The following is a 115,343-nucleotide window of genomic DNA, read 5'->3' as shown; positions in this document are numbered from 1 at the left end:
GGTAGACGAAGTTTTATTTGGAAAAGAGCAAGGCGGTTTGAAGCTGATAACCGGAGCGTACAAAAAGTACGTTAGGATTATCAGCAAAAGACTTTGTCGCCAATTTTTCAAATTAAATGAGTATACAGCTGATCTTTTGCCTAAATTCGCTAAAGTTGATATTGGTATTGAGCATATAGAACTAATTTTATGCTACACTTTGACCAGAATTAAGCAAGGTGATATAATAGAAGTAGAAAAACTACTTAAATCAAAATTAAACCCTAAAAAAAGAGAAAACGTGATGAAAAGTATAGCTCACCATTGGATGCAACAAGGCTAGCTAATGTTAAAATTTTTATTAGTTTAAGTAAATAACGCATCTAGCGTGCCGTTTTCGGCAATTTTTTTACATTGTTCATATAAATCAAAATCGTCATTTAGTATATCGTCATAGTTTGTATATAAATAGTTAATAAACGCAATAGAATCTTTTAACGCTAACTGCACAGCTATATTATCTTTATCGCAACTCTCTATAATTTCAGGGAGTACAATATTTCTTGTCTTATCATAAACCATATTTCCTGCTTCTTGTACGCAAGTTTTAAGTTTTTGCATGAAAGAACTAGGTTGAGAGGTCTCTTTAGAATTTATTATTTCGTTTTTACGTGCATGGGTTATAATGATAGCTATTTTTTTCAAAATATCGTCTAGATCTTGTATTCCAACTTTACGACGAAAAATATCATTTATAATAATTATATTATTCTTATGCTGTATATTCTGTTTTGCTTCTAACCACCTGCAAATTACCCCTTCTAATGTATCGATTATAGCTCCAATAACAGGGATGGTTTTAAAAGGTTTTATAAATAACTTTATCATATCATTTTTTGAGCTGATATTATTCTTAAAGAACTCGGTTTCTGCAATACAACAAGCAGCTATAATTTTTGTTATGCTCCAATGAAATGTACTCCAATAATTGTATGATGGAGGATTGTTTTGCTTTAATTTTTCAACTTCCCTATTGATTTCTGCTTTATTTATAATTCCACCATCTTTTAATAGATTCTCATGTGCATTTAATCGGATATTTACCTCAGTACCTAACAATTTAAAATTAGAAGTTTCTAACTCTACTTTCTCATTTTGGATTATTTCCATTATATCTTGAAAAAATCTCTACACTTTTCATTTACTAGTTGCCATTCATTGAAGTTAAAATATTCAGAACTCTTAACAAAGCACTGAATGAATTTTTTGGATTCTAATTCTGTAAATATTTGTTTTATTGTTGTTTTGTCAATTTCAGTGGGATAAATAGCTGCTACTTTCTCAAAATTATTATTATTAAACTTATATATTAGATGGTTTCCAAAAACGTTTCTTTTTTCTAATAATATTATGGCATTATCCTTAATATCTCTTATGTAAGATAAAAGAGGTACTGCGGTGGAAAGCTTCGCTTTTTCATTTGTTATACTATTTACGTCCATAATATCACTCGCCGCTATCTTAAGCCCTAATCCTTTATTTTGGCAAAACTTACGCTATGTTTGGTTCTAAATATCGTAAAGATGGAGAACGCAGCTGTTGTTGCATATAGTCATCTAAAAGCCCTAACTTTATTTGGTAAACCGTTTTACCGATTGTATTTGCAGTCCTTTTGAGAAATGCCCAAACTAAAAATGCACAACTAATATGATTACGTTGAATACGCTGTTTCCTGCATTGACAACGTTCTATCCCAGTAAGTTGCTTAATTTCTCTGTGCATGCTCTCAATTACCCATCGAAAGCCACACTCATCTTGTGCAGCTTTAGAAGATTTGTGAGTTTTGTTATTGGTAACAACATACTCAACTCTGTTGGTAGGAACAGTAAATTTAAACAAATTAACATGCTTATTTTTAGCAAAGCCTTTTATATGAATCTCTACTCCATGCCTGATCTCTTCATCTGAAAATGTCAACTCTTTTACAGCTTTATAAGGTTTAGAATCGTGCGTTTTACTAACGTTTCTATTGGCTTTAATAGGGGCATAATAATATTTCCCCAGAGAGTCAACATGTTGCATAATTTTGTGTGTAGAATACCATGTGTCAAAAAGTACTGTTTGAAAAGGAATCTTCTTGCTATAAACAGCATTATTTAACATGTTTAATAGGTGTTCTAGTTTTGTTGCTCCATCATGATCAGGTGCAAAAATTCGATAATCTATTACCCAAAACTTATTAATATCAGGGTTATAATATACCAGACTCACTACTCCTATACCTTTAGTAACTCTACCTGTAGCTCCACTGTACTGCGATCTTGCAATTTCTATTTGCTTCGTATTCCTTTTATTTAAAACCGTATCATCAAATATTGTATATCCATTAGATGAAAAAATAACATCATTCTTGATGTGTTCCCATAACAAAGAAGGTGTATATTTTTTATTCCTTAAAAATCTATTAATAACATCATGACTACATTTCTTTGCATGTTCAGCGTAGTAGGTTAAACTATAATTCTTTTGGCTAACTATTAAAAATTGACAATAATCTGTCCTATTAATTGGTATTGCTTGCAACTTTATCCTCTTTGACATGTTTAATTATTTTTACAATAATTTATCACTTTTTTACTCATAGCGTAAGTTTTGCTGTCTCAAACCTTATTACCTCTTCTGCTTGGGGTACCGGTTTTATACTCCTTAAGTAATCTCTAAGCTGGGTTATTCCGCCTTTATATCCCCCAGCTCCTTTATCTCTTGAAACATTACAGTACCAGGCAAAACTACAGGGTAAGCTGATTTTATTCTATCCTCTAGGTAGTTCTTATATGGACCAATCTTAGTTGTTAACTGTGGTCTGTTCTTGTATTTAGGAGCGTCTTCATATTTTAAATACTTACGTACCGTATTTACTGATATACCTACTTCTCCTGCTATAGTTCTTAGGCTTTTACCTTGCTTATATAAAATCTTTATTTCCATTATTTGTTCCAGTATTAACATTCTTTTTTACCTCCTTATCAGGAGGATACACTATTAATACTGTATCAATTTTTATCCGTCGCCCTGTATCATTTTACTTCCGTTGCTAACACCAGTTGGCTTTTCTAATTTTTCATTGAACTTATTACGGAAATTATTAAATAAATAAGCAAAAACTTCTTTGTATGCGGAGGGGCATGAGATTCTGATTTAGGGGTTAATATTTCTCCAATATTAATATTTTCTAGCTTGGACTGAGCTGCGGCATCTCCTTTATTTTCTTTGTTAAATAAATCATTAAAATATTCTGGAAATTCACCTATATTATTTGAAAATGCAAGGACTAAGTAGAACAAAACCTATAAATTTTCTGCCCAAATTTCATTGGGGGTTTTATAACCAAAAATCTTTCTTGGCATGTTATTTAAAATCTCAGCAACATTGTCAAGACCTCTTTGTGTAACGGTAGTAATATCTGTATTTTTAGGTAAAATTCTATGAATCATAGAATTCATTTTTTCCACTAATGCTTTTTGTCTAGGGCGGTATGGATCACAAAAGAAAGTTTGAAACCCAGATAGTCTATAGGCAACATGCCCCACAAACTCTTTGCCATTATCCTTATGAAATGTAAGATCTGCCTCAAAATTCCCTACTTCTACCTTTTTCGTAGCTATTGCATCACGCTGATGTATTGAGATCCTTTGTGGTATAATGATCCTTTGACGCCTCTTCCCTCTTTCTTGCCTTTTATATCTTTTAGAAGGTAAATAGCTATATAACTTTAATTTAGCTGCTACTGCAGAAGTGTAAACAAATCTATATATACTTTCTGTACTGATACACAAAGCTGTATTTTTGTCTAGTTTTAACTTTCCGGCTAGCATCCGGCGACCATTTCTTGCGAATCATAGCATTTTTAATATAATCTAACAACATAGGGTTCTTTTCTATTTTTAATAACTCTTGCTGATACATCCTGTTTTCATATTTTTCCTGAGCAACACAAGGCATATACTTATCTTTTACCTTATTTCTTCAAAACTTACGCTATGTTTGATATAATTCCTATAAATTAAAGGATATTATAAAGTGATGCACTGTAAAAACATAGCTTTGTAGTAAGGGTTTTTAGCATATTTGCTATAACATAGCGTAAGTTTTGTCTTTTTAGCTCCATACTAATAGTGCTTTTAGACCTCGTAAGATGTTGTGCTATCTTATTAATACTGACTCCTAGGTCATACATTCTTTTTATCTCATATCTCTCTTCTCGAGATAAGTGTCTATATTTTCTGTTCATCATTACCTATTTAAAATCTTATTATTTTAAATAGGTTCTGTTCTACTTACTTATAGTATTTTCAATTTACTGTTTTCTCTATTACTCCTTTGTGTTCTTGCTTAGGACTTCTTATTACACTTTTAACCAACCACATAATATTTTACCTATAATATTTATCTCATTACAAATAAAATCATTTTTGATCTGTAAGTTGAATAAATAAATTAAAACTTACGCTATGAGTAAAAAAGTGATAAATTATTGTAAAAATAATTAAACATGTCAAAGAGGATAAAGTTGCAAGCAATACCAATTAATAGGACAGATTATTGTCAATTTTTAATAGTTAGCCAAAAGAATTATAGTTTAACCTACTACGCTGAACATGCAAAGAAATGTAGTCATGATGTTATTAATAGATTTTTAAGGAATGAAAAATATACACCTTCTTTGTTATGGGAACACATCAAGAATGATGTTATTTTTTCATCTAATGGATATACAATATTTGATGATACGGTTTTAAATAAAAGGAATACGAAGCAAATAGAAATTGCAAGATCGCAGTACAGTGGAGCTACAGGTAGAGTTACTAAAGGTATAGGAGTAGTGAGTCTGGTATATTATAACCCTGATATTAATAAGTTTTGGGTAATAGATTATCGAATTTTTGCACCTGATCATGATGGAGCAAGAAGATTCCTTTTCAAACAGTACTTTTTGACACATGGTATTCTACACACAAAATTATGCAACATGTTGACTCTCTGGGGAAATATTATTATGCCCCTATTAAAGCCAATAGAAACGTTAGTAAAACGCACGATTCTAAACCTTATAAAGCTGTAAAAGAGTTGACATTTTCAGATGAAGAGATCAGGCATGGAGTAGAGATTCATATAAAAGGCTTTGCTAAAAATAAGCATGTTAATTTGTTTAAATTTACTGTTTCTACCAACAGAGTTGAGTATGTTGTTACCAATAACAAAACTCACAAATCTTCTAAAGCTGCACAAGATGAGTGTGGCTTTCGATGGGTAATTGAGAGCATGCACAGAGAAATTAAGCAACTTACTGGGATAGAACGTTGTCAATGCAGGAAACAGCGTATTCAACGTAATCATATTAGTTGTGCATTTTTAGTTTGGGCATTTCTCAAAAGGACTGCAAATACAATCGGTAAAACGGTTTACCAAATAAAGTTAAGGCTTTTAGATGAATATATGCAACAACAGCTGCGTTCTCCATCTTTACGATATTTAGAACCAAACATAGCGTAAGTTTTGAAATATTAACACTACTTAAAAAATTTTCATAAATAAGTAAATTTACAACAAGAATTAGAGCGGGGAGTGTCATAGTGGGATTATGTCATTCCTGCGAAAGCAGTAATGACATATAAACGTACTAATCCTTAATAGTCTGAAGGGCTAGTTTGATTATTTTTGTGATATTAGTATTGGTATAGGTAGAGATTGGGAAAATTTCTTTACCGGTGATTTTTTGCAACTGAGCTGTTTTTTCTGCTATTTCCTCATCAGTCAAAACATCGATTTTATTAAGACAAATAATTTGGGTTTTATCTTTTAAATAATCTGAATAAGATTCAAGTTCCGTGCGTACTATATTATAATCAGCAACAACATCTTCGCTACTGCCGTCTATAAGATGAATCAGCACATTACATCTTTCAATATGCTTTAGGAATTTATCACCCAAGCCATGCCTTTGACTAGCTCCCTCTATTAAGCCTGGAATATCGGCTATAACAAATTCTTCATCATCAACATAGACTACTCCAAGATTCGGCACTAAAGTAGTGAAAGGATACTCGGCGATTTTAGGTTTAGCTGCCGATACTACCGATAAAAAGGTAGATTTACCGGCATTAGGAAGCCCCACAAGCCCAACATCCGAAAGGAGCTTTAGGCTTAGCTGAACCCACATTTCTTCAGCAATTTCGCCCTCTGTTCTACGTCTTGGTGCTTGATTGACTGACGTTTTGAAATGGCTATTACCAAGACCGCCATTTCCGCCTTTAATTATTTCAAAAGTCTGATCATCTTCGGTAAAATCATGCAGTAATATATCGCTATCTTCTGCAAAAATTTGTGTACCGATTGGCACATCAAGGGTTAGAGATTTACCTGATTTACCGCTTTTATTTGAGCCTTTACCATTTTCACCCCTGTCTGCGATAAAATGCTGCTTATATCTATAATTTACTAGCGTATTAAGATGGTGATTGCTTCTAAAAATAATACTACCGCCACATCCGCCGTCACCACCATCAGGACCACCTCGGTCAATAAATTTCTCACGATGAAAACTAACGCAACCATTGCCACCATTCCCACCTTTTATGTATATCTTAACTTCATCAATAAAATTCATATAACCTTTGTTGTAACTTTGTTAAGTAGTTTTAATCCACCTCTTTTATGTCATTCCCGCGTAGGCGGGAATCCAGCATAAAGCGAGATAACATCGAGCTTTTAGCTCTAAGAATTTACTGTATCTATGCTTTTTTTTCTGGATTCCCGCCTACGCGGGAATGACGTTAGAGCCATGCAACAAAACCGGCTTGTCCACAGAATGACAGGAAAAACGCATTATACCAAAATTTATCTCTCTTTAATAGTCTTATATTCTCTATTAACTTGACCAGTATAAAGCTGTCTTGGTCTGCTGATTTTCTGCTCAGGGTCTTCGTGCATCTCTTTCCATTGTGCCATCCAGCCTACTGTTCTTGCCGTGGCAAAAAGCACTGTGAACATCTGCGGGGGTATACCCATCGCTTTATAAATAATACCCGAATAAAAATCAACATTTGGATATAATTTTCTTTCAATAAAATACTCGTCTTTAAGAGCGATAGCTTCAAGCTCTATAGCTATTTGTAGTAACGGGTTGTTATCTAGCTGCCCTAATTCTTTTAACACCTCCTTGCAGGTCTCTTTAAGTACTGCAGCACGCGGATCATAGTTTTTATATACACGATGACCAAAGCCCATTAGCCTAAAATTATCATTTTTATCTTTAGCTTTAGCGATATATTTAGGTATATTCTCTACACTGCCTATTTCTTTCAGCATATTTATCACTGCTTCATTAGCTCCGCCATGAGCCGGTCCCCAAAGCGATGCAATACCAGTACTGACACAAGCAAAAGGGTTAGCTCCTGAAGAGCCGGCAATTCTAACTGTTGAAGTAGAAGCGTTTTGCCCATGATCAGCATGTAAAATAAATATCTTGTTTAGGGCATTCTTTATCACTGGATTTACTTTATATTTTTCACAAGGTGTGGCAAACATCATATGCAAGAAATTTTCAGTAAAATCTAAAGAATTATCGGGATAAACAAAAGGCTGACCTATAGAATATTTATAAGACATTGCAGCAATAGTTGGTATTTTAGCTATCATTCTAATAGCTGTAAGCTCATAATCTGCTTCTTTAAAAAAATTCAGTAAATCAGGATAAAATGCAGAAAGAGAACCAACCGCCGCAAGCATGATAGCCATAGGATGCGAAGAGCTGCAAAACGTTTGGAATAAATAATGTAATCTTTCATTAACTAACGCATGATGAGCAACCTTTTTAGTAAAATCATTATACTGCTTACTATTTGGTAATTCCCCATAAATCAATAAATACGCCACCTCTAAAAAGTCGCTTTTTTCGGCTAAATCTTTTATATCATAACCACGATGTCGCAAGATTCCTTGATCACCATCTATATAAGTTATAGTTGATCTACATGAAGCGGTAGACATAAAACCCGGATCGTAAGTAAAACAATCCGCTTCAGAATATACTTTACTAATATCAATTACATCCTGCCCAATACTTGCTTTCAGTATGGGTAATTTGAATATTTTATCTCTAATCTTTAATTCGGCAAATTCTGTATTATTATTTTCACTGGTCATATACACCCTTAATGTTGTTATATACTAGAAGTATAAACCTACTTTAAGAAAATGAGAAATTATTTTTATCTTTATGGGATTCTAAAGTATAGTATAAACTAAAAGCCGTAATACTTAAAAAATCATTCTTATAATTATGCCATTATACAATTTTATCTCTTGGTAAGATTTTTTATATATTTGTGTATCGATTAAACCGAGCAGATATAAAGTACCAAGTACTGTTGTCATAATAATACTATTTGGATTATTTAACAATTTACAAAACTTACGCTATGAGTAAAAAAGTGATAAATTATTGTAAAAATAAAAGTAATCCCCGCCGCAAGCAGCGGGGTATTTTAGAAGAAAGCTAGCTGATGATCCTCATGCAGTTTCTGATATTCCTTGCCTTGGTTTTTTACGTATTTTCCTATCATATTCTCATTTCCATGCTTACCTACCGTACTCGTAAAATATCCATCAGTCCAAAATTCTCCACCCCATAATTGTTTCTTTACCTGTGGACACTGTCTAAATATTTGACGAGCTGTAACACTTTTAATTGTTGTTACTATTTTTGTTACGCTATAGGTTGGTACAGATTGTACCAAAAAATGGACATGATCTTCATCAACCCCTATTTCTAAAAATTTTATTTGATATCTCTTTTCTATCTCTAAACATATTTCTCGTAATACTTGATCAACTGATACGTCAAACACTGCTCGGCGATATTTTGCTGGAAATACCATGTGATACAGCAGTACCGTAACATTATGACTTTTATGTATATATTTGCTCATTCCGCCATATTACGCCGCAAGCGGCGGGGAATATACCCAAAAGAGATTAAACATGTCAAAGAGGATAAAGTTGCAAGCAATACCAATTAATAGGACAGATTATTGTCAATTTTTAATAGTTAGCCAAAAGAATTATAGTTTAACCTACTACGCTGAACATGCAAAGAAATGTAGTCATGATGTTATTAATAGATTTTTAAGGAATGAAAAATATACACCTTCTTTGTTATGGGAACACATCAAGAATGATGTTATTTTTTCATCTAATGGATATACAATATTTGATGATACGGTTTCAAATAAAAGGAATACGAAGCAAATAGAAATTGCAAGATCGCAGTACAGTGGAGCTACAGGTAGAGTTACTAAAGGTATAGGAGTAGTGAGTCTGGTATATTATAACCCTGATATTAATAAGTTTTGGGTAATAGATTATCGAATTTTTGCACCTGATCATGATGGAGCAACAAAACTAGAACACCTATTAAACATGTTAAATAATGCTGTTTATAGCAAGAAGATTCCTTTTCAAACAGTACTTTTTGACACATGGTATTCTACACACAAAATTATGCAACATGTTGACTCTCTGGGGAAATATTATTATGCCCCTATTAAAGCCAATAGAAACGTTAGTAAAACACACGATTCTAAACCTTATAAAGCTGTAAAAGAGTTGACATTTTCAGATGAAGAGATCAGGCATGGAGTAGAGATTCATATAAAAGGCTTTGCTAAAAATAAGCATGTTAATTTGTTTAAATTTACTGTTTCTACCAATAGAGTTGAGTATGTTGTTACCAATAACAAAACTCACAAATCTTCTAAAGCTGCACAAGATGAGTGTGGCTTTCGATGGGTAATTGAGAGCATGCACAGAGAAATTAAGCAACTTACTGGGATAGAACGTTGTCAATGCAGGAAACAGCGTATTCAACGTAATCATATTAGTTGGGCATTTTTAGTTTGGGCATTTCTCAAAAGGACTGCAAATACAATCGGTAAAACGGTTTACCAAATAAAGTTAGGGCTTTTAGATGACTATATGCAACAACAGCTGCGTTCTCCATCTTTACGATATTTAGAACCAAACATAGCGTAAGTTTTGTTTATCCTCAACTAATGCTGTAATGGTTGTAGATGCATCCTTTGTTTGATTAACTAAATCTTGTAAAATAGAATATTCAAATGTATTTCTTTCTATTATTTTTAGTATAGTAAAATTATACTGTTTGCAGTAATTAGTAATAAGTTCTTTGCGACGTTTACGATTTTTGGAGTTTGAAAGAGGAGTAAGAAAGATTATTATTTTTTTAGTATCAGGCATATTATTTTCCCATATAGTTAAACTTAAAAAGTTTGAACCACCAAAGAATACAACCTTTGGTGGTCGGGGAAGTAAGAAAACCATCAACGACAGTCATCAAAACTTACGCTATGCTTGATATAATGCCCATGAATTAAGGGATATTATGAAGTGCTTCACTATAAAACATTGCTGTGTAATAAGAGTTTTTAGCATATTTGCTATAACATAGCGTAAGTTTTGTCATAATAGTTTTTGGGTTTAAACCTTGGACATGACTATTATAACCCCGACCATAATAAAGTCGAGATTATACCATTCTATGGTTGATATAATACTACGTTGATTAAGAGGTTCTTACGCCCCAAAATAGCATGAGCTATTTCGTTTAAGATTCTATATATAAACACCAAAAAGTCAATCAAGAACTGGATTATTATTTAGGTATTTTTTGCTCCAAATAAAGCTGCTTAATATCCTGTCGAACTTTTTCCCAAGAAACTAATTTACCCTGAGCTGCTTGATCTAAGCCTACTTGAATTTCTTTGTTAAGCCACATTGTATAGTTCTCTTTTTCTTTATATTTTTGTTTAAGAAATTCATCAATTAATAAACCCGAGTTAGTATTATATTGTTTTAATAAATTTGTTAAATTATGCATTATTTATCATATTTTTATATATAGTAAGCAACTAACATTTTATATATTCGTTTAAAGCTTTTTTAACTATTCCGTTTAAACTATCACCATGCTGCATAGCATATAAACTTACTTCTTTATGTAACTCAGGATCAATTCTAACATTAAAACTGCCTTTAAACGGTTTCTCCGGAGCTTTACCTAATATATTACAATCTTCTAGATAACTATCCACGGCTTCATGAAATGATTTTATTAAAGTTTTAGCATCTGAGGCTTCGTAACTTACTAAATCTCTTATAAATTCTATTTTACCAAAAAATATTTCTTCCGAAGCATTAAAATGCACTGACCCAAAATAACCTTTATAACTTATAAAATCGTTTTTTGTCATATTAACTCCTCTTCTTCTAATTTTTTAATTATTTGTTCAATTAGATATGGCTTTATAATTGGTTTGGGATGAGGTTTATGTAAGTTAATGATTAAACCAGTTTTTTTATTATAAAATTTTCTTCTAGAACCTCCTGTTTTACCTCCAGTAAATTCTTCAAATAATAGGCTACTTAATACTCTAGTTAATTCATCCCATGTAAAATCTTTAGGTTTTGATTTAAATCTTTTGATAAGTTTATCTATTGAACTCAAATAAAAGTAATCCCCGCCGCAAGCAGCGGGGTATTTTAGAAGAAAGCTAGCTGATGATCCTCATGCAGTTTCTGATATTCCTTGCCTTGGTTTTTTATGTATTTTCCTATCATATTCTCATTTCCATGCTTACCTACCGTACTCGTAAAATATCCATCAGTCCAAAATTCTCCACCCCATAATTGTTTCTTTACCTGTGGACACTGTCTAAATATTTGACGAGCTGTAACACTTTTAATTGTTGTTACTATTTTTGTTACGCTATAGGTTGGTACAGATTGTACCAAAAAATGGACATGATCTTCATCAACCCCTATTTCTAAAAATTTTATTTGATATCTCTTTTCTATCTCTAAACATATTTCTCGTAATACTTGATCAACTGATACGTCAAACACTGCTCGGCGATATTTTGCTGGAAATACCATGTGATACAGCAGTACCGTAACATTATGACTTTTATGTATATATTTGCTCATTCCGCCATATTACGCCGCAAGCGGCGGGGAATATACCCAAAAGAGATTTAATATTCTTTTCACTTATAAATTCATAATAATATATTTATTAGCATGAAGCAACTAAAATTAGTTACATAAAGAATAAAGATTTTGAGATTAACCCGTTACTAAATTCTTACTTTAAAGATAATCTTTGATCTTCAGCAAATCATACCAAGAAGTACGTTTTTGACTAGGTTGGCGGAGTAAATAGGCGGGGTGGAAAATCGCCGTAGTCTGGATAGGAGCGGCTAGATATTTATTGGTGTAAAAATAATATTCTTGTCTAATTTTAGTAATACCGGCATTTTTCCCAAGTAGACTAGTTGCAGCAGTGCTACCAACTAAAATAATGAGTTTTGGGTTAACTAAAGCAATATGTTTCTCAACAAAAGGTCTACAAATATCAACTTCCTCTAAAGTTGGCTGCCTATTGGCAGGTGGACGCCAAAACACTGTATTGGTAATATAAGCATTATCTTTTCGTGAAATTCCGATTGCACGCAGCATATTATCAAGTAAATTACCGCTTTCACCGCAAAAAGGTATACCTTTCAAATCCTCATTACTGCCTGGTGCTTCGCCTATTAACATAATCTTAGCTGCCGGATTACCATCACCAAATACAGTGTTAGTAGCAAGCTTCTTAAGGTCACAGCCATTAAAATTTAGTAGAGATTCTTTAAGTTCTGCTATATTATTGGCTTTATCGGCAAGTGATCTTGCAAGGCTTATATTATCATGTGTTTTACCGTTCATATTAAACCCGTTTTCTTTTTGAGGCGTAGGTTTTGCTTGTGGCTTTTCAGCCAATTTGGTATTATCGCTTACTTTTAATTTTTGCGGATGCTCTGAACAATAATATTCAATCCCAATTGCATTTAGCCATTTAAATGTATTATTCATTAAATAAATTAAATATGTTAAAATATTCTGTACCTACTGAACTAAGCGGCTTAAGGCTTGATAAAGCTTTATCTCAGCTTCTTGAAAATGTCTCACGCAACCAGATTCAAAAAGCAATTAAAAGTTCTTGTGTACAAATTAACAATGTGATTATTCTCGATTCTGATATTTTGGTCAAGGAGAATGATATTATATTATTTTCTTTCAAAGAACCGGAAGAGTTAACAATAGAAGCAGCTGACATAAAACTTGATATAGTTTATGAGGATGAAGATTTAATAATTATCAATAAAGCTGCCGGTATGACTGTCCATTCAGGGGCAGGACATCATGACGATACGCTTGTTAATGCCCTACTCCACCATACAAGAAACCTATCCGATATCGGCTCATCAGAAAGACCTGGCATAGTGCATCGTTTAGATAAGGACACAACGGGCTTGATGGTGGTTGCTAAAAATAATAAAGCACATATGTTGCTTGCCAATCAGATCGAACAAAGGCAGGTCGTACGTAAATATAAAGCTTTAGTGTGGGGCGTAATTAATCCGCTAGAGGGAATAATTAAGAATAATATAGGTCGCAGTCGAAGCGATCGACAAAAAATGACAATATTGAAATATGGCGGAAAAGAAGCCGTAACCTATTATAAAACTCTAGAGCTATTTTATGGAGGTAGCATTAGTATGGTAGAGTGCAAGCTTGCTACTGGCAGAACTCACCAGATTAGAGTGCAGCTAAGCCATTTAAAACATTCGGTGGTTGGCGATCAAACATACGGCAATAATGACCGAAAAATTAACCATGCTCCCCTTACGCTAAAGGCAAAATTATTAGATTTCAAACGCCAAGCTCTGCATTCTTGGTATTTAAGCTTTACCCATCCAACCAGTAATGAAGTTATGGAATTCTCTTGCGATTTGCCTGAGGATATGCAAGGGATTATAGTCACCGATGCATTACACAAATTTATTGAACTTAAAAAACAAGCTCCTTTGGGTAATGTAGAAGATATTTTAGAAATGAAAAATCTAGGTAAAAAATAATTTATATGCAATATTCAATACAAGGGTTTCTTAACGAAGCAGCTTATAAATTACACCAAATTGGGATTAATAATCCAAAATTAGAAGCACGAATTTTATTGCAGCATGCTATAAATAAACCTCATGAATATCTACTTGCTAATCCTGAAAAACAACTAAACCAGCTAGAAATAGAAACTTTCGAAAAAGCATTAGCAAGAAGACTAAAGCACGAACCGATAGCCTATATTACAGGCATCAAAGAGTTTTACTCACGTGAGTTTATCGTTAATAAACACGTATTAATTCCAAGAAACGATACGGAAATTTTGGTTGATATTGTACTTCAATATCATTCTCGACACTTCCAATGTCATTCCCGCGTAGGCGGGAATCCAGAAAAAACATATAATATACTCGAACTCGGCACAGGGAGCGGTTGCATCTCTATCAGTTTATTGCTTGAACTACCAAATAGTCAAGTAACTGCAACTGATATAAGTATTGATGCGATAGAGGTTGTAAAAAGTAATGCCATAAAGCATGATGTAACGGATCGTTTACAAATTATTCATAGCGATTGGTTTGAGAGTCTTAAGAAACAAAAATTTGATCTTATAGTTAGTAATCCGCCATATATCTCTATAAACGAAAGGCCTGAAATGGCGATTGAGACAATAAATTATGAGCCATCTATTGCTTTATTCGCTGAAGAAGATGGCTTGCTGGGCTACAGAATCATAGCAGAGAATGCTAAAAAATTCTTAAAGCAAAATGGTAAAATTATATTAGAAATAGGATATAAACAAGCAGAGCAAGTTAGCCAAATCTTTTTAGATCATGGTTATGTTATTGACAATATCCATCAAGATTTGCAATCTCATAATAGAGTAATAGAAATATCTTTAATTCCGCTGAATAGATCATATGCAAGACGTATCGGTAAAAGTCTGTCAGGAGTGCAACAAAATTTATTAGATAACGAACTGCCAAAATATTTATTTTCAAAAGAAAAGCTTGTTGGTGAAAAGCGTCAAATTTTTCTAGAGATTGGCTTTGGTATGGGTGAGCATTTCATCAATCAAGCTAAGATGAATCCGGATAAACTTTTTATTGGCGTAGAGGTGTATTTAAACGGAGTTGCAAATGTTTTAAAACTTGCCGAGGAGCAAAATATTACAAATTTTTTATTATTTCCCAATAATTTAGATTTTATATTATACGACTTGCCAAATAATAGCTTAGATTGGATTTATATTTTATTTCCTGATCCTTGGATTAAGAATAGACAGAAAAAGAAACGTATTTTGAATAAAGAACGTCTGAAAATCCTACAAACTAAGATGAAAAATAAAGGTAGCTTGATCTTTGCTTCTGATATTGAAAATTATTTTGAGGAAGTAGTGGAGTTAATTAAACAAAATGGTAACTTCCAAATTACTAATGAGGATAATTATTTAAAACCACACGATAATTATATAGTTACTAAATACCATCAAAAAGCTATTAATGAAAGCAGAACACCCCAATTTTTAAAGGCTATATTTTCAAATGTTATTTTTGTGTAAATGTGGCATTGTTGTATGGCTTAAATGTCATTCCCGCGAAAGCGGGAATCCAGAAAAAATAAGCATAAATATAGCAAATTTTTATGAACGGCTTTGTAGGCTTTGCACTAAAGCATCTAAACCTTGGTTTTTCAAAATACCACCGAAATCTTCTCGTTGAGCACCAATAAGACTTACACCCTCTGTAATAACGTCGGAAACTTTAAATTTTCCATTTTCCATTTTACGCACTAAATATTCTACTTTAATATCCTGTCCTTTATTATTAATATTCATGCTAACCATAGAATCTTTTGGGCTTAGAACATGCACTCCTGTTACTTGAGGTTTTTCACCTTTGTAATCTTTTATTAGATCAGTATAAGCTTTAGTAACATATTTAGAATAAACTTCTGTAAACTTTGCAATTTGTTCCTTAGATAAAGTTTTTACGCCGTTACGTCCTAATGTATACCTAGCCATCCAGTCAAAATCTAGATTATTATGCATTAGTTTACGTGCTTTGGCAACTTTTGCATCTTGAGATAGGTTAGGATTATTTAAGGTAGTAGAAGCTTCATTTACTAAGTTAGTAACATAATTATTTAAACCTGCGGGGGCATTATCGTCTGCATAAGAAGAAAATGTAAAAATCAATAAAAATAAGCCAGTAATAATTTTTTGCATAAGAACCTCTTTTAATTAGAATTTACGTTTTTAGGTTTAGGGCATTTAAAGTTTTTGGGATATTGAACAGATGCTTCACGAGCTTGGTGTAATGCCGATCTGATAGTAGCATAAGGGTCTAACGAATTCTTCATAACATAATCACTAAATGATAATACATTATATCTATCATTTATTTTACTCACTGCTAAAACACTTAATTCAAAATCTTTATGGGTATAATACATTAAAGGATTAAGTGCATAATTAGTAAATATTGGGTCAGTCATATCCCTTGCATTAGTACTACCTATTATCGGTAACACTAAATAAGGACCTGGACCTACTCCATAATGTGCAAGAGTATTACCAAAAGTCTGACGATCTGATGGCAGCCCTACTTTACCTGCTACATCAAATAAACCACCTATACCAAGCGTAGTGTTAATGATAAACCGCCACACGCTTTTCATAGTCTTATCATAATTTAGCTGCAAACCATAATTTACAGCAGTAAGTGGCATATCAATATTACCAACAAAACTATTAACCCTTGCTTTCATATAATCATTTGTAAGGTTTTTATACCCAACAGCTAAAGGACGCAAGAATATATAATCTAATACTGTGTTAAACGCAAAAATTTTACGGTTAAATTTTTCGTATGGATCGTAAACTTCTCGGCAACCATTAATATTACTGCTACCATTATAGTTGTATATGTCATCATCTACATATTCAAGATCAGCTTTTGCGAATAATGAACATAGGATAATCGAAAGTATAATTAGTATTCTCATGATTTATTTTCAGTTTTCTTACATATAATAATACCGTATTTATTATTTTCCGCTAGTATTATTTCTTCAGAAGTTAATCTAACGAAATTATTTTTTTGTAAAATATTATTTATTTCATTTAAATTAAAAATAAATTCTTTACGTTTTACTGAAAAATGCGTATTCGAATTAGTAGGTAAACAAAGAGAAAAATATCCACCTTGATTAAGCGATTGATATATTGCATTGAAATATGCAGAAAGATCTTTAGTAAAAGTTAATCCACAAAAGCTTAAAATAATATCAAATTTATTTGAATTTTGTTTCAGAAACTCACTTATGGAAACATTATATATCTGATTATAAATTTTAAGGTTAGCATAATATTCTTCTTGAATATCATTCATTAAATTAGAAATTTCTACAGCTGTTAAAGTAAAGCTTTCTGGAAAACGCTTTTCTAATTCGTATCCGGCAAGTCCTATATTACTACCAAGCTCTAAGATAGAATAATCATCTGGCAGGTCAGTTATTTGCTTCAAGCTCTCATTCACAAATCTATAAGGCAAATGAATATTTTTATCATTGTTAAAAATACTTGGATAATTTTTTGCAGTTAAGTCCCTGTATTTTCCCCAAATCTCCACAGGTATTTCGGTAGCATTTTTATAATTTTTTAAAAAATTTATAAAAATTGCTTTATATTTTTCATTTGATTTTTCCAAATATTTTATGGCTTTTGGATAGTCATTTTTTAAAAAATAAGTCCAACCTAATTGATAATAAACTCTAGAATCATTAGGACTAAAAAAGTTATCAACTAACTTAAATCTAAGTAATGCATCGTTTAAATTACCTCTATATAAATGTTCAAGTCCAAGCTCATAATTGGTTTCACTTAAATGATTCATTTTATATTTACAGTCATTTAAATAATTTTTAAATTCTAGAATTTTGTTTTTAATAAAATTTGGTATATTTATTATCGTTAAGCAAAAATGTTTGATTTTATCCTTTATTTTACTAAGCATAGCTATTTTAAAATTAAATATTATCTAATATAATAAAGCATATCTTTATAAATTTTAAAATAAAATAATGGTTATATTATCAAATCAATTACTGATGAAGATGATGAATCTACAAAAGAAATACTATATTTACTGTCTAATTCAGTAAATGCTAGCCGAATAATGGAAGCTATTAAGCGAGTGGAAAGAGGCGAATTTATTGAAGTTGATTTAGATGATTAAGATTTTCTTCACAGAATTTAAAACTTACTATATTATCATTTTCATCAATACGGACTAATATTATGTCAATTATTTCTACTCGATTAAATGCTATAAAACCATCTCCGACGCTTGCAGTTGTTAGAAAAACGCTTGAGCTTAAAAGAGAGGGCATTGATATTATTGCACTTGGGGCAGGTGAGCCTGATTTTGATACGCCTGATAATATCAAAGAAGTAGCTATCCAAGCTATTAAAGATGGGTTTACTAAATATACAAACGTTGAGGGTATGCCAGCTTTAAAAGAAGCAATACAAGCTAAATTCAAACGAGAAAATAATATAGATTATGATCTTGATGAAATAATAGTTAGCACCGGCGGCAAGCAAGTTATATATAATATATTTATGGCATCTTTAAATAAAGGTGATGAGGTTATTATTCCTGCTCCTTATTGGGTGTCCTATCCAGATATGGTTTTACTTGCTGAAGGTGCTCCGGTTTTTGCAAATTGCGGTATTGAAAGTAACTTTAAACTAAGCGGTGAAGTTTTAGAACAGTTAATTACGCCTAAAACTAAATGGCTTATTATTAATTCGCCTAGTAATCCAACAGGTGCAAGCTATAGCCATTCAGAACTAGAAAATATTGCTGAAATTCTAAGAAAGCATCCGCATGTAAACGTCATGTCTGATGATATTTATGAGCATATTACTTTTGATGGTTTTAAATTTTATACTTTAGCAGAAATAGCACCTGATTTAAAAGATCGAACATTTACTGTTAACGGAATATCGAAAGCATACTCTATGACAGGTTGGCGTATAGGTTATGGTGCAGGTTCGAAAGCTTTGATTAAAGCTATGACTATTATTCAGTCACAAAGTACTTCAAACCCGTGTTCAATAAGCCAAGCAGCAGCCGTTGAGGCACTAAATGGCGTGCAAGGCTATATTGCACAAAATGCTTTAAATTTTGAGAAAAAACGTGATCTTGCTTTATCGATTTTACAAAGAGTGAAATATTTTGAATGCTATAAACCTGAGGGTGCTTTTTACTTATTTATTAAATGTGATAAGATTTTTGGAGCTAAAACTAAATCAGGAAAAGTAATTACTAATAGTAACGATTTTGGTGAATATTTACTTGAAGAAGCAAAAGTCGCTGTAGTCCCTGGTATTGCTTTTGGCTTAGAGGGATATTTCAGGATTTCCTATGCTACTTCTATGAAAGAACTGGAAGAGGCTTGTTTGCGTATGGAGAAAGCTTGTGGTTCATTATAGTACAAACGTGTTTTATGTCATCCCGTGGCTTGACCACGGGATCCAGCAATATAAAATACAAATAAAAAAGCTCGATTTTATCTCGCTTTATACTGGTTCCCGTGAATAAATCACGGGATGACAAATATGGGTAATCAATGCGTAAAGCTTTTAAAAAATTTTTAAAACGTAATAAATTTGTCCTTAGTTTAATCACTATTTTACTATATTGGTATTTGCGTTTTGTTTATTTTACTTCAAAGCAAAAATTTATATTCTATTACAATGGAAATAAGGAAAAGTTTTTAAATGAGCAAGGCGTAATTTTTGCATTTTGGCATAATATGCTTGCATTAAGTCCTGCTATGTTTAAAGGAATGCCAGATGTCTACGCATTAATATCCCCACATTTAGATGGCAAGATTTTAAATGATTTAGTCGATAAATTTGGCTGCAAAGTTATAGTCGGTTCTAGCAATAAAAATCCACTTGGAGCATTACGGAGTATTATCGAAAAGCTTTCTCAAGGTGCAAATGTAATAATTACGCCTGATGGTCCTAAAGGTCCTGTATATAAAGTAAATAGCGGAATTACTGAAATTGCTTATAAATACAATAAAAAATTAATTCCAGTAGTCAGTAATACTTCTAGATGTTTTAGATTAAGAAGCTGGGATAAGTTGATAATCCCTTTGCCATTCGGTACAATTAAAGTAATAATAGAATCGCCTTTAGAGCTGACAGACAATAAAACACAAAATCATATGAATCTTGAAAAATGTTTAGTTAATTTAACTGAGAACTTAATAAAATGATGCGTTTATATTACTTTTTAAGTTTTTTGTTATTACCTATTTATTTTGTTATAATTTTCATTCGCTTATTAATAGGCAAAGAAGACATAAAGCGTGTTAAGGAGCGTTTTGCGATCGGTAAACACAGGCAAGATAATGGATTTTTAATTTGGATTCATGCAGCTAGCGTCGGCGAATCTATGATTGCTTTAAATTTAGTTGATAATATAAGCAAACATTTTCCTGAAGTCCGTTTTTTAGTCACTTCTTGGACACAATCTTCTGCTAAAATATTAAGTAGCAAATTACCTAAAATAGCTACTCACCAATTGCTTCCGATAGATAATATTATTTTTACCAAAATTTTTCTAAATAATTGGAAGCCTGATTTAGGTATTTTCATAGAATCAGAATTATGGCCAGGTACTATTAATGAAGCAGCAAAGCATTGTAAATTATTGCTTGTGAATGCCCGCATGTCTGATAAATCCTTTGAATCTTGGAAGAAAAGAAAAGGCTTTTTTCAGCTCATTGTTACAAATTTCAGCGAAGTTATTGTGCAAAGTGAGCGTGATTTACAGAAATTTAATGAGCTTGGAATATCAAACACAACTAATTTAGGAAATATCAAATTTGCTAATGAAAAGCTTCCAGTTAATCAAGAAGAGCTTGTAAAGCTAAGTGAACATCTAAAAAATAAGCAAATTATCTTATTTGCTAGCACCCATCCGGAAGATGAAGAAATTATTTTACCTATTATAAAAAACTTAAAAAAACAAGTTACAAATTGTTATATTATCTTAATCCCAAGGCATCCCGAGCGAGTTAAATCAATTCTTGATAACTGCATAGCACAAGATTTATCAGCTACTGCTAAATCACAGAATGACTTACCTGTTTTAACCGATGATCTTTATATAGTTGATAGATTCGGTGAAATGGGTTTATTTTTCTCCATATCTTCAATATCTTTTATTGGTGGTTCTTTTAAACAAGGGGGACATAATATTTTAGAGGCGGCACATTTCTCTAATTGTATTATCTTTGGTCCTGATATGAGTAAGAACACTGACATTGCTAAGCACGTCCTTGAAAATAAAGCAGCTATTCAAATCAAAAGTGGTAAAGAGTTATTAAATACCCTGGAATACTTGCTTGCTCCTAGTAATTCTATAGAATTAAAAAACTATCAAGAAAATTCACTAAAATTTGTTGAAGAAAACCAGAAAATACTTGATGAATATCTTCAAATAATTACAAAATTTTTCCCATAAAATATAACAAAAGTAGAATTTCTAAAAATAATATTTGACTTTTGATTGTAAAGTGATTAAATAGCACTACTTAAAAATTAAGAGAGGCATTATGTATGATCCAACAAAACCACAGGACCCAGACACTATACGTGCTATTATAAGTAGACAGGCCGCAGAAGACCAAGCAGCAAGGGAAAGAGCAAAAAAAGGTAATAGTGATGATGGGGAGCTACTTGGGATGCTCATAGTATTTGGATGTTGTGCAGCATATGAAGGAGTAAAGTTTGCTGGAAAAGCTGCTATAGCAGGCGGAAAAATGGCTGTAGAAGGAGGAAAGATAGCAGGTAAAACGGTAATAAATGCTCGTAAATTGCATAAAGGAGAAGTAGAAATTGTAAATACCGATAACCAAGGGAGAATTATAGAAAAAGCTCCTGAATATAGTCCTACACTTACTGAATCTCAAGAAAGCCCTACATTTTCCAAAAGAGAAAAAGTAAAAGAATGGATTGGAAAAGGAATTAAAAAGAGTCGATCAGCTAGCGAGCTATTAACAAGTGCTTATAAATTAACTACTAGCACAACAGAAGAAGTTGTGACGGATGCAGGAGATAAAACCAAAGTTATTATTAAACCTAATACTAGTAATACTGTTAATACTGAAGACCATAAGATTAGACCTCTTATTAATAAACAAAATAAATATTATGGCGAAATACAAGAAGACACTATAAATACTATGCTAAAATATAGATTTAATGGTAAAAAAATTGTAGAGGTAACAAAATATAAATCATTTGAAAATACTATAAGTAAGTAGAACAGAACCTATTTAAAATAATAAGATTTTAAATAGGTAATGATGAACAGAAAATATAGACACTTATCTCGAGAAGAGAGATATGAGATAAAAAGAATGTATGACCTAGGAGTCAGTATTAATAAGATAGCACAACATCTTACGAGGTCTAAAAGCACTATTAGTATGGAGCTAAAAAGACAAAACTTACGCTATGTTATAGCAAATATGCTAAAAACCCTTACTACAAAGCTATGTTTTTACAGTGCATCACTTTATAATATCCTTTAATTTATAGGAATTATATCAAACATAGCGTAAGTTTTGAAGAAATAAGGTAAAAGATAAGTATATGCCTTGTGTTGCTCAGGAAAAATATGAAAACAGGATGTATCAGCAAGAGTTATTAAAAATAGAAAAGAACCCTATGTTGTTAGATTATATTAAAAATGCTATGATTCGCAAGAAATGGTCGCCGGATGCTATAGCCGGAAAGTTAAAACTAGACAAAAATACAGCTTTGTGTATCAGTACAGAAAGTATATATAGATTTGTTTACACTTCTGCAGTAGCAGCTAAATTAAAGTTATATAGCTATTTACCTTCTAAAAGATATAAAAGGCAAGAAAGAGGGAAGAGGCGTCAAAGGATCATTATACCACAAAGGATCTCAATACATCAGCGTGATGCAATAGCTACGAAAAAGGTAGAAGTAGGGAATTTTGAGGCAGATCTTACATTTCATAAAGGTAATCAAAGTATGAATATTGGTGCACTGGTGGATAAAAAGAGTCAAAAGATTATTTTAGTGCTGAATAACTCCAAGAGAGCTACAACAGTTACCAATGGTTTTTTAAGAAAGATAAAAACTCTTCCAAATAGTGTGAGAAAGACTATTACTATGGATAATGGCAAAGAGTTTGTGGGGCATGTTGCCTATAGACTATCTGGGTTTCAAACTTTCTTTTGTGATCCATACCGCCCTAGACAAAAAGCATTAGTGGAAAAAATGAATTCTATGATTCATAGAATTTTACCTAAAAATACAGATATTACTACCGTTACACAAAGAGGTCTTGACAATGTTGCTGAGATTTTAAATAACATGCCAAGAAAGATTTTTGGTTATAAAACCCCCAATGAAATTTGGGCAGAAAATTTATAGGTTTTGTTCTACTTAGTCCTTGCATTTTCATTATTAATACTGACTCCTAGGTCATACATTCTTTTTATCTCATATCTCTCTTCTCGAGATAAGTGTCTATATTTTCTGTTCATCATTACCTATTTAAAATCTTATTATTTTAAATAGGTTCTGTTCTACTTACTTATAGTATTTTCAAAACTACTATGCCAGCCAATTAATAGCTAATTTTTTAGAAAAATTAGGAGTAACTCACTTAATTACCATCGATTTGCATTCTGATAAAATAGAAAAGTTTTTTAATATTCAGGTTTCTAATCTCAAACCTATCGAATTATATTTACCATTTTTGCAAAATTATAAAAATTGTATTATAGTTGCCCCTGATAAAGGAAGCATTAATAAGGTAGAACCAATTGGAAACTTGTTAAACATAGATTAGCCTATATAACCAAAGAAAGAGATGTTAATAATAGCTGCAATATGGTAGAAATAACAGGGAATGTTAAGGGCAAAATTGTATATTAATTGATGATATTATCGATAGCGGTGAAACTAATTTATAAAGCTGCTAATTTTTTAAAGCAGCATGGAGCTTTATCGGTAAATACTTTTATTACGCATGCTGTACTTTCAAAAAATTATGATATCGCATTATTGGATCGTATTTTTGTTACTGATACTATAGAAACAGATGACTTATCTTCTAAATTTCATATAATACCTATATTGCCTATCTTAGTAAAAGAGTTAAAAAATATAATATGAGTTTATGCACTCTTGAAATAAATTTGTCAGCTATAAAAGCTAATTATCGTTTATTGAAAAATATTTGTGAAATGACTGAAGTAGGGGCGGCAGTTAAAGCCAACTCTTATGGACTCGGTGCAATAGAAATTTCTAAAAACTTGCTAGAAAAAAATTGCCGATATTTTTTTGTTGCCTCAAGTAATGAGGGAATTAGTTTGCGTAAAGCTATAGGCACTGAAGTAAATATTCTTATTCTTAACGGCGTATTTGAACATGATGCTTTAGAACTTATAGAATATAATCTAATACCTGTTTTAAATAATTTAAACCAAATCAAAATTTGGCAAAAATTTAGTAATCTAAAAAATCAATCATTATCTTGCTATCTGCATTTTAATACCGGTATTAATCGCCTTGGACTAACTCATAATGAGATAGAACAGCTAATTAATAATCGTGATTTGTTAGAAGGGTTGAATGTGGAATATATCATAAGCCACTTATCAGCTTCTGAAGATAGCAATAACCCTTATAATTTAGAACAACTAAACAAATTTAAAGCTTATTTGGAATATTTCCCAACTGCTAAAGCAAGTCTTGCTAATTCCGGGGGTATATTTTTAGGGAAAGATTATCATTTTAATTTAGTAAGACCTGGTGCTGCTTTATATGGTTTAAATCCTTTAGGCAGTAACAAACCCAATCCGATGCAAAACCCTGTAACCTTAAAAGCACCTATAATTCACTTACAAAATTTGACATATGGGAGTCGTATCGGCTATAATATGACTTTTACAACCAAGCGTGATAGCTTAATCGCAACTCTGCCTTTTGGCTATGCTGATGGATTTAGTCGTAATTTTAGTAATCAAGGTACAGTATTTATTAATGGTCGCAACGTCCCAATAATAGGACGAATATCAATGGATTTAGTCAATATTGATGTTACCGATCTACCACCCTCAGATATTTTTTTGGGACAAGAAGTAGAAATTATTGGCAATAATTGCACTCCTGATAAAATAGCGGATATTATAGGTACTATAGGATATGAGATATTAACCAGCCTTGGTAATAGATATAAGAGAATTTATACTTGATAATGTTATAACCTTAGTGTTATCTAGTTGCTTGTCTACGGGATAACGGCTAAAATAACATTAATAATTTAAAATATAAAAAGAATAATACAGATGTTATTAAATATAGCTAATTCTATTGGTAAACGCACCATAAGACTAGCACAAAGTATCGGCAAATTTTCTATATTTAGCTTAGCTGCCATTACTAGCATTATAAGACCACCTTTATATTTTAGTTTAATTATCAAACAATTATTATTTATCGGCTTTTATTCTTTGCCTGTTGTCGCCATGACTACCTTTTTCTCAGGTGCAGTATTGGCATTACAGAGTTATACAGGATTTTCTCGTTTTTCTGCTGAAAGTTCTATTGCAACTGTAGTAGTGTTATCCTTAACTAGGGAACTTGGACCAGTGCTTGCTGGATTAATGGTAGCAGGACGAGTAGGAGCATCAATTGCAGCGGAAATAGGTACTATGAGAGTTACCGAACAAGTAGATGCTTTATATACTCTCTCTACAGATTCTATTAAATATCTTGTTTTCCCAAGAGTAATTGCAGCTATTATTACTATGCCTTGTCTAGTTTTAATCGGCGATGTAATCGGGGTTATGGGAGGTTACTTAGTCGGCGTATATAAGCTTGACTTTAACAGTAGCACTTATTTAACTAGCACTTTTCAATATTTAGAGCCAATAGATGTAATATCTGGTCTTGTTAAGGCTGGAGTCTTCGGCTTTATTATTTCTATAATAAGCTGCTATAGTGGTTATTATTCAGGTAAAGGAGCTAAAGGTGTTGGGCGAGCTACTACTTCTGCGGTAGTAAATTCTTCCATTTTAATCCTAATTAGTAACTACTTAATAACCGAATTATTTTTTAAAGTATAAAAAAGATATGAGTGTAGAAGAAATAAAAATAAAAATTCGGTCATTATATAAATCTTTCAATAGTCATAAAGTATTAGACGGAATAGACCTAGATGTAAAAAAAGGTAGTTCTTTAGTTATTTTAGGCGGTTCAGGTAGCGGTAAGTCGGTCCTAATTAAAAATATAGTAGGATTAATTAAACCTGATCAAGGTCAAATCTTTATTGATGGTGCAGAAATTCAAAATATCTCAAGCAAAAAAAGATTTGAGATTATGAAAGATATCGGATTTTTATTCCAAGGCGGAGCTCTTTTTGATTCTTTAAATGTACGTGATAATATTACTTTTGATACTAACAAATTATCTAAAAAAGAGAAGAACGATCTTGCTGGAGCAAAACTTGATTCAGTAGGCTTATCGCCTAGAATTCTTGACCTATATCCATCAGAATTATCAGGAGGTATGAAAAAAAGAGTAGCACTTGCACGAGCAATTTGTAGCACTCCATCGATTTTATTTCTTGATGAACCAACAACTGGGCTTGATCCTATAATGGCTAATGTTATTAATGAGTTGATTATAAAAATCCAAGAGGAGTTAGGGGCAACTACAATCACTATAACTCATGATATGATTAGTGCCGAAAAAATAGCTAAAGAAATAGCTATGATTTATCAAGGAAAAATTAAGTGGTATGGTAGCAAAGATGAAATGCGTAATAGCAATAATCCTTACTTAAAACAGTTTATAAACGGCTTAACTACGGGTCCTATTGAGGTATAATATGTTTAAAAATTTATTATTTATAATAACGATTTTAAGTATAAGTTTTAATGTTTATGCCATAAATAATAGAGCTTATACGACATCAGATATAGTAAAAATAGCGATTGTTCTTGGAATTGTTGCTTTAATTTTTAGCCCTGCAAAATTTCGTATTATAGTTATTGGTACGGCTCTAGGTCTAACTCTTGCATATTATACCTATAAATATATAGTACCTATCTTTATTTCTTCATTAAACGGTCCTTGAAAAATAAGACGAATTTAATCTATTTTATACCCAACTAACGCTTGTTTAAAAACTTCTATATCTATCTGCCAATCGTTGGTATCAAGGCTAGAGGGTAGAATCATTTGAGGTTTAATAGGAAAATAAGCTAACCTAAATCCCCATTTAATTCCCCAATAACTTTTATAGTTTTATTTTGATGATCTATTTTCACTGCATAAGTATGGGCAGTCCAATAAGTTAAAGGCTTAGAAAAAATTGTATAAGACCATAAAGGAGCATCGTAGAAATCCTGCTCCAAAGTATAAAAAGGGTTTAATTCTACATTAGTATCTATAAATCTTTGTAATTTCTTATCTAAAGAATTAGTGCGAACGATCTGAAGCCAAGCATTATGCTCTTGCTTGCTTATATGAATAATAGGGAAAGATAGATTAAAACAATTTTTTGGAGCATTCGGGATATAGGAAATGTTAAAATCTCCTTCTATAGAATTAAGCTCAAGATTTTTATAATTACTTTTGTATAAACAGTTTCCTATATGTTCAACTACTTCATTATTTATCTTAAGATCCTGCCAAAATAAACTAAAAATAAATAAAAATATACTGATGAAACAGATTGATCTAAAAATATTTTTAGGTTTCAATACAATTTTTGACCGTTAGGTACTTTAGGGTCAATCATGACTAAACATATATCGTTATTAGAATCAGGAAATCCTACTAATAAAAACTGAGATAAGAAGCCGGCTATATTCTTTTCTCCTAAATTCACACAACCGACTATGGATTTGCCTATTAATTTTTGAGAGGTATAATGTTTTGTTATTTGTGCGGATGTTTGTAAAATTCCAAAATCTACCCAAACTTTTAATGCCAGCTTTTTGGCTCTTAGAAACTATTTTACTTTGGTAATTGTTCCTGAACGTAACCAATATTCTCAAATTTTTTGAAGGTTATCATTACTGTTTTTCTTTAGTAATTTCATCATATTTTTTGAGCTTTGTAAGGACACGCTCTAAATTATCTAACCTAATCATGCATGGACCATCACTTGGAGCATTATCCGGATCCTGATGTACTTCCATATAGAGACCAGCAACACCTACTGCAACTGCAGCTTTTGCAAGTAATTCTACATATTTACGCTCTCCTCCAGTACTTCCTCCAAGCCCACCAGGTTGCTGCACAGAGTGAGTAGCATCAAAAATTACAGGAGCATTTAATTCAACCATTACCGCAAGACTACGCATATCGGATACTAAATTATTGTAACCAAAACATGTACCACGCTCTGTTAATAATATGTCTTTTGCTCCAAATGATTCTAACTTCTTGTGTACATTTTTCATATCCCAAGGAGCTAGAAACTGCCCTTTTTTAACATTTACTATTTTTCCGGTTGCAGCTGCAGCGTGAAGTAAATCTGTTTGCCTGCACAAAAATGCTGGGATTTGTAACATATCAACTATTTTAGCTACCTCAGCACATTGATTTTCACTATGAACATCAGTAACTATAGGGCAGTTAAATGCTCTTTTTACTTCTGCTAAAACTTCCAAGCCTTTATCAATTCCAAGACCTCTAGCACCATTTACAGAAGTTCTATTACCTTTATCAAAAGAAGACTTATATATAAATGGAATATTAAGTTTAGTAGTTAATTTAACAAGCTCTTCTGCCATAAACAAAGCGTGATCTAGTCCCTCAATTTGACAAGGTCCTGCAATCAGAGTAAAAGGTAGATCATTGCCTATTTTTAAATCTTTTAACTTTATTATTTTTTGCATAATTTTTTATTACAATTTATTTAGCTATAGGCATACTATTATCTACTTGATTTTCTTCAATTTCATTGATTTTAGATACTAAATCTGGTTTCTTCTGAGAAGAAAGATTAGCAAGTATTATTGCATTTATTAAAAATAATGACGCAAGTATTACAGTACTCTTAGTAAGAAAATTATTTGCTGTTTTAGCACTGATCACTCCCATATTTCCTCCACCACTTATACTACTAATTCCATCTGAACCGCTACGTTGCATTAGAATAACTATAATCAATAATATTGCGATAGTAATATGTACAAAAAGAAGTATGTCTAACATAATATAAAATAACCATTGGTATTATTTTAAGGAATTATATAATAATTTTATCTCATTTGCAATGCAGCTTTAAATAATAGATAAAATGAATCCGAAAAGGCTGAGTTATACTATTCATTAATATTGTTTGAATCATTATTTATAACTGATTTGACTAATTTATTATACTTTTCTTTTATTGCCATTAAATTATAATCACCATCATAACAACCTTCTATACTAATAATTTTTTGTATGTAAAAATTTAATTGTTCCACTTCTGGTGAACCAACATTACTAAAATAAGATTTGATTTGTTTTATTTGCCTAATAAGCATAGGAATATCATCAGGTTTTATTACAAACAATCCTATAAATAAAACTATTAATGTTTGTGTTAGCGACATATTTAAATTAATTTTTTATGCTTATATTTTGGGTTTAAAGTATTTTCTCCGTTTATTTTTAACATATACTCGTGATAATCCTGATAGTTTCCTTCAAACCAAGTGGCATTACCCTTTATATCATATGCAATAATGTGAGTAGCTATCCTATCTAAGAACCATCTATCATGACTAATTACTAATACACAACCCGCAAAATCTAAAATTGCATCTTCAAGAGCTCTTAACGTATCAATATCTAAGTCATTAGATGGCTCATCTAACATTATAACATTTGCCCCTTCTTTTAACAATTTTGCTAAATGCACTCTATTACGCTCTCCTCCAGAAAGCTGTCCAACTTTCTTTTGCTGATCACCTCCTCTAAAGTTAAAAGCTGCACAATATGCTCTACTTTTAACTATTCTGCTACCAAGCTGTAATTCATCTAATCCTTCTGCAATTTCTTCCCAAACGGTTTTATTCCCATCCAAATGATCACGTGATTGGTCAACATATCCTAATTTTACTGTTGAACCGATTTTAATAGAGCCTTTATCAGGTTCTACTTTACCTGTGATGATATTAAATAATGTAGTTTTACCTGCACCATTTGGTCCAATTATCCCTACAATCGCTCCACGTGGAACTTTAAAACTAAAATCCGATAAGAGCGTTTTATCATTATATTTTTTGGCTATATGTTCTGCTTCAATAACTAAATCACCAAGACGCGGACCATTAGGTACAATTATTTGAGTAAGATCACTTTTTTGTTCTTGTTGTTTATTTAGCAATTCTTGATAAGCAGTAATACGAGCTTTATTTTTTGACTGCCTTGCTTTTGGAGTTTGACGAATCCATTCTAGTTCACAATTTAATTGTTTTTTTCTATCATCTTCTTCTTTACTTTCTAGAGCTAACTTTTCTTGTTTTTGTTCCAACCATGAACTATAATTTGATTTCCATGGAATACAATGTCCCCGATCTATCTCTAATATCCATTCTGTAACATTATCTAAGAAATAACGATCATGTGTAATAACTATTACTGTACCTTTATATTCTTTAAGATAGTTCTCAAGCCAAGAAACTGATTCAGCATCTAAATGATTTGTCGGCTCATCAAGTAATAACATATCAGGTTTTTCTAAAAGAAGCTTACACAAAGCAACTCTTCTTTTTTCTCCACCAGAAATTTCATTAATATTTGCCTCTTTTGATGGACAACGCAATGCTAACATTGCAATTTCTATTTCCCGCTCTAAATCCCACGCATCACAATTATCTATTTTTTCTTGTAATTCTGCCTGTTTATTAAAGAGTTGATTCATTTCTTCGTCAGTAATTTCGGTAGCCAGCTTATTATTTATTTCATTAAATTCATCGATAAGTTTCTTTTTCTCATATAAACCTTCCATAATATTATCAAATACATTTTTATTTGGATTAAGATATGGTTCTTGAGGCAAATAACCGACTTTTATATTTAGTGCTGCCATTGCTTTACCATCAAATTCCTTATCTATACCTGCCATAATTTTTAATAAAGTAGACTTACCTACTCCATTTGGTCCTATTATTCCAATTTTAGCACTTGGTAAAAAAGATAAATTTGTTTCCTTTAAAATTTTCTTACCATTTATAGTTTTACTTAAACCATTTATTTCATAAATATATTGAGATGACATAAATTATTTATTTCCTTGTATTAACTTAACTCTAACAAAATTTTATCTAGTTCTTTCAAATCCTTGTAATGAAATATTAACTTCCCTCCTAAAGAATAATTCTCTATTGTCACTTTTATATTAAATTTTTCTGACAAAATTTTTACTAATGATTGTAAATCATTATCTTCTGTTTTTTCTTTAAAAAGCTGTTTTCCTATTCTATTATTATCAGGATACTTTGTATATTCATTTTGAGACCATTGTCTTACTAGCTCTTCTGTTTGACGCACATTCAAATCATTGTCTATAACATAATTTGCTATTACTTCTGCATGCTCATGATTTATTAAGCATCTAGCATGTCCCATACTAAGTATATTTTCATCTAATTTATTTTGAATAGATTGTGGTAAATTATTGAGCCTTAGCAAATTAGCTATATGACTACGGCTTTTACCAAGTCTTTCTGCTAATTTTTCTGCTGTGTAATTAAAATTTTCTACTAAATATTTGAAGCCACGAGCTTCTTCCATGACTGTTAAATCCGATCTTTGTATATTCTCAATTAATGCTATCTCCATGCTCTCTTTAGCATCTAAATTTTTTATGATTACCGGTATCTCAGAAATTTTTGCTAATTTACATGCACGCCAGCGTCTTTCACCTGCTATAATTTGAAAACTATTATCAATAATAATAGGCTGAAGTAAACCATTATTTAATATAGAATCTGATAATTCTTTTATTTTATCATATTCAAAATGCTTTCTAGGCTGATTTTCATTTGGTTTTATTCTATCAATATTTATAATTTGTACTATTTCTAAACTTTCTTTTTCTGTAGATATAACCTCTTCTCCTAATAATGAAGACAAGCCTCTACCTAACCCTTTATTTTTCATTATATCTTCCCAAAATTTCTTTTGTAAGTTCCATATACGCCACTGCCCCTGCACATTTATAATCATATATAATAGCAGGTTTTCCATATGAAGGAGCTTCAGATAACTTAATGTTTCTAGGAATTACAGTTTTAAACACTAATTCTCCTAAACAACTTCTTACATCTTCTTCTACTTGCTCAGTTAAACGATTACGCCTATCATACATTGTAAATAATATACCTGCAATCTTTATCTTAGGGTTTAATCTTTTTTCTACAATTTCAACTGTCTTTAGCAAATGACTTAACCCTTCCAAAGAATAAAAATCACATTGCATTGGAATTAATACCTCGTCGCCTGCAACTAAAGCATTTATTGTTAATAAATTTAACGAAGGCGGACAGTCAATAATTATATAATCATATAATGCTTTTATTTCTTCTAATAACTTCATTAAAATATATTCTCGTTCTTCTAATTTTACTAAATCTAGTTCAGCAGCAGATAAATTAGTATTTGAGGTTATTATTTCTAAATTTGGAATATTAGTAGAGATTATTGTATCTTTTAATTTGATTATATTTGTTAATGCTTGATATATAGTATTTTTTCGTTGTTGTTGACTAACGCCAAAACCAGTACTACTATTACCTTGAGGGTCAAGGTCTATTACTAAAACTTTTTTATCCATAGCTGCAAGAGCAGTAGCTAAATTTACAGTGGTAGTAGTTTTAGCTACACCTCCTTTTTGATTAACTACGGAAATTACTTTTACAGTCATATTATTTTTGTTAAGCCGCTAATTTCTAAAATTTTACTATCTTTTGAAGTTATACTTTGGTTTATTAAACACTTAAATAACCATTTTTTTCTAGCTTCTTTTATTTCAGACAAATAGCTTTTTCCTTTTGGAAGCAAAAATTTATTTTACACAGAGATATTTTTTGTGCAAATAAAAGTAATCCCCGCCGCAAGCAGCGGGGTATTTTAGAAGAAAGCTAGCTGATGATCCTCATGCAGTTTCTGATATTCCTTGCCTTGGTTTTTTACGTATTTTCCTATCATATTCTCATTTCCATGCTTACCTACCGTACTCGTAAAATATCCATCAGTCCAAAATTCTCCACCCCATAATTGTTTCTTTACCTGTGGACACTGTCTAAATATTTGACGAGCTGTAACACTTTTAATTGTTGTTACTATTTTTGTTACGCTATAGGTTGGTACAGATTGTACCAAAAAATGGACATGATCTTCATCAACCCCTATTTCTAAAAATTTTATTTGATATCTCTTTTCTATCTCTAAACATATTTCTCGTAATACTTGATCAACTGATACGTCAAACACTGCTCGGCGATATTTTGCTGGAAATACCATGTGATACAGCAGTACCGTAACATTATGACTTTTATGTATATATTTGCTCATTCCGCCATATTACGCCGCAAGCGGCGGGGAATATACCCAAAAGAGATTTAAATTAGAAAAAGCTCTACAGGTTAATATATTACAGCTTATTTCTGTTTTTTCAATTCTTTGATTAATTATTTGTATATTATTATTTGATATTTTTGCTGCTTTCTCTAAAAAGATGCACTTACGTAAATCAGCTTCTATTAAACTTGTCTTTGCTACTCCAGCGATAGACAATATTATACCTGGAAAACCTGCTCCACTTCCTATATCAACTAAATGTATTTCTTTATCGTTAATATATACTGTATTAATTGCAAGGAATCTAATATATGACGTTTCCAAAAATTTTGCGTACTATTTTCTGATATAAGGTTAATAGCTTTATTCCACTTTTGTACTAATGCTTGAAAAATTTGTAATTTTTCAATTACTTCATGCGGAACTTCTATCATTGATATTTAGTTTTTAAATAAATTATAATAGCAGTAATTGCAGCAGGAGTAACACCAGAAATTTGTCGTGCCGCAGCAATAGTAATAGGGTTATGATAAGAAAGCTTTTCCTGTATTTCTAATGATATACTTGGTATTTTAAAATAGTCAATATTTTTAGGAATTGAATAAGCTTCCTCGCTTTGGAATAAATTAATGTCAGCATGTTGCCTGGCTAAATACGAAGCATATTTAGCTTCAATATAAAGTAGTTGTAAAATATTATTATCTATATCTTTAAGTACAGGAAAAATTTTAATAGCTTGCTCAACATCAAAATTAGGAATTTTAAATAAATCCAACACTGTCTTATGTGTACCATCCTGTGCAACTTTTATACCAACTTTAGCAAGTTTACTAGTAGTTAAAGATAAGGTATTTAATAATGATTTTATACTTTCTATATTTTTACATTTTGTTGTAAATATTTCTTTACGCTTTTCAGATATAACACCAATACTTATTCCCATCTCTGTCAAACGTAAATCAGCATTATCTGCTCTTATAGATAATCTATATTCTGAACGTGAAGTAAACATCCGATATGGCTCTAAAGTTCCAAACGATGTTAAATCATCTATCATTACTCCAATATAACTATTTGCTCTTGTTAGTATAAAAGGTGGTTGATTTTTTACTGCTAAAGCGGCATTAATACCTGCTACTATACCTTGTCCTGCAGCTTCTTCATATCCTGTAGTACCATTAATTTGACCTGCAAAATACAAACCTGTTATTTTTTTTGTTTCCAGTGTACTACTTATTTCACGTGGATCAATATAATCATACTCTATAGCATAACCTGGACGTAAAATTATTGCATTTTCTAAGCCTGGAATAGTTTTTATTAATTGATGTTGTACTTCTTCAGGTAGAGAAGTAGAAATTCCATTTGGATAAATTGTATAGTCATCTAACCCTTCAGGTTCTAAAAAGATACGATGCTCTGATTTTGTACTAAATCTAACTATTTTATCTTCTATAGAAGGACAATAACGCGGTCCTATTCCTTCTATCTGACCTGAATACATTGCGGATTTATCAAGATTTGCTCGGATAACATTATGCGTTTCTATAGTAGTTTTTGTTACAAAGCAATTTATTTGAGGGACATTTACATTATCAGTTAATTCTGAGAAAGGTCTAGGCACTTTATCCCCAGGTTGTGATTCTACTTTACTGTAATCAATAGTACGTCCATCAATTCTTGGAGGGGTTCCTGTTTTTAATCGAGAGAGTTTAAAACCTATTCTTCTTAAAGTATTTGATAACCCATAAGATGGTTCTTCATCTACTCTACCAGCAGGGATTTTTTTTGATCCAATATGAATTAGTCCTGATAAAAATGTACCTGTAGTTAATATAATTTTTTGACACGGTATTTTACTACCATTATTTAAAATGACTGCTTTTATTCCTGAAGATTTAATCTCAATATCTTCTACTTTTGCATATAATATTTCTAAATTTGGGTAGTTTGTTAGTATTCGATACATTGCTTTTTTATAAACCTTTCTATCGGCTTGTGCCCTAGGTCCCCAAACTGCTGGTCCTCTAGTTTCATTAAGCATTTTATAGTGTATACCAGCTTGATCTATAACATATCCCATTAATCCATCAAGTGCATCAATTTCCTTAACTAATGTACCTTTTGCAATTCCACCAATTGCAGGATTACAGGACATTTCTCCCAAATTTTCTGGTTTTGGCGTAATTAATAGAGTAGAAACTCCAAGACGTGCGGAGGCGGCAGCAGCTTCAACACCAGCATGCCCACCTCCTATCACTATTACGTCATATTTTTGCATTAATTATTCTATAATTTCAGATTTTTTAAAGAAAAACTTAATTTCTCTTTTTGCACTTTTTTCACTATCAGAACCATGAATACTATTAGTTTCAATTGATTCACCTATATCCTTTCTAATAGTTCCAATTTCAGCTTCTGCTGGATTAGTTGCTCCCATAACTTTACGGTTTAAAGTTATAGCGTCCATACCTTTAAGAACTTGAAGTACTACTGGACCTGAAGTAATATATTCAACTAAGCTATCAAAAAATGGTCTTGCTCTATGTTCATCATAGAAACATTCTGCTTCATATTTAGTTAAAATTGTCATTTTCTGAGCTACTATTTTTAAGCCAGCATTTTCTAAGTAAGTATTAATTTGCCCTATTTTATTCCTTTTAGTAGCATCAGGCTTAATCATTGAAAAAGTATATTGTATTGTCATTTTAACCTATTTATATAATTATTAAATTTATTTCTTCGCTGAACGATTCCATGTTAAAGCGAATAAGCTACTTCCTAAAAGAGCAGAAATACTAAAAAATATAAAGACCCCATCCCATCCATAATTATCACTTATCCATCCAACACCGACTCCTGCAATTGCTGCTCCTAAATAACCAAACAACCCTGATAATCCGTTAGCTGTGCCAACAGCTTGACGAGTACTGAAATCAGCCGCTGCAATACCTACAAGTAGTTGTGGACCCGAAACAAAAAAACCAACAAGAGAAAGAATTACTATACTTAACAACTCGCTTTGGATAGGAAGCTTCCAAAATAAGATTAATAACACACTAAGTAATAGCATACATATTGTACTTACAGGACCACGTCTTCCTTGAAATAATTTATCAGATAAAAAGCCTGCTATTAACGCTCCTGAAATACTTATCATTTCATATAAACCTATTTGTAAACCAGCATTTAAAAGACTTATACCTCGTAAATCTTTTAAAAATGTAGGAGCCCAATAAATTACCCCTAAACGTATTATATATACAAACATGTTTGCTAAACAAACATACCATATTAATTTATTGCAAAATACTATTTTAAGTAATTCGGCAGTTGGCAGTTTATCATAATCACTTATTAATTCGGGAGGGTAATTTTTATATTCTTCAACTGTAGACAAACCTACTTCTTTAGGAGAATTGCGAAGTCTATTATATAAAAAAATTGATACTACACAAGCAACTACACCAGGTACAAAAAAAGCAGATCTCCAACCGAACTTATCAATCAGGTAACCACAGCTTACCATAGCAAGAGCACCACCTATTTGGTTAGAAGTTGCTCCCATTGCCCATTTAGTTCCAAGCTCTTTAGAAGCAAACCAGTGAGTTAACATTTTTGTAGCAGGAGGCCAGCCCATTGACTGGAACCAATTACTTGCTATCCACAAAATACCAATAAGGAATAAAGAATCTGAAAAGCCTATTAGAATAGTGATAATACCAACGGACAAAAGCCCCAGAACCATAAATATCCGGGCATTAGTCTTATCACTGATAAATCCATTACAAAATTTACTAACTCCATACATTATGGAAGAAGCAGTTAATATCCAACCGATTTGAGTTTTTGTAACATCAAAATATTCTCTAATAGCTGGTGTCGCTATATTAAAATTTTGACGACAAAAATAAAAAGTTGCATAACCTATAATGATAGAATACAAAACCCTTATTCGCCAACTGTTATATTTCTTAACGTATGATGTTCTTGGAATTTTAATTTCAGATTTTGTATTTCTCATATCATAAATCCTATAATTATAAAGAAAACAAGCTTTTAAAAACCTATTTTCTTATATTGATACTATTTTTCAGTATTATTTACTAAAACTTGATATTCCTTATTTAATCCCTTAACAGCATATATCCATAATATTACTATTACAAAGAATATAGAAGCAAAATATGGGGTTGCTTCAACAAACCCCAAGGCCGGGAATATAATAAAAAATGTAGATTGAATAATAGCACCACCTGATTTACCAAATCTTCCGCCGATAACTTCAACAGCAGCTTGACCTTTTACTCGTAAATCTTTATCAAGTGGAATATAAGCCATATTTTTAGTAGCATCAAATAGAGAATATTTTACACCTTTACTTAAAACATTTTGAATTGTACCGATCATAACCGCAAGTGCTAAAGGTCCTGATGCTAAAATACCTGTTAGATACATAGCAATTACACTATCAAAAAAGATAAATGCAAAAAACGCAATACCGGTAATTAACATCATTAAAGGTGTAATCATCGCAGCAGTTAACCAAGATACTTTTCTCAAAATATTACTTCCTATAATCATAAAAGCTATAGCAACCCAACCTTGATAAGCTTGAAACTGCCCCATATACATAGTATAAGCTTCTTTTGTTGGGTGTAATTCTTTTAATTTTGATTTCCAAACACCTTCAACTAGATTTACAGAAATACCATAAGCAATAAGTAATAATGCGATATAACCTACATATTTAGAAGTAAATATCATTTTAAAGCTTTCTATTAACGACATCTTAGCTTTAGCCTTTTTCCCTTTTACAAGTGCTGGGTCATAAAGTTTAGGGTCAGTTAAAACGTTTTTATTCATCCATCTATATGTAAGTATTACAGCCAAACTGCTTATTATCATAATAACAAATAATGGAGTAAATTTTAAATGCTCTGCTACTATTTGGGTTTTTTCATGTAAAAAATACCCAATAATTAGCGATGTTACAGGTAATGCTAAATTAGCAAGCAATCCGAACATTGAATAAAAACGTTTAGCTTCATCGGTTTTAGTAATTTGGTTAGCAAATTGCCAAAATAGTAAGCTTAGCATTAATGTTCCCCAAAGCTCAGCTATAGTATAGAAAGATGCAAAACTCCATTTCCCAACTATTCTTATAAACCATTTAAAATTAGGATATACTAAACTTAAGTATTCTATAGTTTCAGGATTAGGGTGAACTAAATCAGGATTAGGGTAAAGAACAAATGCAAATAATGCAAAATATGCTAGGAAAAAAGAAGTAATTACATAAAATACGTTTTCTTGTTTTAAAATGTCACATAGCTTAACGTAAACTATCATAGCAATTACCGCAGAAGGAAGTACTATATAAGTTTTTAAGAAGCTTATTGCTTCAGCTCCTATATCAGTTACTACAAAGCCGTCTTTAATTGAACGAAGTGTTGAGTAATTTAGTAAAATACAAAACATCATAAATGCCATTGGCAAAAACTTTTTGTTTTCATACCTCTCAATAGGCCAAATTACTTTTCTTAGTTCCGAAATATAATTATTGCTTTTCGTAGTACTCATAAATTAAATTTTTCTATTTGTTTCAAAGATAGGTATTATACTAAAATATGTTAGAAAAGTCAAACATGATGATTATTTATAATAGGCTGCAATCAATATCACCCAAGATTTTATAAATTATTTCTTTAACCTCAAATCCTATTTTTTCATAAGCATCTCTAAACATCTGCCAATTGATTATCAAGAAAACCTGACAATACTAAATAACCATTTTTATTCATGAGATTGCTAATCTGAGTAGATAACTTAATTAAAGGTAAAGCTAAAATATTACTTATGACTAAGTCGAACTTACTATTATAATAGCTATCTAATAAAATATTTTCAGAGGTATTTTGATAAAATTTTATATTAGAATTGTTAAAGCTAGCATTTTCTTTTGCAATTTCTACCGATGCATCATCAATATCACAGGCTAAAATCTCTGCCTCATTCCATAATTTTTTAGCTATAAATGAAAGAATTCCACTGCCAGTACCTATATCTAAAATTTTATTTGCTTTAATAGCTTTAAGATATTCTAAAGCCTCTATACATCCTGATGTAGTTTCATGATTACCAGTACCAAAAGCTCTAGAAGCTTCAATTAATATAAGTGTTTTATCTTTGGGACATTTATCTTGATGTAATGTTGTGCAAATAAAGAAACAATTTGTTTAAATTGGTGCTAATTGGTTTTGATAAAGGGCTACCCAATCTTTATTTTCTATCTCTTCACTAATTATATCACTAGTGATTTCTATATTGTTTAGTTCTGCTAATTCCTGTACTTCTTTTTTTAAAGAAATTAAATTTGTTTGATTATCACAATAAATTTCAAAGCACCAAATATCTTTAGGTTGTGATTCTAAAGTTTTTGACTTTACTTCATAAACCGAAATGGCACTTACTTTTTCTGTAACAAAACTTACGCTATGAGTAAAAAAGTGATAAATTATTGTAAAAATAATTAAACATGTCAAAGAGGATAAAGTTGCAAGCAATACCAATTAATAGGACAGATTATTGTCAATTTTTAATAGTTAGCCAAAAGAATTATAGTTTAACCTACTACGCTGAACATGCAAAGAAATGTAGTCATGATGTGATTAATAGATTTTTAAGGAATGAAAAATATACACCTTCTTTGTTATGGGAACACATCAAGAATGATGTTATTTTTTCATCTAATGGATATACAATATTTGATGATACGGTTTTAAATAAAAGGAATACGAAGCAAATAGAAATTGCAAGATCGCAGTACAGTGGAGCTACAGGTAGAGTTACTAAAGGTATAGGAGTAGTGAGTCTGGTATATTATAACCCTGATATTAATAAGTTTTGGGTAATAGATTATCGAATTTTTGCACCTGATCATGATGGAGCAACAAAACTAGAACACCTATTAAACATGTTAAATAATGCTGTTTATAGCAAGAAGATTCCTTTTCAAACAGTACTTTTTGACACATGGTATTCTACACACAAAATTATGCAACATGTTGACTCTCTGGGGAAATATTATTATGCCCCTATTAAAGCCAATAGAAACGTTAGTAAAACACACGATTCTAAACCTTATAAAGCTGTAAAAGAGTTGACATTTTCAGATGAAGAGATCAGGCATGGAGTAGAGATTCATATAAAAGGCTTTGCTAAAAATAAGCATGTTAATTTGTTTAAATTTACTGTTTCTACCAACAGAGTTGAGTATGTTGTTACCAATAACAAAACTCACAAATCTTCTAAAGCTGCACAAGATGAGTGTGGCTTTCGATGGGTAATTGAGAGCATGCACAGAGAAATTAAGCAACTTACTGGGATAGAACGTTGTCAATGCAGGAAACAGCGTATTCAACGTAATCATATTAGTTGGGCATTTTTAGTTTGGGCATTTCTCAAAAGGACTGCAAATACAATCGGTAAAACGGTTTACCAAATAAAGTTAGGGCTTTTAGATGACTATATGCAACAACAGCTGCGTTCTCCATCTTTACGATATTTAGAACCAAACATAGCGTAAGTTTTGTGTAAAAAATTCTTCAAATATATTTACATCCTTATACTGAATATTAAATGAAATTTTAAAAATATCTTTTGATTGACTATCAGATTTAAACATGATCTACTTATGTAATAAAATTTTAATAAGGCTTATATGATAAGAAACATAATTATTACTATTTCTGCAATATTATTGTTAACCTCAAAAGGCTTTGCAGATGATACTATATCTAATACATCAAAAAAAGATACCAAAACAGATATTACAACACAAAAAATTCTAGATGAATTTTATGCCTATGCTGGTACTATTAAACCAGAAATACGTGAAGAAATACAAAAATATAGGGTAGAAATAGTTAACATTAATAAAAAGAAACGTGAACTATATGACAAACTTTCTAAAGAAGCACAAAATTTTTTAGCAAAAGAACAGGAATATAAACAAAGATTATCTTCCTCCAGTATGGCTACCGAAGATAGTAAAGATAATAATACTGCAAAAGATAATAAAGATACTGATAAGAAATAATATTAGTTATATTTAGTTGAACTTAAGGTGATAAGTCCAACTAAATTAACTATATTGTATTGTTGATTTTACAAATTAATAGATTTAAATCAATTTTGTAAATGAAAAGTTAGTGACGAAGTTTAATTCGGAAAAGAGCCAAACACCTCACAGCTTTTGACCGCAACGTATTTAGAACTACATGAAAATCAAAAACGGTAATTTTCCAAATTACAAGATCGCCAATAGCAAATTACTTTTGTAATTCGCTGTTTGCATTAAACAAGTATATTTTTATTAATTCCAATATGATACAAAAAATCTACTGTACCTAATAATGGATCTATAAAATCTTTTACATGATCTACTTGATTGTTATTATAGTTAGAATCGTTTGTTGTAACGTAATCAATAAACGAAATAATTTTTAGATTAGTTGGTGCTTCTTCTACATTAAAAAATTCTTCTTCGTCTAATAAACCTAAATCTTGAGCTTCAGTTAAAAGATTAGGAATTACTTCTTCTACTATTTCTTCTTCAGTTATTTCTATTTCATCTGCAGCAATCTCAACTTTTTCATCATTTATTTGATTAAAGTTGTATCCGTTTATTAAAGCATTAACTAATGTTTTATCATCATACATAAAAGCTGTTTTTTCTTCTAATGCTATTATAGGTCTTGTTACTACAAATTCAGGTGCTAGATTTTGAATCATTTCTTGAATTTTAGCAACAGCTTCTATGCTACCATCATGATGATCTTGCATATTAGTGTCTTCACCCATAGGTGGTACAGATTCAGTAACATCTGAAGTAGTTTGATTAGTTTCGCTTATTTCCAAACTTAGTGAGCTATTAAGTTCTCCTAATTGTTTAGTCAAGAATTCCAATTCTTTGTCAATATAATTACCCGAAGCTGGTTTATTTAATTTTAATAGTACCCCCTTAGTAAAGTCTTGTATGAAACTTTCTCTTTTTTCTACTAAATCGTCTATATTTATTTCACTAAACTGCCGTTCAATAATTTGACTATTAAACTGTGTAAATGCTTGTAAAAATATTTGTATATTATGATGCTTACTATTATTATAAGCATTTACAAAACATTCATTTGCCTCAAATTCTTGCTGTAATTTAACTAAAGAACATCCCTTATAAGTTATATAAGAATATATTGTCAGCTTCATTAGCATCTTTTAAAGCCTCATCAAAAAAAAGCTATAGATTTTTTATGATCATTTGTTTCTTTTGAATGATATAAGGCAAGAGCTTTACAGTAATTAGCCTCTCCCGTTTTGTTTAAAGCTTCTGCTTTTTCCCCAAAACTTACGCTATGAGTAAAAAAGTGATAAATTATTGTAAAAATAAAAGTAATCCCCGCCGCAAGCAGCGGGGTATTTTAGAAGAAAGCTAGCTGATGATCCTCATGCAGTTTCTGATATTCCTTGCCTTGGTTTTTTACGTATTTTCCTATCATATTCTCATTTCCATGCTTACCTACCGTACTCGTAAAATATCCATCAGTCCAAAATTCTCCACCCCATAATTGTTTCTTTACCTGTGGACACTGTCTAAATATTTGACGAGCTGTAACACTTTTAATTGTTGTTACTATTTTTGTTACGCTATAGGTTGGTACAGATTGTACCAAAAAATGGACATGATCTTCATCAACCCCTATTTCTAAAAATTTTATTTGATATCTCTTTTCTATCTCTAAACATATTTCTCGTAATACTTGATCAACTGATACGTCAAACACTGCTCGGCGATATTTTGCTGGAAATACCATGTGATACAGCAGTACCGTAACATTATGACTTTTATGTATATATTTGCTCATTCCGCCATATTACGCCGCAAGCGGCGGGGAATATACCCAAAAGAGATTAAACATGTCAAAGAGGATAAAGTTGCAAGCAATACCAATTAATAGGACAGATTATTGTCAATTTTTAATAGTTAGCCAAAAGAATTATAGTTTAACCTACTACGCTGAACATGCAAAGAAATGTAGTCATGATGTTATTAATAGATTTTTAAGGAATGAAAAATATACACCTTCTTTGTTATGGGAACACATCAAGAATGATGTTATTTTTTCATCTAATGGATATACAATATTTGATGATATGGTTTTAAATAAAAGGAATACGAAGCAAATAGAAATTGCAAGATCGCAGTACAGTGGAGCTACAGGTAGAGTTACTAAAGGTATAGGAATAGTGAGTCTGGTATATTATAACCCTGATATTAATAAGTTTTGGGTAATAGATTATCGAATTTTTGCACCTGATCATGATGGAGCAACAAAACTAGAACACCTATTAAACATGTTAAATAATGCTGTTTATAGCAAGAAGATTCCTTTTCAAACAGTACTTTTTGACACATGGTATTCTACACACAAAATTATGCAACATGTTGACTCTCTGGGGAAATATTATTATGCCCCTATTAAAGCCAATAGAAACGTTAGTAAAACGCACGATTCTAAACCTTATAAAGCTGTAAAAGAGTTGACATTTTCAGATGAAGAGATCAGGCATGGAGTAGAGATTCATATAAAAGGCTTTGCTAAAAATAAGCATGTTAATTTGTTTAAATTTACTGTTTCTACCAACAGAGTTGAGTATGTTGTTACCAATAACAAAACTCACAAATCTTCTAAAGCTGCACAAGATGAGTGTGGCTTTCGATGGGTAATTGAGAGCATGCACAGAGAAATTAAGCAACTTACTGGGATAGAACGTTGTCAATGCAGGAAACAGCGTATTCAACGTAATCATATTAGTTGGGCATTTTTAGTTTGGGCATTTCTCAAAAGGACTGCAAATACAATCGGTAAAACGGTTTACCAAATAAAGTTAGGGCTTTTAGATGACTATATGCAACAACAGCTGCGTTCTCCATCTTTACGATATTTAGACCAAACATAGCGTAAGTTTTGTCCCAATAAGCGTCTTGTAAACTGATCTTCTTTGGAGTTAAGTATCCATTGTCAGAAGTAATAAATTTGTCAAAATTTACAATAGCTTCTTCGTTTTTACCCATTATTTTTAAAAGTTGTGCCTTATAATGATAAGTTTCAGTGACAACTCTATCGTTATCGCTCATATTTCCTTTGTGGGTCATCAATTCATCATAAACTGCTATTGCTTTATCAAACTGTCCTGCTTCTTTTAAAATATTTGCTTTTTCCCAGTAAGCTACACATAAAAACTTATTATATTTTATGGCTTCATCAAGATTTTGCAAAACTTCATCAATTGCTTTCAATTTTTCTAATAATAGAGCTTTATAAAAATAAGCTTTTGCAAGAGATTTATTATAATAATTAAGTTGATTTTCGAACATTACTGTTGTATTTTCTGAAATTTGAAAATTATCTTTTTGTTTTATGGCTTTATTATAGAATGCCATTGCTTTATCATATTGCTCTTCAGTCTCAAAAACACTTCCTATAGCTAAAAATGGTATAGCATAAATCATTAAGATACTGACAATTTAATAGTATTAAAAACAGCATCATAAAATGTTTCAAAATCTCCTACAACTTTCCTAATTTCATTTTTTATCTTAAACCAGTAATGCTCTATAGGATTTAAATCAGGAGAGTAAGTTGGTAAATACAATATGGTACAACCAACGGATTCAATGAACTCTTTAACTTTAGAATTTTTATGAAAATTAATGTTATCCATAATAACGGTTTGCCCAGGTTGTAATTCTGTAATTAATACATCCCTAATATAAGTTTTAAAGACCTCTGTATTACAATTACCTTCAAATATTACAGGAGCAATAAGATTACCATTACAAAGACCAGCTATCATACTTATTCTAAATTTATGTTGATACACCTTTTCTCCATAACACCTTTGTCCTATAATGCTCCATCCATACTCTTTGCAAGCATTATCCTCTATTCCAGATTCATCAAGATATACTAATTTGTCTTTTGTGATGGTTTGTATCTTTGCTATAAATTCATTTCTTAATTTAATATCTCTTTTCGGATGAAAATGAGTTTTGTTTATAGCTATAGCCAAGTTTTCTGATTTGTCTTAAAATAGTTACAGATGCAATATTACCCCATTGCTTTGCTAACTCCTTTGATGTTTTATTCATATTAGCTTTAAAAAATTCTTTAAAAGATTCTGAATCTTTTATCTTATGACTATGTCCTTTCTGATAACCAGTTGCTGCTTCTAAAGTACCTTGCTTATCTTTTAATTTTTTCCATTTATATATAGTATCACGACTTACATTAAATAATTTACTTACCTTACTTATTCGTATCCCTGCTTCTACAGCTTTTATAACTCTTAGTCTTAGTTCTATTGCATATGCTCGTGCCATATCTCTTTACATGCTTGTTAATATTTGCTTACTATAACATGATACTCTCGCTCTGTCAGTACCTTAATGACTTATGCTATACAATATCAAATTAAGATCAAAATGTGTTTTTCCGCTCTCATACTTTACGTTTCCACATTCTAAAGCTTTCTTATAAGCAAACATTGCTGTTTGATAATTACCCTCATTAAATAATTCATGACCGGCTTGAAGATAGTGTTGTTCCTTAATTGCAACTTCTTTAAATTCTCGAGCATAAGGTGGCATATATTTATTTATTATGCTCAACATAGTTGCTACTACTTCACTATCATATATATCTTCTAAACTCACTGATTCTTCCTTAATAATATTTGCTTCTTTTTCCTCTCTTAAATATTCAGCTTTTCTTTGTGCTTCTTGTGCTTCCATGACATTTTTTAATCTATTAACTTCTTCGTTAGTTAATTTCTTTTTCATAATTTTACCTAGCTTTAATATATTGTAAGTAGTAAAATCTATTACTAACTATCAAGAGAAAAAGCAAGAACTTTTTCTAATACATTCAAATTGTCATTTTGTGATAGTATTATTTGTGTGGGTTAGCTTTACTCCTGTCATCCCGTGATTTATTCACGAGGTCTAGTTAAAAAATACTAATAAAAATCCACGCAGGCAATGCCTCCTTGCAATGATGCGGATTCCTCACTTCCCTATACAGAAATTCTTAAATATCTCGCCGAGGATTTCTTCAACATTGATAATGCCTGTAATAGCACCTATTCTACGCATAGTCATTCTGATATCTTCAGTTGCTAGAACTAAATCATTATCAAGGTTAAAATCTTTTAGATAGGCGAGAGCTTGTTTAAGGTGATGGCGGTGGCGTTCATTTGTTATATAAGGCGTTTCAGTAAAACCTGCCATATTTTCAGCAATTTCTTCAATGTTTTTTAATATACTCGGTAAAGCTATGTTGTTTTTAATTGAAACCTTTAAGCATCTATATTTATTTTCTATATTAAATATTCTATTTTCGGGAATAAGGTCAATTTTGTTTATTATTACAATAGTATTTTCATCAATCAAACCTGTTATATCTTCATTGACTGCAGAGTCTAAAGTCTCAGCATCGAACATCACAATTTTAATATCGGCTTTTTTAGCTGAATCTATTGCCCTCTTTATCCCCTCTTGTTCTATAACATCATTGCTTTCGCCTCTTATACCTGCTGTATCTTGCAAAATAATAGGGTATCCGCCTATATCCAAATGCCCCTCTATTATATCTCTAGTAGTACCTGCTATATTTGAGACAATTGCAATATCTCTTCGCATCAGGAAATTAAGTAGGCTAGACTTGCCAGCATTTGGTGGTCCTATAATTGCAAGCTTTAACCCACTTCGGAGCAATTCCCCTTTTCTGTTATCATTAAGATATTCGGATATTGTGTTTATAAGTGTTTTATGAGTATTTGTAACATCTTTTAATACACTTTCCGGTATATCTTCGTCAGGAAAATCTATATATGCCTCAAGTAAAGATATAATCCGCAGCAATTGACTTCGCCAACTATTATATAGCTCTTCAAGTGCTCCCCCTGCTTGCCTAATTGCCTGTTTATGTTGCATAATTGTTTCAGCATTAATTAAATCGGCAATGCCCTCCACTGCAGTTAAATCGAATTTATTATTTAGGAAAGCTCTTTTGGTAAATTCCCCTGCTTCTGCTAAACGAACGCCTGGTATATTTAGTAAAACATTTGTAAGCATTATAGAGATGGCTTTACTGCCGTGCGTATGAATTTCTACCACATCTTCGCCGGTAAAGCTATTAGGTGCTTTAAAATAAACAACCATAGCATTATCAATTAAGTCATTGCTTTCTGGGGAAGTAAGTTTTTGGTAATACATAAAGCGTGGTTTAAAATTAGATTTACCAGTTAGTACCTTTAAAACCTCTAAACTTTTAGCCCCAGAAACTCTAAAAACTGCTACTCCTGCTTTACCAAAGCTAGAGCTTTGTGCAAATATCGTTTCCATTTTTTTGATACTCCTAATATAAAACGATGTCACCCTAATAACTCTTCTACAAAGCTTTAAAGCAGAAGAGTATTGTTTATTAAATAATATATAATATAATAACAAATTAAATAAGCTATATTTACTTGAGAAAATTATGACGCCAAAAACACCTCTTTTAGATTCCGGTCGGTTAAATTGCCAAATACCAAAACATAAAGCTAAAATTTTAGAATTTAGCAAAAAGCATGACACGAGCTCTTTATATGTGGAATTTATTGAAAAATTTTTGAGTTATATTCCTATTGATTATGAGTTTGAGAATAAACAAAAACTATTTTTTGATTTTGCCGATGAAGCTTTTAACTTTTTTAAGTATAGAGAAAAAGGCGAGAGAAAAATATCAATAACAAATACTATTATTGAAAACGATCCAGCAATAAATATATTAATATTGCTTGATAATAAACCGCATATTGTTGATTTTATCGTATGTCTTCTTAAGAATAAGGCACTGCAAACTAAATTTTTGCTGCATCCGGTAATAAAATGTACTCGTGATAGAAAAGGCAATCTAGAAAAAATACTAGAAAATTCAGCCGCAGAAGAAAAATCAGAATCTATATTACATTTAACAATCCTCGGAAATTTTGATGATAGTGCAACTAATTTACTAACAAAAGCTATAAATGATAGGCTAGATGAGCTTGAGGAAAGCCATAATGCCTTACCAAATATGCATGCAAAGCTCCAAGATTTATCTAAAAATATAATCGATAACGACAAACTGAATTCCGTAGAAGCTAAAGAATTTTTAAGTTGGTTACAAAATGATAATTTAATTTTATTAGGTACTATTGATTTTGAAGTAAATTCTACAAAGTTAAGCAACAAGATTGGGACAACAAAAATATGGCAAGAAGTAAAAGATGAGATTGAAGATATTGTAAAATGTTCAGCTAGCCCATTATATCAAAACCAGCTAATAATACTTGGTAAGATAAATAGTGTCTCACTTATTCATACAGATAATTTAATTGATTATATTTTAGTAAAGAAATTTGACTCATATGGTGAATATATTTCAGGAAGCATAATTTTTGGTATATATAACTCAAATATGTATTACCCTTCAATAAGTAATATCCCAATTCTTAGACAGAAATTTAACTTCGTAATAGGGAAAGCTGGTTTTGCATTATCTGGTTATAATGCTGATAAATTAAAAATTTTAATGGAGTCTTTACCTCGTGAGGCTTTAATTCAAATTGATCAAGGTGATTTATATTGCATGTGCTTGCATATGCTTTCTAGTATGATGAGTAAGAAGCTTAAATTATTCATTCAATATGATTGGTCGAGTTCTTTTCTAAATATTATAATTTTCTTACCTAGAGAGCGTCTAACTTCTGAAATACATAACCTGATAGATTGTTATTTAGCTGAGAAATTCGGCAGTAAAATTCTATCTAACTATATAACTGAAGTAGCAGGTAGTTTTTCTTATCTTTTTGTCACCCTTGAAGCACAGGATAAACATAAAATAAATTTTGAAGCAGAAAAAATTCAGCAAGATTTAGATCGTATTTCTAGATGCTGGAGTGAAGATTTTTATTTGAAATTTTCTAAAAAATTCGGCGAATATCAAGCAGGAATTAATTTTAAACTATTCGATAATATTTTTCCTGCTGATTATAGGCAAAAATTCTCTCCTGAAATAGCTTTAACAGATATTGAATATTTAACTGAAGCAAGTAGGAATCAAAGACGTATGTTTAATTTGATTGCTACAGGTGAATCAGAATTTTATCTAAAAATATATAGTCCAGGAGTAAGTCTTGCTCTTTCTAATATATTACCACCAATAGAAAATTTAGGATTTAGTGCAATCGACGAACAGAGCTTTATAATTAAAGAAGTCGGTGAGATTAAAGAAAGCTGGATATATAATTTTATTTTAACTTCCGTAGTGCCAGTAAAAGATAATATTCAAGAGCTAAAAATAAATGTTGAAGAAGCCTTAGACAAAATGGTTCTTGGCATGCTTGCTAATGACTCTTTAAGTAAATTAATAGTACTTGCTGGTTTTAACTGGAAACAAGTTAAACTAGTCAAAGCTCTAACAAGATATTTACATCAAACAGGCTTTAGTTATGGCAAGGGTTATGTGCAATTGACACTTCTTAAACATCCTGAATATACGAAAAAATTAGTAAATCTATTTGATATAAAATTTAATCCTAAACATCTCGATCACGACTTCAAAGATATCAAAAAACAATTAAATGATTATTTATTAAAAGTTGAAGTAAGTAGTGAGGATAAAGTACTCCGTAGTATGCTTGGTGTTCTTGAAGCTGTTACTAGAACAAATTACTATCAACCTAACAAACATTATTTTTCATTTAAGTTCGATTCCTCTAAAGTCCCCCATTTACCTCAACCGATCCCATTTGCTGAAATATTTGTTTACTCAAGAAGTTTTGAAGGGGTGCATTTAAGAGGGGGTCCTGTGTCACGTGGAGGGCTTAGATGGTCAGATAGAGCAGAAGATTATAGATATGAAGTGCTTGGGCTTATGAAAGCACAAATGACTAAAAATTCTGTTATAGTACCTGTGGGTTCTAAGGGCGGTTTTTATCTTCACTTTACTGATGAGGGAATGGGTCGTGATGAATATATGGCAAAGGTCGTCGAGTGCTATAAAAATTTCCTTAGAGGGTTACTAGATATTACCGATAACATAGTTGATGGCAAAGTAGTACATCCTCAAGATATTGTGATTTACGATAAAGAAGACCCATATTTAGTAGTTGCTGCCGATAAAGGAACAGCTTCATTTTCAGATTATGCTAATAGCGTTTCCAGAGAATATAATTATTGGCTTGATGACGCTTTTGCTTCAGGCGGTTCTGCTGGTTATGACCATAAGAAAATGGCTATTACCTCTAAAGGTGCTTGGATTTCTGTAACTAATCATTTCAAAACTTTAGGTATAGATGTACAGAAAGACCCTATCACTGTGACAGGGATAGGCGATATGTCCGGTGACGTATTCGGTAATGGAATGCTTCGCTCCAAAGCTATTAAGCTGGTTGCTGCTTTTAATCACAAGCATATATTCATTGACCCAAATCCTGATCCTTTAACAAGCTTTAATGAGCGTTTACGTCTATTTAATTTAAAAGATTCTAACTGGTCTGATTATGATAGTAAGCTGATTTCTAAAGGCGGCGGGATATTTGAGCGTAGTAGTAAATCGGTAAAATTATCGCCAGAAATTAAAAAATTACTTGATGTAAATGATAGTGAAATATCACCTGAAGAGCTAATTAAAGCTATTTTAAAAGCTGAGGTTGATTTGCTATGGAATGGCGGAGTAGGCACTTATATTAAAGCAAAAACAGAGAATCATTTAGAGATCGGCGATAAAGCGAATGATAATTTAAGATGTAATGGTGCAGAAATTAGAGCAAAAGTTATTGCGGAAGGCGGAAATATCGGTGTATCGCAACGAGGCAGAGTTGAGTATGCCAAAAAAGGCGGACGTATCAATACCGACTTTATTGATAACTCAGCAGGTGTTGATTGTTCTGACCATGAAGTAAATATTAAAGTTGCTTTTAGTAATTCTGTTGCTTCCGGTAAGGTTACTTTAGATGAGCGTAACAAGCTGTTAATTGATATGACAAAGCAAGTTGAAGAATTGGTTTTAGAAGATAATTATAAGCAAACCGAAGCAATAACGATTATGCAGTTATCGCCTACTCTAACGGTTAGTATATTCAGCCAGTTTATAGATATTTTAGAAGAAGAAAAAATATTAGTACGTGAGAATGAATTTTTACCAACTTCCGAAGAATTAAACAGAAGAGCTATAAACGGGGAAGTATTAACCCGTCCTGAACTTTGCTTATTACTTTCATATAGCAAAAGATCGGCTTCTCATGAATTACGTATCTCAACCTTTTCTCATGATAAATATTTCGATTCTTATCTTGTAAATTATTTTCCTAAAATAATGCAAGAGAAGTTTCGTGAGGAAATTTTATCTCATCCTCTTAAGCATGAAATTATTAAAACTGTTGTAATAAATAAAATAGTTAATCAGCTTGGTGGACCACTTATTAGCATAACAAAACGTGAAACTGGTGCTCCTCTTTGCGATATAATAAGATCATATACTATTATTTGTGAAATTTTTGAACTTGATGATGTTTGGGAAAAGGTAAGTAATTTAGCTGCTAATATCGATTATAACATCAAAATTGATATGTTTACTGAGATAACAAAATTAATGCGTCGTGGTATTTCTTGGTTTATCAAAAATTTAAAACATCCAATTAATATTAGTAAAACCATAGAAGAGTTTAAAAAACCTGCACAGAATCTAAGAGAAGTAGTAGGTAATTTACTAGCCGGAGAAGCAAAAATAAAGTTTGAAGAAAAGTTAAACTATTATGTAAGTAACGGAATAGACAAATCATTTGCTAAAGATATTCTTACCTTTGATAGTTTGATTTCGGTATTTGATATAATACATGTAACGAAACAAGTATCAGGTAATGATGAAGAAATGGCAAAAGCTTATTTTACAATCGGTAATATGTTTAGTTTAGACTGGTTACGTAAAACTTGTGATAGACAATTAAACGATTCATATTGGCGTCGTCTGGGTCTACAATCCTTAAAAGATGACTTATATGACAAACAACGTAGATTATTAATAAAAATTATTAATAAATCTCAAACAACTATTGATTTAGATTTATGGATTGATAATAATAAAATTCTAGTTAAGAATTTCCTTGATTTTATTAAAGAAATTAAATCTCAGGAAATTATAGACTTAAATGTAATAATTTTAGTAAATAAAAAATTTGAAATATTTTTACAAAAACTTGAATAATTATGACATCAATGCTTAAGCAGACCAGATTAGATTTGGGTAAAACCTTAAACCAAGTATCTCTAGATTTAAAAATTAGAAAAAAATATTTAATAGCTTTAGAAGAAGGGAGATTAGATGTTTTACCAGGGGAAGTATATGTAAAAGGTTATCTAAAATTATATTTAGATTACCTTAACATAAGAGATCGTAATGCTGAGCAGTTAGAAACTAAAAAAAATAATGAACAAGAAAAATTATTAAGTAGAAATAAAAATAAAGCCTTAGTAAATTATAGACACAAAAAACAGTTGATATTTATGTCTATTGTAATGTTATCTATTATTATAATAATTTATCCATTTATAGAGTTAGCGTAAAAAATGAATAATGAAATATTAATGAGCTTAATGCAACAAGTAGAATATAGGCTTGATAATCTATTAAATGTGCTTGCAAATAATCAATATGAGATCTATAGGTTACAAAATGAAAATAATCAATTAAGAAATGATTATGTAAGAATATTAGATCAAATTAATATTTATGTTAATGAACTTGAAGAAATAAAAAAATTACAAAAATAATTATGGCAATTGTTACGATAACATTAAATAATAAAAACTTTCAATTATATTGTAATAGTGGTGAAGAGGAAAAATTATTATTTTTAGCAAATAAATTAAATGAAAAAATAAGCGAAATCAAAGCGGTAAATCCTGCTGCATCATTTGATTTGTTGCTTGTTATAGCCGGCTTTGTTCGGAAGGGTATCTGTTGGTCTTTTTTAGACGTAATTATCCTATTTTGACTGCGATACATTTACCGAATGAATTCCATAAATTTATAATATTGGTAATAACAATTGCTTCACGTTTTTGTGATGATATTTTTTTAGTTAATAGAGATGAACCAATACATCTCTTAATTCTTGAAATTTGAGCTTCAATTCGTGCCCTAATTCCATAACAATATTTTTTATAAAATGCATAAATGTTACCTTTCTTACTAATATAACTTACAACCTTATCATGCCATATGGTGTTATCTTGACCATATATCTTAGCATTACGTGGGGGAGGCATTACTGGCGTAATACCGCAATTACTTAATTTCTCAACTCCTTCAATACTATAGTAAGCACCATCAGCAATTACTCTATCTACCGATATATTCTCTGGTATTAAGGACTCTAGCATCTCTATATCAGCAGTATAGCAATCAGTAATCTCAACATCATGAATATTCATTGCAGGATCTATAGAAATATGCATTTTCTGCCATGGCTTATTCTTACAGACTTTATTGTATTTTGTTTCATACCAGTTACTAGCTGTATTAAATCTAAGACCTGTGCTATCTAGTATCAGAGATATAGCTTCGCCATTCTTGATACGCACAGCAAGTTTATTGCAAAACTGTTTGACCTCTAATGGTATCTGTGAAAATAAATCACATAGATGACTAAAACTTGGTACTGGAATCTCAAGACCCTTGCCCCTGTAGAAGTCAAGATTTGATCTTACAGGCACTATAAATTTTGCACCTGATTGTCAGTTAAGTTTTGACTGTCAGATATATAATCAAGATACAAGATTTCATTATTCTTTTCAACAGCTAATTTCTTACTATCCTTAAAAGTTTGCATAGGAGTTTTTCCATAACAATTATTTACCAGAATGAGGTCTTTCATTATTGAAATACTCTAGCCAGATATCAAGATCTAATTGTAGGTCATCAAGATCTGTATAAATCTTTTTCCGCATTGCTGTATCAAAGAATTCTTGTTTCATAGTTTTATTAAAACGCTCACACATGCCGTTTGTTTGTGGAGAATATGCTTTAGTAGTAGTATGCTCTATACCTTCGATACTTAGAAATAATTCAAAAGCATGATGATCTATATTCCCCTTATATTCTGACCCACGATCTGTAAGAATACGAATTATTGGTATCCCTTGGGTCTCGTACCATGGTAACACGCGGTCATTCAGCATATCAGCAGCAGTTAAAGCTGTTTTATCAGTATATAGTTTAACATCAGCTACTCTGCTGTAGCTATCAATAAATACCTGAGAATAAACCTTACCTATACCCTTAAAGTTGCCTACATAATATGTATCTTGGCATCCTAGATACCCCGGATGCTGTGTCTCAATTTCTCCATGTGCTTCTTTTTCATTACGACGCTTCTCTAGCACTTGTAATTGTACCTCAGTAAGTACAATACCATCTTGAGCCATTTTTGCTTCTAATGCTTTAAGCCTTTTACTGATATTGTTTAAATCATTACGTAACCAAATTGATCTCACTCCTCCAGGTGATACAAGTACACCAGTCTTTTTAAGCTCATTTGATACTCTTAGCTGACCGTATGCTGGATATTCTATTGCCATATCCATTTTACTGCCTTCTCTATCGGCTGGATCAACTCTATTGGCTATTATTGGCTTCTTACGGCTAATCTCATATAATGCTTCTTCGCCACCAGTTTCATACAGTTCTTTAAATCTGTAATAACTATCTCTACTATATCCCATTGCTTTACATGCTGATGATATGCTACCAAGGCTCTTAGCTAATTCAAGTAAACCTAATTTTGGCTTTATTATTTTTTGATTTAAGTGCATTGTGACCTCCTATTTTTTATCTGTATTTTTTAATACATTATTTTAATTAAATGTAAGATCAAATGTCAACTATACAATATGGTACTTGGTATGTCGTTGTCCTCCCAGATTCTCCCTCTACGTAAGGTTGTGTATTAATGAACAAAGACTCTAAATCACCTTCAGGGAAATACAGGCTGACCATCCCTCTTTTTCTTAAACTATCGTTATATTGTGACCAATTGGTTATTTTATATCTCGGCTTATCTATTTTTCTTGGCAAACCTGTTTTTGTTCTTTCTTTGTATGGCATTTTTAATTTATAACTTATCTATTCCAGAATATTATATGGTATTCTCTACATACTATCCTTCCTTTTTTATTACCCTTCCGAACAAAGCCATTATCATACTACTCAAACATTTTAGTTTTGATTTTTTTGCTTATATATTATAATATGTAGATGATACAAAAGCATTTTAAAATTCAATATAACTTAAGATAAATATATGCCAAAAAATATAAAAGTTGTTTGGAGTTCTAACTCTAATTTAGCTGGACAAGGTCTTAAATATGCTATGGCACCTGAGTTGCCAATAGAATTAGATAAAAATTGGATAAATGGATTAAATAATTCGGAGTTTGCCACGTTAAGAGAAACATTCAAATCTATATCATATGATCAAGTTTTAGAAAAATATTATAATAATGATGAGATTATTATTATCGGAAATAAGGCAGAACTTATGACAGAAGACGTGTAGCACATTGGCTTTTCTATTGAATTTAAAAATATTTGAATATTATTTGAAAAACACACATTTCAATTCTAATTTAGCAGAAATTGGATTACAAAGAATATTGATAAATTTAAAATCTTTTAGAAAAAGCACTATATCAATAGTTGAGAGTACTTCTAACACTCATGGTGGTTTGCCTGCTTGTATTAAAATGCCTGCAATAGCTGCAACTGTTTTACTGGATTGCTTCGTCAACTACTTCGTAAATTCCTTAGCTCAGACGGAGAACCGATCCACGCAAGCAACGCTGCCACGGGATGATATGGGGAAACGATCCATACGGGCAATGCCCACACGAGATGAGACTTTCACTAATAATACTCTTTACCAATCTCAATCTTAGGGCGACCATTCGCTACTCGCCATTTATTAGTATCACGTAATGATGGTGTGCAGCCGCAAAATTCTTGCTTATAAAAATGTTCTTCTTTAGCTATTTCATACATACGGCTTGCTCCGCCGTCCTTACGCCAATTATACGTCCAGTAAGTTATACCCTCATAATGCGATACTGCTTTAACTCCTGATTCATTAATCTGGTTCATGTCTTTCCATCTAGAAATACCAAGCGAGCTACTAATGACTTTAAACCCATTTTCATGAGCGTATAAAGCCGTACGCTCAAAACGCATATCAAAGCACATAGAGCAGCGTTTGCCTCTTTCCGGCTCAAACTCTAAGCCTTTAGCACGTTTAAACCAGTTTTGTGGGTCATAATCAGCATCGATAAATTCGATATTATGCTTTTTGGCAAAACGTATATTTTCATTCTTACGCAATTCATATTCTTGCTTAGGATGAATATTAGGGTTATAAAAAAATAGCGTAAAATTAATACCATTGCTCATCATTTTTTCCATCAAAGGACCAACGCAAGGAGCACAACAAGTATGTAATAATACTTTCTCTTCACCGCCAGGTACTTCAAAAACTTCATTCATAATGTTTTTAATAATGCAATATAGTTAATATTGGTTGATGTGTTATGTAGGTGACCTTGTATGTCATTCCCGCAAAAGCGGGAATCCAGGAAAAAAAGTCTAAACACAGCAATTTTTTAGAATATAAAAGCTCGATTGATCTCGCTTTATGCTGGGTTCCCGCATAGGTGCATTGTTGCGTAGATCGAAAAACCTGATCGATGTCATCTAGTTGCTTGGGAACTAGATCCAGAAAATAGTTAAAATACTAATTTTATTAGTATTTTTAACTGTATCCCGTGAATAAATCACGGGATACAGGGGGGAGAATGATCCACGCAACAATGCCTCCCCGCATACGCAAAGATGACATTGAGAGCATTATATAAGATTTTCTATTGTGAGTATATACCTAATAAATAAAAATTTAGCCAATTTGTGAATTTCATTGAGTATATAAATTCTTTTTATATGTCTCTTTATAAAATTTCAGAATTATAGAAGATACTAAAGCAAGTGCAATTAAATAATATGAGATTGCATAATTATCGCCAGTGATTTTCATTAATAGCATTGCTACCATCGGGGAAGTGCCGCCAAATATAGCAGCAGCAAGGTTATATGAAAGTGCAACACCGGTAAATCTTACGCTAGTTGGGAATATTTCTACTAGCACTGTCGGTATAGGTCCCATATAAACAGCAATAATTCCGGCAAATAATATTTGTGAGATGATTGCTAAAGCAAAATTCATTGATCCAAGGCAAATGAAAATAGGATAAACTAATAGAATTAATAAAATAATTCCACATATTAGTACATGACGACGCCCTACTCTATCTGAAATATAAGCCGATATTGGAAACACTACCATCATAACAACTAATATTACGCTACTTACAATAACGCTTTGTTGGTTAGTATATCCAAGAGTTTGCATAAAATTGCCGATAAAAACCGTCGAAGTATAAAAAGGTGCAGTTACAGTAATATAAAGTCCAAGTGCTACGATTAGCTCTTTTGGGTATTTTGTTAATGTTTCTCGTAGAGGAAAGCGTGCTAATCTTCCACTCTCTTTAGCTTTTTTATAAATAGGGCTTTCTGATAGATTTTTTCTAATATATAAACCTACTGAACTAATGAATAATCCGGCAATAAATGGTACTCGCCATCCCCATTCAAATAACATATCAGCCGGCATAAAATAAGAAAAGCCAGCAGCGGTTATAAGCCCAAGTAGCATGCCCCCCCACACATACTAACGAATGAGGCACTTCCTGCAAGTCCTCTTTGCTCAAATGAAGCATGCTCAACTATATAAGAAATGCAGCCGCTAAATTCGCCGCCTAAGGAAAATCCTTGAATTAGTCTTATAATAGTCAGTGAAAATACTATAAGTAAGTAGAACAAAACTTATTTAAAATAATAAGATTTTAAATAGGTAATGATGAACAGAAAATATAGACACTTATCTCGAGAAGAGAGATATGAAATAAAAAGAATGTATGACCTAGGAGTCAGTATTAACAAGATAGCACAACATCTTACGAGGTCTAAAAGCACTATTAGTATGGAGCTAAAAAGAAATAAAGTAAAAGGTAAGTATATGCCTTGTGTTGCTCAGGAACAATATAAAAAAAGGATGCATCAGCAAGAGTTATTAAAAATAGAGAAGTTACCTATTTTGTTAAATTATATCAAAAATGCTATGATTCACAAGAAATGGTCACCGGATGCTATAGCCGGAAAGTTAAAACTGGACAAAAATACAGCTTGTTGTATCAGTACAGAAAGTATATATACAAAACTTACGCTATGAGTAAAAAAGTGATAAATTATTGTAAAAATAATTAAACATGTCAAAGAGGATAAAGTTGCAAGCAATACCAATTAATAGGACAGATTATTGTCAATTTTTAATAGTTAGCTAAAAGAATTATAGTTTAACCTACTACGCTGAACATGCAAAGAAATGTAGTCATGATGTTATTAATAGATTTTTAAGGAATGAAAAATATACACCTTCTTTGTTATGGGAACACATCAAGAATGATGTTATTTTTTCATCTAATGGATATACAATATTTGATGATACGGTTTTAAATAAAAGGAATACGAAGCAAATAGAAATTGCAAGATCGCAGTACAGTGGAGCTACAGGTAGAGTTACTAAAGGTATAGGAGTAGTGAGTCTGGTATAGCATAAGTCATTAAGGTACTGACAGAGCGAGAGTATCATGTTATAGTAAGCAAATATTAACAAGCATGTAAAGAGATATGGCACGAGCATATGCAATAGAACTAAGACTAAGAGTTATAAAAGCTGTAGAAGCAGGGATACGAATAAGTAAGGTAAGTAAATTATTTAATGTAAGTCGTGATACTATATATAAATGGAAAAAATTAAAAGATAAGCAAGGTACTTTAGAAGCAGCAACTGGTTATCAGAAAGGACATAGTCATAAGATAAAAGATTCAGAATCTTTTAAAGAATTTTTTAAAGCTAATATGAATAAAACATCAAAGGAGTTAGCAAAGCAATGGGGTAATATTGCATCTGTAACTATTTTAAGACAAATCAGAAAACTTGGCTATAGCTATAAACAAAACTCATTTTCATCCGAAAAGAGATATTAAATTAAGAAATGAATTTATAGCAAAGATACAAACCATCACAAAAGACAAATTAGTATATCTTGATGAATCTGGAATAGAGGATAATGCTTGCAAAGAGTATGGATGGAGCATTATAGGACAAAGGTGTTATGGAGAAAAGGTGTATCAACATAAATTTAGAATAAGTATGATAGCTGGTCTTTGTAATGGTAATCTTATTGCTCCTGTAATATTTGAAGGTAATTGTAATACAGAGGTCTTTAAAACTTATATTAGGGATGTATTAATTACAGAATTACAACCTGGGCAAACCGTTATTATGGATAACATTAATTTTCATAAAAATTCTAAAGTTAAAGAGTTAATTGAATCCGTTGGTTGTACCATATTGTATTTACCAACTTACTCTCCTGATTTAAATCCTATAGAGCATTACTGGTTTAAGATAAAAAATGAAATTAGGAAAGTTGTAGGAGATTTTGAAACATTTTATGATGCTGTTTTTAATACTATTAAATTGTCAGTATCTTAATGATTTATGCTATACAGGTAGAGTTACTAAAGGTATAGGAGTAGTGAGTCTGGTATATTATAACCCTGATATTAATAAGTTTTGGGTAATAGATTATCGAATTTTTGCACCTGATCATGATGGAGCAACAAAACTAGAACACCTATTAAACATGTTAAATAATGCTGTTTATAGCAAGAAGATTCCTTTTCAAACAGTACTTTTTGACACATGGTATTCTACACACAAAATTATGCAACATGTTGACTCTCTGGGGAAATATTATTATGCCCCTATTAAAGCCAATAGAAACGTTAGTAAAACACACGATTCTAAACCTTATAAAGCTGTAAAAGAGTTGACATTTTCAGATGAAGAGATCAGGCATGGAGTAGAGATTCATATAAAAGGCTTTGCTAAAAATAAGCATGTTAATTTGTTTAAATTTACTGTTTCTACCAATAGAGTTGAGTATGTTGTTACCAATAACAAAACTCACAAATCTTCTAAAGCTGCACAAGATGAGTGTGGCTTTCGATGGGTAATTGAGAGCATGCACAGAGAAATTAAGCAACTTACTGGGATAGAACGTTGTCAATGCAGGAAACAGCGTATTCAACGTAATCATATTAGTTGGGCATTTTTAGTTTGGGCATTTCTCAAAAGGACTGCAAATACAATCGGTAAAACGGTTTACCAAATAAAGTTAGGGCTTTTAGATGACTATATGCAACAACAGCTGCGTTCTCCATCTTTACGATATTTAGAACCAAACATAGCGTAAGTTTTGTATATATAGATTCGTCTACACTTCTGCAGTAGCAGCTAAATTAAAGTTATATAGCTATTTACCGTCTAAAAGATATAAAAGGCAAGAAAGGGGGACAAGGCATCAAAGGATCATTATACCACAAAGGATCTCAATACATCAGCGTGATGCAATAGCAATGCAAAAGCTAGAAGTAGGGCATTTTGAGGCAGATCTTACATTTCATAAAGGTAATCAAAGTATGAATATCGGTGTGCTGGTGGATAAAAAGAGTCAAAAGATTATTTTAGTGCTGAATAACTCCAAGAGAGCTAAAACAGTTACCACTGGGTTTTTAAAAAAGATCAAAACGCTGCCAAGTAGTGTTAGAAAGACTATTACTATGGATAATGGCAAAGAGTTTGTAGGGCATCTTGCTTATAGACTATCTGGGTTTCAAACTTTCTTTTGTGATCCATACCGCCCTAGACAAAAAGCACTAGTGGAAAAAATGAATTCTATGATTCATAGAATTTTACCTAAAAATACAGATATTACAACCGTTACACAAAGAGGTCTTGACAATATTGCTGAGATTTTAAATAACATGCCAAGAAAGATTTTTGGTTATAAAACCCCCAATGAAATTTGGGCAGAAAATTTATAGGTTTTGTTCTACTTAGTCCTTGAATTTTCAGCTAACAAGGAGCGGTAAAGTTAATAATTTGCTACAGAACGAACAATTTTGGTTTTATTATTTTTGGTAGCAATATGAAATATCAATTATCCAAGATTCAGTCTAAGGCATTAGGCGAAATCTCAAATGTAAAATCAGTTAGTGGTATTAGTTACAAGAAAAGACGAGAGGCATTAAACGAAGTCGTAAGACGCCATATCGAGATGAAAAAGAAGGTACTCACAAAAAATGATTGACTATGATTATTTTTGGATTTAGTATCCCTTGCTACTAACTTCACTAAGATTGAAGTAATAGATTAGGAATAACAATTCTAAGAATGATTGTATGATTACCAAGGAAAAGCTAATTAATATTGGATCAGAGAAATTAGCAGAAATTATTTTATCGCTTTATAACAGTAATATAAGCATACAAAAACAATTAGATGTGATATTAGCAAGTCTTGACGAAGATCCAAAAAAGATTGTCTCGATTATTAAAGCTGAGATAGCATCTCTGAAAAAATCTAGTAGATTCATTGATTATTACGAATCAGGTGATTTTGCTACCAAGATTGATCAATTACGTATGCATATTACTAGGGATTTATTACCAAGGTTCCCAAATCATGCTGTTGATTTATTAACAGCTTTCTTAGATTTACATCCCAAGACCTTGAGTAGAGTTGATGATAGTAATGGAGTAATCGGAGATGTTTTTATCAAGGCTTGTGATGATTTAGCAAATGCCTATGCAGAAGTAACTACCTCTTTAGAAGATATGGTAGAGCTAGTATTTAATCGTTTCATGAATAATGATTATGCTGTTTATGATTATATAATTTTTAATTTTAAGACTATATTAGGTGATGAAGGCTTAAAGTCGCTAGGGCAGAAGCTAAAGCACGCTTATAACTCAAAAAATGCCATAAGCATAAGTATTGGATTAAAACAGATCGCTGATTGTCAGGACGATGTTAATGCTTATATAGCTGCCTGTTCATTTAATGCAATACCGTCTGCCCACGCACATTTAGAGATTGCTGAACGTTTTATCAAGCACTGGAAAGGACAGGAGGCAATAGAATGGCTAGATTCTATAGATTTACCTCATACACATCCATGGCAGAACAAAAGAAAATCTTTGAAAATAGAAGCTTTAGAATTATGGGGCAAGTATCAAGAAGCACAAACAGAGCGACTGCGTTGGTTTGACGCAACTTTAAGTCCTGGAGTTTACAAAGAAATTGTTAAATATGCAGAAGTGGATTTCATTGGCTCATTTCATAAGGTTGCTATCCAAAAGGCACTAGAATTCCATAATTCTTATGCAGCTATTACATTCTTGGTAGCTATTCAAGAATTTGAGCCTCTGGCAATATTAGTACATTCTAAGAGTAATGATTTGGATGGTAGTAATTACAATATTTTGCGTCCTGCAGCAGATGTATTGCATAAGATAGATCCGCTTGCTGCTACTTTATTGTACCGGAAGATGATACAACCTATTTTAGCAAACACTAAATCTAAATATTATAATTATGCAGCTAAAGATTTAGTTATGTGCGGCATCTTAAGTAATCAAATTACTGATTGGAAACAATATCAGAATCATGAGACTTATTTTTTAGAATTATCAACGCAACATAAACGTAAAACCAGTTTTTGGGCAGCATACCAAACAGTTATAGCTAAACAAAAACAAAAAGAAGCAAAAATACTAAAAGATAAATCTTGAGGGCAATATATAATATTAATTATGGACTGAAATGTAAGTATTGTCCGAAGAGTAAAGGAAGGACAATAGGGCAAATGGGGTAGTTTGCGGGAAAGTGCAAGGAACTACGTTATGGCCCGATACTAAAGATCGTGCAGAGTGCGGCAAAGTTATAGAAAGTGACAACTATAGCTTAATGCGATAAGTCACTACCTTATCGCATTAAGCTATACTGTAGCAATTTTCAACCGGCAATACGAAAAAATCTGTATCACTTTTCGTCCGTTGTTGACAATGATATTAATTAATAACGTTTTGCTGAAGTTGTTATATAATTTACTCTACTCGGTGTTATCTAGTTGCTTGATCACGGGATCCAGATAAAGCAAGCTTTTAAATTTATACAAAAAAATTATTTTATAATTTTTTAACTGGATCTAGTTCATAAATCACAGGGGGCATTGCCTGCGTGGATCATTTTCCTCTGTCATCCCGTGGACAAGCCACGGGATGACACCGCAAGTGCTTTTCAATCCACGCAGGCAATGCCTATAATCTAATCAATTGAGATTTATTCCCAAACTCTTCTATTCCTTTTAAATCGGTGGCTGTGACCCATAATTGTAGATTTGTGCTTATAAAAAATTCGGTTAAATATAGTTTCGTCTTCTATCATCCAAATGAACAAATACCTCATCTAAAAGCAAAATAGGAGCTATTTTAGTCAGCTTTATAGCATAATTCATCTCGGCAAGTATTATTGCAATTAAAATAGCTTTCTGCTCACCGGTAGAACAGAATTTTGCCAAGATATTCTTATATTTATGCTTAACCAAAAAATCGCTTTTATGTACTCCAAAGCTGGTGCGACCAAGTAATTTGTCTTTATCTCTTGTTTTATGAAGCTCTGCTGCAATAAAACCAATAACATCTTCTTCGCCGTTTAATATTTTCTGCTCTAGCATGCCATCAATTGATAACTCGGCTTTTGGGAATTCATTTTCAAGATCATCAATTGCTTGCTGCATAAACTCTAAGGTTTTGAGACGATTATTAGCAATATAGGTTGAAGTGTCAGCCATTTTTTCTTCGATAGTTTTAAGCCAATTATTATCCCACATATCTTCAGCTAGAATTTTATTCCGCTCCTGCATATAATGTTCATATTTACTAACTAATTCTGCATGTTTTGGATCAAAATTATAAACTATTCGGTCAAAAAATTTTCTTCTATCACTAGTACCGCTCGTAAAAATCCCTTCCATTTGAGGAGTAAGCCATACCATGCTGGTAAATTTACTTAACTCATTATTGGCGATCTTAGAATTATTATATTCGGTTGTTCTTCTATTGGATATGCGTTTGATTTGTATGCTAAACTCTGCAAGCCCAAGCTTACTTTGCAATAAAGCCCTAACAGAGCAATGATCTTCTGACTCTCTACATATATCAGCAAGCCTTGCTGATCTTAAACCTCTACCTGGATAGAAAAGCGATATTGCTTCTAAGATATTAGTTTTACCACTGCCATTTTCACCAATAATAGTTATTGGAATGTTATCGGTTTTTAGCTCGAGATTTTTGAAATTACGATAATTCTCAACTAATAAAAGTAATCCCCGCCGCAAGCAGCGGGGTATTTTAGAAGAAAGCTAGCTGATGATCCTCATGCAGTTTCTGATATTCCTTGCCTTGGTTTTTTACGTATTTTCCTATCATATTCTCATTTCCATGCTTACCTACCGTACTCGTAAAATATCCATCAGTCCAAAATTCTCCACCCCATAATTGTTTCTTTACCTGTGGACACTGTCTAAATATTTGACGAGCTGTAACACTTTTAATTGTTGTTACTATTTTTGTTACGCTATAGGTTGGTACAGATTGTACCAAAAAATGGACATGATCTTCATCAACCCCTATTTCTAAAAATTTTATTTGATATCTCTTTTCTATCTCTAAACATATTTCTCGTAATACTTGATCAACTGATACGTCAAACACTGCTCGGCGATATTTTGCTGGAAATACCATGTGATACAGCAGTACCGTAACATTATGACTTTTATGTATATATTTGCTCATTCCGCCATATTACGCCGCAAGCGGCGGGGAATATACCCAAAAGAGATTAAAGAATGTAAGAAAATATTTTTCATTTAACGAAAGATAATGATTAAATGTTCATTATCGCATTTTTGGTGAATTTGTAAATTTGATAATTATTTGTTTTATAAATCATCATTGAGTCCCAGCCTTCTAAAAGATCAAGAGGGAAAAAAGCATCACCTTCATAGTCCTTATTTATCTTTAGTAAGTAAGAATCCATCGATAAGATTTTGCTTTAGAAAAAAAGTAGCTATTTCTGCACCTCCGACCATAAAAATTTTCTTATCGCTAAAAAGCTTTATCACCTCCCAAAACTCATCTAAAAATTTCACAAAAACACACCATTATCAGAAAATTGAGTAGGTATATTTTTGAAAAAACAATGCAAATACAGTTTTGCAAGATTTTAGAAGGTAGTGAATCAAAGGTTTTATGTCCCATGACTATAATATTATTTTTCACTATTTGATAAAAATACTCAAACTCCTTAGGGTAAGACCAAGGCATCTGCCCTTTAAGCTCTATCACTCCTTTAGGATCGCATGCCATTATGCCAGTAATTTTTCTATTTTTCATTTACTAGAAATATATAATATTTAAATTGAAATGCCACCGCTTTTTTTAAAACCGGCACGAGCTCTTTCAAGCTTTTTAATAAGTTTAGGGGAATATGATTTGATATCTCTTGGCTTTCCACCCTCATATTTTTGGGCTAATTTCATTCCACATCTAATAAAATTATAGGCAAAATTCATTAATTTTGTCTCACCCGCTATCCTTTTCGGATTCATAAACATATAAATCTGATAAACGGCAAAGCTTTTGATCAAACGCTTTAGGTCTATTCTTGCCTGCTTGGTTAAGCCTTGTAATTTATCTTTCGGGTTTGCAAGGTTTTTATTAGCATCTCTAACAATTTTGGAATGTTGATGCATTAAATAGTTACTGACTTCGGAAATATTTTTACTGATAAGTTTTTCATCCATCTTCAGCATTTTAAGCTTTAGATTTTTAGTTTTACCTAAATATTTACGGATCAATAAAATAATTTGCGATTGGAGTTGAGTTAAATCCATAGTTTGTTCATTTAAGATAGCAAGTATCTGCTCTATCTCATGCTCAAAATCTTCATTTTGGCTCAACTCCTCAAAAAGCTCTTCTACTTCTGTACTTTCAAGTACAAGCGAGTCGCTAATACCCATTAAAGCATCTTTTATTTGCTCAGCAATTTTTTTTGTATCATCATCTGGATAATCTTGAGTCATATCTAATTTATAATTAAATATATTTATTTTATACTATCACCTCATTTTTACTTGTCTATAAAAATTATATTAAGATATTTTAATTACCTGAATCTGAGTAATAATAAGAATCAGAATCGTAACCACTTAGTGAAACATCCTTAGGATCAAGAGGACGTAATAAATCTACAAATGTATCTTGCTCTATATTTTGAGGAATACCAAATTTTTCTGCTAATTCCTTATATCCTGTAGCTTGCACAAAATATTCTGTTTTATTATTATCACTTGGTAAAACTGTATTTGCTAGATTTATATATATATCAGATAATTTTAAATAATCCTTAGGTTCAACTATTCCTTCCAGTTTACCTATAGCAATAAGATAAGCTTTTGTTGCATCATCTTTTATGCTGTGTTTTTTATAATATTCTGCCTGCAATAAATACTCGTCTGCTAAATTCCTATCATTTATCTGAGGATTATGCTTCATCTCATCCATTAATCCTTTAAATGCTTTCTTTTCGTCATCAATACATTTAGTTTTTCTTAAATATTCTAATGCTTGTACATATTTACCTTGCTGTAAATATATATTACCGAGTTTTGTATTTGCTTTAACAGAATCTAGTGCAGCAGCTTTTTTATATAAATCTATTGCACAGTTCATATCTACAGCTTGTGCATGCTGACAATAAATTTCAGCTAATTGATGCTTATACAATTCGTCTTGTTTATTATGAAAAGCGATAGATCCATGCATTGCTATTAATAATTCCCCCAACGAATTATAAGCACTCTGTTCTTGCATAGGTGCTATTTGGCTATGTAGTAGCTTCTTATATACTACTTCAGTAAAACTTTTTTCATCAATAGTTTTTTCATTAATAGATTTAAATGTTGTAATACTAGTCCAAAGAGATTTAGCTTCTTGCTCACTAATCGAACTTACTAATTTTTTAAAGTTATCTATACTATCAAGTATGGTTTTAGACATATCTAAAGATTTAAAAGGTATGTGATGAATATTATTTGTTAATGTATCTGTAATATCCTTTAAGTTTTGAATCTTAGCATCTTTAATAGATTTTAAAAAAGCTTTTAGATTTTCTATGTTATTTATTTGATTTATATTTAAAATCTTATTACTTTTTATATCTTGATAAAAGTTTTTAATAGCATCATTCAGCTTATTAACAAAAGAAAACTCATCACTTTTTAATACGGTTTTAAAAGACTCTATTAATTCTGCTTCTAAATTTATTTTATTAAAAGGAGCAAATAAAGTGCTAAACCAATCTTTAACATCAATTATGTCTAAATCATGTTGATCACTTAATTTAGTGTCAGAAAAATGTTTTAAATAATTTTAGAAGCTTTCCAATTTAGAGTTTGGGTTTTCTAAAATCTGATTTAACTCCTTAACAACTTCTAAAAAACTTCCTATAGTTTTTTATTACTATTATCTGTAGCTTTATAAGTTTTTATGGTATAGCTTAATGCGATAAGGTAGTGACTTTTTTAAGAGCATAGTAAACAGCATCAAAAAAGTGCTCAAAATTAGAAATAGTTTTTCTTATTTCATTCTTGATTTTAAACCAGCAATGCTCAATAGGATTTAAGTCAGGAGAGTAAGTTGGTAAAAATAAAATACTGCAACCAACAGATTCAATTAACGTTTTCACTTTTGTACTTTTATGAAAATTAATATTATCCATTACTACTATCTGACCAGCCTTTAATTCCTTGATCAATATCTCTTGTACATAAGTTTCAAAAATGTCCTTATTACATGTCCCATCAAATATTATTGGGGCAATAATATCTTTGACACACAGCCCAGCAATCATACTAATCCGTGATTTATGTTGATAGACCTTTTCACCATAACATCTTTGACCGATAATGCTCCACCCGTGTTCTCTACAGCTATTATCTTCTATCCCAGACTCATCGATAAATACTAAATCTTGTTTATCTATAGTTTTTAGTTTCAATATAAACTCATTCCTTAGACCAATATCCCTTTTGGGATGAAGAAAAGTTTTTTTTATAACTATAACCTAATTTATTAAGCAATCTTGATATCGTACTTGCAGATACTTTTTGACTCCAGTTATTAGCTAGCTCCATGGTGGTTTTATCAAAATTTAATTCTATAAATTTTTTAAATCCCTCTATGTCTCTTATTATTCTACGATGTCCTGTATGATAACCACTTTTTGCTTTGACATCCCCAGTTTGTTTCTTTAATTTTTTCCACTCTATTATAGTCTTCCTACTAATAGAGTATATAGCTTAATGCGATAATGTAAAGCATCAGATAAAAAATTCTTTATATGTTCATTATTATTTTGATCTGCTATAGCTTTGGCTAAATATATAGCAATAACATCTTGTGATTTTGCATTAATTACAATGTCAGCTATTTCATTATGAGCTTTCTCTGATTCAATATAATTAAACACTTTAGATAATAATGGAATAGCTTCAGCTATTTCTTCAGCTTTTGCTACTTCCAGCTCTATTTCTTGTTGCACTTTATCAAAATAAAAGTAATCCCCGCCGCAAGCAGCGGGGTATTTTAGAAGAAAGCTAGCTGATGATCCTCATGCAGTTTCTGATATTCCTTGCCTTGGTTTTTTACGTATTTTCCTATCATATTCTCATTTCCATGCTTACCTACCGTACTCGTAAAATATCCATCAGTCCAAAATTCTCCACCCCATAATTGTTTCTTTACCTGTGGACACTGTCTAAATATTTGACGAGCTGTAACACTTTTAATTGTTGTTACTATTTTTGTTACGCTATAGGTTGGTACAGATTGTACCAAAAAATGGACATGATCTTCATCAACCCCTATTTCTAAAAATTTTATTTGATATCTCTTTTCTATCTCTAAACATATTTCTCGTAATACTTGATCAACTGATACGTCAAACACTGCTCGGCGATATTTTGCTGGAAATACCATGTGATACAGCAGTACCGTAACATTATGACTTTTATGTATATATTTGCTCATTCCGCCATATTACGCCGCAAGCGGCGGGGAATATACCCAAAAGAGATTTAATCTATTAACTATAATTTTGCAGCACGTTTTAGTCTATCGTTGATAGCAGCACCTATATTTATATTAGGTATAGGAGCAACCGCTATATATTCTATATTATGAGCAACAGCATAATCATCTAATAATCTCAAATAGGCATAAAAATTAGATGCTGCTTCTGCAAGGTCGCCTTTACTACTTAAGTTTAATGAATATTCCCCTTTAAGATTGCTATCACCAAAATTTAATCCAATTTCTTTATCATTTAAGTTTGTAGCATTTAATCTAATAGGTACTGTTGGGGAATAATGTTTCTCAAGCATCCCTGGAGCTTTAATATTAATATTTTTCGATGCTTTATTAATTTTAATATCAAGTACTGCTTCTAACACTTCGGCAGTGATAAACCCCTCTCTAAGAATAGTAATTATATCATTTGTAGTATCGACGATAGTTGATTCTAACCCATATTTAGATTGATAATGTTTGTCTGTTAGAATAAAAATTTCTTCATTATCATTAAAATGCTTTGTAACATGATCTACTCTAGTCGGACTTATATAATTTGAAGGATTAGCACTTGGAGCAGCTATTGGCTTTCCGGATTGTTTAATAAGTTCCAATGCTAATGGGTGGGATGGTGTACGAATCGCTATAGTTTTAAGTCCTGCCGTAACTGCCGGTGCAATATTTGCATTTTCTTTTAACGGAACAACTATAGACAAAGGACCAGACCAAAATTTTTCTGCTATTTTTTCGGCTATGTAATTAAACTTACCTATTTCTTTTGCCTGCTCTATAGATGAGACATGCACAATAAGCGGGTTGATAGCAGGGCGATTTTTAAATTGAAAGATTTTTAAACATGCTTCTTGATTGGTAGCATCTGCTCCTATTCCATAAACTGTTTCGGTCGGAAAAACTACGACTTTACCGGAGGTTATAAATTTAACTGCTTGTTTTATCATAAGCAGTTAAATTTAGCGATCTTATGAAATAATTCACAAACATCTTGTAACATTAATAAACGGTTTTTGGCAATTTTTGGATCACTATCATTAACAAGTACATTATCAAAAAAGCTAGTAATCGGAGTTAATAGAGTCTGCAATAAATTTAATGCCTTATCATAATCCTTATCAACAATTTGCAGTGAAAGCTTTTGAGTTACTTCAAATAATTCCTTTTCAGGTTGAGTACTAAATAGATTAGACTCAACAGCACCATCAATATTTTGGCTTTCAAGTATGTTACTTGCTCGTTTATAAGCATTTAATAATTGCTTTCCGTCTTCTTTTTCTAAAAACTCTTTCAACGCATCAAGCTTAAATTTTATATTTGCTAAATTTAAATCAAGAACAGCATTAATTAGCGAAATATCATATTCATTTTTAAAATAAAATTTTGCTCTTTCTTCAAAGAACGATATTATTAAATCCCTACCTTTAACAGATAAATCCTTATATAGCTTCAAGGAAAAATCAATTAGATTGCTTAAATTCAGCTCTAATTTATTCTCAATTATTATTCTTATTATGCCTAATACCTGACGTCTTAACGCATATGGATCACCGGAACCTGTTGGGGCTTCACCAGCTATCATTAAACCTACTAAACTATCTAATTTATCTGCAATCGCAAGCAAAGCAGCATTACCAATCGGTACGCTATCACTTAGACCTTGCGGCTTATAATGATCTCTGATTGCTACAGCTATTTCTTCATTTAGCTTTTCATGTTTTGCATAGTAATGACCCATAATACCTTGCAGCTCGGGGAATTCTCCAACCATTTCAGAAACAAGATCACTTTTGCAAAGTTTAGCTGCCATAATTAAATCTTTATTATCCGAATCGATATATTTACAAATATCAACTATACGCTCTACTTTTGCCTTTAAACTACCAAGCTTTGTATGAAATGTTACAGCTGCAAGTTTTTCTAAATTTGCTTCTAAAGTTTTAGATATATCTTGTTTGTAAAAATATAAAGCATCAGAAAGCCTTGCAGATAATACTTTTTCATTACCTTGCACAACTAATGTGCTATTGGCAAACTGTCCGTTACTAACAAAAAGGAAATATGGAGCAAAATTTCCTGATCTATCAAATAAACAAAAATATTTCTGATGAGTACGCATCGAAGAGATTAGCACTTCTTTAGGTAACTTTAAAAACTTTTGTGGTATTGTGCCACATAATACTATCGGAAATTCGCTAAGCCCTGCTACTTCTTCAATTAATCTTAAATCTTCTTTTATATTTAAATTATAAGCATTTGCTTGCTCTGATAAACCAGTTTTAATTATTTCTTCTCGTTTTAATCTTTCTAAAATTACATAATTTTCTGTGAGTTTAGTTTTGTAATCTTTAAAATCAGTTACTTCGAGTTTTTTATTATCAGTAAGACGATGCCCAAAAGTGACGTTATTAGCGACCAAATGACCAAATTGCAGAGGTAATATTTCGTTATCAAATATACATAAAATATTTCGTAGCGGTCTAATCCATTTTATATTGTAACTTCCCCAAAACATAGATTTTGCCCAGCTATATTTATTAATAGCTTCCACGATAATTTCAGGTAAAATTTCTTTTATTTGTCTTTCTTCTACTTTTTTAATGTAGAAATAATATAATTGGTTATTAATTAACTTAGTTGAAAGCTCTAATTTGCTAACGTTATGAGCTTTGCAAAAGCCATTAATCGCAGCTTCCAGTGCTTCTGTACTCGGTCCTTTAATCTCTATTTCTTTTGGTAACGTTACTTTTGGCAAATGTGTAGCATATAGTGTTATCCTGCGAGGTCCTGAAAATACTTGTATTTTTGCGAAAATTTCATTTTCTTCAAAATTTTTCGTAAATATATTTAAATAACCCTCTTCAGCATCTTTTTGCATAAAAGCCGGTATTTCTTCGCTAAATAGTTCTAATAATAATTCACTCACTGCTCATCTCCAACCATTTCATACAACAAATTCTAGCTAAATGACGCACTCTTAAAACATACGAAGCACGCTCGGTTACGCTTATTATTCCATGTGAATTCAATAAGTTAAAATAATGGCTTGCATTAAGACAGTAATCATAAGCAGGTAACGGCAAATTTGCTTCTACTAGCCGCTCACATTGTTCTTCACTATCTTTAAAATGCCGCAGTAACATCTCGCTATCAGCAAGCTCTAAATTAAACTTTGAAAATTGCCGCTCAGCTTCAAAATCAACTTCACCATATTTTAAGGCTTTTTCGCCTGTTTGACCATTCCAATCAAGTTCTTTTACCTCATCAATGCCTTGAATATATAAAGCAAGACGCTCTAAGCCGTAAGTAATTTCACCGGCAACTGGTTTACATTCTATACCACCAATTTGCTGCATATAAGTAAACTGCGACACTTCCATACCGTCACACCATATTTCCCAGCCAAGCCCTGCAGCTCCTAGCGTCGGTGATTTCCAATCATCTTCAACAAACCTAATATCGTGAGCTTTTAAATCTATCCCTAAGCATTCCAAACTTTTAAGATATAGCTCCTGAATGTTATCGGGTGAGGGCTTTAAGATAACTTGAAATTGGTAATAATGCTGCATTCTATTAGGATGCATACCATATCTGCTATCACCAGGTCTTCTTGACGGCTGCACGTAAGCGACAGACCAAGGCTTCGGACCAAGACAACGAAGTACTGTTGCAGGGTGAAACGTACCAGCTCCAACATGGGCATCGTAAGGCTGCAAAATCGCACAGCCATAATCCTGCCAATAATTCTGCAAGGTTAGTATAATTTGCTGAAATGATAGTTTTTTCATAAGGCGTTGTTATCGGGAAAGAAAATTTTGATCAATTAAAAGGATCGAATATTTTAATGTTAAACATATTATAATGCTTGGTATTTCTAGTAACTTAATATCATATTGTTTTGTTTTGCTTGTGCTGCTATTAAAGCATCAATCTCATTAGTGCCATGTATACTCATTAATTCACCCCATTCTTCACATATCTCTTTATCAATATTAAGAATTTTTTCATTATAATCTATGATTAGTTCTTCTAACCATTTTTTTAATTTTAGACTTACTACTCTGAATCATTTTTGGATAATTTTAGCACACCTTTTCTTATTTCACCAATAGTAATACAACTTAATATGTAATTGACTATAATGAACAACTGAAAACCATGCTACTACTTGAGGATTAGGTTTTTTCTTTTGGATTTCGGATACAACATTAGTATCTAATAAATATTTCATAATTCAAAATCTCTTGCCTTTCCTTGTACTCTTTCAATAACTAAATCATCTGTCTTAGGTATACTTAATAAATATTCTTTGAAATCAAGCTTTTGTTTAGTAAGTTGTTTGTAATATTTCATACTAATAACTACAACTGCTTCTTCTCCCCTTTTTGTAATACATTGAGGTGTACCTTGCATTGCTGTATCAACAATATTACTTAGCTTATTTTTTGCTTCGTGTAATTGCCATTTATTCATATTTAAGCTCCAACATGTCTAGATTAGCTAGATTATTATATAGATATTATAACATAGATTATTTGTTTATGTAAATAAGTTTATAGGGCTTATATGATATCGTCATTGTGAAAGAGTGGGGCAACCCAAAACTTTTGGGTCACCAAATTGATGCTATGACAGGAAGTAAATAAAAATTATTACATAGCAGTAATGCGTTGCTCTTCTGATTCTAATAATTTTTCTAATTCTTTTCTGTTATATTTTTTCTCTTTAAGCTTTACTGCATTATCAAAAATATGTTGTACAGCTTTTTCTTCCAACGCAGGTCCTTTAAGCTGTTCAACAGCTCTAGGGTTATTTTTATAAAAATCAAACAACATATTTTCTTGACCAGGAAAGCTACGTGCTTGCTGCATAATAATTCTGCGAAGATCATCAGGCTCTACTTGTAAATTTTTATCTTTTGTATATTCTGCAAGCATTAACCCAATTCTAACACGACGTAATGCTAATTTATAATAGTATTCTTTTACTTGTTCTGGGGATTTATCTTTGAATACAGAATCATCTTGCTCGCTTTTGTCAGTTTCAGATTTCAAGATATTTTTTTCTTGATCTAATAAAGATTCAGGCACGTCAAAATCTAATAATTTTTCTAGCTGATCAAATAAATTCATTTTCATTATAGTAGAAATAGCTTCTTCCGACTCATTTTCTATTTTTTTGGTAAAGTGAGTACGTAGCTCTTCAAGGCTATTGCTTTGGAATTTTTTAGCAAACTCATCATCAATGACTGTAGGTTCTGCAGTATGAACAGCCTTAACCTGCACTACAAAACGAGCATCTTTGCCAGCTAAATCTTTAGCATGGTAATTTTCAGGGAAAGTTACATTAACTTCTACTTCACTACCTGCTTTAGAACCTATTAATTGTTTTTCAAAACCAGGAATAAGTGCATTGCTACCAATAACTACTTTAAAATCTGTAAGTTTGCCACCCTCAAAAGCTTCATCTTTAACATAACCAACTGCATCCATGGTAATTTGATCACCATCTTTAGCTTTTGCTTTACTTTCTTTAGTATAACTTTTCATCATTTCCGCAAGCTTTTTGAGTTGTTCTTCAACATCCTCAGGACTTACTTCTAATTTCGGACGATTTATAGATATTTTCTTTAGATCTGGAATATCAATTTTAGGCAATAATTCCATTTTTATTGTAAATTCTAAAGGCTTATTAGGTTCGTTTTGCAAATCATCAATTTTTGGTCTGCCGATAATATTTAAATTATGCTCCTTAATAACATGATTTACTGAATCATTAATTTTTTTTTCTATTATATCATTTCTGACAGAAGCACCATATTTTTTCTCAACAATTGCAATAGGTACTTTACCAGCTCTAAAGCCTGCTATTTTTACCTTTTTTGTTAAGTCGATCAGCTCTTTTTGAATATCATTATCTATTTCACTTAAAGGAGTTGAAATTTTAATATGAAAATCTAGCCCTTCATTTTTTAATATGGTAGTTGCCATTTGTAATAATCCGTTATTTATAAATAATTCAGCATATTAGTTTGCTAATCAAAATAAACTATAGAGCCAAAATATGCAATAGTTTTTGTAAACCGAAGATAAGTAGGTTAAGAAATTAGAATTGCCAAACCATTACGTCTCAATAATTTACAAAACTTGAATAAGTTTAAGATTTTACAATTTAAACTTGAATTTATATCTGATATAATTTTAAAGATTTTTTTAACAACTTACTAAATATGCAAGAAAAAACCAAAGCTTTTGGTAGTGCATTAAAAGCTCTATACCTTTCTCAAGATACTTTACCGAAGTTAATAGAGGATGAGCAAATTAAAGCCCTATCTTTGGAGGAGTATTATATCAAAACTTACGCTATGTTTGATATAATGCCCATGAATTAAGGGATATTATGAAGTGCTTCACTATAAAACATTGCTGTGTAATAAGAGTTTTTAGCATATTTGCTATAACATAGCGTAAGTTTTGATATAAAATTACAGATATTACTTAGCGAAGATAATGACTCAGCCAAAGCAGCATTACGTGATAAAGTTATCGGTGAAAAGAAACCAGTAGAAATAGAAAATATCTTTAAAGCTATAGATGCAGAAAATAGGGTAAAGAAGCTACTTAAAGAGTATCAAGTTCAAAAAGAAATAATCGACAATATAATTAAGCCACTAATCGAAGAAGAAAATAAGCTGAATCTACTTTATGGAAATATACCTGACAAAAGTGAATCGGAAATAAAGCACATAGCCGAATCAATAAATAGAATACAAGCAGATGTTGGTAAAGTACTATTACTAGGCAGTGCCGGTATTGGAAAGACTACGTTACTGCACAATATCTCGTATAGATGGGGCAAAGATAATTTATGGAATGATAAATTTGATTATGTCTTTAGAATTAAGTTAAAGGAATTATTAAATGAAAATTGGAGTAGAGAATACGAAGCTAAGGAGCTACGTCAAAACAAACTAGCTTGTTTCATTCATTATTACTTGAATTTAGAAAATATAGAACCACACGAAATAATCAATATAAGCAACAAAGATAGAGTATTATTATTGCTTGACGGTTACGATGAAGTAGCATTTTTATCCCAAGATAATCGTGATTACCGAAATATTATGGAGGCAGTATTTCAGTATAAAAACGTAATAATGAGTTCTAGACCTAATGCAATCACGGAAAATATAAGTAGTAAATTTAAACGCAAGGTAGAAAATACGGGATGGGACAATGAAGGGATAGAGAAATATATATATAAGTTTTAAACATGATCAAATGCTTGGAGTGCAATTAAAAAGTTTTTTAGATACTCATAGCCAAATAAAAGAGATATGCGAAGCACCGATCAATACTGCACTAATATGTTTAATTTGGAGTGATTCAAAGATAAGGGATAAGTTCCGAGGGAGCATTAATGAAAATTTTAATATAAGTCGTTTATATGACGAGATAACAAACTGGCTTAATAATAGGTATCTAGCAAAACCCAGCATAAATATAAAAATAAGACAGAAGCGAATAATAACTTAAAAAGCATAATGAGGTTTTTAGAGAAAATAGCTTATGAATCACTTAAGACAACAGGGAAGTTAGTAGAAAGTAAATTAGTCGAAAGCAAAAAAGATATTTTAGATATAGACGAAGTTATAGAGCAAGGATTATTAAAAAGGGAAGGACATAACTATCAATTTATTCACTTAACCTTTCAAGAATTTTTAGCTGCCCGTTATCTAAAAAATCAGTTATTGGATAATAAACATCTTACAAAAACAGCAAGTTTTATAGGTGAGCGTAGAAACGAACCAAAATATCTAATGACTCTAAAGTTTTTAGCCGGAATAGCAAATAATGATGATAGTAAAGAATTAACAGAAATATTTTGGGAAGCTGCAACTTGCAACGTTAATGGGATATTAGAGCTAGGCATTGAAAAGAAAATTACATTACTAATGCATTTATTAGCTCAAAGCAAAATCAATGGTGAATTTAATAATAGAATACCGCATTTAACACAAATCCAAAATTTAATAGATGATATTGTATTAAAGGATATTACAATCTGGGAACAGCCTATAATAGATAGCGGTTATTTATCCGAAACAATTGTTAAAATAGTAAATGAAAAATTACGAATAAAATCTACATTTCAAGAATTAAAAACAGCTATAGGGATAATAGCAGCTCTAGCAAATAAAAATGAATGGGGCAGTAAAACTAAAGTTTATGAAAGATTAATTGGCTTACTGAAAATGGAAAATAAGCAATTAAAAAAGTTAATATTACAAAAGTTAACACAAATACTAGATGGAACGATAGATTAAATAGTATTCCAAAACAGTTTAGTGCAATTGTCAAATAGTTGGGATCCTGCATTCTCAGACGAATTAGAACAATATGTAAATCAAGTATTTACTAAAATAGTAAGTACTAAACCTACTTTAGGTAAAATAATACTAAATTACGCAAATTATAGTATTTTAGATGAAGTAGTAAAAGTAATGCCTGTTTTAGAAGTGTTTAATTTTGTGAAAGAACTGCTCATAAACTCTAACTATAATGTTATCATGCATATAATTGTTAACATTTTGCCTAAGATGATAGAAACAATGACTACTCAAGAAACCACTCTTTTTTTAAAAAAATTACTTATAAATCTTGATTACGATGTTAAACATATAGCCATTATAAAATTATCTAAAACAGTAAAAGTACCCTCAAGTCTGACCCAAGAAGTATTTATTTTTTTAAGAAAGAAAATTATAAACTCTAAGACTAACACAAACATCAAGTCTAACGCTATAAAAAAGATAGCAGAAATGGCAGAAGCAATACCAAGTTTAGGGCAAGAGACATTTACTTTTTTGAAAGAGATGGCTACATATCATAACGATGATTATCCTAATGATGATTCTAATTCCGAAGCTATAGAAAATATAGTAAAGATAGTGGAAGCGATACCAAATTTAGCACCGGAAGCCTTTAGTTTCCTAAAAGAAATAGTTATGGATTCTAAGCAAGATTTAAGATCTAAAGCTATGGAAAATATAGTAAAAATATTAAAAACTACACCAAGTTTAGCACGAGAAACATTTGATTTTTGGAAAGAGATAGTTACAAATCCTAAGTATGATATCAATTATGAAATTATTGATAAATTGCCTGAGATAGTAAAATTGATGCCAAGTTTAACAACAGAAGCTTTTATTATTTCTAAAGAAATGTTTACAACTAGCAATAAGGATAATTGAAAATACTATAAGTAAGTAGAACAGAACCTATTTAAAATAATAAGACAAAACTTACGCTATGTTATAGCAAATATGCTAAAAACTCTTATTACACAGCAATGTTTTATAGTGAAGCACTTCATAATATCCCTTAATTCATGGGCATTATATCAAACATAGCGTAAGTTTTGAAGATTTTAAATAGGTAATGATGAACAGAAAATATAGACACTTATCTCGAGAAGAGAGATATGAGATAAAAAGAATGTATGACCTAGGAGTCAGTATTAATAAGATAGCACAACATCTTACGAGGTCTAAAAGCACTATTAGTATGGAGCTAAAAAGAAATAAGGTAAAAGATAAGTATATGCCTTGTGTTGCTCAGGAAAAATATGAAAATAGGATGTATCAGCAAGAGTTATTAAAAATAGAAAAGAACCCTATGTTGTTAGATTATATTAAAAATGCTATGATTCGCAAGAAATGGTCGCCGGATGCTATAGCCGGAAAGTTAAAACTAGACAAAAATACAGCTTTGTGTATCAGTACAGAAAGTATATATAGATTTGTTTACACTTCTGCAGTAGCAGCTAAATTAAAGTTATATAGCTATTTACCTTCTAAAAGATATAAAAGGCAAAAAAGAGGGAAGAGGCGTCAAAGGATCATTATACCACAAAGGATCTCAATACATCAGCGTGATGCAATAGCTACGAAAAAGGTAGAAGTAGGGAATTTTGAGGCAGATCTTACATTTCATAAAGGTAATCAAAGTATGAATATTGGTGCACTGGTGGATAAAAAGAGTCAAAAGATTATTTTAGTGCTGAATAACTCCAAGAGAGCTACAACAGTTACCAATGGTTTTTTAAGAAAGATAAAAACTCTTCCAAATAGTGTGAGAAAGACTATTACTATGGATAATGGCAAAGAGTTTGTGGGGCATGTTGCCTATAGACTATCTGGGTTTCAAACTTTCTTTTGTGATCCATACCGCCCTAGACAAAAAGCATTAGTGGAAAAAATGAATTCTATGATTCATAGAATTTTACCTAAAAATACAGATATTACTACCGTTACACAAAGAGGTCTTGACAATGTTGCTGAGATTTTAAATAACATGCCAAGAAAGATTTTTGGTTATAAAACCCCCAATGAAATTTGGGCAGAAAATTTATAGGTTTTGTTCTACTTAGTCCTTGCATTTTCATGATGATGGATAATATTAGGTAAAGTAGCAGTAAGTAGCGGGAGCTTATGGTGCATAAACATGTTATGAGCTGCTGCATTATAATAAAAGTAATCCCCGCCGCAAGCAGCGGGGTATTTTAGAAGAAAGCTAGCTGATGATCCTCATGCAGTTTCTGATATTCCTTGCCTTGGTTTTTTATGTATTTTCCTATCATATTCTCATTTCCATGCTTACCTACCGTACTCGTAAAATATCCATCAGTCCAAAATTCTCCACCCCATAATTGTTTCTTTACCTGTGGACACTGTCTAAATATTTGACGAGCTGTAACACTTTTAATTGTTGTTACTATTTTTGTTACGCTATAGGTTGGTACAGATTGTACCAAAAAATGGACATGATCTTCATCAACCCCTATTTCTAAAAATTTTATTTGATATCTCTTTTCTATCTCTAAACATATTTCTCGTAATACTTGATCAACTGATACGTCAAACACTGCTCGGCGATATTTTGCTGGAAATACCATGTGATACAGCAGTACCGTAACATTATGACTTTTATGTATATATTTGCTCATTCCGCCATATTACGCCGCAAGCGGCGGGGAATATACCCAAAAGAGATTTAAAGACATGCTCTATTCTATCTAGTGCGTCAATAAATTGGGGCGTTATATCCTGAGTATTTGCGTAATTAATTATATTTAGAAGGGTAATTTTAGCTTTTTTGAAAGCTGCTTCATTTTTAGCATATATTAATTTTTTATAAGCAAGATGAAGAGGTGTATCTTCTTCCTTATTTTGTATTGTAAAGCTAAATCCAACAGAATTAATATAGTTTAGAAAGTCAATTTTATCGTACTTAACACATTTATGAATAACATTTTCTCCTTGTTCATCAATAATATTAGTACTTATTCTATCTAAAGGATATCTTTGCCATTCTTGCAGTTTCATAAATTCAAAATATTTCATGAAAGCAGTGCTAATAAGATCATTAGCTTACTCTATACCGAAAGTATTTAATAGGTCTATAATAGCTTTATCTTCTTTAACTATATTGCTATGTATTAGTTGCAAAAACTCATCAAATATTTGTGTGCATTTTTTTGGCATTGTTATTCATAAAATATAATAATGCTTAGATATTAATAAAAAATTGAAAAGTAAAAGAGTTTTTTATAAAAAAATAGTAAATTTTTATTTATTAACTCTGCTAAGACTCATCATTATATTGATATATCTAAATAAATAACCTATTATAAAAATAAAAATCCTATGTTTGATTTCTCTGCTTATATAGATTTACCACTTGTTTGGGGTGGGTTAATAGCTACTGCTATTTGTTTATATGTCTTGTTAGATGGTTTTGATTTAGGGATAGGTATATTATTCCCATTTGCTCCAACTGATGATTGTCGTCATAAGATGATCAATTCCATCGCTCCTTTTTGGGATGGTAATGAAACTTGGTTAGTACTTGGCGGTGGCGGCTTGCTTGCTGCTTTCCCTCTTGCGTATTCTTTGCTATTACCGGCTTTGTATATCCCTATTATCCTGATGTTACTCGGTCTTATATTCCGCGGAGTTGCTTTTGAATTTCGTTTTAAAGCACATATAGGGCATCGTTATATTTGGGATTATGCTTTTCATTTTGGTTCTATGCTTGCCGCTTTTTGTCAAGGTTTAATGCTTGGTACGTTTGTGCAAGGTATAGAAGTGGAGGGACGGGAATTTGCAGGGAGTGCTTTTGATTTCTTAACTCCTTTTTCGGTGATGACGGGAATAGAATTGATATTTGGTTATGCTCTTTTAGGTGGTACGTGGCTTATCATGAAAACCGAAAAAGAAACGCAAGATTGGGCATATAAATCTACACTATATATTTTATTTTATGTTGCACTTTTTATGGGGTTTGTAAGCCTTTGGGTACCATTCTTAAATGATCAAATACGTCATCGCTGGTTTAGTATACCAAATATTTACTACTTATCTATTATACCTATTTTAACCTCTATAGTATTTATTAGGTTAATTAAAGCTGTGAGAGATAAAAAAGAAGCAGCTCCATTTATATATACTATTTGTTTGTTTTTATTAGGATATTTAGGACTTGCTATAAGCATATGGCCATTTATAGTGCCATATAAGGTAACGCTTGCAAAAGCAGCGGCAGCACCAGAGTCGCAATCTTTACTATTAGTTGGGGCAGGGATATTTTTACCTGTTATACTTGGTTACACTTTTTATTGTTATTATATATTCCGTGGCAAATCTTCGCATCACCCTATGTATTAAAACTTTATATCTAAAAATGACTTCCCGTTTGAATAGATGGCAATGGTTTATTGTCCTATGGCTTACGGGATTACTATCAACATTCCTGCTATCTTGTTTGGTTAAATTGATATTTTGGGCAATAAAATTAATATGACTTTAAGTAAAACTAATTAAAAGTTATTGTACAAATTATAAATCCAATTTCTAATTTGTACAATAATTATAGTTAAATTAATAATCTGGATAATTAATTTGATATAAAGTTTAAGTGATGATTTTGTTAATTTTATTCCAAGGTAAAACTTCTATATTTCCTCTTATTTGCTCCGTATCACCTGCATATACTAAATAACCTTTTTCTTGATTTGCTAAACTGCTCCAATAGTTAATTCCTTTTAAAAATTCTTGAATTATAGTTTTACTTGCCTTGACTTCAATTGGAGTTAGCTTATCACTTTCAATTAATATAGCATAAGTCATTAAGGTACTGACAGAGCGAGAGTATCATGTTATAGTAAGCAAATATTAACAAGCATGTAAAGAGATATGGCACGAGCATATGCAATAGAACTAAGACTAAGAGTTATAAAAGCTGTAGAAGCAGGGATACGAATAAGTAAGGTAAGTAAATTATTTAATGTAAGTCGTGATACTATATATAAATGGAAAAAATTAAAAGATAAGCAAGGTACTTTAGAAGCAGCAACTGGTTATCAGAAAGGACATAGTCATAAGATAAAAGATTCAGAATCTTTTAAAGAATTTTTTAAAGCTAATATGAATAAAACATCAAAGGAGTTAGCAAAGCAATGGGGTAATATTGCATCTGTAACTATTTTAAGACAAATCAGAAAACTTGGCTATAGCTATAAACAAAACTCATTTTCATCCGAAAAGAGATATTAAATTAAGAAATGAATTTATAGCAAAGATACAAACCATCACAAAAGACAAATTAGTATATCTTGATGAATCTGGAATAGAGGATAATGCTTGCAAAGAGTATGGATGGAGCATTATAGGACAAAGGTGTTATGGAGAAAAGGTGTATCAACATAAATTTAGAATAAGTATGATAGCTGGTCTTTGTAATGGTAATCTTATTGCTCCTGTAATATTTGAAGGTAATTGTAATACAGAGGTCTTTAAAACTTATATTAGGGATGTATTAATTACAGAATTACAACCTGGGCAAACCGTTATTATGGATAACATTAATTTTCATAAAAATTCTAAAGTTAAAGAGTTCATTGAATCCGTTGGTTGTACCATATTGTATTTACCAACTTACTCTCCTGATTTAAATCCTATAGAGCATTACTGGTTTAAGATAAAAAATGAAATTAGGAAAGTTGTAGAAGATTTTGAAACATTTTATGATGCTGTTTTTAATACTATTAAATTGTCAGTATCTTAATGATTTATGCTATATATCAAGTTCATGACCATGGCTATCTCGCCAAAAATATATCCCCTCTTCTTTGCCTTTATTAAGGCGATTTTTAAGTATAGCTTAATGCGATAAGGTAGTGACTTATGGTATGAGTTGGATTATACTAAATGAAAAACTTATGGCAAAGGCATATTCATACGATTTAAGAATACGAGTAATAAAAAGTTTAACAGATGGTAAAACAATAAAAGAAACTTCAGAGATATACTCTATTAGTAGGAAGACTATAATAGAGTGAAAAAAATTAAAGAAACAAACTGGGGATGTCAAAGCAAAAAGTGGTTATCATACAGGACATCGTAGAATAATAAGAGACATAGAGGGATTTAAAAAATTTATAGAATTAAATTTTGATAAAACCACCATGGAGCTAGCTAATAACTGGAGTCAAAAAGTATCTGCAAGTACGATATCAAGATTGCTTAATAAATTAGGTTATAGTTATAAAAAAACTTTTCTTCATCCCAAAAGGGATATTGGTCTAAGGAATGAGTTTATATTGAAACTAAAAACTATAGATAAACAAGATTTAGTATTTATCGATGAGTCTGGGATAGAAGATAATAGCTGTAGAGAACACGGGTGGAGCATTATCGGTCAAAGATGTTATGGTGAAAAGGTCTATCAACATAAATCACGGATTAGTATGATTGCTGGGCTGTGTGTCAAAGATATTATTGCCCCAATAATATTTGATGGGACATATAATAAGGACATTTTTGAAACTTATGTACAAGAGATATTGATCAAGGAATTAAAGGCTGGTCAGATAGTAGTAATGGATAATATTAATTTTCATAAAAGTACAAAAGTGAAAACGTTAATTGAATCTGTTGGTTGCAGTATTTTATTTTTACCAACTTACTCTCCTGACTTAAATCCTATTGAGCATTACTGGTTTAAAATCAAGAATGAAATAAGAAAAACTATTTCTAATTTTGAGCACTTTTTTGATGCTGTTTACTATGCTCTTAAAAAATCACTACCTTATCGCATTAAGCTATATCTCAATTATTATCATATTTTCAAACAAGCTTCCTTTGGCATAATACTTTTCTAACTGCTCCATCGATTCTAATCCTAGTAAAGTACAAGCAAGACCAGTATCATAAAAATATAATTTTTCTTGTTTAACTAAGTGTTTATTATAATTTTTATGATGCGGTTTAACTAAATAAATTATAAAGCTTGTTTGCAATAAAGAAAGCCATGATTTTACAGTGTTATAGCTAACCCCGCATTCAGTAGCTATAGATGAGAAATTTACTAATTGTCCGATACGAGTAGCACAGATTTTTAAAAAAGTCTGAAATGTGGAAATATCACTAATATTTTTAATTTGCCTTACATCCCTTTCTATGTAAGTACGGATGTAGTTTCTATACCACACACTAGGTAGTAAATCCTGGTATAAAGCTTAGGATAAAAGCCTTTAAATATAAAATTTAGAGGATTGTCTGTAACGGGTAGTTTTTTACTTATTTCATTGTAACTAAGAGGAAGTAAATAAACTATAGCTGCTCTACCCGCTAAGGATTGTGAAATACTTTCAAGCCATAAAAAATTCTGTGAACCTGTTAAAATAAACTGTCCGGCAACTTGGTCATTATCTACTTTTGTTTGTATATATGAAAATAAATTAGGGCAGTATTGTACTTCATCAATGATTGCACCTTGACTATAAGTAGATAAAAAACCTCTAGGATCTTTTTGAGCAAACTCTCTTATATCTATATCCTCAAGCGAGACATAGGGTTTATCTGAAAAAATCATTTTTACTAAAGTAGTTTTACCGGATTGGCGTGGACCCGTAACAGTAACCACCGGATAATACTTTGCCGAATATTTTATATAATTGGTTATATCACGATCAAACATAATATAAATTTGCTAATATTACTTATTGTACAAATTATAAGTCCAATTTCTAATTTGTACAATATTTTTATATCTTAACCCTCTAGAAACTCAAAATTTTCTACATACCTAATGACAAAATTAAAATAACGATATATTATTTTAATTTTAAAATAATTAAATAATATATATTCAATGAGTGCAGATACTAATATTAGCGATAGTTTAGAAGTCACTGTGCAAGATCATTTATCGATTTTTTCTTTAATAAGTTCATCTGATATTATTGGTAAGTCAGTTATGCTAATGCTGCTTATCGCTTCTATTTGGTCGTGGGCTATCATTCTGGATAAAGTATTTAAGCTAATGCAAGTGCAACGAAAAATGCGAGCATTTGAAAATACTTTTTGGTCAGGTGGTGTTTTAGAGCAGCTATATGATAGCATAAAAAGGTCAGTTAACAATCCGCTAGCTTTAATATTTGTCTCAGCTATGGATGAATGTAAAAGTATAAATACTAAGGGACTTCCTGAGCTATTAAAAAATAATCATAAAGAGCGTATTACAAATTCTATGTATCTTGCTCAAAACAGAGAAATTGAAAAACTAGAGAAGAACTTAAGCTTTCTAGCAACTGTCGGCTCTAGTAGTCCTTTTATTGGGCTATTTGGTACTGTTTGGGGAATTATGCATAGTTTTCAGTCGATTGCTACTTCTAAAAATACCTCACTTGCAGTAGTAGCCCCTGGTATTGCTGAGGCATTACTTGCAACCGCAATAGGCTTATTTGCAGCTATTCCAGCAGTAATTTTTTATAATTATCTTATTTCCCGTATTACTCTGATCAATAATAAAATGGAAGATTTTATTAGCGAGTTAAACTCCATACTTTCTAAGGCAATAGATCAGGAGAAAATGTAATGGCTATTAAGCTTGCTGGAAGTAATAGAAAAAGTAAAAGAGCTGTAGTTAGTGAAATCAACGTTACGCCGCTTGTCGATGTGATGCTTGTGTTACTAATTATTTTTATGATCACTTCTCCGATGTTAGTTTCAGGCGTAAATGTTGACTTACCTGAAACAAATTCAAGCCCAATTTCAGGACAAGATGAGCCTTTAGTTGTTACTATCAATAATAAAGGGGAAGTTTTCTTGCTTGAAACACCTATTGAAAGAAAGCATTTAACTGATAAGCTTGTAAATATCACTAAAGAGAAAAAGGACACTAGAATTTTTGTAAGAGGTGATAAAAACGTTTCTTATGGTGAAGTGGTAGAAATAGTATCAGAAATTCATGCAGCCGGATTCTCTCGTGTAGCTCTTATTTCAAATATTAAAAATAATGAAAAGTAACGATACAAACAATAAGGATAATTTCACAGTTTTCCTTAGCTGCTCTATTGCACTGCACTTACTTTTTTTCTATTTTTTTCTATTTGGTATGCCATCTCTTTTTGAAAAATTACCAGAAGAGCAAACCATAACTTTTGAAATGTTGCCTATTAGTGAGAAAGCTAATATCATAACGCAAACGAAGCAAAAAGAAGCTCCGATAGAGAATGAAGATGCTAAAAAATCAGAGCAGACTAAACCTAAAGAAGAGAAGCCTAAAGATTTACCTAAAGAGGAAAAAGCAAAAGAACCTGAGACTAAACCGGTAGAAGAAAAGCCAAAAATAGAAGAAAAAAAGCCTATAGAGGAGAAAAAGTCAGAAGAAGTAAAGGAAGCACTACCTGAGAAAAAAGAGGAAATAAAAGAAGAAAAGCCTAAAGAAGAGGAAAAAAAACAGGTAGAAGAAGTAAAAAAAACTGAAGAAAAGAAAGAAGAAAAAAAGCCGATAGAGAAACCTAAAGAGAAAAAAAAGCAAGAACCTAAAACTGATGAGCTTGATTCTTTATTAAAGAACTTGGAAGAGTCCTCAGAAGGTGATAATGTAAAATCAAATAAGCATAAAAGGTCAGAGAAAGTTGATAATAAGAAAGAAGCTAAGGGAGTTTATTCAGAAGGATTGCCTCTTTCAGATAATGAAATTTCATCAATAAAGCATCAAATTGAAAGAAATTGGAGTAATATTCCAGCAGGTGCTAGAGGTAATAATAAGGTAAAAATAATTATCAGTATTACATTAGATAAAGCAGGGAATGTAGAGCAGGCAAAAGTGAAGGAAAAAATTTGCCCTGGTATTCCAAACAGTGTTTGTGAAGCATTAGCAGACAGTGCAGTCAGAGCAGTATGGAAAGCAAGCCCTATCGAAAATCTTGATCCTGCAAGATTTAATCATTGGAAAGAGTTTAACTTTAATTTTGATCCTAGTAGGTTATAGGTATTAAGTATGTCATTCCCGTGTAGGCGAGAATCCAGTAAAAATAAGTATAAATACAGCAAGAATTTAAAAATAAAAACTCGATTCATCTCGCTTTATGATGGATTCCTGCTTTCGCGGGAATGACATAAAGTAGCACCGTTGTGACGCAAAAAAATTAATAGGAGTAATTTAGTGAAAAACATTATATATTTTGTTTTACTAATTTTTAGTTTTAATAGCTATGCTATTGAGACAATCAATATTGAATATGGAACGGCTGACCCAACTCCGATGGCGGTGAATAATTTTAAGGCTGATTCTGCTTCAGATAATACAGTAGGTCATGAAATAGTGAAAGTTATATCTAATGATCTAAAACTTTGTGGGTTGTTTCGTCCTATTTCTTCGGCTTCTTTTATAGAGGAAAAAACTGGTATTGGATATAAACCGCTTTTTGCTGCATGGCGTCAAATCAATGCTAGTTTATTAGTTAATGGGGCAGTAAAAAAGCTTGAAAATGGTAAGCTTAGAATCAGTTTTATATTATGGGATACATTACTTGAAAAACAGCTTGGCGGTGAAGTACTTGAACTGCCTGAAAATCTATGGCGAAGAGCAGCCCATAAAATTGCTGATAAAATTTATGAAAAAATCACAGGTGATACTGGTTATTTTGATAGTAAGATAGTATATGTAGCTGAAAGCGGTCCTGATTTAAAAAAAGTAAAAAGAATTGCTTTAATGGATTATGATGGTGCTAATAACCGATATATTACCGATGGTAAATCGTTAGTTCTAACTCCAAGATTTTCTGGTTCAGCAGATAAGATTTTTTATGTTTCCTATGCTACTAAAAGACGAACTCTTGTTTATGAAAAGGATTTAAAAACAGACAAAGAAAGCATAGTTGGTGATTTTGCTGGAATATCCTTTGCTCCAAGATTTGCACCTGATGGTAGAAAAGCTGTAATGTCTATAGCTAAGAACGGCTCAACTCATATTTATGAAATTGACCTTGCAACAAAAAGGCTTCATAAGCTGACTGATGGTTTTGGCATTAATACTTCCCCGAGCTATTCACCGGATGGACGTAGAATTGTCTTTAATTCTGATAGAAATGGTGTTCCTCAATTGTATATAATGAATTCTGATGGTAGCAATGTCCAGCGTATTAGTTTCGGTGGTGGTTCTTATATGGCTCCCAGCTGGTCGCCTCGAGGGGATTATATAGCATTTACTAAAATTATTAGAGGTTCAGAAGGTAAAACTTTTAATATCGGTGTTATAAAGCCATATCCGCAAGATGATGAAAATAGTGAAAGAGTAATAGCAAGTGGTTATTTAGTCGAAAGCCCTTGTTGGTCGCCTAATGGACGGGTTATTATGTTTGCTAAAGGTTGGCCATCAAACGGCAAATCTTCTGGCAAAAATAGAATTTATGCAATTGACTTGACTGGTCATAACGAGCGAGAAATCAAAACTCCTGGTGATGCATCCGATCCTGAATGGTCAAATTTACTAAATTGACATCTCATGAATTCCCTAATCTAATATAAATTAATAAATTTACTTTATTAAATTTGTGTTAAAATAAAAGTAATCCCCGCCGCAAGCAGCGGGGTATTTTAGAAGAAAGCTAGCTGATGATCCTCATGCAGTTTCTGATATTCCTTGCCTTGGTTTTTTACGTATTTTCCTATCATATTCTCATTTCCATGCTTACCTACCGTACTCGTAAAATATCCATCAGTCCAAAATTCTCCACCCCATAATTGTTTCTTTACCTGTGGACACTGTCTAAATATTTGACGAGCTGTAACACTTTTAATTGTTGTTACTATTTTTGTTACGCTATAGGTTGGTACAGATTGTACCAAAAAATGGACATGATCTTCATCAACCCCTATTTCTAAAAATTTTATTTGATATCTCTTTTCTATCTCTAAACATATTTCTCGTAATACTTGATCAACTGATACGTCAAACACTGCTCGGCGATATTTTGCTGGAAATACCATGTGATACAGCAGTACCGTAACATTATGACTTTTATGTATATATTTGCTCATTCCGCCATATTACGCCGCAAGCGGCGGGGAATATACCCAAAAGAGATTAAAAATTGACAATAATCTGTCCTATTAATTGGTATTGCTTGCAACTTTATCCTCTTTGACATGTTTAATTATTTTTACAATAATTTATCACTTTTTTACTCATAGCGTAAGTTTTGAAGATTCAAATGCAAGAATTGTATGGAGCTGACGTTAGCGAAAGTTTGATAAGTCAAATTACTGATGATGTAATTGAGGATGTCAAGATATGGCAAAGCCGACCATTGGATCGAGTATATGCTATAGTATTTTTTGACTGTTTAGTAGTAAAAGTACGTCAAGATAAACGAATTATCAATAAGTCTGTATATGTAGCATTAGGTATTGATTTATCTGGCAGGAAGGATATTTTAGGATTGTGGATCAGTGAAAATGAAGGAGCAAAATTTTGGCTTGGTAATTTTACTGAGATGAAGAACAGAGGTATGCAAGACATGCTTATTGCTTGCAGTGATAATTTAACCGGTATGTCTGAGGCGATAGAGGCAGTTTTTCCGAAAACCGAACATCAATTATGTATTGTATAGCATAAATCATTAAGATACTGACAATTTAATAGTATTAAAAACAGCATCATAAAATGTTTCAAAATCTCCTACAACTTTCCTAATTTCATTTTTTATCTTAAACCAGTAATGCTCTATAGGATTTAAATCAGGAGAGTAAGTTGGTAAATACAATATGGTACAACCAACGGATTCAATGAACTCTTTAACTTTAGAATTTTTATGAAAATTAATGTTATCCATAATAACGGTTTGCCCAGGTTGTAATTCTATAATTAATACATCCCTAATATAAGTTTTAAAGACCTCTGTATTACAATTACCTTCAAATATTACAGGAGCAATAAGATTACCATTACAAAGACCAGCTATCATACTTATTCTAAATTTATGTTGATACACCTTTTCTCCATAACACCTTTGTCCTATAATGCTCCATCCATACTCTTTGCAAGCATTATCCTCTATTCCAGATTCATCAAGATATACTAATTTGTCTTTTGTGATGGTTTGTATCTTTGCTATAAATTCATTTCTTAATTTAATATCTCTTTTCGGATGAAAATGAGTTTTGTTTATAGCTATAGCCAAGTTTTCTGATTTGTCTTAAAATAGTTACAGATGCAATATTACCCCATTGCTTTGCTAACTCCTTTGATGTTTTATTCATATTAGCTTTAAAAAATTCTTTAAAAGATTCTGAATCTTTTATCTTATGACTATGTCCTTTCTGATAACCAGTTGCTGCTTCTAAAGTACCTTGCTTATCTTTTAATTTTTTCCATTTATATATAGTATCACGACTTACATTAAATAATTTACTTACCTTACTTATTCGTATCCCTGCTTCTACAGCTTTTATAACTCTTAGTCTTAGTTCTATTGCATATGCTCGTGCCATATCTCTTTACATGCTTGTTAATATTTGCTTACTATAACATGATACTCTCGCTCTGTCAGTACCTTAATGACTTATGCTATATCTTTAGGATCAAGCTGTGCTAGAGCATCTAATTCACAAGTAATTAAAGGTTGTTTTGCTGTATAATTTTTTAATAAATATTTGCTAGTACAAAACCAAGCAAATTCTCCTTTCATTTGATCAGGAGCTAATTCATTAAGTATTTCCCCATCTTTTCCGTATAACATAAATGAATCATTAGTTAATTTTATGGGAACTTTTCGTCCTGCTAAAATTTCTTGTTGGTTTTTTAAAATGTAATTTAAATATGCCTCGAAGCGTTTATCATATGGAGCATTCTTGTGTTTAGCAACATCTATATCAAATTGTAAATCTTCTAAAGAATCTTGAGATATTTCTGTATCTTGGTGTCCTATATATATTTTATCCAGTATGTTATTTTTTTTCATATTCTTTAATTATTATATTCGTCATTACGTTTACCGGAACAGTAATCATATATTCTTTTTCATCATGATATATTTTTTAGCACAGGCAGCAATAAAGCTATGGAGTTTTACTGCAAGATTTGTATGTTTGGAGGCATTAATATTTGTTTGATATATTGGAGCTCTTGATATGCCTATATGCGAATAAATTTAGCATTTTCAGAAGTATTCATAGTTATAAACATTTCTATGGATGAAGTATCTATATTATTTTTCTGTTCCCATATTTTATTGCTTGCAAAAGCTACATATACTTCTGTTAAATCTTCATCAAAGATCTATGCTAGATCTAAAGGCATCCAGACCCATTCTTGCATTCTTTATAATGGGGTCATTACCTCTATAAGAATTAGCAAAGTTGGACTGTTCTGTTAAAAATTCGCTCCAAGCCTTTTTATTTGCTCCATTTACTTTAGCTATATAAAAATGTAAATCATCTTGTTGTTCATAATGGTAAATTTCTGACTTTACTTCTTGTGCTTTATATAATTTTGTAAAAATGGAACTTAAATTGGAATATTTTTCATCTACTTTAGCAAAATCAAAGTTAGAGAAAATTCTTAAAGCTTGCATTTATTGCATTTCAATATTATCAGCTGTTTTCGCTTCTTTACATGCAGTTTTTATAAATTTAGTGATTTGTTCTTCTTCCGTAGTAAAATTATTTTTTTTAAATTCTTCTAAAAATTTTTTAAATAGAATTTCTTTTCTATAGTTTCTTTTATTTAAGTTATCTATCTTTATATCTGTTTTTAATTTTAAATTAAAAACTTTTTTAGTATATCCAGGAAATATATTAATTATGATAGATTGTAGTTTAAAAGAAGAATTATTATTTAGTTTTAAAATAAGATTTTCTACTTCTTCCCAATTTTTATGACCTAATATATCAAGGGAGGTAATTTTGTATTCAGAAATATTAGGATTTTGAAGAAAAGTAAAAACTTCATTTAAGCTTATTTCTTCTAAATATAGCATAAGTTATTAAGGTACTGACAGAGCGAGAGTATCATGTTATAGTAAGCAAATATTAACAAGCATGTAAAGAGATATGGCACGAGCATATGCAATAGAACTAAGACTAAGAGTTATAAAAGCTGTAGAAGCAGGGATACGAATAAGTAAGGTAAGTAAATATATTTAATGTAAGTCGTGATACTATATATAAATGGAAAAAATTAAAAGATAAGCAAGGTACTTTAGAAGCAGCAACTGGTTATCAGAAAGGACATAGTCATAAGATAAAAGATTCAGAATCTTTTAAAGAATTTTTTAAAGCTAATATGAATAAAACATCAAAGGAGTTAGCAAAGCAATGGGGTAATATTGCATCTGTAACTATTTTAAGACAAATCAGAAAACTTGGCTATAGCTATAAACAAAACTCATTTTCATCCGAAAAGAGATATTAAATTAAGAAATGAATTTATAGCAAAGATATAGCATAAGTCATTAAGGTACTGACAGAGCGAGAGTATCATGTTATAGTAAGCAAATATTAACAAGCATGTAAAGAGATATGGCACGAGCATATGTAATAGAACTAAGACTAAGAGTTATAAAAGCTGTAGAAGCAGGGATACGAATAAGTAAGGTAAGTAAATTATTTAATGTAAGTCGTGATACTATATATAAATGGAAAAAATTAAAAGATAAGCAAGGTACTTTAGAAGCAGCAACTGGTTATCAGAAAGGACATAGTCATAAGATAAAAGATTCAGAATCTTTTAAAGAATTTTTTAAAGCTAATATGAATAAAACATCAAAGGAGTTAGCAAAGCAATGGGGTAATATTGCATCTGTAACTATTTTAAGACAAATCAGAAAACTTGGCTATAGCTATAAACAAAACTCATTTTCATCCGAAAAGAGATATTAAATTAAGAAATGAATTTATAGCAAAGATACAAACCATCACAAAAGACAAATTAGTATATCTTGATGAATCTGGAATAGAGGATAATGCTTGCAAAGAGTATGGATGGAGCATTATAGGACAAAGGTGTTATGGAGAAAAGGTGTATCAACATAAATTTAGAATAAGTATGATAGCTGGTCTTTGTAATGGTAATCTTATTGCTCCTGTAATATTTGAAGGTAATTGTAATACAGAGGTCTTTAAAACTTATATTAGGGATGTATTAATTACAGAATTACAACCTGGGCAAACCGTTATTATGGATAACATTAATTTTCATAAAAATTCTAAAGTTAAAGAGTTCATTGAATCCGTTGGTTGTACCATATTGTATTTACCAACTTACTCTCCTGATTTAAATCCTATAGAGCATTACTGGTTTAAGATAAAAAATGAAATTAGGAAAGTTGTAGGAGATTTTGAAACATTTTATGATGCTATTTTTAATACTATTAAATTGTCAGTATCTTAATGATTTATGCTATACAAACCATCACAAAAGACAAATTAGTATATCTTGATGAATCTGGAATAGAGGATAATGCTTGCAAAGAGTATGGATGGAGCATTATAGGACAAAGGTGTTATGGAGAAAAGGTGTATCAACATAAATTTAGAATAAGTATGATAGCTGGTCTTTGTAATGGTAATCTTATTGCTCCTGTAATATTTGAAGGTAATTGTAATACAGAGGTCTTTAAAACTTATATTAGGGATGTATTAATTACAGAATTACAACCTGGGTGTCATTGCTAAAATAAAAGGGACCAGTAAATTGCACGAAAAAGGGACCAGAGAAGTTGGTGTGACCTAATAAGGTTAATGTGCAATATTCACTAGATAATTAAGCAAGTAAATATCTAGTGATACAATGATAAGAATAAATATGTATACAACAATTATCACCCTTTATAAACAAGGCAATAGTCAAAGGAATATTGCCAAACTAACAAGAACAGACCGCAAAACAGTACGAAAAATAATAAACCGCTATGTAGAGGCTGGTACAGAATCCCCAGCAATCTATGAACGATCTTCAGTTTTGGATTTTTGGCACGAAAAAATAATTGAGTTATTAGAAAAAAATCTGAGTTACATAAGAATTTTTGAGGAGTTAAAAAATCAAGGTTATACAAGCAGTTATACTTCTTTGACCCGTTATATCAAAAAATATAAAATTAAGGATAACAGTTGCATTCGTTTTCATACTTTAGCAGGAGAGGAAGCACAAGTAGATTTTGGTGACATAGGCTTACAGTATAATTCTAAAGGGCGTAGAGTTAAAGCATATGTATTTAATATGCGTTTAAGCTATAGTCGCCTTGATTATTATGAAGTAGTGTTTGATCAAAGTTGTCAAACATGGATTCAATGTCATATCAATGCATTTAATTATTTTGCTGGTAGTCCAAAAGTAATAAAACTTGATAATCTTAAAGCTGGAGTAGTAGATGCCAATTTTTATGAGCCAGTATATCAGAAGGAATATAAGTGCTTAGCCGATCATTATGGAATTTTACTTTCTCCTTGTCGAGTGTATCAACCGCAAGAAAAAGGCAAAGTTGAGTCGGGAATAAAATACGTTAAAAATAATTTTTTTGCTGGTCGTAAATTTGATAGATATGAAGAATTAACAAATGGTCTTGCAAATTGGTTAAATAAGGCCAATAGCCGAATACATGGTACTACTAAGAGAATACCTAGAGAACTGTTTGAGCAAGAGGAAAGAAGTAGTTTGATTCCTTTACCATTAGAAACTTTTGATTTGTCATCTTGGCATAATCGAAAAGTAGCAAAAGATTGTCATATTACCATAGATAATAATTATTACTCTGTACCAGCAAAATATATATACAGTGAGGTAATGGTACAATTGTCCCCAAAACTTGTTCAAATATTTTCTATACAAAATGATTTAATAGCAAGACACGTTAGAACAGAGGGCAAGGGGATATTTACCACTAATCCGTCTCATTATGCTAAATACAAACGTCTATGCCCAGGTTTTATAGAATATAGTGAACATTATCAACAACAAATGCAGCAGATAGGGAATAATTGCAGTTTATTATTAGAATCATTACAACAAACAAGAGTGAATGATTGGCAATGTTGTGCACGAGGTATCATTTCTTTACGTAAGGTTTACAATGATGACTTAATAGATAAAGCCTGTCATAGAGCACTACATTATGGTATAAGTTCTTACTCTAAAATTAAGAATATTTTAAATAGTAATGCAGTAAACTTACCATTACCAGAGTTTGGAGGTAATAATGCAGAACTTAATAAAAGTAATCCCCGCCGCAAGCAGCGGGGTATTTTAGAAGAAAGCTAGCTGATGATCCTCATGCAGTTTCTGATATTCCTTGCCTTGGTTTTTTACGTATTTTCCTATCATATTCTCATTTCCATGCTTACCTACCGTACTCGTAAAATATCCATCAGTCCAAAATTCTCCACCCCATAATTGTTTCTTTACCTGTGGACACTGTCTAAATATTTGACGAGCTGTAACACTTTTAATTGTTGTTACTATTTTTGTTACGCTATAGGTTGGTACAGATTGTACCAAAAAATGGACATGATCTTCATCAACCCCTATTTCTAAAAATTTTATTTGATATCTCTTTTCTATCTCTAAACATATTTCTCGTAATACTTGATCAACTGATACGTCAAACACTGCTCGGCGATATTTTGCTGGAAATACCATGTGATACAGCAGTACCGTAACATTATGACTTTTATGTATATATTTGCTCATTCCGCCATATTACGCCGCAAGCGGCGGGGAATATACCCAAAAGAGATTTAATGACCTACGAAGCTTTAGATTATCAGGTATAGTCAATAGTTTAAATGAAAGGATTATTTATGCTCAAAATAATAAACTAGGATTTAAAGAATTTCTATCACTATTATGTGAAGATGAAAAATCTAACCGTAAGGATAATAATTACCGTCGCCGTAAAAGTGCTGCTAAATTGCCGGTAACTAAAAATTTAGAAGACTTTGATTTTAATTTCCAACCAAGTGTTGATGCCAAAGTAATAAGTGATTTATCAACTTGTGATTATATTAATACTAAGGGAAATGTAATATTCATAGGTGATTCAGGAACTGGGAAAACTCATCTTGCCATTGGGCTAGCATTAAAAGCTTTAACACGAGAATACTCTGTATATTTTACTACGGTATCGGATATGCTTTATAATTTACATATTGCAAGAGCAGATAATAGTTATCACAAAAAGGTTAAATTACTCCTATCGTTTGATTTATTAATTCTTGATGAGCTCGGGTTTAAGCAATTGCCAAAACATTCAGTAGAAGACTTTTTTAATATTATTGCTAAACGATATGAAAATAAATCTACCATTATTACCACAAACAAGGATTTTGAAAAATGGAATGAAATATTTGCTGATGAAGTATTAACTCATGCAATTATTGATCGAGTGGTACATCATGCTCATATACTAAACATAAAAGGTAAAAGTTATCGTATTAATAACTATAAATCTGGAGGTAATATGGCATAAAAATTTTTAAATATAGTGGTTCCTTTTTCGTGCAATTTACTGGTCCCTTTTTAATTGACAATGACACCTGGGCAAACCGTTATTATGGATAACATTAATTTTCATAAAAATTCTAAAGTTAAAGAGTTCATTGAATCCGTTGGTTGTACCATATTGTATTTACCAACTTACTCTCCTGATTTAAATCCTATAGAGCATTACTGGTTTAAGATAAAAAATGAAATTAGGAAAGTTGTAGGAGATTTTGAAACATTTTATGATGCTGTTTTTAATACTATTAAATTGTCAGTATCTTAATGATTTATGCTATACATTATCTAATAAACCATTTTTCATAGAAACTAACGCTTCTGTTAATTGTTCTTGAGCTGTTTTCATTATTACCCCTATTACTAAAATTAATATTATATTAATTTTTTAATAAAGGGGCGATATTTAATTTTTTTATTAGGATTGTTAGAGAGAAAAACTAAGTATTATTTGTATGGGTTAATTGTACTTGAGAGTTATTTAGACACGCGAAGTGAAGATAAGAAGTTTATCCTAACTTCAATAAAAAAAGGAATAATAAAGACTCCTAGCGGTTCTAAGCCTTAATTATAAAATAAATTATTGCTAATTATATTTAAAATTAAATATAATTAGCAGGATTAAATATTCAAAATGATAGTGCAAAGCCGTCTTAAGCTATCATTTTTCCGTATTATATTCATTCAGTATTTGGATAAAATTCTTTAGAATTTTATCCAAAACTGGCGTTTTAGACCGCTTTATCTTCGTCATGCATCGACGCGGCAATCTTATGACACAACAAAAATTCCTGAGATTGCTTCGTCAAATTACTTTGTAATTTTGCTCGCAATGGCGTATTTGGTATTTACGTAACAAAATCACTAAAAACCGCTTAGGTTATTAGGACCAATAACAGTAGATGTAGCAGAGCTACTAAATATTTGGTTTGCTGTTTGTATAATATCCTCGGCTTTTATATTCATAATAATTTCCATAATCTCTTCAGGAGAGATATATTTACCGAAAACAGCATAATTTTTGCCTATCTCTTCTGATTTATAAGCTACTTTTTCCTGAGCCATTTCTAAATTACTGCGGATTTGTGTTTTAGCTCTTTCTATCTCTTCTGGTTTTACTTGCTCTGCCATTCTCTTTATTTCATTCTTCAGCTCTGCGGTTAATAGCTCTAATTTATCATGTGCCGTACTTGCATAAATAGTAAATACTCCGCTATCAAAATATGGGCTATTATAACTCCCTACTGCATATGCAAGCCCTAATTTTTCACGAATATGCTGGAATAATCTTGAAGACATCCCGCCGCCAAATATTATAGCAAGTAGCTGAGTTTGATAAAGCCTTTCTAAATTAATATAAGATGTTCCTTCAAATCCTAATATTAAAGTAGTTTGCTCTAAATCTTTATTTATAAAGCTATGACCACCTATATATTTTGCAGGTGAAAAATTACTTTTCTCTCCTCGTGTTAAAGAAGAAAATAAACGTTCTGCTTCTTTTACTATTTCTTCATGGTCAACATTACCTGCAATCGATAAATAAAAGTTCTCAGCATTATAATGTTTACCTGTAAAGTTTAAGAAATGATCCTTATTAAAAGTCTCAAGGGTTTTACTTGTTCCAAGTACCGGTTTACCAAGCGGCTGATCTTTAAATACGCTATTATAAAACTTTTCATATACTAAATCATCAGGATTATCTTGAGCATGTGCTATTTCTTGTAAAATTACCTGATACTCTTTCGCTATTTCTTCTTCGGCAAAAGCAGAATTTTGTACTATATCAGCAATTATTGCTAGTGCTTTATTACAATTTTCAGATAACACTCTTGAATAATATACTGTCTTTTCATGACCGGTATAAGCGTTAAAATGCCCCCCTATAGAATCAAACTCTTCAGCTATTTGTTTTGCTGTTCTAGTTTTAGTACCTTTAAAAGCCATATGTTCAAGAAAATGAGATATCCCTTCTTCTTCCGGATTTTCATAACGGCTACCAACTTTGGCTATCAAATTTATTGCCACCGAATTAACATAAGGCATATTATATGTTAAAATCGTTAAACCATTCTTTAATTTACTAACGTTAAAATTTTCTTTCATAAGTTATTTATTATTATTGTCATTGCGAGCGAATAAAATGAGCGTGGCAATCTCAGGATGTCTTACTAGATTGCAGCAAAGCTTCGCTCTTCACAATGACGTTTTTTGACTCTCTCAACTTCGCAAGTCGCAGGAATCTTGCAAAAGCAAAAATCATTGAATCTACAAAACCATCAAAGCCGAATACAAAATATCTTCTAATAAAAAATGCTTTGAAAAACCACCATATCATTTCGGTTGCTATCCGAATATTTGATGGTTTTTTACCCTGCTTAATTAAATCTTTTGCTTGCTCACCGGAATAAAAATTTGCTTTAGCTACTAACTGCTCAATCGAAGTACCTGAATAGTGATAAGCAGCTTCATTTAATGTATAGATTTTATTTGCAAAATCAACATCCTTATTAAATACTACCGAATCATGAGTGGTGCTATTTATAGTATTTGCAAAACTAGCAAAATTTTTATTATACAATCTAGTGCATTTATTATAAGGAGCAAAAATTCTAGGGCGTGTATCATTACGATGCATTATTAAAAGCTTTATTTGATAAGCCAAATAACGATCTTGATTTTGAGAGGCAAAAATATATTCTATTTCGTCTTGTAGTTCTTTAGAGAGTTCTTCATCAGCATCAATATTAAGAATCCAATCATTTTTACATATAGTTTCAGCAAAAGATTTCTGCCCTACATAACCAAGCCATGGCTTAACTACTATCTTAGCTCCCAAGCTTTCAGCTATTGCTACCGTCTCATCAGTACTTTCACTATCTACTACTATCACCTCATCAGCAATATTTTTTACGCTATTTATAGCCCGTTCTATCCTTGCAGCTTCATTTTTAGTAATGATAAAAGCTGAGATTTTGGTCATAATACTTACACCGTCATTGCGAGGAAATTACGTCAGTAATTGATAAAGCAATCCAGTTAAATAATCTCTTCATATAAATCTCTCCATTCTTGATTTATTTCTACAATAAGTTCCAGTTTTCTTTTTCTTGAACCGCCTTTTATTTGCTTTTCTCGTATGATTGCTGATATCATAGTGTCATGTAACTCATAAAACACCAGTATTTTACAATCATACTTTTTAGAGAATCCTTTTAAAAGTTCATTTTTATGCTCATATTTACGTTTAGTAAGATTAGAAGTTACTCCAACATACAGAGTACCATATTCTTTTGTTAGTAATAATGTATACTACTGGTTATTTCATAATAATGTCATTGTGAGCAAAAAGGAGTGTAGAAATAGAAAAATAATAATAAAAAAAATGCTAAAAATTAGCATTTTTTATACTTTCTTGCGTACGTACAATTGCTGACATAATTTCCAGCGTTGTTGCATGGCTCATTTATGTCATTCCTGAGAAAGCAGGAATCCAGAAAAAAAAAGCATAAACACAGCAAGTTTCTAAAGATAAAAGCTCGCTTTGTCTCGCTTTATGCTGGATTCCCGCTTTCGCGGGAATAACATATAGGGTATTCCCTCGCAATGACGAATTACATACAAAAGCTTAATTATTTTTAAAACTAGACTTCTCAGTAGAATCACTACTTAAAATAAATTTCTTTATCTTCTCAAAAGCGGTGTTTTCTATTTGTCTAATACGTTCTTTAGAAATATTATATTCACTACTTAAAACATCGAGAGTTTTAGGAGTATCTTGCAATTTACGCTCTGTTAAAATACGTAGCTCTCTGGCGTTTAAAACTTTCATAGCACTAGATAATAAAGCTCTCTTATGAGTCATATCTTCTTTACTAATGGCTATAGCTTCAGGGCTTGGGCGTGTTTCAGGCAGTAATTCTATCAACTCGCCTGAACTTGCATCATCATTATTTATAGTATTATTTAATGATAAATCAGAACCGGAAAGCCTTATATTCATATCAGAAACTTCACTAACTGAAACGCCTAATTCATCGGCGATTTGGACAAAATCATCACTTGTAATAGCTCTTGAATATAAATTAGTGATTTTGTTTTTAATTTTACTAAGGCTAAAAAATAATTTTTTCTGTGCAGCAGTCGTACCCATCTTTACTAATGACCAAGATTTTAATATATATTCTTGGATAGCAGCTTTAATCCACCACATAGCATAAGTTGATAAACGAAAACCAAGCTCAGGATTGAATTTTTTCACTGCTTGCATTAAACCTATATTACCTTCCGATACTAATTCGGTAACAGGAAGACCATAAGTTCTATAACCAGTTGCAATTTTTGCAACTAACTTAAGATGGCTAGTTACTAACTTATGTGCCGCTTGCAGATCATTCTGTTCTAAATAAGATTTAGCCAGCAAAAACTCTTCTTCTTGCGTTAGCGAAGGAATTTTATTAATTTTCTGTAAGTAGCTATAAAAGCCAGATTCACTAGAGATTGCTAATGCATTAATATTACTAGTCATTACTAACCTTACTAATTAATTTTCTTTATAATATCATATATATATTCTAAAATAAACTATTTCTAGAGTATTTTTAAATAAAATCAAATAATGTCTAAAAAATCTAATAAAAGTTTAGCGTTTTCTTTGCTAGGATTAATAATTAGCATGGTGCTACTTAGCTTTGCTGCCGTACCGCTTTATAATTTATTTTGTAAAGTTACGGGATATGGTGGCACGACTAGCAGAGGAACGACAAATATATATTCTAAAGTCAAAGGAACTAGACCTATAATAATTGAGTTTGATGCTAATGTCGATAAAAATTTACCTTGGCGTTTTATTCCAAGACAGCAGCGAGTCCAAATTGTTCCAGGGCAGAATACTCTAGTTTTTTATGAAACAGAAAATTTAAGTAATAACGATATTATAGGAACTTCAATTTATAATGTTACTCCTAATAAAGCAGGTAAGTATTTTGTAAAGATTCATTGTTTTTGTTTCGAAGAACAATTATTAAAAGCCGGTGAGAAAGTTTTAATGCCAGTCACGTTTTATATAGATAAGGATTTCGAAAACGATCCTGAAATGAGAGATGTAAAAGTACTTACCTTGTCTTATAGCTTCTTTAAAGTACGAGATGTTAAAAAATAAGGAATTATCAAAACATAAGATTTTAATTAATTGATTAATTTTATTAGAAACAGTAAAATCTAAGAAAACAATTATTTTTATGATAGTACAGAAAAGTGTGATAATAATGGTAGACTTGCAATTCCTATAAAAGTTAGGAAAAAGTTAAAACTCAAAACAGGTGATGAGGTAACAATAAAATATAATGATTCAGAATTAATAGTGTCAACTTTTCATTCAAATATAGAAAAAGCCCGAAATATATTAGATAAGTATAAAAATATTGATCTAAATAAAGAATTAAAGCTTATGAGAAAAGAAGATGCAGCAAAAGAATAAATCATTATTAAAATCAGAACATATTTTACTTGATACTTCAGCAGTAATTACACTTTTAAAAAAAGAGACAGGTTATAAATTAATAGAAGAAATTATAGCAAATAGTAGTATATCAAGCGTTAACTTAAGTGAGCTTGTTAGTGTTCTTGTAAGAACCAATATTCCGATGCAGAAATTGATAAAATAATTACTGATATTGTTCCAACAATTATTACTTTTTCAAAAGAGATTACAATAGAAGCAGGTAAGTTAACGAGTTATACTAAGCAATATGGTTTATCTCTAGGTGATAGAGCATGTATTGCTACTGGTATGTACCATAACATGATTATATACACTACTGATAAAATATGGGTAGAACTGAAAATTAAGGATGCTAATATTAAATTGATTCGTTAATAAAAGTTTTCAATAATCCATTTACGTAATTTAACTATTGGCGAAGTATTTATAAGAGCAGTAGACGGCAATGCTTTACCATTAGTATTAAAGTTAATTATTGGATCTATACCGTATGTGCTGTACCAAGCTTTTAACGACGAACTATTTGAATTCTTACGATGAAACCAACTTAAAAATGGCATAGTCTCTTCATATTCTATTACTTTAACCGATTGCGGATTTTGGTGATATACAAGGCTCAGCACTGACTGGTCTGAGTGATGCCATTTATATTCGTCATAATTAGGATGAATATTATAATCTTTACCTGAAAGGACTCTAATATCCTCACAATTTTTCAGCCATTTTTCAATAAAAGAGCGGGCAAGTTCAGTATTCCGTACCACAATAACTGCACTCCAAATATGATCATCATTTCTACATTCTTCATTAAGGCAATTCATCAAGGCAAAGCTTTCGCCTTTTACAAAACTGCCGTTTTTACGATCACGATCATGTACCAGTAATACATCATTATTGCCTAACAGATTAGTCAGATTGCTAATATGTTGTTTGATAATAAAAGCTGAATCTAAATATACTATAATAGCTCCCTCAGGAGCATTTTTCATTGTTTCAAGTATAATATAGGGCTTCCATAACCATAGACCCGCTCCTGCTTTTTCATTAAAAATTTCTTGATGCTTTTCAATAAATGTTTGATCAATATGTTTTTTCTTATAATTAAGTATAAAATCTATACCTTTATTAATCGCATAATGACTTGTCGCATTCTGGTTACGATAAATATGTTCTGCACCATCAGCATAAGAAACTAGATAAATAGGTTCTGTTATTGAGCTTTGAACTGATAAATCCACTTTTTGCATTGATAAATCATTTATAAAACCTTGGCGGGCATATTCTAAAATAACCAGCACCAAATTAATGCAGCAAACGTTTTACATAAAGTTTTAAAAGGTTTTTTATATTGCAATGACATATTACTTATTTTATCAAAAATATATATTTATAGCATTTTAATATAATAAAAGATAGTAATTTACAATCTGATCAAGAATAACATTAAAATTTAAATTTTTCATAAATAATTGATTGTAATTTATCGTAAATCTAGTATAATTTGCTGTTTGTTTAGAAGTTCTTATGATTAACTTAAACGATAGACAGTCTACTTTAGTTGTTGCGATGTCTGGCGGCGTTGATAGTTCAGTGGTTGCTGGGATGTTGTGCGAGCAAGGCTATAACGTAATAGGTATTACCCTGCAATTATACGATCATGGTATGGCTGTGGGGAAAAAAAATGCTTGTTGTGCAGGTCAGGATATTTATGATGCTAAAATGGTAGCAAATAAGCTTGGCATGCCTCATTATGTGCTTGATTATGAAAGTAAATTTAAAGAATCGGTAATAGATAATTTTGTTGATAGCTATTTGCGAGGTGAGACGCCTCTGCCATGCGTACAATGCAATAAATCAGTAAAATTCAGGGACTTAATCAAAACTGCTAAAGAACTTGGAGCTGATAAACTTGTTACAGGTCATTACGTACGAAAAATAAATGGTGATAATGGTCCAGAACTTCATATGGGACTTGACCCTTTAAAAGATCAAAGTTATTTTTTATTTGCAACTACCAAAGAGCAGCTTGAATATTTAGATTTCCCTCTTGGAGATCTTACTAAAGACAAAACAAGAAAACTTGCTAGTAAATTTGGACTTGAGGTGGCAGATAAGCCTGACAGCCAAGATATTTGCTTTGTACCTGATGGGAATTATAAGAACGTAATAAATAAAATACGTCCGGATAGTAGCAAAAGCGGTAAGATTCTGCATATAAATGGTTTTGAGTTAGGAACTCATAGCGGCATAATTAACTATACTATAGGACAACGAAGTGGTCTTGGCATATCTTACCACGAGCCTTTATATGTGATAAAGATTGATCCTAGTAGTAATATAGTATATGTAGGTCCAGAATCTGCGTTAAATGTGCAGGAATTCGTAATTAAGGATGTGAATTGGCTGGCTGGTAGCCTAAAAGATGGCGAAAAGCTGGAAGTAAGCGTAAAAGTCCGCTCAACCAGACCGCCTCGTTTAGCTGAAATAAGTAAGCTTGAGGGTGACAGAATGAAAGTAAAGTTTTTGTCTGAAGAAAAGGCTGTTGCCCCTGGACAAGCATGCGTTATTTATGACGGCACAAGAGTACTTGGCGGCGGCTGGATTACTAGGGATGTAAATTAATTTTGTCATAAGCTACGCGACTGTAAGGAGCGTGGCAATCTCAGGATGTATTACTAGATTGCCACGTCGCTTCGCTCCTCGCAATGACGGATTTCTAAAAAATAAGCTCACTAAAAACAGGAGAAACTAATGAGTTTTTTAAGAAAGAAAAGTTTTGAATCAGTAAAAGAAATAGGTAGCTCAAGCGGTCTTAGTAAGACTCTTGGTGCATTTGACCTAATACTATTTGGACTTGGTGCAATGATCGGTACAGGTGTATTCGTTGTTACCGGAATAATTGCTGCTAAATTTTCCGGTCCGGCTGTCATGGTATCTTATGCGATTGCTGGTATTACCTGTATCTTTGTAGCCCTTGTTTATACAGAACTTGCAGCAATGCTTCCAACATCTGGTAGTATTTATACTTATTCCTATGTTGCATTCGGTGAAGTATTTGCTTGGATGATCGGTAGTGTTATAATATTAGAACTAGGTGTTGCTGCCGGAATAGTTGCAGCCGGTTGGTCAGGTTATGTACAAGGGATATTAGAAGCCGGTGGAATCCACTTGCCGAAAGTTTTAACCACAGTGCCGACAAATGGTGGTATAGTAAATTTACCTGCATTTTTAGTTTCGGTATTTATTGGGTTTATTTTATTTTTAGGCACTAAAGATAGTAAGAAATTAAATGCTATTTTAGTATTTGTTAAAATGGCGGCGATATTCGTCTTTATAATTGCTGCTGCTCCACATTTCGATGCAACTAACTGGAGCAATTTTATGCCGTTTGGTTTTAGTAACGTTTTAGTTGGTGCATCTATTTTATTCTTAGCCTTTACAGGGTTTGGAACAATTGCAACTGCTGCTGAAGAGTGTAAAAACCCAAAGCGTGATATTATGATTGGTATTATTGGCTCGCTTGTTCTAACTACTATCGTATATGTAACGATGGCAGGACTTGTTACTGGTATTGCACCTTTTGATCAGTTAAATAACGATCAACCGCTTGCTTATGCTTTAACTATGAATAACAGTAAAATCGGTTCAGCTATAGTTGCAACCGGTGCTGTTTGCGGTATGATGACAGTGCTAATGATGAATATTTATGGTACTTCTCGTATTTTTTACGCTATTGCACGTGATGGATTACTACCGAAAAGTTTTGCAAAATTGCACCCTAAATATGATAGTCCGTATATTACAATTATAATATTTGCATCTTTAGCTGCTGTTCTTGGAGGGTTTTGTTCGACAGAGTTATTAACTCAATTAACTTCAATGGGAGCAATTATTGACTATATAACAGTTGCAATAATAGTATTATTATTTAGAACAAAATTGCCTAATGCTCAAAGACCATTTAAATGTCCTTTAGTATATATTATTGCTCCGTTTATTTTAATAGCATGCTTTTATTTATTGTTCATTCAAATGTATGATGGTGAGTTTAATTTACTTACAGCAGGACGTGCTTTATTAATTTGGTTTGTTACAATATTTGTTTTATATATTGTAAGATCATTTTTTATGAAAAAAGAAATATAGCTTCAATTATTAGGATATATACATCAAATTTTAAGAGACTCGCTTATGCTCACGTACTAAATGTACGCTCCGCAAGCTCGCTCTAAAATTTAAAGTCTATATCCTAATACTTTTCGCTATATAATATAATTAATAAAATAGCATTAAATAAATCAAAATGACTGATAAACTCCAACCACTTCGAGGAATGAAAGATCTTTTGCCGGATGATTATAAAGTTCATGACTATATAATCAAAAAAGCAAAAGAGGTTGGAGAATTATATGGCTATAAGCAAATGAGTACGCCAATACTCGAATATACCAAAATCTTTAATCGCTCAATGGGTGAAAGCTCTGACGTAATTAGTAAAGAAATCTACAGCTTTTTAGATAAAAGCGATGAGTCAGTAGCACTACGTCCTGAATTTACAGCAGGAATTGTAAGAGCTTTTATTTCTAACGGCTTGCAGCATAAACTACCTCTCAAATTATTTTCTACTGGTCCTGTTTTTCGTTATGACAGACCACAAGCAGGACGTCAAAGACAGTTTCACCAGTTAAATTATGAATATCTAGGAGCTAAAGGAGCTATTTCCGATGCTGAAACTTTAAAGCTAGCGGCAGATATACTTGAAAGTTTAGAGGTTTTGCAGGATGCAACCTTAGAGCTAAACTCTCTTGGTTGTAGTCAGTCCCGTAGCACTTACCAGCAAAAATTAGTAGAATATCTAAATGACTTTAAGGATGAATTATCAGAAGATAGCAAAATAAGGCTAACTAAAAATCCGATGCGGATTCTTGATTCTAAAAGTGAAATCGATAAAAAAATAATAGCAAATGCCCCTATTTTATCAGAGTATTATACTGATGAGTCAAAAGAATATTTCGAAGAGTTATTAAAATATCTTAATATTTTAGGCGTGAAATACACCATAAATGCACGCCTAGTTAGAGGACTTGATTATTACTGCCATACTGCTTTTGAATTCACGACTACAAAGCTAGGAAGCCAATCCACAATTTTTGCTGGCGGGCGTTATGATGGGCTTAGTCGCATTATGGGCAATAACGATGAAGTGCCAGCGATAGGTTTTGCAGCAGGAATTGAGCGAATAGCCTTGATGCGGGAATATAATATAAACTCGGTAACTCCAATATTTGTATTGCCAATAGGCGAGAATAATATTTCGTATTCTTTAAAAATAACCGATCAATTACGCTTACATAATATACCTGCGTTGATAGAAGTAAGCGGTAAAATGGCAAAAAGAATGCAAAGAGCCTTGAATGATAATGCCAAATTTATTGTCTTTATCGGTGACGAAGAACAAGCAAGTAACAACCTCAAAATCAAAGATTTAGAAAAGCAAGAAGAGTATATTTTGGACTTTTCGAAAACAATTGAGTTGCTAAAAAAGTCTTAGACTTCTTTTATATATTATTGTACAAAGGGGCTTTGTTGCATGGTCGAAAAATATCCACAATATCATTCTTAGCATAGGCGGGAATCCAGAAAATAATAAAAAATACTAATTTTATTAGTATTTTTTAGCTGGCTCTAGTTCATAAATCACGGGATGACAGAGGAAAATGATCTACGCAACAAAGCCTCCTGTGTAAAGAAAGGTTACGTAAAGTCATGAGCTATGCAAATTTAAGTAGAGCGTGGCAATCTCAGAAGTTCTATGATGCTTCGTGAGATTGTGCACGTACAAAACTTGTAGTTTTTCCTCGCAATGAAGCTAAATAAATTTAAAAAATAATATATGAAAAAAAAATTATATGAAGGTTCAAGTAAAACCCTATATACTTCTGAAGAGGAGTTTTTACTTGTAATGGCTTTTTCTGATAGAGCTACTTTAGAAAATGGTGAAATTATTGATGTATCAGGCAAAGGAGTGCTTAATAATAATATCTCTTCCTTTGTAATGAATAAGCTTGAAATGATTGGCATTGAAAATCATTTTATTGAAAAGCTAAATATGAGAGAGCAATTAATTCAATATGTTGAGATGTTTCCTCTGCAAGTAGTCGTATCTTCTGTTGCGTGCGGTAGGTTTGTAAAAGAATTTGGTATGGATGAAGGCTTTGTATTTGATAAGCCAATAATTGACTTTAAAGTAAAAAGTCGTGAGTTTAAATATCTGATAGTTAATGAACATCAAATATTAAATTTTGGTTGGTTAACTAAAGATGAAATTAATATAGTTAAGAAGCAAGCTTTGCGTATATATGATTTTCTAAGCGGTTTGTTCATCGGCATCGGTATTCGGCTTGTTGAATGCAGTCTTGAATTTGGACGGGTATTTACCGGTGAGGAATCTTTTGTAATGTTAACTGATGAAATTAGCCCTGATACTTGTAAATTATGGCATATTAATAGTAATGAAAGACTAGGATTTGAATTGCTAGAAAAAGACCCAGCTAAAGCTTATGAATCATATAAATTAATAGCTGATCGTTTAAAAGAAAAATAAGTTAGAATAAAAAATGATAAATATTTCTTCCCCTGATGGGAGTGTAAAACAGTTTGAAAAAAATATTACAGCGTTTGAGATAGCCGCATCTATTTCAATATCGCTTGCTAAAGCAGCAATGATTGCTGAAATTAATGGTGAGCTTAAAGATTTAAGTACTCAAATTGATAGTGATTGTAAATTGCGTATTTTGACTGTTAAAGATCCTGAATGTCTTGAAGTTATAAGGCACGATGCTGCCCATTTAACAGCGGAAGCGGTAAAAGAATTATTTCCTGAAACGCAAGTAACAATCGGTCCTGCTATCGAAAATGGTTATTACTATGATTTCGCTAGGGATAAACCTTTTACTACTGATGATTTAGCAGTTATAGAAGCTAAGATGCATGAGCTTGTTAAAAAGAATGAGAAAGTAACAAGAGAATTGTGGGACAGAGAAAAGGCTGTAGATTTCTTTAAATCGATAGGTGAGCATTATAAAGCTGAAATTATTGCCTCCATCCCGTCAAATGAACCTATAAGCTTATACAGGCAAGGTAATTTTATTGATTTATGCCGAGGTCCGCATGCTCCATCTACCGGTTTCGTTAAGCATTTTAAGCTAATGAAAGTTGCAGGAGCTTATTGGCGTGGTGATAGCCGAAATGAGGTGTTGCAGCGTATATATGGTACGGCTTGGGCTACTAAAGAGCAGTTAGATAGCTATTTATTCATGCTTGAAGAAGCTGAAAAGCGTGATCATAGAAAATTAGGAAAAGAGCTTGATTTATTCCATTTTCAGGAAGAAGCTCAAGGAATGGTATTTTGGCATGATAAGGGTTGGAGTGTATATAATACTATTGAGCAATATATTAGAAGAAAGATTCGCAAAAATGGTTATATTGAGGTTAAGACCCCTGTTTTAGTTGATAAGAGTCTTTGGGAACTTTCTGGACATTGGGAAAAGTTCCGTGATGATATGTTTGCTTTAGAAACAGACGACAAGACGCTTGCTTTAAAGCCGATGAATTGCCCTTGTCATGTACAGATTTTTAAACAAGGTATTAAAAGCTATCGAGATTTGCCGCTACGTATGTCTGAGTTTGGCTTATGCCATCGTAATGAGGCATCCGGTGCTTTACATGGCTTGATGAGGGTACGGAGTTTAGTGCAAGATGATGCACATATATTTTGTAGTGAGGAACAAATTACTGAGGAAACAGTTAGCTTTTGTAAGTTACTGACAGAGGTTTATAAAGATTTCGGTTTTACTGATATAAAGGTAAAATTCTCTGATCGTCCTCCTGTTAGAGCTGGTAGCGATGAGACTTGGGATAAGGCTGAGAATGCTTTAAAAGAGGCAGTAGAGAAAGCCGGTTATAGCTATACAATAAACCTGGGCGAAGGTGCTTTTTATGGTCCTAAGCTTGAATTTGTGTTAACTGATGCAATAGGGCGTCAATGGCAATGTGGAACTCTGCAAATGGATTTTGTTCTGCCTGAGCGTTTAGATGCTAGCTATGTTGCAGCAAGTGGTGAGAAAAAAAGACCTGTGATGTTACATAGAGCAATACTTGGCTCGCTTGAACGTTTTATTGGGATATTAATCGAAGAATATGCAGGGCGTTTTCCTTTATGGCTTGCTCCTGTACAGGTTGCAATAGCTACCATTACAAGTGATTTAAACGATTACGCTTTAGAAGTACAAAAAGCTTTAATTGAGAGTGGCGTGCGAGTCGATATTAATATATCACCGGATAAAATTAACTATAAAATTCGTGAGTTTTCTAACCAAAAAGTACCGATGATTGCAGTAATCGGGAAGCAAGAAAAAGAAAATAAACAAATAACGATTCGAAGACTCGGAACTACCGAGCAGGAAGTATTATCGATTGAGCAGTTGATAGAATATATTAGGAAAGAGAGTAGTAAGTATATTTAGAGGTAATTGTGTCATTCCCGCATAAGGCTTGCTTGCGTGGATCGAAAAATGTGATCGGTGTCATCCCGTGAATAAATCAATAGTACCGGACAGTTATTAAAAAAATGTTATATTTATTCAGGTGTAGGTGACCTTGTATGTCATTCCCGCAAAAGCGGGAATCCAGGAAAAAAAAGTCTAAATACAGCAATTTTTTAGAATATAAAAGCTCGATTTATCTCGCTTTATGCTGGATTCCTGTTTCTAGCTAGGAATGACATAGAATAATAACTGTCCGGTACTATTGAATAAATCACGGGATGACAGAGAGGAATTGATCCACGCAAGCAAGCCTTTGCTCGTTCGCAATGACGTTAAAAAATTTTATAAATGCAATATATATTTCCTTTTAATAATTCTTCAAAATATCATCCTGAAGAATTTATTGTTTCTGAGTCTAACACTCTAGCTTATAATGCTTTGCAAAATTGGCAGAATAGCTTTGGAGTCAATCCCTATAAACATACTTTGTTAATAAAAGCTCCAGCTTCCTCAGGCAAAACTTATCTAACCAAAATATGGCAAAATTTAAGCAATGCTTATTTAATCAAAGATATTTTTTTTGATGATAAGATTTTAGCAAATCATAATGCTTTCATTATTGAGGATATAGAAAATTGGCAGGAAACAGCGTTGTTGCATCTATTTAATCTTATTAATGAAAAGCAAAAATATCTTTTGCTTACATCTAATAATAAAGGTAAAAATTTTACCTTACCTGATCTATCATCACGTATTAATTCTATATTAAATGTTCTGCTTTATCCTCCTGACGATGAATTAATTAAAATTTTAATATTTAAACATTTTGCTACATCTTCTGTAACAATATCACAAATAGTAATAGATTTTTTATTAGTGAATTTGCCTAGAGAATATAACAAAATTTTAGAAATATTAGAGTATATCAATAACTTTGCGTTAACTTCTAAGAGAAAAATAACTATTCCATTAGTTAAAGAAGCTCTAAGTTTTGTAAATATTTCTTACTAATTTTTTACTTTTTTATTGACTTCCATATAAAAAAATATAACTCTTTTTACAGTTTATTTTTTATAAGGAAGTTATGTTAGGATATCAAAAAGAGCAAGTTAGTTTAACTCGCAATCAAAAAGAAGCTATAGGCTTACTATCTATAGGCACATTTCTCGAATATTTCGACCTCATGCTATATGTTCATATGGCAGTATTACTAAATGAATTATTTTTCCCAAAAGGTGACCCAAAAGTAGCTTTCATATATTCTGCATCTGCGTTTTGTTCAACATTTGTATTTAGACCTTTTGGTGCTTTATTGTTTGGCTGGATAGGTGATAATATAGGGCGTAAGCCGGTAATTTTAATAGCAACTTTTTTAATGGCTTGTACCTGTATAGGTATTGCTGTACTTCCTTCTTATGATGAAATAGGATTTACTGCAACAGTACTAATTACCCTTTTTCGTGCCTTGCAAGGCATCTCTTCGGCTACAGAAGTTACTGGAGCTGAATTGTATATTACGGAAATGGTAAAACCTCCCCTACAATACCCTGCGGTAGCATCAACCACATTTTTTAGTACACTAGGAAGTTTAGCAGCACTTGCTATAGCAACTATTGTAACTTCAAGAAATTTTAATTGGCGTTATGCTTTTCTATTTGGAGCATTTGTAGCTGTCACTGGTCTGATAGAATAACATTAAAAGAAACTCGGGATTTTATTGATGCTAAGAGACGGATAAAATTAAGTTTAGAAAAAACCGGCATAGACCCAAAAAAAATTGAGAGTAATAGCATTATAAAAGAAAAAACAAACTTTAAAACTTTCATTTCTTATTTTGCAATACAATGTACATGGCCCGTATGGTTTTATTTTGCATATATTCATTGTGGAAATATCCTAACAGAAAATTTTGGAGTCCTGATAAAGTTATCCGCCATAATTTTTTTATTTCCATGATAGAACTTACATGTGATATATTATTTATATATTTAGGTTATAAAATTTATCCTTTAAAAATATTAAGAGCAACATTTTACATTCTTATAGTATTTTTTTGCTTTTCACCTGTGATAATGCAGAATTTGACACCCTCTTATATAATGTTAATACAAGTATATTTTCTTGTATTTACTCCAAGTTGTTGTCCTGCTGGAGCAATTTTTTATAAACATTTCCTAACATTTAAGCGTTTTACTCATACAAGCTTTATATTCGTTATATCACGTGCTGTAATGAATATCATTACCTCATTTGGTTTTGTTTATTTAACTGCAAAACTTACGCTATGTTTGATATAATGCCCATGAATTAAGGGATATTATGAAGTGCTTCACTATAAAACATTGCTGTGTAATAAGAGTTTTTAGCATATTTGCTATAACATAGCGTAAGTTTTGACTGAATATTTTGGTTATGTAGGGATATTAATGATTATGGTTCCTGTAACAATATGTTATTACCTAGGGTTATGTCATTTTGAAAAATTAGAAAAAAATGTTAATGATTTTAAATAAAGGGAGTTAAGACGCTGTATTTTACTTGAAATTATTATATAAGATATTTGATGTATGACAAAGGCTATAGAAAAACTTATCAATCCTAATTGAAAATATACTATCAAACAATAAGCTGTGGGAATTTGTACAAACCATAATGAAAAAATATTACATACCATATCTAGTTTTACTCTTTCTATCAATCTAAGATAAGTAGCTTTAGAAAAATAAATTGCTAATAATGGTAAAGTAAAAGCAAGCAATATTGTTGAAGAATGAGCGTAATGTGCTATATCATTAAAAGATGTCAATATTCTTAAAACTTTATTGGATAAAAATAATAAAGGAAGAGCTAATATTCCGGACACTATAAGAAGTAAAAACTTATTATATTGATTGTAAGCTTCAAATTTTTTTATATTTTTATTACCTAAGGCTTTACCCCCTAAAATCATAAAACCTGATCCCATAGAGGATATAGCATAAATCATTAAGATACTGACAATTTAATAGTATTAAAAACAGCATCATAAAATGTTTCAAAATCTCCTACAACTTTCCTAATTTCATTTTTTATCTTAAACCAATAAATTGAAAATACTATAAGTAAGTAGAACAGAACCTAATAAAAGTAATCCCCGCCGCAAGCAGCGGGGTATTTTAGAAGAAAGCTAGCTGATGATCCTCATGCAGTTTCTGATATTCCTTGCCTTGGTTTTTTACGTATTTTCCTATCATATTCTCATTTCCATGCTTACCTACCGTACTCGTAAAATATCCATCAGTCCAAAATTCTCCACCCCATAATTGTTTCTTTACCTGTGGACACTGTCTAAATATTTGACGAGCTGTAACACTTTTAATTGTTGTTACTATTTTTGTTACGCTATAGGTTGGTACAGATTGTACCAAAAAATGGACATGATCTTCATCAACC

General features: G+C 31.5%; 127 protein-coding genes and 13 pseudogenes (1 of these 140 running past the window's edge). 59 read left to right on the top strand and 81 right to left on the bottom strand.

Translation table 11 applies throughout. From position 1 onward, the window contains the following. The first annotated feature begins 136 nt into the window (after window positions 1-136). Window positions 137-322, top strand: a complete 186-nt coding sequence (locus tag AAGD55_RS01770) for a hypothetical protein (protein ID WP_341791914.1) — start codon at window positions 137-139, stop codon at window positions 320-322. A 23-nt stretch (window positions 323-345) separates the two neighbouring features. Here AAGD55_RS01770 and AAGD55_RS01765 read toward each other — a convergent pair whose 3' ends face one another. The 8 genes from AAGD55_RS01765 to AAGD55_RS01730 form a co-directional block, all read right to left on the bottom strand. After that, window positions 346-1,149: a hypothetical protein gene (locus AAGD55_RS01765; protein WP_341791913.1), complete on the bottom strand. Its 804-nt coding sequence runs from the start codon at window positions 1,147-1,149 to the stop codon at window positions 346-348. Further along, window positions 1,149-1,481 (bottom strand): hypothetical protein, encoded by a 333-nt coding sequence (locus AAGD55_RS01760; RefSeq protein ID WP_341791912.1) that lies wholly within the window; start codon window positions 1,479-1,481, stop codon window positions 1,149-1,151. The genes AAGD55_RS01765 and AAGD55_RS01760 overlap by 1 nt, the downstream gene beginning before the upstream one ends. Before the next feature lie 49 nt (window positions 1,482-1,530). Continuing rightward, window positions 1,531-2,580, bottom strand: a complete 1,050-nt coding sequence (locus tag AAGD55_RS01755) for a transposase (protein ID WP_341791911.1) — start codon at window positions 2,578-2,580, stop codon at window positions 1,531-1,533. 126 nt (window positions 2,581-2,706) lie between these two features. Continuing rightward, window positions 2,707-2,988 carry a helix-turn-helix domain-containing protein gene (locus AAGD55_RS01750; RefSeq protein ID WP_341791910.1) on the bottom strand — a complete coding sequence of 94 codons (282 nt, stop codon included), beginning with the start codon at window positions 2,986-2,988 and terminating at the stop codon, window positions 2,707-2,709. Between the two features lie 104 nt (window positions 2,989-3,092). Further along, on the bottom strand, window positions 3,093-3,323 hold the full coding sequence (locus AAGD55_RS01745) for a hypothetical protein (RefSeq protein ID WP_341791909.1): 231 nt from the start codon (window positions 3,321-3,323) through the stop codon (window positions 3,093-3,095). A 3-nt stretch (window positions 3,324-3,326) separates the two neighbouring features. After that, window positions 3,327-3,854, bottom strand: a complete 528-nt coding sequence (locus AAGD55_RS01740; RefSeq protein ID WP_341791908.1) for a hypothetical protein — start codon at window positions 3,852-3,854, stop codon at window positions 3,327-3,329. Next, complete coding sequence (locus AAGD55_RS01735; RefSeq protein WP_341791907.1) at window positions 3,787-3,981, bottom strand: hypothetical protein; 195 nt, start codon at window positions 3,979-3,981, stop codon at window positions 3,787-3,789. Before AAGD55_RS01735 ends, AAGD55_RS01740 begins: the two co-directional genes overlap by 68 nt. A gap of 61 nt (window positions 3,982-4,042) precedes the next feature. Next, window positions 4,043-4,273, bottom strand: coding sequence for a helix-turn-helix domain-containing protein (locus tag AAGD55_RS01730; protein WP_341791811.1), 231 nt, complete (start codon window positions 4,271-4,273; stop codon window positions 4,043-4,045). 258 nt (window positions 4,274-4,531) lie between these two features. Between AAGD55_RS01730 and AAGD55_RS01725 the strand changes: the two genes are divergently transcribed. Both AAGD55_RS01725 and AAGD55_RS01720 read left to right on the top strand, forming a co-directional pair. Beyond that, window positions 4,532-5,101 carry a hypothetical protein gene (locus AAGD55_RS01725; protein WP_341791906.1) on the top strand — a complete coding sequence of 190 codons (570 nt, stop codon included), beginning with the start codon at window positions 4,532-4,534 and terminating at the stop codon, window positions 5,099-5,101. Then, entirely contained in the window at window positions 5,002-5,532 is a 531-nt protein-coding gene (locus AAGD55_RS01720) for a transposase (protein WP_341791905.1), read from the top strand. Before AAGD55_RS01725 ends, AAGD55_RS01720 begins: the two co-directional genes overlap by 100 nt. Window positions 5,533-5,659: 127 nt before the next feature. Here the strand turns inward: AAGD55_RS01720 and obgE are convergent, their stop codons facing one another. From obgE to tnpA (AAGD55_RS01705), 3 genes are all read right to left on the bottom strand, one after another. Beyond that, window positions 5,660-6,646 (bottom strand): GTPase ObgE, encoded by a 987-nt coding sequence (gene obgE, locus AAGD55_RS01715; protein ID WP_341791904.1) that lies wholly within the window; start codon window positions 6,644-6,646, stop codon window positions 5,660-5,662. A 230-nt stretch (window positions 6,647-6,876) separates the two neighbouring features. Beyond that, window positions 6,877-8,184, bottom strand: coding sequence for a citrate synthase (locus tag AAGD55_RS01710; RefSeq protein WP_341791903.1), 1,308 nt, complete (start codon window positions 8,182-8,184; stop codon window positions 6,877-6,879). Window positions 8,185-8,525: 341 nt separating this feature from the next. After that, window positions 8,526-8,969 carry an IS200/IS605 family transposase gene (tnpA, locus tag AAGD55_RS01705; RefSeq protein ID WP_341790826.1) on the bottom strand — a complete coding sequence of 148 codons (444 nt, stop codon included), beginning with the start codon at window positions 8,967-8,969 and terminating at the stop codon, window positions 8,526-8,528. On the opposite strand from tnpA (AAGD55_RS01705), the gene AAGD55_RS01700 reads away from it, so the two are divergent. Next, the gene (locus AAGD55_RS01700) at window positions 8,962-10,071 is read left to right on the top strand and encodes a transposase (RefSeq protein WP_341791902.1); all 1,110 of its coding nucleotides are present in this window, start codon (window positions 8,962-8,964) and stop codon (window positions 10,069-10,071) included. The genes tnpA (AAGD55_RS01705) and AAGD55_RS01700 overlap by 8 nt on opposite strands. Here AAGD55_RS01700 and AAGD55_RS01695 read toward each other — a convergent pair. The 6 genes from AAGD55_RS01695 to AAGD55_RS01670 all read right to left on the bottom strand — a co-directional run bounded on the left by AAGD55_RS01695 (window position 10,051) and on the right by AAGD55_RS01670 (window position 12,969). Then, window positions 10,051-10,296, bottom strand: coding sequence for a hypothetical protein (locus tag AAGD55_RS01695; protein WP_341791901.1), 246 nt, complete (start codon window positions 10,294-10,296; stop codon window positions 10,051-10,053). The genes AAGD55_RS01700 and AAGD55_RS01695 overlap by 21 nt on opposite strands. Window positions 10,297-10,711: 415 nt before the next feature. Then, complete coding sequence (locus AAGD55_RS01690; protein ID WP_341791900.1) at window positions 10,712-10,936, bottom strand: hypothetical protein; 225 nt, start codon at window positions 10,934-10,936, stop codon at window positions 10,712-10,714. A 31-nt stretch (window positions 10,937-10,967) separates the two neighbouring features. Further along, the gene (locus AAGD55_RS01685; RefSeq protein WP_341791899.1) at window positions 10,968-11,309 is read right to left on the bottom strand and encodes a type II toxin-antitoxin system HicB family antitoxin; all 342 of its coding nucleotides are present in this window, start codon (window positions 11,307-11,309) and stop codon (window positions 10,968-10,970) included. Next, window positions 11,306-11,563, bottom strand: a complete 258-nt coding sequence (locus AAGD55_RS01680) for a type II toxin-antitoxin system HicA family toxin (RefSeq protein WP_341791898.1) — start codon at window positions 11,561-11,563, stop codon at window positions 11,306-11,308. Before AAGD55_RS01680 ends, AAGD55_RS01685 begins: the two co-directional genes overlap by 4 nt. A gap of 35 nt (window positions 11,564-11,598) precedes the next feature. Continuing rightward, the gene (gene tnpA, locus AAGD55_RS01675; protein WP_341791841.1) at window positions 11,599-12,042 is read right to left on the bottom strand and encodes an IS200/IS605 family transposase; all 444 of its coding nucleotides are present in this window, start codon (window positions 12,040-12,042) and stop codon (window positions 11,599-11,601) included. Between the two features lie 162 nt (window positions 12,043-12,204). After that, on the bottom strand, window positions 12,205-12,969 hold the full coding sequence (locus AAGD55_RS01670; RefSeq protein WP_341791897.1) for a uracil-DNA glycosylase family protein: 765 nt from the start codon (window positions 12,967-12,969) through the stop codon (window positions 12,205-12,207). A 14-nt stretch (window positions 12,970-12,983) separates the two neighbouring features. Between AAGD55_RS01670 and AAGD55_RS01665 the strand changes: the two genes are divergently transcribed. Further along, a complete protein-coding gene (locus AAGD55_RS01665) occupies window positions 12,984-14,015 on the top strand; it encodes an RluA family pseudouridine synthase (protein WP_341791896.1) in 1,032 nt (343 codons plus the stop codon). Window positions 14,016-14,020: 5 nt separating this feature from the next. Continuing rightward, window positions 14,021-15,562 carry a bifunctional peptide chain release factor N(5)-glutamine methyltransferase PrmC/tRNA (guanosine(46)-N7)-methyltransferase TrmB gene (gene trmB, locus AAGD55_RS01660; protein WP_341791895.1) on the top strand — a complete coding sequence of 514 codons (1,542 nt, stop codon included), beginning with the start codon at window positions 14,021-14,023 and terminating at the stop codon, window positions 15,560-15,562. Between the two features lie 81 nt (window positions 15,563-15,643). Here trmB and AAGD55_RS01655 read toward each other — a convergent pair whose 3' ends face one another. The 3 genes from AAGD55_RS01655 to AAGD55_RS01645 are packed head-to-tail and all read right to left on the bottom strand — an operon-like array spanning window position 15,644 to window position 18,017. Further along, window positions 15,644-16,228 carry a phospholipid-binding protein MlaC gene (locus tag AAGD55_RS01655; RefSeq protein ID WP_341791894.1) on the bottom strand — a complete coding sequence of 195 codons (585 nt, stop codon included), beginning with the start codon at window positions 16,226-16,228 and terminating at the stop codon, window positions 15,644-15,646. A gap of 11 nt (window positions 16,229-16,239) precedes the next feature. Then, window positions 16,240-17,007: a VacJ family lipoprotein gene (locus AAGD55_RS01650; protein WP_341791893.1), complete on the bottom strand. Its 768-nt coding sequence runs from the start codon at window positions 17,005-17,007 to the stop codon at window positions 16,240-16,242. Then, window positions 17,004-18,017, bottom strand: coding sequence for a methyltransferase domain-containing protein (locus AAGD55_RS01645; protein WP_341791892.1), 1,014 nt, complete (start codon window positions 18,015-18,017; stop codon window positions 17,004-17,006). The genes AAGD55_RS01650 and AAGD55_RS01645 overlap by 4 nt, the downstream gene beginning before the upstream one ends. A gap of 284 nt (window positions 18,018-18,301) precedes the next feature. Between AAGD55_RS01645 and AAGD55_RS01640 the strand changes: the two genes are divergently transcribed. The 11 genes from AAGD55_RS01640 (at window position 18,302) to AAGD55_RS01590 (ending at window position 27,209) form a co-directional block, all read left to right on the top strand. After that, the gene (locus tag AAGD55_RS01640; RefSeq protein ID WP_341791891.1) at window positions 18,302-19,501 is read left to right on the top strand and encodes a pyridoxal phosphate-dependent aminotransferase; all 1,200 of its coding nucleotides are present in this window, start codon (window positions 18,302-18,304) and stop codon (window positions 19,499-19,501) included. Window positions 19,502-19,638: 137 nt separating this feature from the next. Then, window positions 19,639-20,295: a lysophospholipid acyltransferase family protein gene (locus AAGD55_RS01635; protein WP_341791890.1), complete on the top strand. Its 657-nt coding sequence runs from the start codon at window positions 19,639-19,641 to the stop codon at window positions 20,293-20,295. Then, window positions 20,292-21,548, top strand: a complete 1,257-nt coding sequence (gene waaA / locus AAGD55_RS01630; protein ID WP_341791889.1) for a lipid IV(A) 3-deoxy-D-manno-octulosonic acid transferase — start codon at window positions 20,292-20,294, stop codon at window positions 21,546-21,548. The genes AAGD55_RS01635 and waaA overlap by 4 nt, the downstream gene beginning before the upstream one ends. Window positions 21,549-21,639: 91 nt before the next feature. Continuing rightward, window positions 21,640-22,350, top strand: coding sequence for a hypothetical protein (locus AAGD55_RS01625; RefSeq protein ID WP_341791888.1), 711 nt, complete (start codon window positions 21,640-21,642; stop codon window positions 22,348-22,350). A gap of 39 nt (window positions 22,351-22,389) precedes the next feature. Beyond that, window positions 22,390-22,620: a helix-turn-helix domain-containing protein gene (locus AAGD55_RS01620; RefSeq protein WP_341791811.1), complete on the top strand. Its 231-nt coding sequence runs from the start codon at window positions 22,390-22,392 to the stop codon at window positions 22,618-22,620. Window positions 22,621-22,681: 61 nt separating this feature from the next. Further along, window positions 22,682-23,494, top strand: coding sequence for an IS30 family transposase (locus AAGD55_RS01615; RefSeq protein ID WP_341791887.1), 813 nt, complete (start codon window positions 22,682-22,684; stop codon window positions 23,492-23,494). Between the two features lie 528 nt (window positions 23,495-24,022). Continuing rightward, the gene (locus tag AAGD55_RS01610; RefSeq protein ID WP_341791886.1) at window positions 24,023-24,241 is read left to right on the top strand and encodes a hypothetical protein; all 219 of its coding nucleotides are present in this window, start codon (window positions 24,023-24,025) and stop codon (window positions 24,239-24,241) included. Continuing rightward, window positions 24,238-25,323 carry an alanine racemase gene (locus AAGD55_RS01605; RefSeq protein ID WP_341791885.1) on the top strand — a complete coding sequence of 362 codons (1,086 nt, stop codon included), beginning with the start codon at window positions 24,238-24,240 and terminating at the stop codon, window positions 25,321-25,323. Before AAGD55_RS01610 ends, AAGD55_RS01605 begins: the two co-directional genes overlap by 4 nt. 93 nt (window positions 25,324-25,416) lie before the next feature. Then, window positions 25,417-26,196: an ABC transporter permease gene (locus tag AAGD55_RS01600; RefSeq protein ID WP_341791884.1), complete on the top strand. Its 780-nt coding sequence runs from the start codon at window positions 25,417-25,419 to the stop codon at window positions 26,194-26,196. 7 nt (window positions 26,197-26,203) lie between these two features. Then, a complete protein-coding gene (locus AAGD55_RS01595; protein WP_341791883.1) occupies window positions 26,204-26,959 on the top strand; it encodes an ABC transporter ATP-binding protein in 756 nt (251 codons plus the stop codon). Between the two features lies 1 nt (window position 26,960). Then, window positions 26,961-27,209, top strand: a complete 249-nt coding sequence (locus AAGD55_RS01590; RefSeq protein ID WP_341791882.1) for a DUF5510 family protein — start codon at window positions 26,961-26,963, stop codon at window positions 27,207-27,209. A 127-nt stretch (window positions 27,210-27,336) separates the two neighbouring features. Here the strand turns inward: AAGD55_RS01590 and AAGD55_RS01585 are convergent, their stop codons facing one another. The 17 genes and pseudogenes from AAGD55_RS01585 to AAGD55_RS01505 all read right to left on the bottom strand — a co-directional run bounded on the left by AAGD55_RS01585 (window position 27,337) and on the right by AAGD55_RS01505 (window position 40,230). After that, window positions 27,337-27,837, bottom strand: a complete 501-nt coding sequence (locus tag AAGD55_RS01585) for a hypothetical protein (protein WP_341791881.1) — start codon at window positions 27,835-27,837, stop codon at window positions 27,337-27,339. Continuing rightward, the gene (locus AAGD55_RS01580; protein ID WP_341792492.1) at window positions 27,834-28,019 is read right to left on the bottom strand and encodes a hypothetical protein; all 186 of its coding nucleotides are present in this window, start codon (window positions 28,017-28,019) and stop codon (window positions 27,834-27,836) included. The genes AAGD55_RS01585 and AAGD55_RS01580 overlap by 4 nt, the downstream gene beginning before the upstream one ends. Window positions 28,020-28,152: 133 nt before the next feature. Further along, complete coding sequence (gene kdsA, locus AAGD55_RS01575) at window positions 28,153-28,980, bottom strand: 3-deoxy-8-phosphooctulonate synthase (protein WP_341791880.1); 828 nt, start codon at window positions 28,978-28,980, stop codon at window positions 28,153-28,155. A gap of 16 nt (window positions 28,981-28,996) precedes the next feature. Continuing rightward, window positions 28,997-29,299, bottom strand: coding sequence for a preprotein translocase subunit SecG (gene secG / locus AAGD55_RS01570; protein WP_341791879.1), 303 nt, complete (start codon window positions 29,297-29,299; stop codon window positions 28,997-28,999). A 110-nt stretch (window positions 29,300-29,409) separates the two neighbouring features. Beyond that, window positions 29,410-29,685, bottom strand: a complete 276-nt coding sequence (locus AAGD55_RS01565) for a DUF2672 domain-containing protein (RefSeq protein ID WP_341791878.1) — start codon at window positions 29,683-29,685, stop codon at window positions 29,410-29,412. A 2-nt stretch (window positions 29,686-29,687) separates the two neighbouring features. Further along, window positions 29,688-31,355 (bottom strand): energy-dependent translational throttle protein EttA, encoded by a 1,668-nt coding sequence (gene ettA, locus AAGD55_RS01560; protein ID WP_341791877.1) that lies wholly within the window; start codon window positions 31,353-31,355, stop codon window positions 29,688-29,690. A 20-nt stretch (window positions 31,356-31,375) separates the two neighbouring features. Continuing rightward, window positions 31,376-32,242: a ParB/RepB/Spo0J family partition protein gene (locus AAGD55_RS01555; RefSeq protein WP_341792491.1), complete on the bottom strand. Its 867-nt coding sequence runs from the start codon at window positions 32,240-32,242 to the stop codon at window positions 31,376-31,378. Further along, the gene (locus tag AAGD55_RS01550) at window positions 32,229-33,002 is read right to left on the bottom strand and encodes an AAA family ATPase (protein ID WP_341791876.1); all 774 of its coding nucleotides are present in this window, start codon (window positions 33,000-33,002) and stop codon (window positions 32,229-32,231) included. The genes AAGD55_RS01555 and AAGD55_RS01550 overlap by 14 nt, the downstream gene beginning before the upstream one ends. Further along, window positions 32,999-33,178, bottom strand: a pseudogene (locus AAGD55_RS01545) (16S rRNA (guanine(527)-N(7))-methyltransferase RsmG); the annotation flags it as partial. The gene AAGD55_RS01550 and the pseudogene AAGD55_RS01545, both read right to left, overlap by 4 nt. Window positions 33,179-33,208: 30 nt before the next feature. Beyond that, the gene (gene tnpA, locus AAGD55_RS01540) at window positions 33,209-33,652 is read right to left on the bottom strand and encodes an IS200/IS605 family transposase (protein WP_341790826.1); all 444 of its coding nucleotides are present in this window, start codon (window positions 33,650-33,652) and stop codon (window positions 33,209-33,211) included. Between the two features lie 45 nt (window positions 33,653-33,697). Then, window positions 33,698-34,092: pseudogene (rsmG, locus tag AAGD55_RS01535) on the bottom strand (16S rRNA (guanine(527)-N(7))-methyltransferase RsmG); the annotation flags it as partial. After that, entirely contained in the window at window positions 34,089-35,939 is a 1,851-nt protein-coding gene (gene mnmG, locus AAGD55_RS01530; protein ID WP_341791875.1) for a tRNA uridine-5-carboxymethylaminomethyl(34) synthesis enzyme MnmG, read from the bottom strand. The gene mnmG and the pseudogene rsmG, both read right to left, overlap by 4 nt. A gap of 3 nt (window positions 35,940-35,942) precedes the next feature. Further along, window positions 35,943-36,365 carry a nucleoside-diphosphate kinase gene (ndk, locus tag AAGD55_RS01525; RefSeq protein WP_341791874.1) on the bottom strand — a complete coding sequence of 141 codons (423 nt, stop codon included), beginning with the start codon at window positions 36,363-36,365 and terminating at the stop codon, window positions 35,943-35,945. Between the two features lie 27 nt (window positions 36,366-36,392). Then, on the bottom strand, window positions 36,393-37,682 hold the full coding sequence (locus AAGD55_RS01520) for an MFS transporter (RefSeq protein ID WP_341791873.1): 1,290 nt from the start codon (window positions 37,680-37,682) through the stop codon (window positions 36,393-36,395). A 62-nt stretch (window positions 37,683-37,744) separates the two neighbouring features. Then, entirely contained in the window at window positions 37,745-39,241 is a 1,497-nt protein-coding gene (tlc1, locus tag AAGD55_RS01515; protein ID WP_341791872.1) for an ATP/ADP exchange transporter Tlc1, read from the bottom strand. A gap of 158 nt (window positions 39,242-39,399) precedes the next feature. Then, window positions 39,400-39,834, bottom strand: coding sequence for a 50S ribosomal protein L11 methyltransferase (locus AAGD55_RS01510; protein ID WP_341792490.1), 435 nt, complete (start codon window positions 39,832-39,834; stop codon window positions 39,400-39,402). A gap of 63 nt (window positions 39,835-39,897) precedes the next feature. After that, window positions 39,898-40,230, bottom strand: coding sequence for a hypothetical protein (locus AAGD55_RS01505; RefSeq protein ID WP_341791871.1), 333 nt, complete (start codon window positions 40,228-40,230; stop codon window positions 39,898-39,900). Between AAGD55_RS01505 and AAGD55_RS01500 the strand changes: the two genes are divergently transcribed. Both AAGD55_RS01500 and AAGD55_RS01495 read left to right on the top strand, forming a co-directional pair. Further along, entirely contained in the window at window positions 40,197-41,246 is a 1,050-nt protein-coding gene (locus AAGD55_RS01500; RefSeq protein WP_341790834.1) for a transposase, read from the top strand. The genes AAGD55_RS01505 and AAGD55_RS01500 overlap by 34 nt on opposite strands. A gap of 135 nt (window positions 41,247-41,381) precedes the next feature. Next, window positions 41,382-41,759, top strand: coding sequence for a hypothetical protein (locus AAGD55_RS01495; protein WP_341791870.1), 378 nt, complete (start codon window positions 41,382-41,384; stop codon window positions 41,757-41,759). A gap of 257 nt (window positions 41,760-42,016) precedes the next feature. On the opposite strand, the gene AAGD55_RS01490 is transcribed toward AAGD55_RS01495, so the two are convergent. Together AAGD55_RS01490 and tnpA (AAGD55_RS01485) are read right to left on the bottom strand one after the other, a co-directional pair. After that, window positions 42,017-42,925: a hypothetical protein gene (locus tag AAGD55_RS01490; RefSeq protein WP_341791869.1), complete on the bottom strand. Its 909-nt coding sequence runs from the start codon at window positions 42,923-42,925 to the stop codon at window positions 42,017-42,019. A 212-nt stretch (window positions 42,926-43,137) separates the two neighbouring features. After that, window positions 43,138-43,581: an IS200/IS605 family transposase gene (tnpA, locus tag AAGD55_RS01485; RefSeq protein ID WP_341790826.1), complete on the bottom strand. Its 444-nt coding sequence runs from the start codon at window positions 43,579-43,581 to the stop codon at window positions 43,138-43,140. Between tnpA (AAGD55_RS01485) and AAGD55_RS01480 the strand changes: the two genes are divergently transcribed. Further along, window positions 43,574-44,677: a transposase gene (locus AAGD55_RS01480; RefSeq protein WP_341791868.1), complete on the top strand. Its 1,104-nt coding sequence runs from the start codon at window positions 43,574-43,576 to the stop codon at window positions 44,675-44,677. The two genes, tnpA (AAGD55_RS01485) and AAGD55_RS01480, sit on opposite strands and share 8 nt — an antisense overlap. Here AAGD55_RS01480 and AAGD55_RS01475 read toward each other — a convergent pair. The 4 genes from AAGD55_RS01475 to mnmE form a co-directional block, all read right to left on the bottom strand. Further along, window positions 44,559-45,230, bottom strand: coding sequence for a hypothetical protein (locus tag AAGD55_RS01475; protein WP_341791867.1), 672 nt, complete (start codon window positions 45,228-45,230; stop codon window positions 44,559-44,561). The genes AAGD55_RS01480 and AAGD55_RS01475 overlap by 119 nt on opposite strands. After that, a protein-coding gene (locus AAGD55_RS01470; protein ID WP_341790833.1) for an IS630 family transposase occupies window positions 45,230-46,100 on the bottom strand; the annotation gives its coding sequence in 2 pieces (ribosomal slippage) (window positions 45,230-45,772 and window positions 45,774-46,100; 870 coding nt in all). Before AAGD55_RS01470 ends, AAGD55_RS01475 begins: the two co-directional genes overlap by 1 nt. Before the next feature lie 63 nt (window positions 46,101-46,163). Then, window positions 46,164-46,559: a hypothetical protein gene (locus tag AAGD55_RS01465; protein WP_341791866.1), complete on the bottom strand. Its 396-nt coding sequence runs from the start codon at window positions 46,557-46,559 to the stop codon at window positions 46,164-46,166. Between the two features lie 225 nt (window positions 46,560-46,784). Beyond that, window positions 46,785-48,122 carry a tRNA uridine-5-carboxymethylaminomethyl(34) synthesis GTPase MnmE gene (gene mnmE, locus AAGD55_RS01460; RefSeq protein WP_341791865.1) on the bottom strand — a complete coding sequence of 446 codons (1,338 nt, stop codon included), beginning with the start codon at window positions 48,120-48,122 and terminating at the stop codon, window positions 46,785-46,787. Between the two features lie 136 nt (window positions 48,123-48,258). Between mnmE and AAGD55_RS01455 the strand changes: the two genes are divergently transcribed. The 4 genes and pseudogenes from AAGD55_RS01455 to AAGD55_RS01440 all read left to right on the top strand — a co-directional run. After that, window positions 48,259-53,010 carry an NAD-glutamate dehydrogenase gene (locus AAGD55_RS01455; RefSeq protein WP_341791864.1) on the top strand — a complete coding sequence of 1,584 codons (4,752 nt, stop codon included), beginning with the start codon at window positions 48,259-48,261 and terminating at the stop codon, window positions 53,008-53,010. Window positions 53,011-53,012: 2 nt separating this feature from the next. Then, window positions 53,013-53,369 (top strand): helix-turn-helix domain-containing protein, encoded by a 357-nt coding sequence (locus tag AAGD55_RS01450; protein ID WP_341791863.1) that lies wholly within the window; start codon window positions 53,013-53,015, stop codon window positions 53,367-53,369. Window positions 53,370-53,372: 3 nt separating this feature from the next. Further along, entirely contained in the window at window positions 53,373-53,576 is a 204-nt protein-coding gene (locus AAGD55_RS01445) for a hypothetical protein (RefSeq protein ID WP_341791862.1), read from the top strand. A gap of 2 nt (window positions 53,577-53,578) precedes the next feature. Then, window positions 53,579-53,743: pseudogene (locus tag AAGD55_RS01440) on the top strand (cell division protein ZapA); the annotation flags it as partial. 43 nt (window positions 53,744-53,786) lie between these two features. Here AAGD55_RS01440 and AAGD55_RS01435 read toward each other — a convergent pair. The 3 genes and pseudogenes from AAGD55_RS01435 to AAGD55_RS01425 form a co-directional block, all read right to left on the bottom strand. Next, on the bottom strand, window positions 53,787-54,356 hold the full coding sequence (locus tag AAGD55_RS01435; RefSeq protein ID WP_341792489.1) for a transposase: 570 nt from the start codon (window positions 54,354-54,356) through the stop codon (window positions 53,787-53,789). Between the two features lie 164 nt (window positions 54,357-54,520). Beyond that, a pseudogene (locus AAGD55_RS01430) lies at window positions 54,521-55,619 on the bottom strand (IS481 family transposase). A gap of 58 nt (window positions 55,620-55,677) precedes the next feature. Next, window positions 55,678-55,911: a hypothetical protein gene (locus tag AAGD55_RS01425; RefSeq protein WP_341791861.1), complete on the bottom strand. Its 234-nt coding sequence runs from the start codon at window positions 55,909-55,911 to the stop codon at window positions 55,678-55,680. A gap of 196 nt (window positions 55,912-56,107) precedes the next feature. Here AAGD55_RS01425 and AAGD55_RS01420 point away from each other — a divergent pair, with 196 nt between their 5' ends. Beyond that, window positions 56,108-56,362, top strand: a complete 255-nt coding sequence (locus AAGD55_RS01420) for a hypothetical protein (protein WP_341791860.1) — start codon at window positions 56,108-56,110, stop codon at window positions 56,360-56,362. A 347-nt stretch (window positions 56,363-56,709) separates the two neighbouring features. Here the strand turns inward: AAGD55_RS01420 and AAGD55_RS01415 are convergent, their stop codons facing one another. Together AAGD55_RS01415 and AAGD55_RS01410 are read right to left on the bottom strand one after the other, a co-directional pair. Continuing rightward, window positions 56,710-57,339, bottom strand: coding sequence for an epoxyqueuosine reductase QueH (locus AAGD55_RS01415; protein ID WP_341791859.1), 630 nt, complete (start codon window positions 57,337-57,339; stop codon window positions 56,710-56,712). Window positions 57,340-57,763: 424 nt separating this feature from the next. After that, window positions 57,764-58,701 (bottom strand): annotated as a pseudogene (locus AAGD55_RS01410) (MFS transporter); the annotation flags it as partial. A gap of 61 nt (window positions 58,702-58,762) precedes the next feature. Here AAGD55_RS01410 and AAGD55_RS01405 point away from each other — a divergent pair. The 6 genes from AAGD55_RS01405 to AAGD55_RS01380 all read left to right on the top strand — a co-directional run bounded on the left by AAGD55_RS01405 (window position 58,763) and on the right by AAGD55_RS01380 (window position 63,609). Then, a complete protein-coding gene (locus tag AAGD55_RS01405) occupies window positions 58,763-59,137 on the top strand; it encodes a helix-turn-helix domain-containing protein (RefSeq protein ID WP_341791858.1) in 375 nt (124 codons plus the stop codon). A 208-nt stretch (window positions 59,138-59,345) separates the two neighbouring features. Continuing rightward, window positions 59,346-59,519, top strand: coding sequence for a hypothetical protein (locus tag AAGD55_RS01400; protein ID WP_341791857.1), 174 nt, complete (start codon window positions 59,346-59,348; stop codon window positions 59,517-59,519). A gap of 76 nt (window positions 59,520-59,595) precedes the next feature. Then, window positions 59,596-60,466, top strand: a protein-coding gene (locus tag AAGD55_RS01395) for an IS630 family transposase (protein ID WP_341790894.1) whose coding sequence is annotated in 2 segments (ribosomal slippage) — window positions 59,596-59,922 and window positions 59,924-60,466 — 870 coding nt in all. Because the reading frame shifts where the segments join, the coding sequence is not laid out codon by codon here. Continuing rightward, on the top strand, window positions 60,426-61,229 hold the full coding sequence (locus AAGD55_RS01390; RefSeq protein ID WP_341791856.1) for a transposase: 804 nt from the start codon (window positions 60,426-60,428) through the stop codon (window positions 61,227-61,229). Before AAGD55_RS01395 ends, AAGD55_RS01390 begins: the two co-directional genes overlap by 41 nt. Window positions 61,230-61,236: 7 nt before the next feature. Beyond that, entirely contained in the window at window positions 61,237-61,860 is a 624-nt protein-coding gene (locus AAGD55_RS01385) for an IS30 family transposase (protein WP_341792479.1), read from the top strand. 357 nt (window positions 61,861-62,217) lie between these two features. Further along, entirely contained in the window at window positions 62,218-63,609 is a 1,392-nt protein-coding gene (locus tag AAGD55_RS01380) for a DUF6880 family protein (RefSeq protein ID WP_341791855.1), read from the top strand. Window positions 63,610-64,137: 528 nt separating this feature from the next. Here AAGD55_RS01380 and recF read toward each other — a convergent pair. The 14 genes and pseudogenes from recF to tig all read right to left on the bottom strand — a co-directional run bounded on the left by recF (window position 64,138) and on the right by tig (window position 76,010). Further along, window positions 64,138-65,216: pseudogene (recF, locus tag AAGD55_RS01375) on the bottom strand (DNA replication/repair protein RecF). Between the two features lie 13 nt (window positions 65,217-65,229). Then, window positions 65,230-65,673 (bottom strand): IS200/IS605 family transposase, encoded by a 444-nt coding sequence (tnpA, locus tag AAGD55_RS01370; RefSeq protein ID WP_341790826.1) that lies wholly within the window; start codon window positions 65,671-65,673, stop codon window positions 65,230-65,232. 339 nt (window positions 65,674-66,012) lie between these two features. Beyond that, window positions 66,013-66,273, bottom strand: coding sequence for a dihydrofolate reductase (locus AAGD55_RS01365; RefSeq protein WP_341791854.1), 261 nt, complete (start codon window positions 66,271-66,273; stop codon window positions 66,013-66,015). 20 nt (window positions 66,274-66,293) lie between these two features. After that, a complete protein-coding gene (locus AAGD55_RS01360) occupies window positions 66,294-66,962 on the bottom strand; it encodes a DUF5394 family protein (protein ID WP_341791853.1) in 669 nt (222 codons plus the stop codon). Between the two features lie 79 nt (window positions 66,963-67,041). Beyond that, a complete protein-coding gene (locus AAGD55_RS01355) occupies window positions 67,042-67,938 on the bottom strand; it encodes a hypothetical protein (RefSeq protein ID WP_341791852.1) in 897 nt (298 codons plus the stop codon). A 499-nt stretch (window positions 67,939-68,437) separates the two neighbouring features. Further along, window positions 68,438-69,236 (bottom strand): annotated as a pseudogene (locus tag AAGD55_RS01350) (IS630 family transposase); the annotation flags it as partial. Continuing rightward, window positions 69,209-69,481, bottom strand: coding sequence for a hypothetical protein (locus tag AAGD55_RS01345; protein WP_341791851.1), 273 nt, complete (start codon window positions 69,479-69,481; stop codon window positions 69,209-69,211). The gene AAGD55_RS01345 and the pseudogene AAGD55_RS01350, both read right to left, overlap by 28 nt. A 44-nt stretch (window positions 69,482-69,525) precedes the next feature. Beyond that, a complete protein-coding gene (gene tnpA / locus AAGD55_RS01340) occupies window positions 69,526-69,969 on the bottom strand; it encodes an IS200/IS605 family transposase (RefSeq protein ID WP_341790826.1) in 444 nt (147 codons plus the stop codon). A 59-nt stretch (window positions 69,970-70,028) separates the two neighbouring features. Beyond that, entirely contained in the window at window positions 70,029-70,967 is a 939-nt protein-coding gene (locus tag AAGD55_RS01335) for an L-threonylcarbamoyladenylate synthase (RefSeq protein WP_341791850.1), read from the bottom strand. After that, window positions 70,964-72,946, bottom strand: coding sequence for a glycine--tRNA ligase subunit beta (glyS, locus tag AAGD55_RS01330; protein ID WP_341791849.1), 1,983 nt, complete (start codon window positions 72,944-72,946; stop codon window positions 70,964-70,966). The genes AAGD55_RS01335 and glyS overlap by 4 nt, the downstream gene beginning before the upstream one ends. Further along, window positions 72,939-73,808, bottom strand: coding sequence for a glycine--tRNA ligase subunit alpha (locus AAGD55_RS01325; protein ID WP_341791848.1), 870 nt, complete (start codon window positions 73,806-73,808; stop codon window positions 72,939-72,941). The genes glyS and AAGD55_RS01325 overlap by 8 nt, the downstream gene beginning before the upstream one ends. A 31-nt stretch (window positions 73,809-73,839) precedes the next feature. Next, window positions 73,840-74,251 (bottom strand): annotated as a pseudogene (locus AAGD55_RS01320) (type II toxin-antitoxin system VapC family toxin). Then, the gene (locus tag AAGD55_RS01315) at window positions 74,248-74,493 is read right to left on the bottom strand and encodes a type II toxin-antitoxin system Phd/YefM family antitoxin (RefSeq protein ID WP_341791847.1); all 246 of its coding nucleotides are present in this window, start codon (window positions 74,491-74,493) and stop codon (window positions 74,248-74,250) included. The pseudogene AAGD55_RS01320 and the gene AAGD55_RS01315 overlap by 4 nt, the downstream one beginning before the upstream one ends. Before the next feature lie 179 nt (window positions 74,494-74,672). Continuing rightward, window positions 74,673-76,010, bottom strand: coding sequence for a trigger factor (gene tig / locus AAGD55_RS01310; RefSeq protein ID WP_341791846.1), 1,338 nt, complete (start codon window positions 76,008-76,010; stop codon window positions 74,673-74,675). A 239-nt stretch (window positions 76,011-76,249) separates the two neighbouring features. Between tig and AAGD55_RS01305 the strand changes: the two genes are divergently transcribed. From AAGD55_RS01305 to AAGD55_RS01285, 5 genes are all read left to right on the top strand, one after another. Then, complete coding sequence (locus AAGD55_RS01305; RefSeq protein WP_341791845.1) at window positions 76,250-76,411, top strand: NTPase; 162 nt, start codon at window positions 76,250-76,252, stop codon at window positions 76,409-76,411. 87 nt (window positions 76,412-76,498) lie between these two features. Further along, complete coding sequence (locus tag AAGD55_RS01300; protein ID WP_341792488.1) at window positions 76,499-77,290, top strand: NACHT domain-containing protein; 792 nt, start codon at window positions 76,499-76,501, stop codon at window positions 77,288-77,290. Between the two features lie 273 nt (window positions 77,291-77,563). Next, window positions 77,564-78,346: a hypothetical protein gene (locus tag AAGD55_RS01295; protein WP_341791844.1), complete on the top strand. Its 783-nt coding sequence runs from the start codon at window positions 77,564-77,566 to the stop codon at window positions 78,344-78,346. 27 nt (window positions 78,347-78,373) lie between these two features. Beyond that, a complete protein-coding gene (locus AAGD55_RS01290; RefSeq protein WP_341791843.1) occupies window positions 78,374-79,273 on the top strand; it encodes a hypothetical protein in 900 nt (299 codons plus the stop codon). A 187-nt stretch (window positions 79,274-79,460) separates the two neighbouring features. Beyond that, window positions 79,461-80,435, top strand: coding sequence for an IS30 family transposase (locus tag AAGD55_RS01285; RefSeq protein ID WP_341791842.1), 975 nt, complete (start codon window positions 79,461-79,463; stop codon window positions 80,433-80,435). A 148-nt stretch (window positions 80,436-80,583) separates the two neighbouring features. Here the strand turns inward: AAGD55_RS01285 and tnpA (AAGD55_RS01280) are convergent, their stop codons facing one another. Further along, complete coding sequence (gene tnpA / locus AAGD55_RS01280) at window positions 80,584-81,027, bottom strand: IS200/IS605 family transposase (protein WP_341791841.1); 444 nt, start codon at window positions 81,025-81,027, stop codon at window positions 80,584-80,586. Further along, complete coding sequence (locus AAGD55_RS01275) at window positions 81,008-81,406, bottom strand: ankyrin repeat domain-containing protein (RefSeq protein ID WP_341791840.1); 399 nt, start codon at window positions 81,404-81,406, stop codon at window positions 81,008-81,010. The genes tnpA (AAGD55_RS01280) and AAGD55_RS01275 overlap by 20 nt, the downstream gene beginning before the upstream one ends. A gap of 321 nt (window positions 81,407-81,727) precedes the next feature. Between AAGD55_RS01275 and cydB the strand changes: the two genes are divergently transcribed. Beyond that, window positions 81,728-82,747 (top strand): cytochrome d ubiquinol oxidase subunit II, encoded by a 1,020-nt coding sequence (gene cydB, locus AAGD55_RS01270; protein WP_341791839.1) that lies wholly within the window; start codon window positions 81,728-81,730, stop codon window positions 82,745-82,747. Window positions 82,748-82,993: 246 nt separating this feature from the next. On the opposite strand, the gene AAGD55_RS01265 is transcribed toward cydB, so the two are convergent. Next, complete coding sequence (locus tag AAGD55_RS01265; RefSeq protein ID WP_341791838.1) at window positions 82,994-83,209, bottom strand: hypothetical protein; 216 nt, start codon at window positions 83,207-83,209, stop codon at window positions 82,994-82,996. Window positions 83,210-83,275: 66 nt separating this feature from the next. Here AAGD55_RS01265 and AAGD55_RS01260 point away from each other — a divergent pair. Beyond that, a protein-coding gene (locus AAGD55_RS01260) for an IS630 family transposase (RefSeq protein ID WP_341791135.1) occupies window positions 83,276-84,146 on the top strand; the annotation gives its coding sequence in 2 pieces (ribosomal slippage) (window positions 83,276-83,602 and window positions 83,604-84,146; 870 coding nt in all). A gap of 154 nt (window positions 84,147-84,300) precedes the next feature. Next, window positions 84,301-85,158, top strand: a pseudogene (locus tag AAGD55_RS01255) (IS630 family transposase); the annotation flags it as partial. 24 nt (window positions 85,159-85,182) lie between these two features. On the opposite strand, the gene AAGD55_RS01250 reads toward AAGD55_RS01255, so the two are convergent. Together AAGD55_RS01250 and AAGD55_RS01245 are read right to left on the bottom strand one after the other, a co-directional pair. Beyond that, window positions 85,183-85,572 (bottom strand): DUF4143 domain-containing protein, encoded by a 390-nt coding sequence (locus AAGD55_RS01250; RefSeq protein ID WP_341791837.1) that lies wholly within the window; start codon window positions 85,570-85,572, stop codon window positions 85,183-85,185. Next, window positions 85,539-86,060, bottom strand: coding sequence for an ATP-binding protein (locus AAGD55_RS01245; RefSeq protein ID WP_341791836.1), 522 nt, complete (start codon window positions 86,058-86,060; stop codon window positions 85,539-85,541). Before AAGD55_RS01245 ends, AAGD55_RS01250 begins: the two co-directional genes overlap by 34 nt. A 174-nt stretch (window positions 86,061-86,234) precedes the next feature. On the opposite strand from AAGD55_RS01245, the gene tolQ reads away from it, so the two are divergent. The 4 genes from tolQ to tolB all read left to right on the top strand — a co-directional run bounded on the left by tolQ (window position 86,235) and on the right by tolB (window position 89,870). Continuing rightward, the gene (gene tolQ / locus AAGD55_RS01240) at window positions 86,235-86,960 is read left to right on the top strand and encodes a protein TolQ (protein ID WP_341791835.1); all 726 of its coding nucleotides are present in this window, start codon (window positions 86,235-86,237) and stop codon (window positions 86,958-86,960) included. Continuing rightward, entirely contained in the window at window positions 86,960-87,391 is a 432-nt protein-coding gene (gene tolR, locus AAGD55_RS01235) for a protein TolR (RefSeq protein WP_045799042.1), read from the top strand. Before tolQ ends, tolR begins: the two co-directional genes overlap by 1 nt. Continuing rightward, entirely contained in the window at window positions 87,381-88,361 is a 981-nt protein-coding gene (locus AAGD55_RS01230; protein WP_341791834.1) for an energy transducer TonB, read from the top strand. Before tolR ends, AAGD55_RS01230 begins: the two co-directional genes overlap by 11 nt. 174 nt (window positions 88,362-88,535) lie before the next feature. Continuing rightward, window positions 88,536-89,870 carry a Tol-Pal system beta propeller repeat protein TolB gene (tolB, locus tag AAGD55_RS01225; RefSeq protein WP_341791833.1) on the top strand — a complete coding sequence of 445 codons (1,335 nt, stop codon included), beginning with the start codon at window positions 88,536-88,538 and terminating at the stop codon, window positions 89,868-89,870. Window positions 89,871-89,968: 98 nt separating this feature from the next. Here tolB and tnpA (AAGD55_RS01220) read toward each other — a convergent pair whose 3' ends face one another. Further along, window positions 89,969-90,412, bottom strand: coding sequence for an IS200/IS605 family transposase (gene tnpA / locus AAGD55_RS01220; RefSeq protein ID WP_341790826.1), 444 nt, complete (start codon window positions 90,410-90,412; stop codon window positions 89,969-89,971). Between the two features lie 176 nt (window positions 90,413-90,588). On the opposite strand from tnpA (AAGD55_RS01220), the pseudogene AAGD55_RS01215 reads away from it, so the two are divergent. Continuing rightward, window positions 90,589-90,981 (top strand): annotated as a pseudogene (locus AAGD55_RS01215) (transposase); the annotation flags it as partial. Between the two features lie 12 nt (window positions 90,982-90,993). Here AAGD55_RS01215 and AAGD55_RS01210 read toward each other — a convergent pair. The 4 genes from AAGD55_RS01210 to AAGD55_RS01195 all read right to left on the bottom strand — a co-directional run bounded on the left by AAGD55_RS01210 (window position 90,994) and on the right by AAGD55_RS01195 (window position 93,351). Further along, window positions 90,994-91,864, bottom strand: a protein-coding gene (locus AAGD55_RS01210; RefSeq protein WP_341791832.1) for an IS630 family transposase whose coding sequence is annotated in 2 segments (ribosomal slippage) — window positions 90,994-91,536 and window positions 91,538-91,864 — 870 coding nt in all. Because the reading frame shifts where the segments join, the coding sequence is not laid out codon by codon here. A 71-nt stretch (window positions 91,865-91,935) separates the two neighbouring features. Beyond that, window positions 91,936-92,334, bottom strand: a complete 399-nt coding sequence (locus tag AAGD55_RS01205; protein ID WP_341791831.1) for a hypothetical protein — start codon at window positions 92,332-92,334, stop codon at window positions 91,936-91,938. A 309-nt stretch (window positions 92,335-92,643) separates the two neighbouring features. Beyond that, entirely contained in the window at window positions 92,644-92,946 is a 303-nt protein-coding gene (locus AAGD55_RS01200; RefSeq protein ID WP_341791830.1) for a hypothetical protein, read from the bottom strand. Then, window positions 92,947-93,351: a hypothetical protein gene (locus AAGD55_RS01195; RefSeq protein ID WP_341791829.1), complete on the bottom strand. Its 405-nt coding sequence runs from the start codon at window positions 93,349-93,351 to the stop codon at window positions 92,947-92,949. It abuts the gene before it with no gap. Between the two features lie 158 nt (window positions 93,352-93,509). On the opposite strand from AAGD55_RS01195, the gene AAGD55_RS01190 reads away from it, so the two are divergent. The 4 genes and pseudogenes from AAGD55_RS01190 to istA all read left to right on the top strand — a co-directional run bounded on the left by AAGD55_RS01190 (window position 93,510) and on the right by istA (window position 96,629). Continuing rightward, a complete protein-coding gene (locus AAGD55_RS01190; RefSeq protein WP_341792487.1) occupies window positions 93,510-93,785 on the top strand; it encodes an IS630 transposase-related protein in 276 nt (91 codons plus the stop codon). A gap of 107 nt (window positions 93,786-93,892) precedes the next feature. Beyond that, a protein-coding gene (locus AAGD55_RS01185; protein WP_341791828.1) for an IS630 family transposase occupies window positions 93,893-94,763 on the top strand; the annotation gives its coding sequence in 2 pieces (ribosomal slippage) (window positions 93,893-94,219 and window positions 94,221-94,763; 870 coding nt in all). Between the two features lie 26 nt (window positions 94,764-94,789). After that, window positions 94,790-95,035, top strand: a pseudogene (locus AAGD55_RS01180) (transposase); the annotation flags it as partial. A gap of 142 nt (window positions 95,036-95,177) precedes the next feature. Continuing rightward, the gene (gene istA, locus AAGD55_RS01175) at window positions 95,178-96,629 is read left to right on the top strand and encodes an IS21 family transposase (RefSeq protein ID WP_341791827.1); all 1,452 of its coding nucleotides are present in this window, start codon (window positions 95,178-95,180) and stop codon (window positions 96,627-96,629) included. Here istA and tnpA (AAGD55_RS01170) read toward each other — a convergent pair. After that, window positions 96,615-97,058 carry an IS200/IS605 family transposase gene (tnpA, locus tag AAGD55_RS01170; protein WP_341790826.1) on the bottom strand — a complete coding sequence of 148 codons (444 nt, stop codon included), beginning with the start codon at window positions 97,056-97,058 and terminating at the stop codon, window positions 96,615-96,617. The genes istA and tnpA (AAGD55_RS01170) overlap by 15 nt on opposite strands. Between tnpA (AAGD55_RS01170) and istB the strand changes: the two genes are divergently transcribed. Both istB and AAGD55_RS01160 read left to right on the top strand, forming a co-directional pair. Beyond that, a complete protein-coding gene (gene istB, locus AAGD55_RS01165) occupies window positions 97,051-97,836 on the top strand; it encodes an IS21-like element helper ATPase IstB (protein ID WP_341791826.1) in 786 nt (261 codons plus the stop codon). The genes tnpA (AAGD55_RS01170) and istB overlap by 8 nt on opposite strands. 66 nt (window positions 97,837-97,902) lie before the next feature. Beyond that, window positions 97,903-98,133: pseudogene (locus AAGD55_RS01160) on the top strand (transposase); the annotation flags it as partial. Window positions 98,134-98,729: 596 nt separating this feature from the next. On the opposite strand, the gene AAGD55_RS01155 reads toward AAGD55_RS01160, so the two are convergent. From AAGD55_RS01155 to rpoH, 5 genes and pseudogenes are all read right to left on the bottom strand, one after another. Next, entirely contained in the window at window positions 98,730-99,968 is a 1,239-nt protein-coding gene (locus AAGD55_RS01155; protein WP_341791825.1) for a pitrilysin family protein, read from the bottom strand. Between the two features lie 52 nt (window positions 99,969-100,020). Beyond that, on the bottom strand, window positions 100,021-100,845 hold the full coding sequence (locus AAGD55_RS01150) for a glycosyltransferase family 2 protein (protein ID WP_341791824.1): 825 nt from the start codon (window positions 100,843-100,845) through the stop codon (window positions 100,021-100,023). 56 nt (window positions 100,846-100,901) lie between these two features. Further along, window positions 100,902-101,018, bottom strand: a complete 117-nt coding sequence (locus tag AAGD55_RS12300; protein WP_410526107.1) for a nuclease — start codon at window positions 101,016-101,018, stop codon at window positions 100,902-100,904. A gap of 3 nt (window positions 101,019-101,021) precedes the next feature. Beyond that, window positions 101,022-101,141 (bottom strand): annotated as a pseudogene (locus AAGD55_RS12295) (GIY-YIG nuclease family protein); the annotation flags it as partial. 349 nt (window positions 101,142-101,490) lie between these two features. Further along, complete coding sequence (rpoH, locus tag AAGD55_RS01140) at window positions 101,491-102,390, bottom strand: RNA polymerase sigma factor RpoH (protein WP_341791823.1); 900 nt, start codon at window positions 102,388-102,390, stop codon at window positions 101,491-101,493. Window positions 102,391-102,480: 90 nt separating this feature from the next. On the opposite strand from rpoH, the gene AAGD55_RS01135 reads away from it, so the two are divergent. Continuing rightward, window positions 102,481-103,023, top strand: coding sequence for a cytochrome c oxidase assembly protein (locus AAGD55_RS01135; RefSeq protein ID WP_341791822.1), 543 nt, complete (start codon window positions 102,481-102,483; stop codon window positions 103,021-103,023). A gap of 301 nt (window positions 103,024-103,324) precedes the next feature. Further along, entirely contained in the window at window positions 103,325-103,528 is a 204-nt protein-coding gene (locus AAGD55_RS01130; protein WP_341791821.1) for a hypothetical protein, read from the top strand. Between the two features lie 208 nt (window positions 103,529-103,736). Here the strand turns inward: AAGD55_RS01130 and AAGD55_RS01125 are convergent, their stop codons facing one another. Continuing rightward, window positions 103,737-104,672: a hypothetical protein gene (locus AAGD55_RS01125; protein ID WP_410526123.1), complete on the bottom strand. Its 936-nt coding sequence runs from the start codon at window positions 104,670-104,672 to the stop codon at window positions 103,737-103,739. Between the two features lie 217 nt (window positions 104,673-104,889). Between AAGD55_RS01125 and mnmA the strand changes: the two genes are divergently transcribed. The 7 genes from mnmA (at window position 104,890) to AAGD55_RS01090 (ending at window position 113,604) form a co-directional block, all read left to right on the top strand. Next, the gene (gene mnmA, locus AAGD55_RS01120; RefSeq protein WP_341791819.1) at window positions 104,890-105,987 is read left to right on the top strand and encodes a tRNA 2-thiouridine(34) synthase MnmA; all 1,098 of its coding nucleotides are present in this window, start codon (window positions 104,890-104,892) and stop codon (window positions 105,985-105,987) included. A 129-nt stretch (window positions 105,988-106,116) separates the two neighbouring features. Then, window positions 106,117-107,511 (top strand): amino acid permease, encoded by a 1,395-nt coding sequence (locus AAGD55_RS01115; RefSeq protein WP_341791818.1) that lies wholly within the window; start codon window positions 106,117-106,119, stop codon window positions 107,509-107,511. A gap of 157 nt (window positions 107,512-107,668) precedes the next feature. After that, window positions 107,669-108,916 carry a histidine--tRNA ligase gene (gene hisS / locus AAGD55_RS01110; protein ID WP_341791817.1) on the top strand — a complete coding sequence of 416 codons (1,248 nt, stop codon included), beginning with the start codon at window positions 107,669-107,671 and terminating at the stop codon, window positions 108,914-108,916. 342 nt (window positions 108,917-109,258) lie between these two features. Next, entirely contained in the window at window positions 109,259-109,969 is a 711-nt protein-coding gene (locus tag AAGD55_RS01105; RefSeq protein WP_341791816.1) for a phosphoribosylaminoimidazolesuccinocarboxamide synthase, read from the top strand. A gap of 13 nt (window positions 109,970-109,982) precedes the next feature. After that, entirely contained in the window at window positions 109,983-111,890 is a 1,908-nt protein-coding gene (gene thrS, locus AAGD55_RS01100) for a threonine--tRNA ligase (RefSeq protein ID WP_341791815.1), read from the top strand. Between the two features lie 369 nt (window positions 111,891-112,259). After that, window positions 112,260-112,922: an HdaA/DnaA family protein gene (locus AAGD55_RS01095; RefSeq protein WP_341791814.1), complete on the top strand. Its 663-nt coding sequence runs from the start codon at window positions 112,260-112,262 to the stop codon at window positions 112,920-112,922. 73 nt (window positions 112,923-112,995) lie between these two features. After that, window positions 112,996-113,604 carry an MFS transporter gene (locus tag AAGD55_RS01090; RefSeq protein WP_341791813.1) on the top strand — a complete coding sequence of 203 codons (609 nt, stop codon included), beginning with the start codon at window positions 112,996-112,998 and terminating at the stop codon, window positions 113,602-113,604. 777 nt (window positions 113,605-114,381) lie between these two features. Here the strand turns inward: AAGD55_RS01090 and AAGD55_RS01085 are convergent. Beyond that, window positions 114,382-114,897, bottom strand: coding sequence for an MATE family efflux transporter (locus AAGD55_RS01085; protein ID WP_341791812.1), 516 nt, complete (start codon window positions 114,895-114,897; stop codon window positions 114,382-114,384). A 169-nt stretch (window positions 114,898-115,066) separates the two neighbouring features. Then, window positions 115,067-115,343 carry the 3' portion of an IS200/IS605 family transposase gene (gene tnpA / locus AAGD55_RS01080; protein ID WP_341790826.1) on the bottom strand. The gene runs 167 nt beyond the window's last position, so 277 of the gene's 444 nt are visible here — the last part of the coding sequence; its start codon lies off the right edge, out of view; its stop codon occupies window positions 115,067-115,069.

The sequence above is a fragment of the Rickettsia endosymbiont of Gonocerus acuteangulatus genome, from assembly GCF_964026435.1.
Lineage (GTDB): Bacteria > Pseudomonadota > Alphaproteobacteria > Rickettsiales > Rickettsiaceae > Rickettsia.
This window is presented reverse-complemented; position numbering and strand designations above follow the sequence as displayed.

Bases quoted from the DNA above. Each gene is read 5' to 3' on its own strand.
- istA (WP_341791827.1), top strand. From the start codon at position 95,178: ATGTATACAACAATTATCACCCTTTATAAACAAGGCAATAGTCAAAGG.
- AAGD55_RS01150 (WP_341791824.1), bottom strand. From the start codon at position 100,845: ATGACCAAAATCTCAGCTTTTATCATTACTAAAAATGAAGCTGCAAGG.
- AAGD55_RS01230 (WP_341791834.1), top strand. From the start codon at position 87,381: ATGAAAAGTAACGATACAAACAATAAGGATAATTTCACAGTTTTCCTT.
- AAGD55_RS01685 (WP_341791899.1), bottom strand. From the start codon at position 11,309: ATGACAAAAAACGATTTTATAAGTTATAAAGGTTATTTTGGGTCAGTG.
- AAGD55_RS01450 (WP_341791863.1), top strand. From the start codon at position 53,013: ATGACATCAATGCTTAAGCAGACCAGATTAGATTTGGGTAAAACCTTA.
- AAGD55_RS01265 (WP_341791838.1), bottom strand. From the start codon at position 83,209: ATGACTTATGCTATATTAATTGAAAGTGATAAGCTAACTCCAATTGAA.
- AAGD55_RS01615 (WP_341791887.1), top strand. From the start codon at position 22,682: ATGCCTTGTGTTGCTCAGGAAAAATATGAAAACAGGATGTATCAGCAA.
- AAGD55_RS01365 (WP_341791854.1), bottom strand. From the start codon at position 66,273: ATGAAAAATAGAAAAATTACTGGCATAATGGCATGCGATCCTAAAGGA.
- AAGD55_RS01420 (WP_341791860.1), top strand. From the start codon at position 56,108: ATGCCAAAAAATATAAAAGTTGTTTGGAGTTCTAACTCTAATTTAGCT.
- AAGD55_RS01390 (WP_341791856.1), top strand. From the start codon at position 60,426: ATGATGCTGTTTTTAATACTATTAAATTGTCAGTATCTTAATGATTTA.
- tig (WP_341791846.1), bottom strand. From the start codon at position 76,010: ATGGCAACTACCATATTAAAAAATGAAGGGCTAGATTTTCATATTAAA.
- tnpA (WP_341790826.1), bottom strand. From the start codon at position 65,673: ATGAGCAAATATATACATAAAAGTCATAATGTTACGGTACTGCTGTAT.
- AAGD55_RS01405 (WP_341791858.1), top strand. From the start codon at position 58,763: ATGATGAACAGAAAATATAGACACTTATCTCGAGAAGAGAGATATGAA.
- AAGD55_RS01355 (WP_341791852.1), bottom strand. From the start codon at position 67,938: ATGTCTAAAACCATACTTGATAGTATAGATAACTTTAAAAAATTAGTA.
- AAGD55_RS01415 (WP_341791859.1), bottom strand. From the start codon at position 57,339: ATGAATGAAGTTTTTGAAGTACCTGGCGGTGAAGAGAAAGTATTATTA.
- AAGD55_RS01740 (WP_341791908.1), bottom strand. From the start codon at position 3,854: ATGCTAGCCGGAAAGTTAAAACTAGACAAAAATACAGCTTTGTGTATC.
- AAGD55_RS01335 (WP_341791850.1), bottom strand. From the start codon at position 70,967: ATGATAAAACAAGCAGTTAAATTTATAACCTCCGGTAAAGTCGTAGTT.
- AAGD55_RS01095 (WP_341791814.1), top strand. From the start codon at position 112,260: ATGCAATATATATTTCCTTTTAATAATTCTTCAAAATATCATCCTGAA.
- AAGD55_RS01205 (WP_341791831.1), bottom strand. From the start codon at position 92,334: ATGAAAAAAAATAACATACTGGATAAAATATATATAGGACACCAAGAT.
- tnpA (WP_341790826.1), bottom strand. From the start codon at position 8,969: ATGAGCAAATATATACATAAAAGTCATAATGTTACGGTACTGCTGTAT.
- AAGD55_RS01465 (WP_341791866.1), bottom strand. From the start codon at position 46,559: ATGAAAAAGAAATTAACTAACGAAGAAGTTAATAGATTAAAAAATGTC.
- AAGD55_RS01155 (WP_341791825.1), bottom strand. From the start codon at position 99,968: ATGAAAGAAAATTTTAACGTTAGTAAATTAAAGAATGGTTTAACGATT.
- secG (WP_341791879.1), bottom strand. From the start codon at position 29,299: ATGTTAGACATACTTCTTTTTGTACATATTACTATCGCAATATTATTG.
- AAGD55_RS01755 (WP_341791911.1), bottom strand. From the start codon at position 2,580: ATGTCAAAGAGGATAAAGTTGCAAGCAATACCAATTAATAGGACAGAT.
- trmB (WP_341791895.1), top strand. From the start codon at position 14,021: ATGCAATATTCAATACAAGGGTTTCTTAACGAAGCAGCTTATAAATTA.
- AAGD55_RS01495 (WP_341791870.1), top strand. From the start codon at position 41,382: ATGATAAGAAACATAATTATTACTATTTCTGCAATATTATTGTTAACC.
- AAGD55_RS01105 (WP_341791816.1), top strand. From the start codon at position 109,259: ATGAAAAAAAAATTATATGAAGGTTCAAGTAAAACCCTATATACTTCT.
- AAGD55_RS01625 (WP_341791888.1), top strand. From the start codon at position 21,640: ATGTATGATCCAACAAAACCACAGGACCCAGACACTATACGTGCTATT.
- ettA (WP_341791877.1), bottom strand. From the start codon at position 31,355: ATGTCATCTCAATATATTTATGAAATAAATGGTTTAAGTAAAACTATA.
- AAGD55_RS01380 (WP_341791855.1), top strand. From the start codon at position 62,218: ATGATTACCAAGGAAAAGCTAATTAATATTGGATCAGAGAAATTAGCA.
- AAGD55_RS01720 (WP_341791905.1), top strand. From the start codon at position 5,002: ATGCAACATGTTGACTCTCTGGGGAAATATTATTATGCCCCTATTAAA.
- AAGD55_RS01195 (WP_341791829.1), bottom strand. From the start codon at position 93,351: ATGCTATATTTAGAAGAAATAAGCTTAAATGAAGTTTTTACTTTTCTT.
- AAGD55_RS01725 (WP_341791906.1), top strand. From the start codon at position 4,532: ATGTCAAAGAGGATAAAGTTGCAAGCAATACCAATTAATAGGACAGAT.
- AAGD55_RS01565 (WP_341791878.1), bottom strand. From the start codon at position 29,685: ATGTCGCTAACACAAACATTAATAGTTTTATTTATAGGATTGTTTGTA.
- kdsA (WP_341791880.1), bottom strand. From the start codon at position 28,980: ATGCAAAAAATAATAAAGTTAAAAGATTTAAAAATAGGCAATGATCTA.
- mnmA (WP_341791819.1), top strand. From the start codon at position 104,890: ATGATTAACTTAAACGATAGACAGTCTACTTTAGTTGTTGCGATGTCT.
- AAGD55_RS01590 (WP_341791882.1), top strand. From the start codon at position 26,961: ATGTTTAAAAATTTATTATTTATAATAACGATTTTAAGTATAAGTTTT.
- AAGD55_RS01595 (WP_341791883.1), top strand. From the start codon at position 26,204: ATGAGTGTAGAAGAAATAAAAATAAAAATTCGGTCATTATATAAATCT.
- AAGD55_RS01245 (WP_341791836.1), bottom strand. From the start codon at position 86,060: ATGTTTGATCGTGATATAACCAATTATATAAAATATTCGGCAAAGTAT.
- AAGD55_RS12300 (WP_410526107.1), bottom strand. From the start codon at position 101,018: ATGATATCAGCAATCATACGAGAAAAGCAAATAAAAGGCGGTTCAAGA.
- AAGD55_RS01360 (WP_341791853.1), bottom strand. From the start codon at position 66,962: ATGACTCAAGATTATCCAGATGATGATACAAAAAAAATTGCTGAGCAA.
- tolQ (WP_341791835.1), top strand. From the start codon at position 86,235: ATGAGTGCAGATACTAATATTAGCGATAGTTTAGAAGTCACTGTGCAA.
- AAGD55_RS01135 (WP_341791822.1), top strand. From the start codon at position 102,481: ATGTCTAAAAAATCTAATAAAAGTTTAGCGTTTTCTTTGCTAGGATTA.
- AAGD55_RS01090 (WP_341791813.1), top strand. From the start codon at position 112,996: ATGTTAGGATATCAAAAAGAGCAAGTTAGTTTAACTCGCAATCAAAAA.
- mnmG (WP_341791875.1), bottom strand. From the start codon at position 35,939: ATGCAAAAATATGACGTAATAGTGATAGGAGGTGGGCATGCTGGTGTT.
- AAGD55_RS01605 (WP_341791885.1), top strand. From the start codon at position 24,238: ATGAGTTTATGCACTCTTGAAATAAATTTGTCAGCTATAAAAGCTAAT.
- AAGD55_RS01130 (WP_341791821.1), top strand. From the start codon at position 103,325: ATGCAGCAAAAGAATAAATCATTATTAAAATCAGAACATATTTTACTT.
- tnpA (WP_341790826.1), bottom strand. From the start codon at position 43,581: ATGAGCAAATATATACATAAAAGTCATAATGTTACGGTACTGCTGTAT.
- tnpA (WP_341790826.1), bottom strand. From the start codon at position 90,412: ATGAGCAAATATATACATAAAAGTCATAATGTTACGGTACTGCTGTAT.
- AAGD55_RS01475 (WP_341791867.1), bottom strand. From the start codon at position 45,230: ATGATTTATGCTATACCATTTTTAGCTATAGGAAGTGTTTTTGAGACT.
- AAGD55_RS01690 (WP_341791900.1), bottom strand. From the start codon at position 10,936: ATGCATAATTTAACAAATTTATTAAAACAATATAATACTAACTCGGGT.
- AAGD55_RS01765 (WP_341791913.1), bottom strand. From the start codon at position 1,149: ATGGAAATAATCCAAAATGAGAAAGTAGAGTTAGAAACTTCTAATTTT.
- AAGD55_RS01600 (WP_341791884.1), top strand. From the start codon at position 25,417: ATGTTATTAAATATAGCTAATTCTATTGGTAAACGCACCATAAGACTA.
- mnmE (WP_341791865.1), bottom strand. From the start codon at position 48,122: ATGGAAACGATATTTGCACAAAGCTCTAGCTTTGGTAAAGCAGGAGTA.
- AAGD55_RS01115 (WP_341791818.1), top strand. From the start codon at position 106,117: ATGAGTTTTTTAAGAAAGAAAAGTTTTGAATCAGTAAAAGAAATAGGT.
- AAGD55_RS01635 (WP_341791890.1), top strand. From the start codon at position 19,639: ATGCGTAAAGCTTTTAAAAAATTTTTAAAACGTAATAAATTTGTCCTT.
- AAGD55_RS01650 (WP_341791893.1), bottom strand. From the start codon at position 17,007: ATGAGAATACTAATTATACTTTCGATTATCCTATGTTCATTATTCGCA.
- AAGD55_RS01695 (WP_341791901.1), bottom strand. From the start codon at position 10,296: ATGCCTGATACTAAAAAAATAATAATCTTTCTTACTCCTCTTTCAAAC.
- tnpA (WP_341790826.1), bottom strand. From the start codon at position 33,652: ATGAGCAAATATATACATAAAAGTCATAATGTTACGGTACTGCTGTAT.
- obgE (WP_341791904.1), bottom strand. From the start codon at position 6,646: ATGAATTTTATTGATGAAGTTAAGATATACATAAAAGGTGGGAATGGT.
- AAGD55_RS01315 (WP_341791847.1), bottom strand. From the start codon at position 74,493: ATGAATAAATGGCAATTACACGAAGCAAAAAATAAGCTAAGTAATATT.
- AAGD55_RS01275 (WP_341791840.1), bottom strand. From the start codon at position 81,406: ATGAAACTGCAAGAATGGCAAAGATATCCTTTAGATAGAATAAGTACT.
- AAGD55_RS01200 (WP_341791830.1), bottom strand. From the start codon at position 92,946: ATGCAAGCTTTAAGAATTTTCTCTAACTTTGATTTTGCTAAAGTAGAT.
- AAGD55_RS01520 (WP_341791873.1), bottom strand. From the start codon at position 37,682: ATGAGAAATACAAAATCTGAAATTAAAATTCCAAGAACATCATACGTT.
- AAGD55_RS01490 (WP_341791869.1), bottom strand. From the start codon at position 42,925: ATGAAGCTGACAATATATTCTTATATAACTTATAAGGGATGTTCTTTA.
- ndk (WP_341791874.1), bottom strand. From the start codon at position 36,365: ATGACAATACAATATACTTTTTCAATGATTAAGCCTGATGCTACTAAA.
- hisS (WP_341791817.1), top strand. From the start codon at position 107,669: ATGACTGATAAACTCCAACCACTTCGAGGAATGAAAGATCTTTTGCCG.
- AAGD55_RS01500 (WP_341790834.1), top strand. From the start codon at position 40,197: ATGTCAAAGAGGATAAAGTTGCAAGCAATACCAATTAATAGGACAGAT.
- AAGD55_RS01285 (WP_341791842.1), top strand. From the start codon at position 79,461: ATGATGAACAGAAAATATAGACACTTATCTCGAGAAGAGAGATATGAG.
- AAGD55_RS01295 (WP_341791844.1), top strand. From the start codon at position 77,564: ATGAGGTTTTTAGAGAAAATAGCTTATGAATCACTTAAGACAACAGGG.
- AAGD55_RS01730 (WP_341791811.1), bottom strand. From the start codon at position 4,273: ATGATGAACAGAAAATATAGACACTTATCTCGAGAAGAGAGATATGAG.
- AAGD55_RS01750 (WP_341791910.1), bottom strand. From the start codon at position 2,988: ATGTTAATACTGGAACAAATAATGGAAATAAAGATTTTATATAAGCAA.
- AAGD55_RS01760 (WP_341791912.1), bottom strand. From the start codon at position 1,481: ATGGACGTAAATAGTATAACAAATGAAAAAGCGAAGCTTTCCACCGCA.
- AAGD55_RS01085 (WP_341791812.1), bottom strand. From the start codon at position 114,897: ATGATTTATGCTATATCCTCTATGGGATCAGGTTTTATGATTTTAGGG.
- AAGD55_RS01670 (WP_341791897.1), bottom strand. From the start codon at position 12,969: ATGAATAATACATTTAAATGGCTAAATGCAATTGGGATTGAATATTAT.
- AAGD55_RS01640 (WP_341791891.1), top strand. From the start codon at position 18,302: ATGTCAATTATTTCTACTCGATTAAATGCTATAAAACCATCTCCGACG.
- rpoH (WP_341791823.1), bottom strand. From the start codon at position 102,390: ATGACTAGTAATATTAATGCATTAGCAATCTCTAGTGAATCTGGCTTT.
- AAGD55_RS01445 (WP_341791862.1), top strand. From the start codon at position 53,373: ATGAATAATGAAATATTAATGAGCTTAATGCAACAAGTAGAATATAGG.
- AAGD55_RS01325 (WP_341791848.1), bottom strand. From the start codon at position 73,808: ATGAAAAAACTATCATTTCAGCAAATTATACTAACCTTGCAGAATTAT.
- AAGD55_RS01655 (WP_341791894.1), bottom strand. From the start codon at position 16,228: ATGCAAAAAATTATTACTGGCTTATTTTTATTGATTTTTACATTTTCT.
- AAGD55_RS01645 (WP_341791892.1), bottom strand. From the start codon at position 18,017: ATGCTTAGTAAAATAAAGGATAAAATCAAACATTTTTGCTTAACGATA.
- AAGD55_RS01550 (WP_341791876.1), bottom strand. From the start codon at position 33,002: ATGACTGTAAAAGTAATTTCCGTAGTTAATCAAAAAGGAGGTGTAGCT.
- waaA (WP_341791889.1), top strand. From the start codon at position 20,292: ATGATGCGTTTATATTACTTTTTAAGTTTTTTGTTATTACCTATTTAT.
- AAGD55_RS01665 (WP_341791896.1), top strand. From the start codon at position 12,984: ATGTTAAAATATTCTGTACCTACTGAACTAAGCGGCTTAAGGCTTGAT.
- thrS (WP_341791815.1), top strand. From the start codon at position 109,983: ATGATAAATATTTCTTCCCCTGATGGGAGTGTAAAACAGTTTGAAAAA.
- AAGD55_RS01455 (WP_341791864.1), top strand. From the start codon at position 48,259: ATGACGCCAAAAACACCTCTTTTAGATTCCGGTCGGTTAAATTGCCAA.
- AAGD55_RS01735 (WP_341791907.1), bottom strand. From the start codon at position 3,981: ATGCCTTGTGTTGCTCAGGAAAAATATGAAAACAGGATGTATCAGCAA.
- tnpA (WP_341791841.1), bottom strand. From the start codon at position 12,042: ATGAGCAAATATATACATAAAAGTCATAATGTTACGGTACTGCTGTAT.
- tnpA (WP_341790826.1), bottom strand. From the start codon at position 69,969: ATGAGCAAATATATACATAAAAGTCATAATGTTACGGTACTGCTGTAT.
- AAGD55_RS01710 (WP_341791903.1), bottom strand. From the start codon at position 8,184: ATGACCAGTGAAAATAATAATACAGAATTTGCCGAATTAAAGATTAGA.
- AAGD55_RS01305 (WP_341791845.1), top strand. From the start codon at position 76,250: ATGCAAGAAAAAACCAAAGCTTTTGGTAGTGCATTAAAAGCTCTATAC.
- AAGD55_RS01620 (WP_341791811.1), top strand. From the start codon at position 22,390: ATGATGAACAGAAAATATAGACACTTATCTCGAGAAGAGAGATATGAG.
- tlc1 (WP_341791872.1), bottom strand. From the start codon at position 39,241: ATGAGTACTACGAAAAGCAATAATTATATTTCGGAACTAAGAAAAGTA.
- tnpA (WP_341791841.1), bottom strand. From the start codon at position 81,027: ATGAGCAAATATATACATAAAAGTCATAATGTTACGGTACTGCTGTAT.
- tnpA (WP_341790826.1), bottom strand. From the start codon at position 97,058: ATGAGCAAATATATACATAAAAGTCATAATGTTACGGTACTGCTGTAT.
- AAGD55_RS01425 (WP_341791861.1), bottom strand. From the start codon at position 55,911: ATGCCATACAAAGAAAGAACAAAAACAGGTTTGCCAAGAAAAATAGAT.
- tolR (WP_045799042.1), top strand. From the start codon at position 86,960: ATGGCTATTAAGCTTGCTGGAAGTAATAGAAAAAGTAAAAGAGCTGTA.
- cydB (WP_341791839.1), top strand. From the start codon at position 81,728: ATGTTTGATTTCTCTGCTTATATAGATTTACCACTTGTTTGGGGTGGG.